The following is a 115,343-nucleotide window of genomic DNA, read 5'->3' as shown; positions in this document are numbered from 1 at the left end:
CTTCACGGCCTGCATCCTTTAAGTAATCAAGTAGTGTTTTTGCCGGCGGTAAAGTTGCGTAGTCTTTACGATTTGCTGTTCGTTTGAATGCCCCCTGCTGCCCAATGAATGGACGTGCAATAACACGACCTATCTGATATTCATCCACTAAGTCACGTGCGATGTCACAAATATCATATAAACGGTGCAACCCAAAAATTTCTTCATGGGCAGCAATTTGAAATACACTATCCGCAGAAGTATAAACAATAGGTTTTCCGGTACGTATGTGTTCATCACCGAGTTCGTCAAGTATGGTCGTACCAGAGGCATGCTTTTCTCCCAATACACCGGGCAGCTGAGCACGCTTGATAAAAGTATCAATCAATTTTTTTGGGAAACAAAAAGGTTGTTCAGGAAAGTAACCCCATTCAAAAGTCACTGGGACACCAGCTAACTCCCAGTGCCCACTCGGAGTATCCTTGCCTAAACTCTGCTCCACTGCATAACCGTAATAACCAATAGGTTCAGCAAAAGTGGACAACTCAACAAAACGCAATCCAGAACTCGCTAAAGCTGCATGATAAAGCCCCAACTTTGCCAAATTTGGTAAAGTGAGCGCACCTTGACGCAATCCTTCTTTATCTCCTTCACCTCTGCCACACGCCTCATGAATATGAACAAATGTATTAGCACCTGTATCTCCATAACGAGAAGCGTCAAGGCTGGCACCTATACCAAATGAATCCATCAATAATATACATACTCTCCCTGTCATCTTAATCCTCAAATTGTTGGCAACGTGTTTCATTTAAACCGAAGAGCATAAGAAATGCTATGAATAATCCTACAGGTAAAATAATTGCTGCATATTGATAGGCACTCAGTGAATAAATTGGTGTTCCATTTATTATCTGCATACCGCTATGATTAGTTAATAAATAACTGAACAAATTTTGATAAATAATATAACCACCTTGAGTTAATATGGAAATAACACTCACTGCAGTTGCAGTCATTGCTGGTGAACTGCTTTCAGCAACCAAGGCATAACTTATTACTTGAGCCGAAGTAAAGAAGCCTAGCAAGAAAAACAAAAAGGCCATAGTGCTATAAGAAACAGGAAGATAAAGAACTGCAAGCAGCGTTAGAAGGGAAGTAATAACACCTACTTTCATAGGAACAATTCGCAATCCAATTCTATCAGAAATCCACCCTACAAGCGGAGAACCAATAATTGCCCCTAAAAATAACATGCCATTTATTATAGAAGCTTGCGCTGAACTAATATCTAAACGTTGTTCTAAATATAAAGTCCCCATCATCGCACCAAAAACAGCAATCGCCATATTCATTAAACTGGCATAGAATGCAGCTCTTAAATACTGTGTATTAAGATATGCCTTTTTAGCTGCGGACACGATATCTATTGGTTTCGCTTTTTGCTTTATTGCAACAGGAGGTCGTTCTTTTATCCAAAAAAACATCACAATAAGCATGGCAAAACCAAGGATTCCAACATCTTGAACCGCTTGGCGCCATCCTACCAAAAGAACCAGCTTAGTTAAAGGATATTGTGCCAGCATACCACCAGCCATTGCCATAGTCACGATAGCTCCAGTTACTAAAGCCATGCGTCTTGGAGGAAACCAATGGGATGCTAAACGGACAGGACCTAAAAAACAGAACGCACTTCCGATACCTGTAATAAAACGACAAAATAGCGCTGTATAAAAAGAATGGGAGTAAGCAAGCAGAAAAGTACTTGCCACACACAAAAACATAGCAATTAATAAAGTATTTTTAATCGAGAAACGATCAAGGACCATTCCTGCAACAAAAAGAAATAATACATTAGAAAGGTAATAAATGCTGGATAACCATGCCATTTTATCTGCTTGAATACGATAATCTTGCATGATATTTGCAGCGATAGATGCAAACATATTTCCTTGAATGAATTCATAAAAGAAAAATAAGGTTGCAGCAAAACACACCATCCAGGGTAATAAGGATGATTTAACCTCATTATATTCTTGAAATTCATCCACCATGTGCATTTTTACTCCTCAGCTTTAGCGTTTGCAATATGTTTCTCGAGTTATTAATACAGCAATTAAAGCTGCAACAGTTGTTATTGGAAATATCCACATAGCAAATTGAAAATCAGCGACGGTATAAGTTGTGACTGATTGACCCGCATGATGTGCAATTAACCAACCAAATAATACTTGTCCTACTCCACCTCCGCCCATAATAATAACAGAAGCAACTCCTGTTGCTGCCCCGGTGTTTTCTATAGAATTACTTTCAGCAACTAAAGGATAAGTAATCACTTGCGCACTTGTAAAAAGCCCTAAAGCAAAAAAGATAATACTCAACGTGAATTGCGATAAAGTTGTGTCTAGGAATAAAGGAATGAGTGTGATGAGCGTCGCGATTGCTCCAATGATCATTAGAGGTTTACGACGTCCCTGAGCGTCAGACAACCAGCCAGCCAACGGACACCCAATAACACTCCCCATAAAAATAAGACTCACCACATTACTGGATGCCATTTCCGGTAAATGATGAGCAACCTGTAAGTAGCTCGCTCCCCATAGAGCGCATAAAACCATAATAGGTAAATTAAGAAAAGACGTATAAAAACCTGCCAACCAATTTTGTGGGTTGGACAATGCCGTGAGAAATCCAGACATTACTTGCCCTTGATTAAGACGTGCTCGGGTTGGTGCGTTTTTAGGTTTATCAGCCACAATCCAATAAATCCAAAGTAACAATACCGCGCCTACAGCACCATCAATTAATAACGCATTACGCCACCCAAATAATTCATAAAGATAGGCAAAAGGAGTATGAGCCATCATCCCACCTACAAAAGCCATAGTAACCAAGCTGCCGATTACAAGTGCTTGTCTTCTCGGCGGAAACCAATGTGAGACCAAAACGACACAGGATAAAAAGCAGAATGCGTTACCAATTCCAGAGAGAAAATGACAACATGAAGCTAAAATAAATGAATCAGTTAATGCAAAACCAACAGTGCCTAAAATACAAACAAACATAGCGCTCAGAATAACTGTACGCGTAGAAAAACGATCTAAAATAACTCCCGCAGGAAGAAGAAATAAGATATCGGCCCATAAATAAGCGCTAGACATCCAGCTTAATTGAGTCGCATCAATGTGAAAATCGTCACGTAAAGGCTGATTAATGACATCAAAAATGTTTAACTGAAAAAACTCATAAAAGAAAAACAACCCAGCCGAAAGACATACAATCCAAGCCATTAAGTCACCACGAGGGACAAAAGCTCTCGAATCCACTGCAACAGATTGCGACACATTTACTCCTTATGGCATAAAATTGCGCCAGAGTATATCAAAACTCAAAATGAATTGGTATCTTAATTGAACAAACACTTGTCGTAAAAAAATTATTACTCTAAAAAGACAAGACAGGGTACATCATCTCCAACCCAAGTTTTATGCATGAGCACACAAATTACTTACGGCAACAGGAATGCGCATTAATAAGAATGGTTTATCCCCTGCATAAACATATTGAATCAACTCCATTTTATTCAATAAAAGTGGTGACACTTCTTTTGTGTAAGATGGACTGATAGCCAAGTAATCGTCACGATGATTGATTAGCAAATGGCATAGTTCTTTTTCGCTAAAAGCAAATTTTACTTTTCCTCTTGCATAGAATTGTGCTGAAAATTCTGTTTTATAATCCCAATAAATCAGTGAATCCCCAGTTGGTGGATGTTGTTTTAACCATGCAGCAATCACAGGTTTTTGAGTTTTTGAAACTACTTCCGGGATGATATTAAAGGCAAGAGTAGCCGCTAAAAAAATTATTCCTACAATTAGAGATAATCCTAAAACTAAGTTTTTCGCTCTAATCATTACACCTACCCGATCCCAATATTCAACAAAAAACAATGAGAAAGCAGGTAGGCTACAAAAAACATAAGTATAAATAATATTGCTCGAGAATGTAAAAAAGAACAGCGGAACTACCGTACAAAGAAAACAATAACTTAACCATCCATCATTATCTTGAAATACTTTACGAACGTTATGCCTGCATTTGATAAACCAAGCAAGCCCAAGAAGGCACCAGGGAAAAATTCCTGATGCAGCATAAATCCAAATCATCCCCCAATATTCCTTGTGGGCATATCCATATTTGTCACCCACCCATCCAGGCTTTAAAAAACGATTGAAGTTTTCACCAATGATAAAATAATTTAAAAAGCCAGGAGTTCGTAGTTCAGCCCAAATATACCAGGGAAGTGCTATGGCAAACATAATCACTATACCTTTTATCCAAGGTAATCTTTTCCATAAATTGCGCCATTCATTACGAATCAAAACCCAAAAAAATAAAGGCATTCCGGGTAAAACAAGAGCGACGGGTCCCTTCGCTAACAAACCTAATCCTAAAGCAACAAAAAAAACATAAGACCAAACCTTTTTTCCATCAACTAAGGCATGCCAAAATGACACCATGACCAAAGTCACACAAAACACTAATGACGGATCAGTCATCACTGTTCCGGCATCAAGAAAAAAATACAAAGTCCCTGCTAAAACCAAAGTAGTAATCATAGCAATCAACGAACCACTATGTTTTTTTGCTAAGCGCCAAACAAGCCATAAAACCGCTGCTGACAAAAGTAATCCTGGAAGACGAGCGGCAAACTCATTAACACCAAAAAGCTTCATTGAGAAAGCAGAGAGCCAAGTTGACAAAGGAGGTTTAGCCCAAAAAGGAACCCCATAATCATGCTGTGGCGTTACCCAATTACCAGTTTCCAGCATCTTTCGTGCAATCTCAGCATAACGTGCTTCAGAAACATCATTAAGTGGAATAAAACACATGGAAATAATTCGACACACGAGGAGAAAGAATAATGCGAATACAGCATTATTAAGAAATAGTTGTGGCAACTGCTTCTCATTTTTGATGTCCAATACTAAACCTCATTAAAAACGCTCCTTGCACTACATAAAAAGTCGTGAGCGTGTGGCACTATACAGCGTGAGTCACAAAGTTAATTTTTTGCCCAAACAGCGTCATAAAAATAATAAAAACAGAGAAATATTACTCATTATTTTACATTTTTTCATGCCTTTTTTCAAAAAAAAGCGGTATAGACTGCAAATAAACGTAAATAACATAATGAATTTTATTAAGTTTTTAAAAATACTAAAATTGTATAATGAAAATACATGACGGGAAGATTACTTTAGTTTACACTGAGGCCTTGTAAGATGAACTTACATTTATCTATTGGACATTTGGAGACTAAACATGACGTTTGAGTTAAAGGAATTAAGCACATTAAAAAAAGAATTTAATGACGCTGTGGATGTACTATTAAAACGTGATAAGAAAATAAAAAAAATTGAAGATCTTTCTAATCCAAGAAAGTACGAACTTCAATACCTCACTGCCATACTGAGCAGATTAGAAGAGCAAGTAAGTGAAAGAACAATCAAACCCCAAGTTGCAGCACTCACTTTTTACGGTGCGATGCAAACTGTTATGAGAGACATTGAAAATAAGCGTGGAATGCTGGACTCTTCTGGCTTACTTAGCGACAGCTTGGCAAATATAATAGGGATCAATGCTGAAGTCCGCGCAGAAAACAAACCTGATCTGTATCAAACATCTAAATTTTACACTGCTCTTAATGAATTCTTAAAACAAATTTTCATCAATAATGATTCACGTAAAGGATTCAAGAAAGAACATATTCTACATGCAATTCCTACGAATCATTTAAATGAACTTATTGAAACAAGTTATCTACTATCAAAAAATGCTGAAAAAGCAATCGTGGATTCCTTAGCTGCTACTGGGCAATCAATTGTGGTTTTTGAAAAGCCTACCCCACCAAGTGTTGAGGAAAAAAAAGAAACACCAGTGGCAGAAGAGCAAAAAACTGTATTTGTAGGCGAATACGCTGCAAGCAAAAAATCACCGATATCAGCTACCGGACGATTTGGAAGCTGGGAAGACCTAACTCATGCTCTTGATGATTTAATCAAAGATGAACTTGCAGATAAAAATGTTTCAAAAATTAATAAGCTAGGTTTACACCGTGCGGCTCAACTTCATTTTTTGAATACAATAAAAGCAGCGGTTCAAGCAACAGGAATTAATGAATCTGAAAAACTAGCGGTTCTTGCTGGGGCGATGCATCTTGTACGTAAACAAATTGATGATGAATATGCTTCCGCCATATTAACAAGCACAGAAAACTCTATTATTCATAAGGGATTAGATAAAATTCTAGGTAAAAAAGGCGAAGTGGATGCACAAGATATCGAAGCCTTAATTTTTTCAACAACCCAATTCATGCGTTTTCTTACAGTAGAACCAAAAGCTGAGGCAAAAAAATCCATACGTAACAAGCACGTTTTTTCTGAGATCGCAGGTTTTGATTTGAAAAATACTTTTACTCTATGCATTGACATGATTCATGACTGTCGTAATGTGGCTTTACATCATGTTGTTGAAGAGTTTAACAAAGAAGGTAAAATTCCAGAAAAAGCACCCAAAAGTTATATTGCTTCCGCACTCAGCAAATTCTCTTTCCTAACTGGCAAGAAAGATGAATCCAGTGAAGAAGAAGATGATGAACTGGAACATAAAAGTACTGATGCACTAACCCGATAATTTTTTTAACTTTAAATATAAATTTGAACTTAGCTCTCCAAGATAAAGTAGCTACATAGTACAAGTGACTGCTACTTTATCTGTATCACTTTATATTTATAAACAATATCACTTCGGATAAGCCATTTCGTTTAATTTTTGCTACAATGCTGTTTTCTCTTATCTATTTGTAGTTCGTGCGAATGAAAATTACATTAATTATTAAAAAACTATTATTCATCATCATTTTTTTAGTTGCTCTGCCAAGCATTTGTAACGCATTAGAAGAAAACTACGATTCGTTGCACAAGGGTATTCAAGCTCAGAACATGCAAGATGGCCATGTAAATGAAAAAAATGAAAAATCTGAAAAATTACACTCTGTACCTAAAAAAATGATATCTATTACTATAGATGATTTACCTTTTGTTGGTGAATATAGAAATTTTCATTTGAATATGATGATCGAAACAATGACAAAAGAGAAAGTTCCTGCCACAGGATTTATTATTGCCAGCGAAGTGCGTAAAAACAATTGGGAAATACTACGTAAGTTTCGTGATGCAGGTTTCGGGTTAGGCAATCATACCCTCAGTCACGCTAATTTGAATAAAATGGATACGAAAGAATACATTCATGAAATTCAAAAAGCTGATAATATTTTATTACCTGTTTTAACTGAACCTAAATATTTTCGTTATCCTTATTTAGCAATGAGCTCTGGAAGAAAAAAAGAAGACATTCTTTGCTACCTCGCACAAAAAAATTATCAAGTTGCCCCAATTACCATTGATTCCAAAGACTTTGTTTTTAATCAACGCCTATTATCCGTTTCTGAAATAAACAGACGCACATATCTAGAGGAATTAAAATCTTTTTATCTGGATTTTATCTGGCAGCAAACACTCCGTGCTGAAGAACATAATGAATTTCATCACAATAATGATCAAGCACAAATTCTGCTGATCCATGCAAATTTATTAAATGCATATGTTTTACCGGATATTATTCATCTTTATAAACAAAAGGGTTATGAATTTGTCAGTTTGGAAAATGCTTTAAAAACCTTTAAATATCCGACTCAATGTGCCAGAGCACAGGTACTCGCTCGAATCAAAACAAAACAGCAACAACCGTCAATATCCAGTGATAAAAATATCGAAACATTTGTTGAGTGGGATTAAGCGATATTTAGGGAAGTATTGCATAAATACTTTCCTCCATATTACACTTGTATTGTATTATATTAAAAATGGATTTAGTTCAAATCAGGGATCGGACTTTGAAGCTCAGAATAACAACCAAGCAAGGCTTCACATTAATTGAGCTCTTAATCACATTATTAGTTCTTTGTATTTTATTAGTTATAGCAGTGCCCGCATTGAGTACCCTACTGATGAATAATCGTTTAACTGCTAAAACAGATATATTCGTAAATTCACTTAATTATGCTCGCAATACCGCTTTAGGTCAGTCAATTAACGTTGTAGTATGTCCTTTTGGTGTAGCTCAATCGACAACATGTGGTGGAAATTGGAGCAATGGATGGATTGTGGTCACTCAACCTTCTGTAGGTACGAGTTCATTATTACAAAGCCAACAACTTTTTTCTGCAGACCCTGTACTTTCGAGTAATGTAACCGGCGTGGTTTTTGACCCACATGGATTGACAACGACATCAGGTAATTTTAAGTTCTGCGACAGCAGAGGGGGAGCATTTGCTCGCTCAGTAGAAGTATTGGCAACTGGATTCGTTCAATCAAGCGCAACCCCTGGCCAGGCTGTATGGGATAACAGCGCACTTACATGTCCTTAATGGAGAATATTAGTGTATCATGTAAGTAATTTAGGAGTACGACAGAAAGGATTATCCTTAATTGAAGTACTAGTCGCTTTTGTAATTTTAGCTATTGGCATGTTAGGGATAGCAAGTATGCTCATTTTATCGAGCAAGGCCAATAACTCAAGCTATGCGAAACAACAAGCAGTTCAATGTGCTTACGATATATTTGATAAAATGCGTGCCAATTACCAAGCAGCAATTAATGGAAACTACAATATCTCTAATATCAACAGCATGGGCACACCAACCCTCCCCCAACACCTGGCACGCTATGCAATCTGTCCCCATGCTCAAGCCCCCAGCTAGCTACCTATGATACCTGGTATTGGCTAACCTATGATGTGGGTAAATTGCCTAATGGTAGTGGCTCTATTACAGCTACTCCAGCACCAGGAAGCTCAGGGAATACCATTATTACAGTTACTATTCAATGGGACGATAGTTTGGCAATAAACTTAGTCGGGGCAAGTACTACTCCTGCTCCAACCAATCCCAACTATGTTCAACTTAGCATCCAAAGTCAATTATGAAAAACTATCAAAAACATCCACAGGGATTTTCTTTAATTGAATTAATGATAGCAATTGTTATTGGACTTTTACTCAGCTATGCAGTCATGGAAATTTATGTGACTCAAACTCAAATTTATAAAACGACTAATTCACAGAATCTCATTCAAAATACAGAAAATGCCATTACCAATTTACTGACCCCTATTATTCGATCGGCAGGATTTTTAGGGTGCGGCTCTATAAATACAGCGATATCCAATTTAAATGGAGGAGGATCAAATCCTATTGGCTCACTGAGTGCCAATCCGACCCTAATCATGGGGTATAATGCCAATAGCTCACCCATTACAATATCACAAAGTAATGCTGCTAATAGTAGCAATGCAAGCGATTGGACTCCCGCGCTCGATCCTACCCTTGTAGGGAATATTGAAAACAGTAGCGATGTTCTAGTCGTTCTTGGTGCAGTTCCAGCAAGCTTTCCCGCATCTGTAACTGCTATAGATTCGACTAATGATTCCTTCACGGTGCAAAGTACGAGCGGAGTTACTCTTACTGCAGGACAATTTGCTGCGTTATCTGATTGCACTACATCTTTGGTCTTTTTAATTACTGGGTCAACTGGTACCACTATTTCACATGCAGCAGGTACAGGAGTATATGCAAATGGAGCCTCTACTTTTATTGTAAATTACCAAGCAGGAGCCCAATTCATTCCATTGCAGCAAACCGCTTTTTTTGTAGGGCAAAGTCAAGGGGGACAAAGTGCACTGATGCGAGGAATTTTAACCAGTGCTGGATGGACAATCCAACCTCTCGTGCCTGGAATTGAAGTGATGAAAGTAGAATACGGTATTGGCAGTAATGGCTCGATCGCTCAGTATGTCACAGCGGATGCAGTAACCAACTGGGCGCAGGTTTATACTATTCGCTTAGGATTTTTAATTGCGGGACAGATCGCTTCCGGTACCTCCAATACCACTCAATATACTGTGTTAGGCACCACAGTCAATGTGCCCAATGATAATCGACTTCGGCATGTGTATGAAATCAATATTGCCTTGAGGAATGCAATATCGTGAACTTAACTCCTTTATTTAAAAAAAATCTATTCCTTCGACAAAGTCTTTTGATCACATCGCTATAAAATTGACTCTCTTCAAACATAAAAAGGAAAAGGGTTATATTCTGCTATTGACAATGATTCTTCTCATTATGATTACCGTTTTAGCACTTGCGAATATTTCTCTAAATACCACTCAAATTCGAATTGCAGCAAATGCAACTGATACAGAAATGAGTTTAGAAAAAACAGAAGGTGCACTAAATGAAGCAATCAATAAACTCCTGAATGGAACCTATACTGCAGCAAACTTTCTACAAAACAATAATGGACTCTATATATTGGATGCAGATAATCCACCAATATGGACTACAATCAACTGGTCTGATTCTGCTTCTGTAATTAATAGTTTTCAGGGAGATACTAACAGCCAAGCAAGTTATATTATTGAGAAATTACCATCAGTGAGCTCCCCTGGCCAGAGTATGAATAAAGTGACAAATGTTTATCGGATTACCGCGCGTTCCGTCGGTGCTAACGGTGCGGTAATCATGTTGCAAAATACACTTCAAATACAACAATAGGTAAAACGGATTATGGTGCATGCACAAAGCAAATCTTTTAGAGTTGGATTAAAAGCGCTTTTATTTCTTATAGTATCAACTTTGGTACTAGCAGCATCAACACCTATTTTAAATATTCCACAAATACCGCTAATTATGGCTAGTCCAACTCATCCACAAGTGTTAATTGCTATTGGCAACTCCGAGTCCATGGATGGTGATTTGAGCGGTGCGATTATGTCCGGTTCAGGATCTCTCACAGGTGGATTAGCTTCACTCAAAAACTCAAGTTCACCACTTAATTATACCGTTCCTTCAGGCTTTACTCCTCCGGTGCAGGCAGCGAATAGCAGTGGCCAAGCTCCTTATACAGTAAGTCAAAATGGTGTACTTGTAGATAACGGAGCAAGCCGCCTCAATGTAGCCAAAGCCGGAGTACAAGCTATTATCAATACGTATATGCAATCTACTGATTTTGCATTAGCCACTTATAAAACAAGTTCCGTTGCTGTTTATAATACCTGGGTATACTACATGTCTCCGCAAGGAAGTAATTTTTCGTTTACTAATACCCCTGTTACCGGCAATACCTATGTTAACAACCCTTGTTATAATTACACTTCTGCTTCTTCAACCATTCAAAGTAATTGCAGTTCGATTGGAAGTTTTTACGGCTCATCGGTTCTTTCTTCCAATGCATACATGCAAATTGGAGCAACCAGTGACAACCCAGCAATTAATGATGTCCTATATGCTGGAAGTAGTTTTCCTGGAGTGTTTCTGACTTATAGTGGACCAAGCCCTGCAACTCCTTACCCTCCTAATTTCTCAATAAGTAATTATAATAATGGCGGTGTGTTGATTTCCTATTCGAAATCACTCCCTAATATTGGTGGTTTTGGCACAAGTCCTACTAATGCTGGATTTGTCCCATACTCCCCACAGGTGTTTTATGCCCAACGTGGTTTTGGCTATTCAGGGACTCAATCAGCAACTTCAGGAACCATACTGGTTCCAATGACCTCTGCGGGCACAAATCCAACAACAACCAGCATTAATAGCGCCATTGGAGTATTTACACCCTATTTACAACCAGAAACCAATTCAACGTCAACTAAAGAAATTAAAGCCAGCGCAGTGCAATCACCTGTTGCTGGTTTAATGGCATCAGCAAAAACCTATCTTTCCTCTTTAGGTAATACCAGTGGTAATGGTTGTCCTCAAAAAAAATATGTCATTTTAATTTCTGATGGTCTTCCTACCCAGGATCTAAATGGTAAGTTATGGCCGCCATTAGGAAGTGCCGCTGCTACAGGCTATGGCATTACCGCTACATTTAATCCTGATGGTTCCCTGCAAAGCACTAATTGTCAGGCTTTAACAGACACAATTAGCGCGATTGCAGCATTAAAACAACAAGGAATTCCAACTTATATTATAGGGCTTGGTGCCGGAGTCAATCCTACATTGAACCCACAAGCAGCAGCATCACTCACCGCTATGGCTGTAGCCGGTGGTACAACGAATTACTATCCTGCAACAAATTCAACTGATTTGGTTAACGATCTTAATGCAATCATGATTTCGGTGCAAAATGGCTCTTTTACAACATCAGCGGCTGCAGTGAGTTCCACTCAACTTAATAACAACAGCGTCGAATATGAGGCAAACTTCATTTCAAATGATACCCCCTATCAAGATTGGACTGGGAATTTGCTTGCTATGCCTTTAAATCCTTCAACTGGCTTACCAACAGGTGCAATAAACTGGCAAGCTCAACCCCTATTAGACAAGTTAGTGTCTGGATCAGGATGGGCCACAAATCGTTTTATAGTTACTTGGAATCCCTCAACCAATACAGGAGTTCCTTTCGAATGGGCAAATATAAGCACTACGCAACAAACACAACTCCAACCCTCAGATACTCTTGGCCAACAAAGATTGCAGTATCTTCGTGGCAATACCTCTTTGGAAATGCGTAATGGTGGCAGTTTTCGGAATCGTTCTCATATATTAGGGGATATTATAGATAGCCAAGTCATTTATATAGGTGCTCCATCAGCACCTTATACGAGCAGCAGTTATCTATCTTTTGCACAAACTTATGCCAATCGTACTCCTCTACTTTATGTAGGGGCTAATGATGGTATGTTACATGCCTTTAATGCAACAACCGGTAATGAAGTTTTTGCATTTATCCCTAATGCTGTATTTGCTAATCTTTACAATCTTACTAACCCTCTTTACAACTTAAGTCATCGTTATTTTGTCGATGGCTCACCTCAAACAGCAGATGTACAGTTTTCAGATAGTAGCTGGCACACATTACTTGTAGGAGGAGAAAATGCTGGAGGGAACAGTATTTATGGATTAGATATTACCAATCCCAATAGTTTTATTAATGAAACTAATCTTGCGCAAAAAGTACTGTGGGAATTCACTGACAGCGATATGGGACTTAGCTACAGCCAACCTCAAATTGCACAAATTGGAGCAAATACCAATCCAGCTGGTTTTGCTGTCTTTTTTGGCAACGGTTATAACAGTCTCAACAACACTTCTGTACTTTACGCCATTAATCCACAAACAGGGGCCCTCATTAGCAAGATTAATCTGTGTAATGCGGTTCCAGGATCATGTAACAGCTCACTTCCCCAAGGACTATCATCAGTAGCAATAGCAAACCAAAATGGTTTTCAAGGAGCACCTATAACCAATGTTTATGCAGGTGATTTACAAGGAAATATGTGGTCTATTAATGTAAGCGATCCCAACCCCACAAATTGGACAGTGCGCTTATTATTTCAAGCAAAAGACTCTTCCGGAACCGTGCAGCCCATAACAACAGCACCAGTGGTGACTCTTAATCCTGCCTATCCTCGTGTCTCCGGGTTATTCGTTATATTCGGCACTGGGCAATTACTGCAGACCAGTGATTTAGTAAATACGCAAACTCAGACAATCTATGGTGTTTTAGATAAACCATTAACTAGTGTTACGTATACACGAAATAACCTGCAACAACAGACACTTAATTTAATCTCCACATCAACTTCTGGCCTATCTGTACCCGTAGTTACAGCCTCATCAACACCGATTAACTGGTACAGTCAATCCGGTTGGTATGATGATCTTGTCGTCTCAGGACAACGTATAGTTACTAATCCTACTGTTTTTAATGGGGCCTTCATTAGCACCCTAAATACCCCACCTCAATCATGCAGCACGAGCTTTACGTCCATGCTTCTTGAACTCAACTTCAAAACTGGAGGAGCATTTACTAATCCTCAAATTATAGGGGTTAATGCCAATGGGACACCTAATACTCAATATAATTATTCAGGAGTTGTAGGCGTTCAATTGTCAAATAGCTTTGCTAATGCAGCAACTTTGGTTGGCCCTAATCAAGGTAATAATATCGTTCTGCTCATTACCCAATCTAATGGAAGTCAATCTACTATACTTAATCCAAACAGTACGCGAAGAAGAACGGGATGGTGGCAACTGCAATAAGGGATTGCAAATGAAACAACCTAAAAGAAAAGGATTTACCTTAATTGATTTAATGATAGCTTTAGTGGTTATGGCGATACTGGTGACTATTGCCTACCCCTACTACGTGAGCTTTTTGCTAAAAGCACGCCGCGCTGATGCTTTGGCCACACTAGCTCAAGACCAAATTCTTCTTGAACGCTGCTATGCTCAAAATTTTTCTTATAATACATGTACCTCTTTACCTGCTTTTCCGCAAACATCAGCGCAAGGATTCTACAGCATCACCTTAAGTAATCTGGGTGCAACATTCTATACTCTTACTGCAACACCGCGAGGAAGCCAGACCGAAGATACTACGTGTGCGAGTATGACAGTAGATCAAGCCAACGTAAAAACTGCCGTAGATTCCTCAGGAACGACGCAAACGATTTGTTGGAATCCTTCATAGAACCTTCATAAGACATGGAATATTTTAAGTGAGAAGTGTAAGACTTAATTTATGAATTCAACGTGCCTCCAACAATACCGAGAGGCACGTTGCAATAGTATAAGTACATTCCAAAGGAACTCATTAATGTAGGTTCGATAAAAATTGAAACTCCATTTTTTATGTCGAACTGAATTCATTTAGAATTGTACTCTATATAAATGCCACGCATTTTATAGGATAGCGTTCGTTTAACAACGTAAAGGCAGCATGATGGAGCTACCTTTACGTAGATCTGATGTTAATCAGTAGAAGTTGTTCAAACCAGAAGTTTTGGAGTCTTCTTTCTTTGTCACAACTGTTTTTGAGGATGCAGCAAGGAAAAATCCTCTTCTAAAGCCTCCGAAAGTAACTTCATCATCTTTCTGTTTCACAGATTGTTTTTTAGAAGGTGTATCACCTGAAACTACTTGACTCTTTTCTTGTTCTTTGAAGACCACTTTTGTTGGACTTGTAAGCTCAAGAGGAATAGTATTCGCTTCATGATAAGCTAAGATGAAACTCTGATGCTCTTCAGATGAAATCAGATTATGCTTCTCTAATATTCCTAAAATATCTTCTAATTTAATTTCATCAATAGTTTTAGCAAATTGTGCATGATAATGATTGTCATCCATATTAAAATCATCTTGATGATACAAATGATGATCGTAGTCATCACGATGTACAAAGCGATAAACACCCAGTTCATTTTTGCGCATATCAAACATTTTATCTATTTGCGCACTCACACAATCCATTTGCGAAAACAATAAAACCATGAGTAAATCGAGCTCGGTACGTATTGGCGGAAAAGACATTTTTGATTTTGTATAAACAGTAAGGGTATTGTCATACAAACTTAAATTAACATTTTTGCATAAATGGGTGAACGCCTTAGGCATATAAAACTCCTAATTATAATAAACACAAACTGACCAAATTATGAGCCTGAAGTTTAATATAGAAACATTAAGGTTTTATTAAGAGCTCCTCCCATTAAGAAAAAATTTTGATCACGTCTTTTTACAAAACGTATTAAACAGGCCAGCTGGAATGTATCGTCAGCACATCAAAGAAGTGGAGAGATACAAGCCCACAATACACCTGGTATTTGATAAAAATAATCTTAACGTCAATAACGCTATAAAATTAAAAAGCCAGCTTTAATTGTTCCCAATACCGGTTATAAAGCATTAATGTATCTTCTCCAACATCGCGTTGGAATTGGCCCTTTTTCATGATTTCTTCAGAAGGATAAATCATTGGATTATCTTTTATTGATGAAGGCAACAAAGCACGACCTTTTTCATTAGTAATAGCATGCCCTTCCTTTAATGCGATTTGTGCACTTGTCTCGGCCTTAAGCATAAAATTAATAAATTGGAGCGCCTCTCTGAGATGCGGGGGATTTTTAGGAATGGCGAGACAATCCACCCAAATCACGAAACCATCTTCAGGATAAACAAACTCAATAGCCTTGTTTTCAGCCTGTGCTTTAAACGCATCACCATTCCACGCAGATCCTATGAGCGCATCCTCATCGATAATAATTGCCTGAATGCTGTCACTTGCAAATAATTTAATATTAGGCACAAGTTTTAATAAATGTTCATAAGCTTTTTTAATATGCTCCGGATTATTATCATTCGGATCAAATCCCAAACTCATTAAGGCGATTGCAAATATCTCCCGTGAATCATCCAGGAGCATCAGTTGATTATGCCATTTTTTATCCCACAACGCACTCCAAGCTTTTGGTGGGCGATGTATCGCATTGCTATTATAAAAAACACCGGTTGCCCCCCATATAATAGGCGCACTATAATGATTATCCTTATCATAATCATTATTAACAAAACGTTTATCCAAGTTGTCAAGATTCGGCAGTTGGTGATGACTCAACGGTTCTAGCATGCCCTGCCTTTTCATTCGTTCTACAAAATAGGCAGAGGGAAGAATCACATCATAAATGGTTTGTTGGCTTGCTTTTAACTTTGCATACATTGTTTCATTACTGTCATAGGTTGAAAAATTAACCTTAATTCCAGACTCTCGTTCAAATTGTTGAATTAAACTTTTAGGAATTTCCCCGCCCCAAACATAAACATTCACAACTGGATTAGCCAAAATCTTGGAAGCAAAAAAAAGAGACAGTGCAAATAGAAAATATTTCATACCAGTTTTCCTGATAATCGATGAGAAATAATAACTAAAATCATGGATAGAACAAAAATGATCGAACACAAAGCATTCAGCTCAGGGGTAACCCCTGCACGAACTAATGAATAAATGGTTAATGGCAAAATCGTAAAATCTGGACCGGCCACGAAATAACTGATAATGACATCATCAAACGATAAGGTAAAACTTAAAAGAAATACACTTAAAACAGCCGGCCAAAGTAAAGGCAATAAAACTCGTGTAAGTGCAACATAACGGCTAGCACCCAAATCTAACGCGCTAAAATAAATATTGGGATTTAACGTATGGATTCGAGCATTAATAGTTAATATCACAAAAGGGATTGAAAAGGTAACATGAGCAATTAATAAACTTAAAAAGCCTATAGGGACCTGAGTCAGATTAAAGAAAATTAATAAGGCAACACCAAGAACTAAATCAGGAATAATAATGAGTAACAATAACAAGGTATATAAAACTTTGCGGCGTTTTGAACGAAATAAAAATAAATAGATGGAAGCCAAAAGACCCATGGTCGTTGCGATTAATGCCGAGCTTAAACCCAGCATGACTGAATTTAAAAAAGACGCCCACAAATCTCGATCACGAAAGAGTTCGTAATACCATCTTAAAGAAAAGCCATGCCACTGCAATGAAAACTTAGCATCATTAATGGAATATAAAACCAATATTACAATTGGAATATAAAGAGAAGCATATACAAAAAAAGAAAAATGCGCTGCATGAGTGTTTTCATCGAATCACCTCATTTTTCTGGCGTCTGAAAAAAAACAGCAACAAAAGCAGCAAAAATGTCAGTAAGACACTGGTAGCAGAACCTTGAGGCCAATTACTTAAAACAAGAAACTGATTTTGAATTAAATTACCTAATAAAATTGAACGAGCACCTCCCAACACATTTGGAATATAAAACAAAGTCATAGCAGGTAATAAAACTAATAAACACCCCGACAAGATTCCAGGTGCCGTATTCGGCAAAAATACCCGCGTAAAAATAAACCATTTACTAGCTCCTAGATCTCGAGCTGCTTCAAATAATCTGAAATCAAATCGTTCCATATTGGTAAAAATAGGAAGCACCATAAACGGAAAGAGATTGTAGACCAAACCAATAATTACAGAAAAATTCGTATATAATAAGGACAAAGGCTCATGAATTAAATGTAATTTCAATAAGATTGCGTTTAAAACACCCTTAAATTTAAGGATAGCTATTAATGAATAAGTTCTTATCAAAGAGCTTGTCCAAAAAGGAATAAAAATCAACAGCAACAAAATCGATTGACGCTTTGATTTAATCATCAAATAACTAAATGGATATGCAATTAGCAGACATAATAAGGAAGTAATACAGGCAATGATTAAAGAGCGAAAAAAAATTTTAGCAAAAACCGGAGTAAATAAATCCGCGTAGTTTTCAAATGTAAAAGGAAAGGCAACAAGATGAAAACTATCCTTTGAGAGAAAACTCGAAACAAGCATCATCAATAAAGGAATAACACCAAAAAGAATTAACCAGAAATACAAGGTGTAAAGCGCAATGGATCTAGTCTTCATAAGGTAATAAAACCTCCCAACCGGATAACCATTGCACCCAAACACTTTCATTGAGCGTGTATTCTAATTTATCATCATCTTCGTCAAAAAACTCTGAAGCATAAATCATTTTCCCTGAGGGAAGTATAACCTTCAAATCTACGGTTGAACCTTTATAAATAATATCTGCAATACGTCCTGGCAACATACCTTCTGTCTTATCTACTTCCGATAAACTCCAAACACGAATATCTTCTGGACGCACCGTTAAATGAATTCGATCACCAACCACATAATTTCCACTATTTTTGCAAAGCAGGGATACTCCTTCGATAAAAGTAGTAAGATTCGTATCTTCTAGGGAATGAACCTGAACATCAAATATATTTGCTTCACCAATAAATTTGGCTACATATAAATTTGCAGGTGTTTCATAAACACATTTAGGGGTTCCGATTTGTTCTATATGACCATGATTAAAAACAACAATCCGATCTGACATGGATAAAGCTTCTTCTTGATCATGAGTCACAAAAATAAATGTCATGTTCAAAGTTTTCTGTAGCTGTTTTAATTCTGATTGCATCGCTTTTCTAAGTCTATAATCAAGAGAGCTTAATGGCTCATCTAATAAAAGGACTTGTGGTCTATTAATAATTGCTCGTGCAATCGCAACACGTTGCTGTTGGCCGCCACTTAATTGTTTGATGTTGCGTTCTGAAAACTCCTGAAGTTGGACTAATCTTAAAGCATCAGAAACTCGCTCTTCGATTTCTTGAGGAGGAACTTTCTTACATCGCAAAGCAAAAGCAACATTTTCAAAGACGGATAAGTGCGGAAAAAGTGCGTAACTTTGAAAAACCGTATGCACGTCTCGCTTTTGGGGCGGCAAGCGGTTAACACATTGACCATTAATATAAATGTCCCCCTGAGTAGGACTTTCAAATCCAGAAATAAGACGTAATAATGTGGTTTTTCCGCAACCTGAAGGGCCAAGCAAAGTCAAAAACTCACCGTGATGCACACTCAAAGAAATATCATTCAATATTGAAGTAGAGCCATATGATTTATAAACATGTTTGATTTCAATGAGGGGTGTGGTCATGTGCTTCGTTAAATACAAAAAACTCTAATTATCCCTGCTGTTTCCTCTCTTGTCTAGTAAACTAAAGCGGACAAACAGAACTCATTGCCATTAAGTTAACGTCAGTTGTGGATAGAGTCACTACTTCAATCGTCCGCGCAGATATTGGATCAAATACAATTTTTATCCATAACTCACGTGAAGTTAAGGATGAAAATAGCATTTAATTTTGCTTTACAAAGAGAGCATAACTCCCTACCATCTATTCCCAATGGATAGTCCAACTTGAAATAAAATGGAAGTTTTTTGCTTTTTTATAGGCATATTATATCGATATACCTTGCACGGATTTTTGCCTGTAATTATTTTTTTGATTTGTTTCATTATTCCTAAGTACACGAATATTCTGTTTTTTCTTTTAGGTGTCCTCACCGCCTCTCTGCATCAATCACAAAATTTACCTAAAGGAATACCTGATGTAGAGGTAATACCTCAAGCGAGTATAGAAGGAACCATTGCATCAATACCAGTCCAAGGCTCATCCAAGACACTTTTTGTATTAGCTTTAGAACAATACGACCACCATCCGGCCCAAGGGATAATCCAATTAGTATGGTACAACAAAGCCCCTAAAATTCATGCAGGACAACGATGGGCATTTAATGTGAAATTAAAAAAGCCGAGAAATTATCTTAATCCAGGGAGTATGGATTATGTGCGTTCACTCACAACTCGTCATATTGCCTGGACTGGATATATTCATTCCAGAGGCAATAAGTTACTGCAAAAATCCTCTTCATCTTTTAATTGGCTAGAACTAAGGGAACAATTAAGTGATCAACTTAACTTATTAGCACCTGATCAACAAACCGCTGGGATTATAGAAGCATTGGCGTTAAATATAACAACCCATATTGCCCCCAAAAGCTGGGATTTATTTAGACGTACTGGCACAACCCATTTATTTGGTATTTCAGGTGAGCATATCGCCTTAATTTCTGGCATTGTTTATTGGTTACTGCGTTGGTTATGGACTCGAAACTCTCGTCTTTGTTTATATATTCCAGCCCCTTATATTGCAAGTATCGGTGGTCTTTTAGCTGCTTTAGGATATGCTTTTTTAGCAGGATTTGCTCCTCCTGTTCAAAGAGCTCTTATAGGATGTTTTTTTTATACACTCTATAGTTTGGGTCACCAGCGTTTTACTGCTTGGCAAGTATGGCGATATGCTCTATGTGGTGTTTTATGGATTGAACCACATGCAGTATTTATGCAAGGATTCTACTTTTCTTTTCTTGCTGTAGCATGCTTGCTCTTAACGCAACAACGTTGGCGCTTCAAAGGATATAAAGCTTCTTTAGTCTTACAGTTAAGCTGTTTAATTGGGTTAATGCCCCTAACCTTATATTGGTATGCTTATGGTTCCATTAATGGATTTATTGCGAACCTATTCGCAATACCTTTGGTGGGATTACTCATCGTCCCCTTATCATTAATGACTATGACCGTCAGTTCCTTAAGTATTGCAAAGATACTGATGAAACCCCTTTCCTTGCTCATTTCATTATTGTTTAAAGGGCTCTCGCTGACAGAACATTTAGCTGCAGTCAATATTAATTGTTCCCTTTACTCTATGGAGATGGCGATTGTGCTAATAGGAGCTTTATTGATGTGGGTTTTATTACCCATTAGATCTTTTCAATGGATAGCCATGCTTTGGCTACTGCTTCCATTTTTTCCACCACGAACAATGCTCCAATCAGGTGAAGCCAAAATCGATGTTTTAGATGTGGGACAAGGCTTGGCTGTTGCAATTCGAACACAGCGCCATGTTTTGCTTTATGATACAGGAGATCGCTTTTTTCAAGGAAATGATTTAGGAAAAATGGTTATCTTGCCTTATCTTAAAGCCCTGGGCATCAAAAAAGTGGATATGATAGTTGTAAGTCATCCTGATAAAGATCATCGTGGGGGACTTAATTCACTGGAGAGAGAAATGCAAGTAGACAGACTATTGGTCAATGACCCTCATTTCTACCACCGTGGTTTAAAATGTCATGATTATCCACCATGGCAATGGGATGGGATCTCGTTCCGTTTCTTGCCAATTAAAACTCATTTTACAGGAAAGAACAACAGCTCTTGTATTCTACAAATCGAAACACATGCTGGACGTATGCTCTTAACGGGTGATATTGAAAAAATAGCCGAAGATTATTTAGTGCAAACTTATGGTAATAAGCTTAAATCAGATGTACTAGTTGTCCCTCATCATGGCAGCAAAACATCGTCATCCTATAGATTTTTATTAGAAGTTGCTCCGATTTATGCTATAGCCTCCTTGGGTTTTGATAATCGTTTTCACTTCCCTCATGCTAAGACTTTAGCAAACATGAAAAATTTGAGTATCCCTTTTTACAGAACAGATATCTGTGGCATGGTGCAAATTACTTTACCTGTCCAAGGATCAATCAATAAGCCCATTTGCTTTAGTGGACAGCGGTTGCAACCCGTGTAACTATGTGCATCCAGAATCAAGATTCAAGTCAATCTAAATTCAATGCCTGAATTTCGGTCGCACTTTTTTTAAAAAAAGCTATAGTAATTAAAAAAAGAATGAGCATTTTATGTTAACTGAAACAGTAAAAAATCAATATTACCAAGCATTGCTTACCAAAGACTCTGGATATGATGGTATTTTTTATGTTGGAGTGAAATCAACGGGAATATTTTGTCGACCAACCTGTCCGGCAAAAAAACCAAAACTTCAAAATTGCGAATTCTTCCAGACTGCTCAAGAGGCACTCCTGGCATCCTATAGGCCTTGTTTGCGCTGTCAGCCATTATCCCATCCTAACCAAGTTTCTCATTTAATCCAAACTTTGGTTGCTGCCGTAGAGGCAAATCCTGAAAAAAGATGGAAAAATAGTGATTTCGCGGCTTTAGGAGTAGACTCATCAACCGTACGCAGACAATTCAATAAACGATTTGGAATGACCTTTGTTGCATATGCACGTGCACGCAGAATGGGTATTGCTATGAAACAAATTCGGGAGGGTAAAATAATGATTGAGACACAACTTAATGTTGGATACGAATCAAGCAGTGGTTTTCGTGATGCTTTTTCTAAAATTATGGGAACAGCGCCCTCTCACTTGACAAAGCATCCTCTTGTTTTGAAAGCTTCTTGGTTTGATTCTCCGTTAGGACCAATCCTTGTGGTTGCTAATGAGGAAGCATTGTATCTTTTGGAGTTTGTAGATAGGCGTGGGTTAGAGCGTGAAATTGAGCGGTTGAGACACAAAATGAATGCTGCGATCGTCCCTGGTAACACGCCTCCTATAAGATCCATTGAAAAGGAGCTTCAAGAGTATTTTGCAGGACATCTGAAAAAATTTAATACACCAGTCCATATGATAGGAAGTCTTTTTCAAAAAATGGCATGGCATGCTTTAACATTGATTCCTTATGGAGAAACAAGAAGCTATGCAGAACAAGCTCAAGCTATAGGAAAACCAACTGCATACAGAGCTGTTGCCAACGCAAATGGAGCAAATCAGCTTGCAATTATCGTCCCTTGTCATCGTATTATTAATTCTAGTGGGAATTTAGGAGGGTATGGTGGAGGTATTGCCCGTAAGCAATGGTTAATTGAACATGAAAAGAAACATAAACAATGTGTGTAGCGTCTAGGAGATCTAAATTGATAGGTACGTAGCCTAAATGCAACGAAGAAAAACAAGATTCTAAGTCATCGCAAATCTTGTACTTTACTACGTAGCACCTGTGCTACGAACTAACAATCGCGAGCACCCTCTCCCCCAAAATCTTAAGCAGCTCTTGCAATTTTCTTTGATATTTTTAAGCATTAGCTGTTTTATATCAAGCTTACTATTCCATCAAGTTTCAAACATGATGTACATAATAACAAGATAAAAACCAGCATAAGATGCGAGCTCTCTTTATTTACATTTTTTTAACTATTTAGTTTCAAATCATTATAAAAGCGGCAAAAATCACAACTAAGTACGCACACTACTTTTTCTTATTTCAAAAATCCGATATAAATTTAATGGTAATAAAAAAGAATGTAGAATAAAAATTGGATAGAGTGTGCTTCCAATTGCATAAAGAATAAACGCTACATTAGAACAGATTGCTATTAAACGTAATGTCAAAATTCTTTTGACATAAAAAGTTGCAAAAACCAAACAACAAGCCAAATAACCTATAATTTCGATCGTTGCTTCCATTTCAACTCCTACTTCCAATCCCTTCATTATTCAACATACACCTAGTATGCCTAAGCCGCAAGTGGCTTTACTTTTTTGTTATCTTTATCAAGTAAAGCAGAAAAGAACTATATCTGCATAAGATTTCTCAAAAAATTTATTGATAGTGCCTCACTGCAAAAAAATTGAAAATTGTCTTCTTTGTCATGCCCACGTTTATGATTGAAAAAATTAAACCATTGGGTAAAATTTCAAGTTTTGAGGACCCCTAATGGCTTATGAAAACTATATAACAGAACATCAGGAAGATTTTGATTTAATAGTAGAAGCAGCTGAATCAATGGCACAAGATTGGATTGCCCAAGGCTTTGATCCTTGGACTACTCATTCGCTCTATGATGTTCGAATGGCAAAGGAATGGAGTTCTTTTCTTAATTCTAAATTTTACAGCTTGTACAACAAAATAATTCTTCCAATTAAAATTTCTTCGCTTGAAGAGCCTGGTAGAGCATTTAAACTTTTTACTGCAGCAATTGAAAATGACGTAAAAACGGATGTGATATCTTTTAACCGTGATCTGTTTATTGTATTTTTTAATGACTATTTAAAAAAAACCAGTGGAATAAAAGAGCTGGTCTTTGAATACAAGCCAGCGCAACCTCATAATGACAATGTCAGTATTGACAGCAATCACCCTAAACTGAATCAAGAGTCCGAACTTTGTAAGGCAGTCATGGCTCCCTTCACTTTTTGGAGCCGATGGGGCATTAAGCATGTCAAATCACTTATGGCAATTGAAGAGCAGCAGCCTTCCAATACTAACTCAAATTTATCAAACTAATTCATCATACTATTTTTATAAATATTCTCTAAACCTGTGTCATAGGGAATAGACCCAATGATACTAGGAGTAATTTTCCTACGGATAAGCAAATACTGCTACAAAGGCAGGGGAGTTACAGAGGAGGAGGCAGGTGGAGAAATAAAACCTCGTTCGGGAATGAAAGCAATCGCTTCCTGTTCAAATGTAGTTTTAATGGCAGTAAGGACTTCATCTCTTACTGTTGCTAAATCAACACTTGACCAATAAAGCACTTTAAGCTCGATCCCTCCCTTGTCAATCATTTGCGAAAATAAAATTTTGGTACTTGGCATAGGTAAAATATGGCTGCATTCGTCACAAATTTTTTGGAGTAAAAACTTAATATTAGAGACATCATGCACGGAATCGATTCTAAGTACTATTTCATCACGTTTTTGCGGATAGGTACTTAAATTAGTAATTTCTGATTTGATTAAACCCTCATTAGGTATGCGAATCAATCGATTATCACTTGTTTTAATTTTTGTAGATAACCAATCAATAGTTTCTACAGTTCCTTTAATATCTTTAATTGAAATAACATCGCCTACTTTAAAAGGTCGTTCAAAAAGTAAAAATACACCACTAATCAAGTTAGACGCTGCCGTTTGTGAAGCAAAGCTTAATGCCACAGTGAACAAACCGGCAGTCCCTAGCAATATAGTTAATTTGAAACCCATTTCATGTAATGCTGAAACTAAAAACAACAAAAATAAACCATAAAAAACTACGCGACTTGATAACATAGCCTGATGCTTGGAAAATCGGTTTTCAATGAACTTTTCTACCCAATAACTGATTTTTTTGGCAATAAAATAGCCAAAAAAGAGCAGCAGTACAGCAAATACAATCCGCTCCCAGTCAAGATGTTTCAAATATTCTAATGTGCTATCCATAAAAGACCATTTAATATACTGAAAAAACAAACATAAATTGTATCAATTTTCACCAAAAGATACTATAAACTTTTCACTTTATTCGCCTGCTTATCTTCTTCTAAGTTGATCGGATGACAACGTCTATAGTTCTCGTGTGGTGTTTAAAAGCAAAAACCCGCGAGAAGCTCTTGCGGGTTATTTCATGTCATTGGATTATTGATTAATAACATGAATCTTGATACCAACAATGTCCATAAGCATTGCAGACACGAATGGTTTGACAAGCAGGAGGAGCATAATAATAACCTGGCACGCCAATGACAACACCAGTACCTCCCCAGCCCCAGCCACCCCCATGGTAATAACCACCATGATAGCCGTAATAACCACCGTGATAACCACCATAATAACCGCCATGCCAACCACCACCATGATAATAGCCGCCATGATAGCCACCATACCAAGCAAGACATGGGGCAGAAGAAAACAGGCCTAGAGCAAAAACTGCAACACATATGATTCTTTTCATAATATTTCTGCTCATAATTATTTCCCTTTCCTAATATCGATACACAAATTATAGCTTAAATAAGCTTCAAAAATAGATCGTATGTTAAATTTTTGCTATCAAACAAGTCCTAAAAAATGGACTGATCACAAAAATTACCGAGCAAGAAAAATATCATCCAGCCACTTTTCTTTATGCCGCAAAAAACAAAACGCATAACCATACCGTAATCCTACTCAATGTTATAAAATGGCTAGAAAAATAGAACACCTTTTAAAGTTGTATTTAAAATGAAACTTAAGTATGATTTACTAATTATTTACATCAGTGAATTATTTATGACTGGGCTAAATAAAATACACATCGAAAACTTAGCGACTCATTTTTACCGAAAAGTGCGAAAAGATGAAGTCCTTGGGTCTATTTTCGATAAAGCTCAGGTTGACTGGAACGAGCATATTCCTCGGCTTTGCCAATTTTGGAATAGTGTGATGTTGAAGACCAACGAATATCATGGTAATACTTATCAAAAACATCTTTTACTGAAACAGTTTACTCCCATAGAGGAACAGCATTTTATACGTTGGCTTAATTTATTTCGAAACGAGACCTTACATCATTTACCTGTTGAATCCGCTCAAAAAATCATATACCGAGCCTCATTAATTGAGGAATCATTACGATTTGGAATACTGAGTCAAAAAAAAGAGGTAGAAACATGCTAAAACCATTGGCTCGTGATATTATAGTTACTTTGATTATTAAACTTATCTTATTGATTTCCCTATGGATAATATGCTTCAAGAATGTGGAAAAATCACATTTAAGCAATGAGCAATGGTTACTAGGAATGCAAGAAAAAGAATATCTTCATTCTCACGAAAAATGAATGAGGGAAATCCCCCTCTAAATAGGGGATTATAGGAAGGACTTTATCAACAAAAGTACATGACATGCGAGGTGCTCAATGATTCCTGGTAGTGAACTAGTCGATCTGTCGCGTTTACAGTTTGCCCTTACAGCGCTTTATCATTTTCTTTTTGTCCCACTCACTCTAGGCTTGTCATTGCTTTTAGCAATTATGGAAACCATTTATGTCATGACTGGGCGCGATATCTGGCGACAGATGGTCAAATACTGGGGTGTTCTTTTTGGAATTAATTTCGTTTTAGGTGTTGCAACCGGCCTAACTATGGAGTTTCAGTTTGGTACCAACTGGGCTTATTACTCTCATTATGTGGGTGATGTGTTTGGCGCTCCCTTAGCCATTGAAGGGCTGATGGCCTTTTTTTAGAAGCTACTTTTGTTGGTCTTTTTTTCTTCGGCTGGGATAAATTAAGCCGATTGAAACATATGTTTTGTACGTGGCTATTGGCTTTAGGTACTAATCTTTCAGCATTATGGATTTTAATTGCCAATGGATGGATGCAAAATCCTGTTGGGGCTGAGTTCAATTTTCACACCATGCGTATGGAAGTGACTGATTTTGTGGCTGTTATGTTTAACCCAGTAGCTCAAGCAAAATTTGTCCACACCATTAGTGCAGGCTATGTTACCGGATCTATTTTTGTTTTATCTGTAAGCGCTTATTTTTTGTTACGGGGCAGAAACATTAATTTTGCGAAACGATCAATGACTGTAGCTGTAAGCTTTGGACTCGCTTCTGCATTGGCTGTAGTAGTACTTGGTGATGAAAGCGGCCACCTCGATAACGAAAACCAAAAAATGAAATTCGCGGCTATAGAAGCAATGTGGCATACAGAAAAAGCCCCTGCAGCACTTACAGTTTTCGGCATCCCCAATGAAGAAACAATGCAAACTGATTATGCTATTGAAATTCCTTATGTATTAGGCTTAATTGCGACACGCACATTCACTCAGCCCCTACAAGGTATTTCAGAGTTAATTGAGCAAGGAAAGGAACGCATCAAAGAAGGAATACAGGCCTATGAAGCATTAACCAGATTACAAAAAAATCCCAATGATGAACAAGCAAAAGCTGATTTTACAGCGCATAATAAATATTTAGGCTATGGCCTATTGTTAAAAAAATACACAGAAAAAGTTGTTGACGCAACTGACGCTCAAATCAATCAAGCGGCACATGATCTAAAGCCACGCATTACTCCTTTATTTTTCTCATTTCGTATTATGGTCGCTTGCGGGTTTTTCTTCATCTTACTCTTTGCTACTGGCTTTTACTTATCGATGAAACGCAAATTACATACCTCTCGCTGGTACTTGCGTGCGGCATTCTTCGCGTTACCCCTACCCTGGGTAGCAGCAGAGCTGGGTTGGGTCGTAGCAGAATATGGACGTCAACCTTGGGTAGTGCAAGATATTTTACCCACTGCAATGGGAACCTCCAGTCTTAGCTCTGCTCAAGTACTTACTTCAATTACCGGATTTATCCTCTTTTATACAATACTTGCCGTGGTTGAAATCTATTTAATGGTTAAGTATATCCGTCTTGGCCCTGATAATATGGCTCACTAGGAGAGACTCATGATGCCTTTGGATTATGAAACATTGCGAATTATATGGTGGGTACTGCTTGGTGTGTTATTGATTGGTTTTGCAATAATGGATGGTTTTGATCTAGGGGTAGCCATGTGGTTGCCTTGGCTTGCAAAAACAGACACTGAAAGACGCGTGTTGATTAATAGTATTGCGCCTACCTGGGAAGGAAATCAAGTTTGGTTTATTCTAGGCGGAGGGGCAATTTTTGCGGCCTGGCCAACGTTATACGCACTATCCTTTTCTGGTTTTTATTTCGCCATGCTTCTGGTGTTACTTGCATTAATCTTACGCCCAGTTGGATTTAAGTATCGCTCCAAATTAGCAAATCCTCAATGGCGTTTATTTTGGGATTATTCGTTATTTATCGGGGGAATTGTACCTGCACTTATTTTTGGGGTTGCAATAGGAAATGTCCTGCAAGGTGTTCCATTTTATTTTGATGAATATTTACGACCATTCTATACAGGTAGTTTTTTTAGTTTGCTTAACCCTTTTGCTTTATTATGTGGCCTATTGTCAGTTGTGATGTTAGCCATGCATGGCGCTTTTTTTCTGAATTTAAAAACAGAAGGGCATTTACAACAACGCGCCATTAATGCGGGAAAAATAAGTGCTTTATTCACTCTTTTGCTTTTTATTGCCGGTGGCCTTTGGCTTCATTATGGTATTGACGGTTATATCTTAAATGGTACCTTAGCTCATGATGGCCCATCAAATCCCCATTATAAAACAGTAATTCAACAAGCTGATGCTTGGTTTTCTAACTACCGTGCGTTCCCTATTACCTTATTGGTTCCTGGAATAGGCGTTATTGCAACCTTATTAACGCTCATTACGTCAAAATATGGGAAAACAGCTTTTCTTTGCAGCAGCTTTTCGGTAGCTGGCATCATTGCTACAGTAGGTATAAGTATGTTTCCATTCATACTTCCCTCTTCGTCTCATCCAGAACAAAGTTTGCTGGTATGGGATAGTTCATCAAGCCAATTAACCTTATTTATTATGTTAGTGGCTACTGTTATTTTATTGCCCGTAGTATTACTTTATACAGCCTGGGTTTACCGGGTATTACGTGGAAAAATAACAGAGAAAACCATTATTAAAAACAAAGATACTGCTTATTAGGAGGCTTATTATGTGGTATTTCTCCTGGATTTTAGGCACAGGCTTAGCCTGCTGCTTCGCCATCTTGAATGCAATGTGGCTTGAGTTAAAAGATTCCGATACAGAATCCTCTAATAAAGACTCAATGTAAATGAACTTACATTGAGCCTACACATACTTAGTTCAGAGGAGATGGACTGAAAGAATTTTTTTCCATTAGTTGCTCTAATGATGGATGTCATTTATCTAGGTATCGTTGCGCTGTTTGTATCGCAAAATCGAGGGTTTGAACAAACACAGCCTCGTTTGATTACGCCTCTGCACATCATTTCTTTTGGTATAAATAATTTTTTAATTGATGTAAGTTCAATGCGTTATCAGTATGAAGCATACGAGGAGGCAAATTTATCCTAAACTTTTTCTGAGCTCTTCATGTTTTCTGCATTAGGAGATTCACTATGAAACCAAAGTTGAAGGTCTGATTTGAGAGCCCAGTTTATAAAAAGTGCCTGTAACCCCTCCAATAATTTTTTTTGAGGGGTAAATTGGGCAAAACAGTAAAATTAGTCCATTTAGATAAAGTTGCTGAGCCTTTCGCAAAAGTTTGATTTTCAAAAAAACCAATAACCTCTTCTTGAGACAGTGCTCAAGCTGTAAATCATGTTTTTATTTACATTAGAAGTAGAAGCTAAAAAACGAAAATTATTAGCAAAAAGTGTTAAAAATATAATCATAAATTAAGGAGCTAGCGCAAACAAGCCAATTGAGTAACTTGTCTACTTGAGCCTTGAAATCATAGCATGACTTATAATCCCACCCAGCGAATAAACTCATTACTTGCATTTAAATTAACTGCTGGTTTTCCTTCAAAATAAACAGTGTAACTAGTAGCAGCTCCATTTTCACGAGCAGAGTCACCATTCACTTTAACTTCCTTTATTTTACCTAAATTGACAATTTGCATTTGTGTTTCGTAATATCCACCTCGAACCACTTTAAGAACTGGGATAACAAAATAAATGTGACTAAGTTCATTATCTTGCCCTGGATTTTCCATCTCGTTTTTTGCTAAATAGCTTAGTTCATTGGTGCTCAATGCAATGTACTCCTGATGATCTATTTGACGACGTAGCATGCGTGTTAGTGGTGCTGTTCTATGAAATATTTGCGTATAATCATCTGCTGAAATAACTGCCACTGGTTTGCTTTCTGCATGCTTGCTTCCTTTATAGCCACTACCCACAAATAAAATAGCATCCCGATGATCATCAGGAGCAGCGGCGGGAATTTGTACCGTTTGATTATTTTCATATTGAGGCAAGGAGGTCTTATCACAATTTAAAAACTTTGATTTTGCAAACCACATGTCACTAGGATAATAAATGACTAATAAAGACTTATCTTTTATGGTATTAATAATTGCTTGAGAGTTTTCCATAGGAAGTGCTGGGCACCCCCAACTGCGCCCGGGTCTTCCATATTTTTTAATAAAGCGTTCCTCTACATACCAACCAGAATGCATCACTACAGCACGATTAGAGGCATTATCATTAAAGCTCCTATCCAGACCATCTAAACGTAATGAAAGGCCATCTCGACCATAATAAGCCTGCTGGGTTTGATAAACACCTATACTACTTGCTTTACTATTATATTTGTTAGAAAAATAATTGGTCATTAAAGATCCGGATTTAATACCATGCGATACATAAGTGTGAAACAATAGTTTTCTTGCCGTTAAATCAAACACCCATAAACGTTTTTCATTTGAAGGAAGAGAATAATCAATAATCGTTAAAATATTATTATGATCTACATTGTATTGATCCGCACATCTTAAAGTTGTCAGTACTTTATTAATCACTAATGGATTTAAATTAGGTGCCTCATGATTCAGCATCAATTTGATGTCGTTTAAAGACTGCTCGTTAATTTGTATTGGGCCAGGAAATGGAGCAGCCTCATTAACAAATAGATCATAAATCATTGACTGTGTTTGAGGAAACCTCAAAGGCGATTGCGGCAAATAATTTGTTGTTACTGCTAAAACGAATAGCAGGATTGAGCCCATGATTTGTCCTTCTTATAGTTATTCAAATCCCATATGTTTAATATAGCTCAAAAATATCATTACAATTGATTGGTGAACACCTTAAAAATGTTGCATAGAAATTAATATTCATTTCAGCTAAGCTGAGCGAACATCAGTTATTGGATAAAAAAAGTCGCTTATTTAACTTATCGTTCTAGCTGAGAGGCACTGCTTACGTAAGAGTTTTGTCATTTTCGCGAAAGCGGAAATCCAATTCTACAGGAGCTATGTGCCCCATCAACATGGGCCTCGCTTGTGTGAGGACGACTCCCTCAGTCAATAGCAGTGTTCCCCAGCCTGAATGAAAACAAGGAAACATCACCTTATTCTACTTTTTACATAGAAGGAACTTGTTTTGTATCTTCATGCTTTATTGTGTTGTCTGTTCTATAGCAAACACTAGTTACCGCATTGGTCACATGTAAAAGCGCATCTGCCACATTAACCATCACTGGTCGTGATGAACCACCCGAAGCAACCCATCCATAAATTGCACCTAGACTTGAAAAGTTAAGTGCTGCATTTCCAATACTTGTTAATGCATTGTCATTACCTTGAAATGTAATAATGTTCAATGCATGTATTGCAATTTCAAAACCATTTTCCCAGATTGTCTCTGGATTATTTATCATCTCATAAGCCGCTAGTGCAAGAACCAAACCATTAGCAACTTGCATCGTGGCGCGCCATCTATTTTCTTGATTAAAAAAACCTAACATTTAAATCCTCCTTAATGACGTTAAGTTGATTGAACTTTAAACATGTCGGCCATAAAAATCAAGTGATTTTATAATTAGGGTCAGTTGACAATTCACCTGCCGCCTACGTGCCGCGGCTTGTCCGCGGCATCCAGTAGATGGTCAAATTAAAAGCTGAACAACCTAATTGATTGATTAATGAAAGCACACTCATAATATAACGGCTCAGATACCAAGTATAAAACGAGTTTGCAATGCTTAGACTTATGCTCAATGACGGGCGTTGGTCAAAGCTGAGGGAGATCATGCTACAGCACAGAATTTATGACAAGCCCAATCTTGGTAGGATAGTTGAGGCAATGTTATATCGCATGCGGGTTGGGTGCCCTTGGCGTGACCTACCGATAGATTTTGGATGCTGGAATTGAATTTATCAACAATTTAATCGATGGTCATCTCAAAAAAAGTTAATTCAAATTTTTAAAACGCTTGTGCAAGAGCCCGATTTAGGATGGGAGTTTATTGATGGCAGTATTGTCAAAGCTCATCAACATGGTGCTGGCGCGCCTAATAAGGAAGAACAAGGCATTGGTAAGTCGGCTGCTGGAAATACAACGAAGATTCATATGGCCGTTGATGCTCACGGATTACCTATTGATTTTGAAATAACAGGTGGCGAAGTGCATGATTGCAAAGTGGCACCAGAATTTATCGAAAAGTTACCTGCTGCAGAACATACTATTGCAGATAAGGGTTATGATAGCGAAGAGGTTCGAGATACCATTCGAAAAAAAATCATCCATTCCCGTGATTCCAGGAAAGAGCAATTCTAAAACTGGCAATGCAGATATGGATTGGGGTATTTATAAATACAGACATCGAGTTGAAAATTTTTTTTTCAGAATAAAACACGTTCGTGCAATCGCCACAAGAGTTGATAAATTAAAGCGAAACGATGCTTCTCTTGTTGCTATGGCATGCGCATTTTTATGGCTACCTATGTAGCGCAGCTTCCGGTATTATCTCAGTGTTTGTCCAACAGTCAAGGAAGTACGATGAGTCTGGCTCAGTATAACGTACATATGCTGGTCTATCATGAAGCATGTGAATTATACGTTGAAGCAGCACGACGTGAAAAACGTTTCAAAAATTGGCCAAGACAATGGAAAATAAATTTAATAGAGAAACTAAACCCTCAATCGCGTGACCTGTATCAAGAAATTTGCCAATGATTTAGATCGATTGGATGCCGCGGACAAGAAGCGGCACGTAGGCGGCAGGTGAATTGTCAACAGACCCTAATGAGAATTACTTTTTTATTCAGGAGATTAAAATCAATAATCTGTTTTGTTGCACCATCAATATCTTGTCCATGTAAATCAATATATTATATTTGGGATATAATTATCGGCATCATACAATTATCAATTTTTATATGTATGACTAAGAAAAATCATATTTAATCTCCCTGCTAAGAAAAAATATATTGGATGCCATACTCATGAGCCAAACGGAATAGTTCAAGATTAGCTCCTTTAGGATGAACAATGACCGCCAAAAAGAATTACTCTAAAATTTGCGAACCTAATCGTTTCTTAATTCGGCTAAGAAATGAGTGATGGAGCGTGCATCTCTAATTGCTAATCGACAAAACCATCGATAACAAATGTTCTATTTTATCTGTTCTATTAATTATCGATTGGAATGCATATTAAACAAATGAACTATTAATTTTATTCGTAAGTGGAGTTCAGGTGAAATGCTGGGACATTCTTTATTGAGGCGATAAAGTTTTTCGGTGAGTTTATTAGCAAAGAAAAAATCGATCCGTTGATTCACTTTTTCAAAAAATACTCTTCTGGTATTACATCCTCAAAATCTGAATCTGAAATAGCTTGGTTGTAACCAATTGATCCTTGTATACAATAATCTAACTCATTGAAAATGTTTAATTAGATCATTCTTAACCAAGTGAGTAAAGTTTTTTCATGGTTTTCAACAGGCCGGATGATTAAATGAATCTTCTTTTTTATAAGTGTTAATATAGATATTAGAATAATTATTTGTTAAACAGACTACCCATTAATAAAATTGGTAATCCGTTTGATGGTTTTCATAAGCTGCATCCCGAACCATTATATTTAATCATCTAGGTTTCCGTAAGTTTATCATCAAATCAAGCTAAGATTATAAAGTGGAGTAAGAAGAATTGATTGTGCAATTTCTGGAAAAAGAAGGTATATCTTGCTTATCAATCTCCGATTTGGCTTGCGATTGATTAAAAAAGCTATACATATTCTTTAATACCGTGGGCAATGAAGTATCAAGCCATTTTTTCTGATTTTGAAAACCTCTAATTACTTGCTTAAATTCTTCAAATAGATTTTTGATTTTGTGTTTAGCGACGTCATCAAATGCATCACTTTTTTGCCAGAGCGAAAGAAATACATCTGTTTGTTGCAATAGAATGGATAAATATTCAGTTAAAAATTGAGCTTTCTGGTCGTTATCAACCTTTTCATCCCAGTTTACTTTAAGCCCACTAAAATCAAACTCTAATGAAGGTAAACTACGTTGGTTTGAATCGTTGCCTTCCGATATGCCAAAAGCAAGCATATCGAATAAAAAAATGGCGTATTCAATAGATAATTTACTGAAAAAATCATTGTAAGACGCATCACTTTGCACTGTATATTTGTTCAAAAAACTTAAGAAATCGCGCAATGCGTGGCGAAATTGTTGTGAATACTGTGCATGATTATTCTCGGCTTCAAAAAACATATCTACCGCATGAATCATTTTATGAATCAGTTCCTTATACGTTTCACTTGTAGGCTCCATTGTATTTAAAAGGTGCGTTGTAATCATAGAAAGTTGAGCCGATAGATTCTCTGAGTGATTCGATGTTGTTGTTTTATACTCTAGATAACCCCATTCTGTTCTCTCTACTCTATTTTGTTCATATGATTCAAAGTGATATTTTTTACTCAGAATAATCCGGCCAGCATACAACTCTCTATTTAGAATCGTTTGATAAATGGCGTCTCGTTCACACTCGATATCATTTACAAAATATTTCGTCCATTTTACTTCAAGTTTTTGCAGCACTTTATTGCTCTATTATTAATTTATAAGGTTCTATATTTAACCAACAAATGATTTTTAAGACTAAGCAATCTTTTTAATATGTCATATCAAATATTTTGATATGATTATAAAAGAAATGGAAAGAGGACTTCTGTTTCTGAAAAAATAAAGTAATAGGCACTATTTTTGCTGATGATCCTAAGGATGATGTTTTCAACCTAATGAATCATATAAAACGGAATTATCGGCTTAGGTCGTTTTGGAAATAGAATGTAACAATTCAGACAAATCAGCGCGAATGGCATAGGCTAATTGATTTTGAGAGTAATGAGATACGGAAGTATGGGATTTATTAAAAAATGAAGATTTTTCTTTAGGTCTTTTTTTATCTTTCAAAACATCTTCCAAAACAGTTGGTAATGATTTAAAAGAACATTCGCATTGCGCACTTTCCTGAAAAGCCTGAAGAATGGGGTCTAATTCTTCTTGCAAGGTAAATACTAAATTTTTTGGAAAAAAATATGGCTGCAAATCAGCTTATCCAGGATTTCAATTAAATAATCAATTTTAGCATTCAAATCTTCGATACTATCAAATTTATTTTTATAAAGTTCCTTTTTATTGGTTAAAACCAGATAATCGTATTGACCCGTTAATTCTCTATCAGGAGCGGAATAAGAAAAAGAAGATGTAACTGATGGTGAGCTATCTTCGTTTAAATAGATTGATACACTATTTTTTATTCTACCTTGTAGTCCAAGATCATAAAGCTTATCTTTGGAGCTCAAGGGCACAATATGAGCGCCTCCTCCTATAAAGATAGGAAGAGTATCTTTACGACAAAAACTATTGATTAGTTTGGAAAATTCCCCGTTAGTAACAATAATGCGGTCAGGGCTTTTTTGATACGCTTCCATTTTTCGTATAATTTTTTGTGTTATCTCTTTACTTTTATAAGAACTAAATGGATTTGATTTTTTATTTTCTGCACCTAATACGGTCAATCCCATAGAAAAAGACACATAAATCAACTCATAGGTATCTATTGAATTTTCCTTTAAAAAGGATGCTTTTTTTAGTGGATTAACATCTCCTTTAATCGCATTTTTTAATGCGTTTTTTAAGGCTGTGTTTTCTGATTGATTTAAACTCTCACTGATAATAATGATACGACGTGACGAGTTGGTGAGAAGGTCTAAATTGGATAAAATAGCGTCTATTGTAGGACTAATATTATGAATTTCGCCAATTAAGATACTAGAAACGGAGTCATCATTTATCAACGAACTTAATAACGCCCTAAATGATGAATGGGTATCTATATGAGCCCTAGCGTCTGAAGGTGATAGCATTTTTGTTAAAATTTAATCTATAATGATTAAATATACATCACAAATCCCTCTAAATCGAATATTTTTAAACATATATATAGTAACTCATGCAGCATGAGGCTTGGTTTTTTAGCCTGTCTCTTCGTCATAAGTTAAAAAATTCATGGGAAAATCAGATTTGATGATTGAAATTTTGGCCTCTTTAAGAAAATACTAAAATTGATTCTTTTGTAATTGGTGCTTCTTCTAAATGTTCCTGAGCAGGAGGAATATTTTTAGCAAATAAATCTGACAAATTGTCCATCAGTAAACGCACATTTTGTCTATCAGGAGCAATACAATTTTTCTTTTCCAAGTTCATGTCTCGATCTTCGGCTTTAAGACGTCTTTTTATATGATTTTTAATCTTCTCATCGAAAAAAGGATTTTGCTCCATTTGGAGCATTTGTTGATCAATTGAGTTTTGATACTCTGCAGCAAGCTTATTGACTTGCTTTTTCAAAGTAGATGCCTCATCAATCATTTGCACCTTTTCTGTTTTAAAAAAAGAAAAAAATTGGGACAAAAAATTACAAATCTTAACTAAAATAGTGTCATGCAAACGAATGAACTCATTTAATGTTTCTCTCATACTCTTAAGATCATTAAGAAAATGTAAATTTTCTTTTATATGAACCACTAATTTAGTGTTGGCTTGTACCGCTTCTTTTAATGCATCATTTGCTTTTTGTAACACTGCGAGCTGTTCGGAACTTTCATGAGTAATTAATTGTTTAATCTTTTCATCCTGATTAAAAAATCGATTATTTATCGCAATAATTTGATTTTCTTTTTTTTCTAATTGCTTTTTCAAATCAGACATACAAATTTGTGCAAGCTCTTTTAATTTGATTTTACAATCGCTATCTAAAGTCGCAGGTAAAGTAGATGAAAATGCCTCTTGAATCATTTGTGGCGTAGCCGTTCGATAAGCAATAGTAAGCGGAGAAGCTACCCAAGAAAGCCCATTGACGACTCCAGAAGACAAATCAGGTGACTCAATAGCCTTCTCCAGTTGATCTTTCTTTTCAAGTAACTGTAATTTTACAACTCCCTCAGTATTTTCTAAAAGAGTTTGATATAATTGCGAATGACTCGTTATAAAATCAAGAAAATACTTTCTTCCAGTAATTTTTCGCTCATTATCTTGTGCTGCTGCAATTAACTTGTTAATATTTTCTATCTTTACTTCAATTTCAGCCTTTTTATTTCTCAGCTCAATTAAGCGTTCAATACCTGAAGAAACCCTGTCTATATCTGCTTCAAACTCAGTGAGACTTGCTAGAATGTCTTTTTTTTTCGGCTTTATTTCTATGGGATAAAGAAAAGCTGTTTGTGTGCGCTCACGCAGCAAAGGCGTCTGGCTCAACACTTTAAAATAACGCTTATTTAAAAGTATCTTAATCGAGTTTAATGGATCATTTTCAGTCTTATCTGTTCCTGCTTCTCGATTCTCTATTTGTCCTAATTGATGCTCTTTTTCTTCAATCTTTTCTAAAAAATAGGTAATTTTGAGCTTCATTTGTTCAATATCAATGATAAGAGATGCCATCATTTGCATCGACCAATTAAGTTCATTTAGTGACAGTCGTATAATATTAAACAACATATAAGAAGAAAACAGAAAAGTCTTATAGTGTTTTTTATCCGTAAAAGGGATGGTGTTTATAGCAATTAATTTTTCAATTGTATCAATTAATAGGGTAACATTTTGTGCCGTATCTTTTTTCCAATTCTCATACAATTGAGTCAATATAGTACTCAAATGAATAAGTAATGCTCTTTCTTGGGCTGCCGTCTCTGGTAATTGTGCTATTGCTTCATCTATAAATAATTTGGTAAAGACTGCCGTAGCCCAGGAGCGAGAATTATCCTGATTAAAATCGCTAAACTTCGATTCAGCATCAGCCTTTATTATTTCTAGCCTATCTACAGAATTCACATACTCACTGATAAGGAGCGCGACTTCTAGAATCTGGAGTTCATCATCCGATTTAATACCACGCCATTGCTGAAAACGTTCCCTTTTACTTAGCATATTAACTCAACTCTCTAGTTGACTGGATATATCCCTTACATGGGAAAAATTATGTCATTAAGATGAATTTTATACAATATTAAATGCATCAATTATCAAGATCACTTGCTTTACGGTTTACACTGTCAATGCGAGTATTTTCTTCAATAAGTTGATTTATTAATACATTTCCATACCCAACCCATGCATTTTTTTTAATGGTTGTACCTGGTCCTACAACAGTAGATACGCCAATAAACGCATCATCCTCAATGACAACAGGAGATAAAAGAAGTAAACCACCAATATCGGAATGACAACTGATGGACACCTGACTTGCCAAAGTGACATTTTTCCCAATGCTAATCAATGGACAATCGACAAAATCGATATCAAACGAATTCATAATTTGAAAAGAAACCTTTGCCCCCAGGGCTCTCCAATAAAAAAATTTAATACAATGCAATGACTGGAATAAAGGATTGAGCCCCCAAATTTTAGCAGAACGAGAAAGGGCAAAATGGCAAAACCAAGCAAGCATCATTTTACTAAGCTCACGCTTATATCGTCCAGGTTTCAGAGTAGGTAAACATAACCTAATCGCTGCGATAATCATAATAAACGAAGCAAAAAAAATAAATGGTGCCAAAGGCAATACCAACCATGTATGTGCATAACCATGATAAATAAATATTCCAGTTAAGCTAAATGCAGCAACACCAGGCATCAAACTCAATAAAATAGAAATGATATCGCTCACAATTAAAAGAGATAACGTTAATTCTGTTTTGCGAGGAGCTTTTTTAGTTTTTTTCTCAACCATAATATCTACCTTTAAATAGGATTGGTAAAATTTCTTTTTATCTCAAAATTAAATCGCTTACTTCTCAAATTATACTTCTCGAATAACTTGCTGCGAAATTAATCTAGGTTTTGTTTGCGCATGGTTATCTGCTAATAATTGCTTAAGGGGCAATTTCAACCTGACCATCGGAACAACTTCTTTTACGGCAACACTATGTGCATAAGGCTCATTAACCTGCATTAATCCTTCATGCAATTTAATCAATAGAGAGTCGGGTATTTCAACCGTATCATCCGTCACTAAAACGACCCTGTTTCCTAAAATATTACGCGCAAAATACCAATGAGGAGCCATTTCAAAAGAGACATCGTCGAGTACTTTCAGAAATTCTTGTCCAGTAATGGAACAACTTTCCAATTTGAGCATCTGCGTTTTATAGCAAAATTCAAGTCTAGGTGCTCTATTTAAGAAACCCGTGCATTTCAATACATCTTTTAATTGATAGCGAACAAATCCCATAGCCGTAGTTAAAAAAACCTCATAATTTTTTCCTTGCTCTAACTCCCAGGATTGTAAAAGATTGCTCGGGTTAATCTCTTTACCTTCTTCAATAAACTCAGCAATATGCGCACCAGGATGCAAGATTCCGCCAAGTTGATTATCTATAGGAACAGTAAGCCATCCTTCAGTAGCTGAAAAAGTCCCATCAACCAAGCGCACCCCAGCTCCTAACCGTTGTTGTAATTGCTGAGCAGGATACTCACAAAGCCCGGAAGCCCAACATCCCGCAAAATTTATTGAAGGCCAAAACTCCTTAAAAGTACTTGGAGAGCCTTGTGCGAGCTGACGCAAATACTCTCTTCGTTTATTACTGATACGAACGGGTGGTAGAAAATCAGGAACTGCTTTTTCACCAAACAGATAAGGTAAAAATTGCTTAAAATTATTAACACAACGCTCAAAAAGCGCATCGATCACCATAGGTGTAACTGCAAAAAATGCACTAAGATCATAAGCTAATGCATATAATGCCGACCATTGCTCATAAACCTCGGCGTTATCAAATACCTTATCAGGCATTGCATAGAAACGTTTAATAAACCCTGGTAAATGACGATAATTAAAATTACTAATCCAACCTGAAGGAATACCCGCTGCAGAATTCTTATGAGCATCTACCGCAACGAGATAGAGAATTTTTTCTTTAAAAAAACCAGGAAATCGTTGCGTTAATGAATAGATATAAGGAGACATTGTGCGCTGAAATTGTTTCTGAAAAGAAGCCGTGATTGGAAAAAACTTTCTTACTCCAGAAGTACCTGACGTTTCTGACCAAAATATTAATCTTTCTCCATTAAAAGGCTGAATAAGGCTTTGTTGTGCTGCTAACAGCTCTTCTTGATAATCTTCATAAACCGTAATCGAAAAATCATCTAAATGAACATTCTGTTTGTGCTGCAATAAAGGTCGCCAATAAGATGATTGGTGCAATAAAGGCAGCGTTTCATGGAGCCATAATCGTTTCCGAGCATGTTCAGGATGCAAAGTATCCTCAATAAAAGCCTGATACTTTTTTTGGGTCATTGCCGCAATTAACATTCTTTTCCAGTTCATACTCAAAACTCCAGCAATTTATATATTTAATCGGGTATTTGTGCAGGAAGCACTGAAAACAGTTTATTCTGTTGATAAAAAATCTCTAGTTTTTTTGCCATAGATTCTTGCAGTCTCGTATCTATTTTAGAATTTGTATGTAATTTATTAAGAATTAACTGAATTGCCAATTGAATCCAATCTAAATCAAGAGACTCCTTACAAAGCATTTCCTGATTAAAATGCCAAAAGTGCAAGCAACAGCTGGCAGCAAAAACCCAACAATATTGTTCTGCCAAACGAAAAGCAGCCAAGCTACGTGGTTCTAACTGTTTTTGCTCTTGCATCAGCATCATTTGCTGGTCAAGTCTATCAATTTCATGCTGAATAGCAATGATTAGGGGGGCAATTTGTTCTGATTGCAAGACACTTAGACCAGCCAAAATGCTGTCTTCCTCATGCATAAAAAGACCCAAATCAGTTATGTTAAATGCAGGACAACCTTTTTTAAGATCAAAAATTTGCTCCAGTAACATAAGCTGATTTTTTGGACAACTTCCCCTCATTCGCGCTTGAGGTAATAAACTGGATGCAATTAAAGATAAATTAACTTGGCTACTCCCATCAAATAATCCAACTACTTTAATGTCACGCCTTATTTTCTGAAACATAGCCCATTCAGTAGTTCGCAAATAGGCACGAGCCCCCAAAACCAGTCCACACTCATCAACAATGTCTTCGGTCATTTTAGGAATGAGGAACTTTATAATTGCAGACCAGAAAGATAGTTTTTGCGGCATCACTGAGCCTGCACGTGCAATGACTAGCCCCATACAATCTGCAATAAGTAATTGAGTAAATTGCTCTCCTAGTCGTTGTTTCACTACAGGAATGTCATAAGCATTTTTATTGTATAAATGTCTGGTCAAGCTAAAAGAAAGGGTCAATCTCAACGCTGTGTCTGCGCCGCCCACGGAAAAAGAAGCACATAATGCCCTTGAAACTTGTAATATTTTGTAAGTGAGTTCTAACCCATGTCTTTCTTTGCCTACCAACGCCTCTTGAGGCAAAAACACTTTATTCAAAGAAAAACCACTAATATCTAACCCTCTCACCCCGAGAGTAGGTAACTTAGGGGTAGGCGTAAATCCAGACTCCACATCAGATTTATCTAAAAAAAATACTGAAAACCCTAAGGGACCGCCTTTATCATGAGTACGGCAGAGAATACTCGCTGCATGGCCTAATGTAGCAAAATTAACACACCATTTATTTCCAGATAATTGCCAACCATCCTCATAAGCTTTGGCTACTACCTCATTGGCCATAATATCTGAACCGTGCTCCTCCTCAGTCAAGGCAAAAGCCACAATCTCACCACGTCGAAAAAGTGCAACTATTTTTTGCTGTTGCTTGATATTACCTGCCAACCAAAGAGGCAAAGCACCTAAAAAAGACAAACCTACTGCAATCGCGGTAGTTAGATCGCGCCTACTGATTGACTTAATCAAAGCATAAGTAGAGTCAAGTGCCCCAAGCTTCCCTCCCAGCTCACATGGAATTAAATACTCCATAAAATTCCATTGCTGAATGAATTTGATTTGCGGCCAAGCAAGTAGCTCTTGTTCATCATAAGTTAAGCTTTGTTTAAAATTAACTGGGGTATTTTGAGTTTCAGGATTACCTAAATAAGCTTCAAAAGAGTGAATTAATTGCATTAAACTAATGTACGAAGACATTATAATCCTTAAAATAATAAATCAATGGTTTGTCGTCGGGCTCCATAAGATTTATCTTTGAGCAATAAACTTATATATTCATCACGATTGCTGGAGCCCGGGGCAAGCTGCGGGACGTCGGTTCACTGCCATTAACTTAATGGCAGTGTGACATCGGCTCTTGGACGATGAATTGTCAACAGCCCCATAATCTATAATATTCGATAGCGCACTACACAATAGAATGTTTTGCCTCTCCTAGTCCATTCATTTTACGATATAAGTACTCTAAATGTTGGGCCAGACGTCCACGGACTTGATTTGGATTAATAATTTCATCGACTAACCCAGAAGCAAAAGCATCCATTAAGGAAGGATTAAGAGGAAACGTTTCGGACGGCTGTACTTGCTCTTCAGTCGCTACTTGGCCATCTGTATTTTGAACTTTTTTAGTCGTTTCTTTGCCCATGACCCCTAAATTTGCGGTTTCCAGAGCTAAAACTAAATCTCCATTCTGGGAAACAGTTTGCATCATTAAAAATGCCGCAGCTCCATAGCACTTACGCACAACAACACTCATCCTGGGTACTCGAGTTTGCATAGCGGTACATAATCGGGCACCATGTTGCAGTAATCCTTTTTGCTCTTCACGTTTTCCAGGCATAAATCCTGGCACATCAATTAACGTGAGAATTGGAATACAGTAAGCATCACAGATGCGAATAAATTTAGACGCTTTTTGTGCCGCATCGGAATCAATTGCGCCGCTAAAGCGAATACTTTGATTCGCAACGATACCCACTGCGTATCCATGGATGTGTACAAAAGCACAAATCATCGCTTGGCCATAAGTACTTTTATATTGCCAAACATCAGAGTTATCTACAATGGCTTGAATTAATTCAAGCATATTAAACGGGACTCTAGGATCAGCAGGAACAGTGGGCATCGAATGCAGTGGTTCAATAACCGCATGTATGGGTGGATGTTCACGATGATGTGAAGGAAAAAAATGAAGCATCGTCTTCACATGATTGATTTGCGCTATCAAGCTGTCATCCACAAAATCAGCCAAGCCGGTTGTACTTGCGTGCATAGCCGTACCACCTAAGTCGCTCATACTTACTTTTTCACCAATCGCTTGCTGTACGACCATAGGGCTCGTTACCATCAAATAGCTGCGGTGCTTGTTAAAGAAAAGCAGATCCATTAATACTGCAGAATAAGCCGGTGCACCAAGTGTTGGCGCAACAAGAATAGCAAATTGTGGAATCAGGCCTGATAAATTAATGTTACGTGCGATAACCTGAGTATAACCATCACCACTTAATAAATTTTCTTCTAAAGAAATACCTGGTGAAGCAAGAAATGCAATAATAGGGATACGTAAGTCTTTAGCCCTATCCATTAAACGAATAATTTTGCGAGCACCATGACTGGTAATGTAGCCGCGATTAACTGAATTATTATGAGCATACACCGCAACAGGCCTTTGATTTACTTTAGCTAAACCTGTAATTACTTCAGCACCATATTGTATATGAAATTGATTATCGGGCGCATACTCTGCAAACAATGGAATAAAACTATGCTCGTCGATTAGACTTTCTATCCATTTCATTGCAGTTCTATCAGCAGACAATGAAGACATATTTATTCATTTTTAAATAAAACTATATAAAATATACACCTCGTAATTATCTAGGTCAATTTTAAAAAAAAGGGCTATAATTGAAGCACCTATGCATCCATCGTTTTAAAAAATGAAATAATAAGGGTAAATTATGGTTATTTTGCGACCAAATATTCGTTTTGATATTACCGCTGCATCTCGAGTTCTACCTAATTCTCCACCGATTTCTAATCTAGAAATTTTGCAAAACTTTCCAAGAACATCAGATAAGTCTGTGTCCTTTTTAGAAAAGTTTGCCGAAAAAATCGGAGAGGAGTTTGGTTTTTATTCTCGTTACTGGTGCCATAAACCATGGGAAGATATGGATAACTCAAGGGAATTAACTGCTGAGTCTCTCGCTACTTCAGCCGTGCAAAAGCTATTTACAGATAATAGCATTTCCAGAATTCATGCTTTTTTACTGGGCTCTACCACAAATAAACGTTTCACAGGATCACAAGCTGCTGCTGTTTTGGGACATCTAGGAGTTGATGCTCCAGCCTATGATTTAAAAACTGGATGCTCCACTTCATTGTCCACTTTGCATCTTGCTTATGCTTTAATGGCTCTTGGTTATGAAAATGTGCTGGTCAGCTGCGCAGAAACATTATCCAAGGTCATCGATCCAGAAAATGAAAAAACATGGATTGGATTGGCAGACGGTGCTGCGGCCCTATTTCTGGAAAAAAGTGCAAGGGGTGCATTTTCTGTTGAAAAGACCTTTTTTTCTACTGATGGAAAATATGTTGAGGCGTTTACAACTCAAGGTGTTTTTCCACCCACACAAGAACAGTTAGATACAATAGGTTATCATCTGGTCGGTGATGAAACACTCATGAAAGAACTTGCCTATAATAAGTACAAGCACATGTTAGCTCATTTATTACCCACTGAGGAAGACAGAAAATCCATCACCTGGATTATCCCCCATCAAGTAAATCGCAAACTAATTGCTCAAGTCCTTCAAGAGCATCACATGATGAACAAGGCCATTATATGGGACGCCGACTTAATTGGTAATATTGGTGGTGCATCTATTCTCTATTCCTTAGCAAGAGCAGTAGAAGAAAAAATTTTTGACCGTTCTGGAAAGATACTCCTGATGAGCGTAGGCGGAGGACTTTCTTATGCAGGACAAATCTTGCAATATCACACGAATAAGGATAGAGATGAATAAAGAAATAATTCACTGTCCATCTCTAGTGGATGTTGTTCGACTGAGAGCCCAAAATACTCCAAACAAGGTAAGTTGTACTTTTATTAATAAAGATTTAGAAGAGAAAATGACTTATTCGGATTTGGATCAACACGCTAGAGCAATTGCTGCCATGTTGCAAATCCGCGGAGCGCAACCTGGGGATAGAATCTTATTATTATTTTCTCCTGGACTTCCATTCATTCAAGCTTTTTTTGGCTGTCTTTACGCAGGATGCATCGCGGTTCCTATTCATCCCCCTGCTCAAAAAAAATTACTTGAAAAAGCACATCGGATTATGAGTAATGCAAAACCAGCATTTGCAATTATGACCTCAGACCATGTAAATAAATTCAGTGATTCCGGCCCAGAGGGAGCACCTCATATTGATCAAATACCTTGCATCACCATCGAGGAATTAAAATTAACCCAAAGTATTGAATGGCACCCTCCTAAGATTAACCGAGATACTATTGCTTTCCTGCAATATACTTCAGGATCTACCATGCATCCTAAAGGAGTGATAATCAGCCATAATAATTTACTGGATAATTCACATAAGATATACCGCGCTTATGCTATGAGTGATGAAACAATATTTTTTAGTTGGCTTCCACCTCATCATGATATGGGATTAATTGGCTGTATTCTGACCCCTATTTATGGAGGCTTTCCAGTGTTAATGATGTCTCCATTCTCTTTTTTACAAAATCCTTTGTCATGGTTGCAAAATATCAGCAAATACAAAGCAACCATTAGTGGAAGTCCTAATTTTGCTTATGATTATTGTGTCAAACGGATTAAAGAAGAAAAAAAACAAGGATTAGATTTAAGTTCATGGGGAATTGCATTTAATGGTGCTGAACCCATTCGCCAAGAGACGCTGGAACATTTTTATCACGCATTTAAAGATTATGGATTTAATAAAAATGCGTTTTATCCCTGTTACGGTCTCGCAGAAGCCACTTTATTTGTAACAGGTCACTCTCCTTTTACTCCTTACAATACACTCACTTTAGCCAAAGAACAGTATCAAGATCATCGCGTTCATTTTGCTGAAGAAGGAAGTTCTCAAAGTCATCGCTTAGTCGGTTGTGGAAAATTAATTCAAACAGTAAAAATTGTTGATCCAGATACCTTGACTCTTTGTACTCATGATCAAGTAGGTGAAATTTGGGTGCAAAGTGATAGTGTAGCGCATGGTTATTGGGAGCAAGAAAAAGAAACAAAACATGCATTTCATGGAAAAATTAAAGATGATGCGACACATCAAGAATATCTAAGAACAGGCGATCTGGGCTTCATTCATGAAGAGGAACTCTACGTTACTGGTCGTATTAAAGATTTAATTATTCTCTATGGAAAAAACCATTATCCGCAAGATATTGAATATTCTATTTTACATCACCCAATACATAAGCTTCTTGGCAAGTGTGCTGCGTTTGTAACACAAACTGATCATGAATATGAGTTGACAGTGATGTGTGAAGTAAAAAACCGTTTTCTAGAGGCTGAAGAACAAGAGTCGTTATTCAATACTATTTTTGAGCTGGTTTATCAAACACATCAACTTGAGATTCATCATATAGTACTGATTCCACTGAAATCCATGCCCCATACAACCAGTGGTAAAATTCGAAGAAACTTTTGTCGTCAACATTTATTGGATAATACACTTCCAGTCGTAGCCACTTGGAAATTAAATAAGGTTGAGGGATAAAGCATGCGATTTCTGGCCCAAAACTTTCCTCATAAAATTGCATTAAGCTGCGAAGATCAAGACTTAAGTTTTGCTGAGTTAACTGTAGAAATCCAAAAGATGTCTTTGCGATTGAAAAAACTACCGCCAGGAATACTTGTTTTGCAAGCAAGGAGCCATCCTTTATTTGTCATTCAATTATTAGCCTCTCTAAATATTGGCAAGCCCGTTGCCCTGATTTCTCATCAAGAATCTGATCAGCAAAAAAGAACCATTTTAAGTACCAACATGACTATTAATGAGGCTGGGGAGCTTCTAGAGCTGCAAGAGAATAATCAGAATCAACATCATCCAGAATTAGCTCTGGTACTTTTTACTTCAGGCAGTACCGGACAAACGAAAGCAGTTCAGCTTTCTTTGAACAATATTATTGCCAATTCTCATGCAGTAATCAAAGCATTAGAATTTTATAAGATAAACGATCAACTATTATTTTTACCCTTATCGTACTCTTTTGGATTGCTGGGTCAACTACTTCCTGGATTAATCGCTGGAATAAAAACCCAATTAGTAACCCAATTTACGGACATTAAAAACCTTTTGGAAACCGGAATAGCGCCTCAAATGTGGAGTGGCGTACCATCTCATTGGGTCGCTATAACTAAAATGGCAGCACTCTATCCCGACAGTACAGCAAAAATAAAGGCTGTAGTTTCTGCCGGAGCGCCTTTGGCCCTGCACTTACGTGAACACCTAATCCAGACATTTCCTAATGCCCTGGTTTATAACAATTACGGTTTAACCGAAGCATCACCTCGCGTTTTAACCTACTCCAGTAACGACCCGTTATTTCTCAAAGATTATGCAGGATATCCAGTAGGTGATTGGCAAGTAGGTTTATCGGAGGAGCATGAGTTGCTCATCAAAGGAAGCCAACTTATGCTCGGTTATCTTGGGGATGAAACATCATCTAAAATCAAAAATGGTTGGTTTTACACTGGAGATTTAGCTGAGATACTCCCTTCCGGCTTAGTAAGTATTAAAGGGCGTCTGGATTATATAGTCAATATAGGTGGTGAAAAAGTAAATTTAATTGATATAGAGCACCAAATTTGTCAATTTGCAGAAATTAAAGAAGCAATTGTACTCCCCCTGGCGGATGAACTTTATGGGGTTCGTTTACTTGTCTGTCTGGAAAGAGGGACATTCAGCACTCATAAGACAGAGCAAATGCTTACTGAACAATTCAAACAATATTTTTTACCCAAAAAGTTTCCTATTAGTGTGCAATTATTAGAAAAGCTCCCCCGTAATCAACATGGAAAGCTTGATAGAAAAGCACTACTCTTAAGCACTTACAAGGAATAAATACATGCATACTCAACGAATTCGCAATGCATTAGAACGAATTGGTTTAAACAATCTTCCAGAAGATTCACATGCTCAATTAGAACAAGGTGGGCTCGATAGTTTGATGTTAGCTTTATTAATCATTGAGTTGGAGCGTGAATTTAAGATTAAGATTCCAGTAATGCCTTTAGTTAAAGAACATTATGAGTCCATAGATAGCATTGCCAAACACTTAATCGATTTGGGGGCTCAATGAAGATTTTAATTACGGGAGGATCTTCTGATATTGCCCAAGCAATTGCCAAACGACGTTTACAATTGGGTGATAAAATCATTATAACCTGCTCTAATCAAGACAGCTTAAATAAAACATTGGCGCACTATAAGCATCAAGATATGGATATCCAGGGTTTCGTGTATCATTTTTCGAACCCAGAGGCCAGTCAAGATGCGCTGCAAAATCTACTCCAGGAACCGTTAGACGGCATCATTTTCAATGCGTTTACGCGGGTAAATCAACTGCGCAAATTACACGCCTTATCTTATCCGTCATTGCGTACTTATATTGATGACAATTTGCACGGAAATATGTGGTTGATTCATCGATTATTGCCTTCCTTATTAGCGAATAAATTTGGACGGCTCATTTTAATTTCCAGCCTTTCTGCCATCACAGGAACCAGCCGCTATGGCGCATACTGCACGGTTAAAGCTGCTTTGGAAGGTTTATTTTTAAATCTGGCGGTAGATTATAGTGCGCAAAATATTTTATCCAATATCGTGCGGGTTGGATTGATTAAAACATCAAGAACAGAGCAATTCTGGAAAAAAGAAGCCTACCAACAAAAAATGGCGCAAATTATTCCTCAAGGCAGGATGGGAGAAACAGATCAAGTTGCTGAAGCCCTAGATCCATTATTGTCCAAAACTTCATTTATGACAGGCTCAGTGCTCACCGTAAGCGGTGGGTTACCCCTCATGCGCTCAGAAGGATTACTCTCATCATGAATTTGTTACGTGCAGAAAAAAATATTTATCTTAAAGGACCATTCACTGCATTGCCAGAAAAGGTGATGAGTAACCAAGATGTACTTAATTGGATGAGTAGTACTCAAACTCCTACTTTGATCAGCTTCTCAACAGGAATCAGAAACAGACGCTGGGTCAATGAGGAACAAGCATGTAGTGATTTGGCAGTACTTGCAGCAGAAAAACTTTTTGCGGCAAAACCTTACGAAAAAAATAAAGTCAACCAACTGATACTGGCTACAATTTCAGGAGATTACCTTGCCCCACCTACTAGCCCTCTAGTCCAGCATCGGCTCGGATTGCAAAATATTGGTGCTTTTGATGTAGGGGCTGCTTGCGCAGGTTTCGTTGTCGGTTTGCATACTGGTGTGGCTATTACTCAAGCAAGTATGGGAAATGTATTATTAATCGCCAGCGAAATTCGTTCCAAATTTTTAAATAAAAATAATTTTGCGACCAGTGTTCTTTTTGGTGATGGAGCGGCTGCTTGCCTTATTTCTACCGATAAGGAAAATGCAGATTTTCGTTTTATTGCCTCTTCATTATTTGCTGATGGAGAAGTCGGTGATACGGTATCTACTCCAGCAGGAGGATCGCAATTACCTGCAGCAAAGTGCACTGATCCCAATCAGTTTTACATCACCATCAAGGAAAATACCGCCTTATTTGTTAAAGCAGTGCATGGTATGGTAGATGGAGCGCAAGAGTTTCTCAAGGCATTAAATCTTTCCACTACAGACATTCAATGGTTGGTACCTCATCAAGGAAACAAGAACTTAGTATTATCTGTAGCCAGGCAATTAGGTTTTCCTGAAGAGCGTGTCATCAAAACGGTGGAAGAAACAGGGAATACATCAGGCTCAAGCGTAGGCATCGCTCTTGATTATTTGCGTGAACATGCAGACATGAAGAAAAAAGATAAGGTCCTCTTGGTTGCCGCAGGTGGTGGTGGAATTGCTGCTAGCGCTCTTTTAGAGGTAATTTAAACAGTTCAAGCAAACCAGAACGCAGCTAAAGGCGTTCCTTTGTAATGCAGCAAATGAAGGTTAAAATACTCTTTAGCTGCTTTTTTCTTATTGGTCTGCAATAAACAAAGCAAATAAGTCTGCGCTAAAATTTCAGATTGAGCATCACTGCCTCCAATTTCTGTACGTCTCGAAATACAAGGAGTCATAAAATCACAAGCAGCTTGAAAATCATTAGTAACAAAAGCATATATCCCTTTGCATAAAGGTAAAACCACTTCGTGCCAAAGTTTCCGACTGTATCCTTTGGGCAGGATTCTAGCGTATTTTTCAATGGACAAAATAGCTTTTTGCGCCTCCACTTCGTGCCCTAAACGCGCGAGGCAATAGATATAATGAATTGTATTAAAACCAATATAATGAGTATAAGGATTCTCATCCAGATAACTCGCAATAATTTTAAGCTGATTTAATTGGGGAAATCCTGCCATGTCTAATCGCCATAATAAAGATAGGGCATCTATTTGCTCAGTAATCACTTCTGGAGCATAACCAAAAATATAAGGGTATAAGGCCATTACTTTTTCTGCTTGTCGTAATGCAAGGTAAAATAAAGCTAAATGCCAACTATTATGACCTCGCAAAAGTGGCGAAATGTCTTTCCAACTTACTCGAAACGTCTCTAAAACAGCAATTCCTTTTGCCAAATTATTAGTATTAAGATAAATGTGAGCTAAAGTATGATGTGCCCATGGCGTGAGTGTTTCGAGTGAAAGAGCTTTCTCTGCCAAACTCTGTGCATCCGATAAATGTCCCGATAACTCAGCTGCAAAAGAATGCATGGCTATAAAATGAGATTCATCTTGATTATAAGGGGCAATGCGCTCGCAAAATGCTAAATAATGATGGCTATTGTATGCTTGCCCAGTACAATAATATAACCATTCAGCAAATTTTGCGGCTAAAGTATCACGTGGATAAATCGTAGTTAGAGCCGATAACAAAGTTAAAGCACCGTGATAATCCAAGCGCATCCAGGCTTTAGCTGCTTGATACGCTAATTTTTCTCTTAAACTTGCTGAGTACAACGATTTTTCAGCGTGAAATAAATGTTCTTTAGCTCTCACTGTAGCAGGATTAGTTTGACCATAAAGATAAAATGAGGCGGCATATACCTGGAGAAGCAAATTATCAGGATGTTTTTTAACAGCCTCTAAAATGAAATGGGGTTCTTTACCTGCAGCAAGGATTTGATGATGGAAATGATCAATGCTTTCTATTACTTGCGATGACTGAGTAGTCACTAATAACCCACGCTCGGTTTCCATAGTATTTCCTAACAAAGAATCTCCTCCTTATTTAGTATATAAAGCTTTTAAGATAAGTGAAGAAGAATAAGTAACACCCTCCACAAATGGAGAAAAATAAGCTCAAACAAGATGATTTAATTGCATCAATTAAAGTCATAAGATAATCTACTTGCTCAAAATAAGAAGGGAAACACGATGAAACATAAAAAAGAATTATTCGAATTTTTAGGTCAATTGATTGATACTCAAATTAAAAAATATATTGCATTAACTACCGAAAGAGTGGTTCGCGATGCACGCTATAATACAAAACTCGTCTTCGCTGAAATCAACGAATTATTAGGATTTGCAGAACAATTGGTTGTTGATATAGAAAATCCATCAGCAAGTAAATTAAATGATTCAAAACATTTTGGCACTCTTTTTAACCAGGTAAAATTTTACTTAGAACAAGAACATACAAGAGCTTATGCCGGATGGATACTTGACGAAAAAAATTCAACAACTGAAGTTGAAAAACAATTAGCTCAGCTCCAAAAAATAGGAGAATTTGCGGGAATCGATTGTTCATCTGCCTCTGTAGCAATGACACGAACACAAAAACTATGCGAATATGACAGTGCGCAGATTGCTTTTCAAGTTTTTGATCTGGTTAAAAACATTAAAGAAAATCCAGATATGGATCTAGATAATTCAATACCCCAAAAAGCACAAATACGATTAAAACATAACGCTAAAACACGTTATAGCGACAAAGACTTTGCAGAATCAATTGATGGCATACACACAAGATATTTAGAGTTTTTTGAACAATCCAATCTCGAAAACAATCATAGTACCGTATCTAAAGAAGAGGCTGAGAGTTACGAAGAGAAACATAGAAATCAATGGGAAAGTCTACTACAGCGCTACCAAGTTGCTATCAACGCGTCACTTGATGAAGAGAATCCCCAATCTCCAATCAGGAATGAAGAGCATAAAATCACTATTCCTCCAGAAAAAAAATCGATAGTCTCTAGCGCTCCAGATGGAAAAAAACCTGAGTCGAATGGTTTTTTAAAAAACTCTATATTTTACAGTGGATTAGCTATTGCCGGGGCGGTTGCTGTTTACATGTTGATGGCGTATTTTACTAAGGGCAATAAAAACGACTTAGGCTCCATTTTAAAACCCTCATAAAAATCTCTGGTGAGCTATAGCTTGCCACACTAAGGTTAAATTTAGAAACAGAACTTGGTTTTAAGCGTGAAATGACACTAGTTGGCACATCTTACAAATTAATAAAAGGTGGGCCATTAGAGTTTTATGCTTGAGTAAAATCAAATATATCCTTATAAGTATGGAAGTTCATCGCGTCATCTTCAGTCACTGCTAAATTATACTCTTCACTAAGAACGGCAAGTAGCTCTACAATTTTTAAAGAATCTAAATGTAAGTCCTCTATTAAAGCGGTTTCATCATGAATTTCATTTGCATTAGAACCAGATAACTTGGCAATAATATTCTTTAATTCACTCTCAGTAATTTTCATCAAAGCCCCTTAATGTTCTTGAGAGGCTAAATAATACCATGAAACTAAAGAACTTACTCCCAAAACGAGAAATATTGTCGCCAATGAATATTGCCCATACCATTTACCAAGCGCAACGATACCCGTAGATAATGCCGCACTTAAATCCTGCATACAGGCATATAAAGCACCTACTGTGCCTGCCATATGTGGAAAAGGGTGAAAAGCGCCAGCAAAAGCATTAATAAAAGTAAAACCAACGCCCATACTAAAAAAAGAAACAGGAATCATGATAGATAAAACATTTTTCATCCCTAAAAAGGCCAGGAAAAGCATGGCGAGGCCACCAATAATCATAAAAATTATCCCAATAAACACCATATGAGATACTCCTTTACCCATCACCATTTGACTATTAATTATCCCACTCACACAAATTGCTCCTGCAATAAAAATAGTTAATTGGCCAAATTCTATGGGACTCAACCCTAAAGCATCTTGAAAAAGAAAAGGAGCGATTGCAAGATAAGCGAGGAGACCTGCGCAAGCAAAACACGCACATAAGGCATAACCCAAAAAAACTTTCGATCGCAATAATGTGAAGTAATTATCCCGCATCACTCTTATTTTAGTTGCCTCTGGATTAAGATTTTTATTAGTTTCTGGAAGAGTAAGTAATGCAAAAAGCCATATGACAATCCCAAACACGAACAAACACAGAAAATTACTGCGCCACCCAAAATGTTCTTGAATGTATCCACCCAGAACAGGAGAGGCAACCATAATAAAAACGCTCACAATACCAACATAGGAACCAATTTTTGATAAAACTCTATCTGTAAAAAGATCACGGACTAAAGAGCGCCCTACTGAACCACAACAACCTATACCAAAACCTTGAATAAAACGACCAATGATTAAAACAAAAACTGTGGGTGCTATATAGCAGCATAAACTTCCCAAAATACTTAAACCAACACCAAACATTAACGGGGGTTTGCGGCCAATTTTGTCGGACAAAGGACCATAAAACACATGTGAGATACTTAATCCAAGCATAAAAAGAGAAAGCGTCAATTGAATTGATGCTTCATTCGTATTAAAAACTTTGGTGATAGCAGGTAATGAAGGAACATACTGATCTGTTGTCATTTGCATCAATACCATAAGCATTAAAACTACAGAAACCAACAAAGGCTGTAATGAGACTTGCTGCATATTATTTTTTTCGTGCATTAAAAACCCTTTCCAACATAGTTATGCGTTAATTCTTATTTCACAAATAATTAGATCATACATAACACTAAAACAGTCAAGCAACAAAAAAAACCAACAAACCAGCTTGCTGATCTTAACGAAGCCATATCCATTATATATAAAAAGCTATAAATGATTCGTGAAACAATATAAATAACTGCCAAGACTTGAACTGCCGTGCCCACATGATTTGTAGCAATTGCAGTCAATGCAGCAACAGCAAATACAAGCAATGACTCAAAACTATTTTGATGAGCAGCCACCGCTCTTGCACCCATTCCTTGTAACCTAGCCTGTTGCAACCTTGGATAATGATTGTCGTATTTCCCCTCTTTTTGCATAAAACTGGCAACAACGAGCTTTAATAGATAAGGTAACAGCGTTGCAATAAACAAACATACAATTAAAGTCGTCATCAACCAATCTTCCTGATTGTAAATAAAAATTGAATCATCATAACGGTAATGTCACCCTAGTACAATAATCTCTCGTTTATAAATACTTCGATTCAGAGCCTTAATTATTTAAAGAACATCAGTTTTCTTAACATAGAACACTTTCTACCTTTGAATCTCTTCTGTTATGATAAGTTTATCAAGTGGTTATCATTTAAAGGATTAATATCATGGTGCAAGAGGAATCAAAAAAAAAATCCAAAGGTCATATCGTTTTATCATCACATCCAGCTGGGCATACAGCTGCACCTTTAAAAATAAAATGGGGAGCCCAAGACCCTAAAGAGCGAGGTCCAGTAATTGCTTCCCTCACCAATATAAAAAATCGCAACGCTGTCGGCACACATTCCGGGTCCTATTCTGTTTACCGAGCACTTGCTGTTGCCGCTGGAGTTTTGGATCCTGAACATGTTCCTGATCTAACCGATACTACTCCGCCAGTTGCTATAGGCCCACACCATCAATGGTGCGGCACTCAGAAAATTATCTCTCTTGATCCGTGGGGACATCTCGTAGCCAGCGTATTCTCTCAAGAGATTAAGTCAGGATACGATATTCGCCCAACAATCGCTGTGACAAAAGCACATATTAATATTCCTGAGCTCCATACAGCGATACAAAAGGGCCGATTAAAGCCTGATGGAAAAATATTAAAAGAATCCGGTGATGTCGCAGTGACTAAAGCAGCTATAGAACCTGTCTGGTATCTTCCGGGAATTGCTGAGCGCTTTGGCGTTTCAGAATCGCGTTTACGTCGCACTTTATTTGAACAAACAGCAGGAATGTTTCCTGAATTGGTTACTCGCACCGATTTGGATGTTTTTTTACCCCCTATAGGAGGGTTAACTGCCTATTTCTTTGGTGATGTTACCACCATACATGACCCCAAAATTGAGCTTACCTGTCGGATTCATGATGAGTGTAATGGCTCGGATGTTTTTGGTTCCGACATTTGTACATGCCGACCTTATTTAGTTCATGGAATTGAGCTATCCATCGAATCCGCACAAAAAGGCGGAGCTGGATTGATTGTTTACAATCGCAAAGAAGGCCGAGCTTTAGGAGAAGTTACTAAATTTTTGGTGTATAACGCCCGCAAAAGGCAAAAAGGCGGTGATACAGCAGCCAAATATTTTGAACGAACAGAATGCGTCGCAGGTGTTCAAGACATGCGTTTTCAAGAATTAATGTCCGATGTCTTACACTGGCTTGGCATCACTAAAATTCATCGTTTTGTTTCCATGTCCAATATGAAATATGATGCTTTACTCAAATCGGGTATTAACATTGTGGAGCGTGTCACCATACCTGATGAACTCATTCCACCCGATGCGCAAGTAGAAATGAATGCGAAACGAGCAGCAGGTTATTACTCTCCAGAACGTATTGTAGATATCAATGAATTAGCAAAAACCAAAGGACGTGATCTCCATGAGTAATAATCAACAAGAAATTGACCAAGTCCTTATGACACTTATGGACCCTCGTACGATCCGAATAAGGTCACAAGCAATTCTCGATATGATCAAACAAGATAAATCAGAATATTTTGCTTTAGAACCTGAAAAAATGACCAGCACTGCATCGTTTATTATTGAAGTGATTCAGGATAATTATCCAAATTTAGATATTCCTTATCATAGTCGTTGGCGGCATTTTGAAGCAGGTGGTATCCATCGCATAAATAAAATGCAAGAACAATTAAGCTCATTATCTATTGAAGATCGCGGAAAAATTCTTTATGAGCTTGTTATTATCAGCGTATTTTTAGATGCGGGCGCAGGGCCAAACTGGTGCTACAAAGAACCAGAAACAGGAATGACCTATTCACGATCAGAAGGTTTGGCATTGGCCAGTTTATCACTGTATCAAAAGGGTATTTTTAGCTCCTATCCATCGGAACCATTCAGAGTAGATGCAGCACGCTTAATGACACTTAATGAACATGAATTTAAACAAGCTTTTCAAGTCACCCAAAGCAATCCCCTGGAAGGTATTTCTGGACGACTCGCCTTGTTAAATCGATTAGGATCATTAATCCAGCATGATGAGCAGCATTTTGGTAATGAGCACCGATTAGGCAATTTTTTTACTTACATAAGCTCATTAGCGAATCAGAAACAACTCTCAGCAACGCAAATTTTTCAAACAGTACTTAATACATTTAATACAATCTGGCCAGCTAGACTCTTGTTTCATGGCGTTTCACTCGGGGACGTATGGCAACATAAGGCATTAAAAACTAATGAGCTTGGGTCTGAATATATTCCATTTCATAAATTATCCCAATGGTTAACCTACTCATTGATCGAGCCTTTAGAACTTGCTGGACTTTCAGTAAATCATCTTGATGAACTCACTGGATTACCTGAGTATCGCAATGGTGGATTACTTATTGATAGTGAGTTACTCCGCATAAAAAATAAAATAGACTTGGAAAAAGCGTACCTACCTGATGCAGAAATTATCGTGGAATGGCGCGCCCTCACTGTAGCATTATTAGATGAGTTAGCTGATTTAATCAGGAAAAAATTACGAAAAAACCAGACTGAATTGCCCTTAGCTAAGATTTTACAAGGAGGCACTTGGGAAGCCGGACGACGAATCGCCCGACAAAAACGCCCCCAAGGCTCCCCTCCTCTCCAAATTATTAGTGATGGAACCGTTTTTTAATCAAAAAAAGTAGGAGCTGTTTAAAATTCGCTAGCTTCAGTCAAAATGCTTTGATTTTCGAGCAACGGAGAAGAACAGAAAATTAAAGCATTTGGCCAAGAGAGTAGAATTGTAAACAGACCTTGGCTGGATGAACACGTTTTATGGAGTAATCAATGAATAATCAACACGTTGTTGTAGTTAAACACCCATTAATTCAGCATAAATTAACAATTATGCGTCGAAAGGATACAAGCACAGTCAAGTTTCGCGCTTTAATGCACGAAATTAGCATGCTTTTGGCTTATGAAATAACACGTGACTTAGAAATAGAATATGAAGAAATCGAAACCCCTTTAGCATTAATGCAATCCCCTGTTTTAAAAGGAAAGAAAATGGTTTTTGTTTCTATTTTACGCGCTGGAAATGGATTAGTCGATGGCATGTTACAACTTGTACCCACAGCAAGAATTGGTCACATTGGTTTATATCGTGATCCTCTAACATTAGAGCCCGTTGAATATTATTTTAAACTTCCAGAACACACTCAAGATCGGGATGTTATTGTAGTTGATCCCATGTTAGCGACTGGAAATTCTGCTATTGCGGCAGTTAATGAAATTAAAGCATTAGGCCCAAAATCCATAAAATTTCTCTGCCTTCTTGCTTCTCCTGAAGGAATAACCGCCTTCCATGAAGATCATCCAGAAGTTCCAATTTTTACAGCCGCAATAGACCAACAGCTCAATGAAAAAGGTTATATTATCCCAGGCTTAGGTGATGCGGGAGATAGACTTTATGGAACAAAATTGGAGTGTTGAGCTCTAACCTAGAAAAAACAGCGGCGTCTGTTGCACGCATTGTAGGTTTCAACAGATTTTTTCTAGGTTTAAAATTAAATTTACTTTACAGATGAGTAAAAATTGCTGTACAAAGCAAGTTGATCTTTATAATTTTTACTCGGATACATATAGAGCTGTTGAGATATCGATCCAATAGTGTTAAAATTGAACGGAATGTGCTGGGTATACATCTAAAGGGTTGTTTTAATGGCATCAAATGAATCTACAACGCTACTCTCTCCGCTAACCGCAAATAAAAAAACTTCCTGGACAAAAAATAATACCACCTGGATGTTAAGCTTGTATGGTACCGCAGTTGGGGCAGGAACACTTTTTCTTCCTATTGATGCTGGACTAAATGGGATTTGGCCGTTAATAATAATGACTCTGCTCGCATTTCCGATGACCCACTATTCTCATCGTGCTTTATGCCGTTTTGTTTTATCAGGTTCTACAACAAAAAATGATATTACCAATGTAGTAGAAGAACATTTTGGTGTTTTTTCAGGACGAATCCTAACCGGCTTGTATTTTTTTGCAATTTACCCCATCCTACTCATGTATAGTGTAGCAATTACCAATACAACAGAAAGCTTTCTTGTACATCAGTTAGGCATTTCAGCACCACCAAGAGCACTTTTAGCCATTATACTTATTCTAGCCTTAATGGCCGTAGTCCGATTTGGACAAGAAATTATAGTAAAATCAATGTCGGTATTGGTTTATCCATTTGCAACAATTCTTTTATTTTTATCACTTTATTTAATTCCCCATTGGAATGATGCCATTTTGCAACAAAGTAATTCATTGCATGCTAACGGTGGGCATGGATTACTCATGACCTTATGGTTGGTTATCCCTGTGATGGTATTTTCGTTTAATCATTCACCCATTATTTCTTCTTTTGCTGTAAATCAAAAAGAACGATATGGTCATGATGCTGATCGTAACAGTACTTGGATTATGCAATACAGTCATTTATTGATGGTATTTTCTGTCATGTTTTTTGTATTTAGCTGTGTTTTTAGTCTTTCTCCTCAGGATTTATTACAGGCGAAACAACAAAATATCTCTATACTTTCATATCTAGCGAATCATTTTAAAACACCTTTTATAGCTACGGTCGCACCAATCATTGCTTTTATTGCAATTTCTAAATCGTTTTTAGGTCATTATCTAGGCGCTAAAGAAGGATTAAGCAGTATTATTGTGAATCTGTTCAAGCCCTCAAAAATAATCATCAGTGACACAAAATTACAACGAATCGTTGAAATTTTTATGATATTAACCTGCTGGTTAGTCGCCACAATAAATCCCAATATCTTAAAAATGATAGAAACTCTCGGAGGCCCAGTCATCGCCATACTCCTGTTTATCATGCCCATGTATGCAATTGCTAAAATTCCAGCAATGAAAAAATATCGCACGGATGTAATTAGTAATGTGTTTGTTACAATTATGGGCGTTATTGCGATTTCAGCTATAGTGTATGGGTTATTTGGAGCTTAGTTAGGTTCTTCTTAAAAATCCCCCAACAACAGGTCTCCCAGAAGGCGTAGCCTGGTTGCTTGCAACCAAGGCTCAACGCAGTGGCTATCGTTTTGCGCATAATATTCATGGAGCACGCAGCATTACTCCCATGTGACGCTGTATGAGTAATGATCCCAGTGTAATTCAGCTGTAGTGCCTTTTGATATTGATGTCACTCCTGCAGGGGTTCCTGTATAGATAATATCCCCTGATTTTAAGGGGAAAAAATGGCTGATATAAACTAATAAATCCTCAGGCCACATCATCATGTCTGCTCCTTTAGCACATTGCTTAAGCGTGCCATTAATCAGCAATTGGAATTCAGTATTCAGATAATGATTAAATTGATGATAGGAAATCCATGGACCTAGAACAGCCGCATTTTTAAATACCTTTGCAGTAGTCCAAGGATGCCCTTGTTTTTTTAGCTCGGACTGACGTGCTCTTAAGGTCATATCGAGACCAAGGGTGATGTCTGAAATCGCATTGCTGGCTTCTTCATGTGTCATTTTATATCCATCACAGGCTACGTGTAGAACAATTTCACATTCAGGTTGTACTGCGTTGTCTTCACTGGGAAAATCAAGATAGATATGTTCATCCCAGCCAGATGCTTGTTTCAGGACACTGGATGGTTTTAAAAACAATACAGGCTTTTCTGGTATTGCCTCGCCAAGCTCCTTGGCATGATTGATATAATTTTTTCCTACACAAACAATTTTATCTATAGACATATGATTTTATACCTTATGGATTATGTAATAAGTTTGTTCACCCCCTAATTCTTAAGGATATTAATGGTAGTTACAACCGTACTTGTTAAGATCATTAAAATATTTTTGAAAACTACCGATTAACAAAAAATACTAAGACGTGGAAACAATGCACCCTCATTGCCCACGTGCCGCGATTTGCATATATCAACTGTCCACCAGCCCCCGTTGGAGGATGATTGATGAACGGCATCCATATGTTTTACTCAATTAATTTTTCCAACTCTGTTAATTGAAGTTTCATTTCAAGAACCATAGAAACGGTACATGTCGCAAAACCACCATTCTCATTAATTAGAAATTCAGATTATTTGATTAAAATTTACTCTATATGTTTTTTTGAATACATGGAGAAATTAAATGTTCTTTAAACGAGAAAAAAATCCTAATGTACCCGTTGCAGTCATTTTAGAGAAATACGATACCAATCCAGTAAATCATAATGTTGCTTCATCCTATGACAATGAACTTCATACGCCTAAAGTTCTGACTAAATATTTAAACCAGGAAATAAAATTTCTTGAATCTATTTTAGAAGCAAATAAAGGATTGCTTACTGAGGAAAGCACATTATCTAAAGAGGTTGCAGCTTCGCTGAGATTTGCTGAGTATGATTTAGAAAGAGTTACAAATAATTTTAATGCAGTTCAAACAAAATTTAAAAAGGCTAAAAAAGATGAAAATCTGAAATCAGAACAGAATGCAACAAAAATTGCTTTAACGAAGTGCCAGAATCGCTTGAAGATAATGGAAAAATTGAACCATATTCTTCATGAAATAAAAGAGGATCAACTGGATAAAAATATATGTGCCCAATTAAAATCAAACATAAAAACTCTAAAAAATATAATTGATGAAATAAGCCATTTAACAAAGAAAGCCAATGTAATATACCAAAAATACAGCGACTTATGGGGTGAAAACGAAGAACAAATTGAAAAAAAATTAGAATCCTCAAAGCAGAGTATAGAGAAAAAAGACATTAAAAAATTTGAGGTAATTATCTCAACCCTTGAAGGTTTGTACCATAAATTACCACAGCAATATCAATTTTTGGATGAGTTTCTAGATAGTGTTTCAAGCGTTTCTGCCCAGATCCGTCCAAATTAATACTGTTGAACATATTGCATGCGAGAGTAAATTATTAAAAAAGAAAATTTAAGTAACATTTGCTTTTTTCTAGCCTCAATTTCAATCCTTAATTAAATTAGGAGTTCATTCGAAACCGTGTTGTTGAGAGCTTTCGACAGATTCAATAATCAATACGTATGTCCTCACAAGACCATATTAACCCCTGCCAATCATAAGTTGATACGGCAATTTATATTTCTTCCACATCAGACTGGAAACAGTACTCTTTTTCACCGCATTGTGTAGCAAAGCTCAAAAATAAAGCATGATAGGTAACCCGGAATAAGGATGCTGAGCTTTTTCTTCAACTGAAAGACGACCGTGACGTATTAATATATCTAGATATTAAATTTAATTATATCATTCATAAATTTATTTTATTCGTTTATTTGGCAAAAAATATGCATAATGACCGATATAATTTCCGAGTGGGAAGTATCATATGACTCAGAATAAAAAAGAGGCTGTTGTTGATGAACATAGTAAAAAAATAAAGCAAGTAGAGGAATTATATGAATTTATAAAAAGCTTACTTCCCCCAAAAAGAGGAACTTGTAGCGGAGGTGGTGCAAAAGGAGTGGTCAACTCTGGTGTCTATAAGGCGCTAGTTACTGCAGGTATACTAAAAAATATGGAAATGTTTTCTGGAGCATCAGCAGGAGCTATTACTTCTACCATTTGGGCTTTAGGAATGTCGCCGGAAAAATTCCGCAAAACAATGCTCGATACAAATCTAAAACAGCTAATGGGTAAAAGGGTCAATAAAAAACCTGGAAATGATACTGGATGCCTTTTTGGAGTAACAAAAGATGGCCAACCTTTATTAGATTTTATTCGTGGTAATATTATCGAAACAGTGAGGGATAATTTAGCAATAGAAATAAACAAATTGATCAATCAGAAAAAGACATGCCCTGATGATTTGAATGATCTAATAGATGAGCTGAAAAAACCTGAACCCAAAATTAAGTTTTCCCATTTGAAGATACTCAATGAGCATTTCCCACAAACATTCAAAAAACTGAGCTTAAATGCTGTAAGCTTTCCTGATGGAGCGATGCACATATTTAGTAGTGAGACAACTCCTGAAGTTGAAATTGCATTAGCTTGTCGTGCATCTGCGTCTATTCCAGTAGTATTAGAGCCTGTAACGATTGAAATAGATAGTGTAGAAAGAAAATTTGTGGATGGAGGGCTATATGACAATTTACCTACAGACTACTTTGATTATGATGCTATAAATGAATCATTTGTACCAAATAAAAAATCACTACAAACTTTAGTTTTTGCCTTTGGTGAAGGTTTAGATAACAATGATAACCCTGTATTCCAAGCTCTTTATAGCAATTACTTGGAAGCATGGGAGAATATAAAACAAATTAAAATGAAACTGGATCCAATAGAGCCACTTCCAAATAGTTCAGAGGAATTAGCAAGATTTCTTAAAGATTTCTTTAATAAAGAATTATCAGAAGAGACAAAAATTGAATCGATAAATCAATCAATTGATAAAGTACTAAGCAAATATAAAGACAATAATGAGACGGTAGATTATGGCAAAATATCAGCGTCATTATTCAATCAAATTAAAGAAGATTTAGATCATACGATTTATAAAGCGGACTGGAAGGAACAACTCAAACGTAATAAGTTAATACGCATCTTTGGTGACTTGAAAACAGATTATAAAAATACTCATCAAAAGGAAATAGGCTATGATAAATTGAGAGCTCAGTATCCACTCAATACTATAGAGTTACGTGTTGGTTCTTTAACCACAACAAGTTTTGATGAAGCAACCAAAGTGGCAAGAATTATGGATGCAATGGGGTTTTTGGATACAATAACTCATATTATTAATCATGACTTGCATGTTACTTCGCATTTTGTTCATTCGATGGATGAATTTCCCTCTAATCTCTCAGACTATGTGGGGCACTATATTATTATCGACAAAGAAAATAATGTGCATGAATTATACCGTATTGATGAAACAGGACAAAAAAATCCGGTAGATGTTAATAATATGGCCGAACATATGGTCAATATTGAAGCACTTAAAGCAAGTGCGGTTAATGATCAAACAATTTTTAATGCGGAACAATTTTATATTGATCTCGTCGAAAATTTTAAAATTTTCTATCGAAAAATTGGTAATTCTAGAGAAGTGGCTGATGAGCAAGATGATCCTTTGATGAAAAAGATAGTCATGCTAGAGTGTCAACTCCAAGATAAATCAAAAGCTGTTGTTTCACGAGAAGTATATTACCTTATCAAAGAAAATGTAGAGAAAAAATTAACTTCGGCGGAAGCTTTCGCACTTTCTAGAGCTGTAGAGGTTTTAAATAAAAACAGTACCATACAACAAGTAGAGACTGAAATCGCTGAAAAAAAAGCTGACTTTCTTATTGATGAATATGAAAAATGGGTTCAAGAGTTTAGAAACCGTATCGGTGAAATAAAGGAGCGTAAATTAACCAAGGCCTCAGAAAATGTATTAAAAGTAGTACAAAAAGGGGTTGAAAAACCACTATCCAAGACCGATCCTGCTACTCTAACTAATCTAATAAAAGTGTTACGGCGCGCCTCCAAGACTCTCGATGACAGGAATGATGAAACTAAAAGTGTTGACAATATAATTGAATTAACAAATTTGTCAAAAAAGATATCAATAAATAAGTGCATCAATGGCAATAACATTAAAAAATCATTATGCTATTTTGCATTAGCGGCAGCAGCATGTATTGGCATTTTACTTATTCCTGTAACCGGAGGAGGCAGTTTACTTCTGACCATAGCAGGAGTTATGGGTTTAAGCGCAATGGCCACGGCTGCAACCGTCGCTACTGTGGCGGGGACCGCTGCTGCTGCAGGTAGGCTGGCTTATGCTTATAACAATGATAATCAACTTTCTAGCGCAGTATCTAAATTTAAAGAAACGTTGGATAACATAAAAGGTTCTGTCGAAAATAAAGAAGCTCGATTAGGTGTAATAGGTGGCCTGCAGAAGAACTGATAAAAAGGGGATTTCAATAATCCTGCATTTAGAGCGTTGATATCAACCAAAGATGGTAAGGAACAATTTTGGGAGCGTATTAATCAAGCTGATTTAATCAGTCTGGCAGAAATTTGCCAGTTAATTATAAGAAGCAAACCGTACATTAATTCGAGGCCATACTGATTGGCAACACAAATCAGACCCGCGCCATAAAGCGCGGGAAAGCACGATTTTAAACCGCTTTACTTGATTAATTAATTAATTACAATTGCCATTGATCACACAATTTACCAAACTGGTAGCGAAATTATAATTATTGCTTTCATCATAAGTCACTTCCCATTCAAAAACTCCACCAAATCCAGGATATGTTTGGGGCGGAATGTAAGTATCGCAACTTGATGAACCTGTAATACCAGTACGCAAACATTGAATGGCTCGTTTTATAGTGCGAATCACTGCTGGAGGTTGCCCATCACTGTTACCTGATGCATCAGGAGCAGGATAACCTAATACAATTTGGGATGGTTTTAGATAACTTACATAAGGCTGAAACCCTGTTTTTTGACCAGTGCTTGTTGTTGCAGGCCAATTTGCTAATAAATCCGTTGCCATAGCTACCGAAGTATCAGGGCTAGAATTGTTATTAGGATCGTAACAGATCAAATTGATTCCATAAGCACAACCTGAGTTGTAGATTTGAATACCAACCCATTCTAAAGATTGATGAGTTTGCATCACTAAAGAAGCGTAATTTCCCCATGTTACATCAAATCCTGAAGTAGCTGAAATATTGGCAATTTGAGGTGCCAGAGTCAGCAGCAAATTAGGATGCTTGGTATGCATGGTGTTGACAATATTAGCCAAAATAGCGATATCTCCTGTAGGGTTGGCAAATGTTCCACCAGCAGTTAATCCACTTTCAATATCAATATCAAAACCATCAAAACCATATTGAGTCATTAAATTTTCTAAAGAACTAATAAACGTTTGCTCAAAAGCTGTTGCTGAAGATGCAGCAGACACCACTTGATGAAAATTTACCGTAGTATTAGCGATGCTTGTAGATGCGCCGCCTAATGAGAGCAATACTTTAATCCCAGCGCTTTGTAATGATTGAATATATGCCTGCGACACAGTATCAAATGCAGGTGTAATTTGCCCAGGAGTTGTAGTACTAAACACACCAAATGCCACGAGCACATGCGTATACCCTGCATTAGCTAAAGCTGTAGCTGGTGGAAGCGTCTTCCATCCTGGCAAATAAGCTATAATTCTGCCTTTATTACTGGACGTACTTTGAGTATAAGTAATGGCCTCAGAAGCAGTAGATGACACAGTTAGCGGTTGGGGAGAATAACTTACAGTATAACCACTTACGCTTGTTGCGCTAACCGTATAAATTGCTCCATCAATTAATTTCACTGAACCTGAGCCTGCTCCATTAGTTAATGCAATAGTTTCACTGACCGGCGCAGCATTCCCTGCAGGAGTAAAAGTTACATTAATTGAAGAAACGGATGAAGGCACACCACTAATACTCACAGGAATATTATCTTGTGCTACTTGAGTACAAGTATAAGTTAACTGCACTGTTGGCGAAGAAACAGCGGCTGTAGCACTGGTGGGTGTGAATGTTGGAGCACAGTTGTAACCATTATAACTGATTATCGGAGTAGAAAAAGTATAACCTGCGCCACTCACTAATTGTTTTACCACAGTCGTAGCATTCCAATTTACTGAAGCAGTGATTGCACTGTGATTATCTACTCTTGTAAGCGTCACTGAAGGGATATCCGTATATCCTGATAACTGAGAAGGTAATGCTGACAATTGCAGATTAATTGCGCCTGCAGCAGGCACAGCCGCATAACTAAGGTTAGATGAAACAGTCGAATGAGGAGAGACTGTGACGCTTGTAGGGTTTGCTGTTCCTTGGTAAGCCACCCCATTACTATCAGTTACATTAGATGGAGAAATGGCATAAGTTCCTGCGGCTAGATTTGATATTGCTTGTTGCCCAGACCAGGGAACTTGTGCAGTGCTCACTTTTTGACCATTTAAGGTCACATTAACTAAAGCATAGGGTTGTGCTACATTTGCAGGTTGTGCCGATGTATTCACTAAATTGATAGTTCCAGTTGCCACTGGAGAATTTAAGTAAACATTAACACTATTAGCTACATAATCTGCTGCTGGCTCTCCATAAATAATGGTAAAAGAACTTCCTTGAGGCAATATGCTGTTAGCTCCCGGATAATTATTAGGAAATTGTAAGGAAAGTGATGATAAATAATTACTGATAAATAATTACCTGATGTTTGTGGCTGGGAAGTAATTTGTAAAGTATTTATAGGATAAGATAATGGTGAAAAATTACCCCAAAAAGTTGTATTAAGATTACTGGCATTAGAGAAAGTTATTGCAGAATTTTGAAAATCCACCCCTTGGCTGCAATTGTTAGTTAATTTTAACGAAACGGTTTGCCAATTACTGTTACCTGTTGAGCTAAAATGAGCTGTAACACAAGTAGTTGGTTGAGGAACCACGATTGAAGTTTGGGCCATACTGTTACTTAAAATAAGCGACATTCCCATTGAGAACCAAACTGTTTTCATATATTTCCTTACAATCAATGAACGTTAGTTTGTTAAAAATTCACGTGACAAGATCATACAATTAACTACATATCCAAGTGAAGCAAAAGACTCAAACACCCAATTACCCATTTTTAGAAATAGTTGATATGGGGGATAACTTGATTAAAGAGCCTGATTGTCCTTCGAAAAACATACTGCCAAAATAATAGGGTTGGATCATAGTGCCTTGGGTCATAGCAGGAAGTAATGGCGAGCGCGCAATTTCATTGCCCGTCAAGGCATTTCGCCACACTGCAAAATCATTGTGGTTATTACCAGGAATTTCACCATGAGGAATATCGGTACCTACTAATACGCGATTCTCTGGAGGATTAATCAGCGTAGTAAATTCAGTGGTTCTTTGACTCGCAGTCCATACGATCACCAATCCACTATCAGAAATTTTAATGGCAGCAATTTTCCCAGGTAACGAGTCACTTGCATAAATTAAATTGGTATCAGGATCACCAGAAACAGACATAGGAGCCCAACTTATTGCTTGTCCTTTATCCGAAGTAGCGGCGGAAAATGCTTCTCTAATTTCCAAGGGGATAGGATCTCCTAAAAACGGCTGAATAGAAAAGCGATAAGCCGCATTATTTTGATTAATACTAATAACACTTAATGCTGTTCCTGAAGGAAGCGTATTCGTTTGTGCTACTACCCAATCATTAACCACCACAAAAGAAGTACACAATGTTTGTCCAGGTAAGGTGATTGTCCCAGGATTCCAAGAACTATCGAGTATGAAGTGGCCTTTTTCAACTATGTATCGAATTGCAGTTGTAGCCTCAAGTAGATAAACATAATTTTTATTCTTATATTGAGTTACCGTTGGTCTTGCACCTACAGGTGCAGGCAAAGTGATCTTGTCTATCACTCTCATCGTTTGTGGATTAACTGAAATTAAAATTGAAGGAGGTACATCGGTCGGATCTGGGCAGTTCAATAAAGCGTCCGGTCCTTGAACAGTACACCCCGCTTGGCGATATACAGATTTCATAATAATAGTACCATCTGCTGTGGCATTAAAACCATTGAACGAGGTATTTTTAGGAAGCCCTGATCCAGTTGGAAGTACTAATAGGTGTATTAATCGCCCCGTTTCGGGATCAAGCTTTGCTAATCGGTAGCCGTAACTCACGTAAAGATAGCCATCATTTAAAATGCCCAAGGAGCCAGGATAATCCCATTCTCCATTTTCGTATGTATTAATCAACTGGTTATACCAAATGGGTTGTAGAGAAAGAGGATTTACTCGCGCGACATAAGCACCAATCGATCCTGGTACATCCCCATAGCCACCACCGTAGATGAACGCATCATTAGAATTAAGGTACGACATGTTGTATCCAGAGGGATAGCTTGTCGAAGAGTAAAGGGTATTGACTGTATTCTGACCACTTAACGAACCACCAAAACTGGCTTGAGGAAATACATGCGACCGTCCCGAATTATAATGTTCAAAAGCTTCTAAAGAAGGATACCAGGGCGCATTACTTTTCTTCGTGATTTGGATATTTGCTGCAGCTTTATCACTTACGGTGAATAAACAGTAACCACTGCTGTTTGGCGTACAACCCGATAAATCATAATTAGAAGAATTAATTTTAATTCCAGCAAGCGGATAAGTATGGTGGGGTACAGTAGTAAATAAAGTTAAAGTTAGTGCTGAGACATTATAGTTGTTACACGAAATCGGCCCTTTTCCGTTTAAACAGAGAGTAATGCTTAAATTCGCTGGCTCCCCTGTTGCAAAAACATTAAAAAATGAAGCACTTACCGAAAACCCACTCTGGTAAACAAGTAACATTAAGACTGCAACTGTATTCTTGAAGTATTTGATCATCAGTTTTTCCATAAACTCAAATTGAATGAATAAGTAACCCTCTGCTTCAATGCCTTAGCACGGCTATTGGAGATAAAGTATTCGGTAAATGTTTGGAAAATTATCATGGCAATAATCTAATGAAAAATCAAAGGGTTTCTAAGTATGCGGCCAATTTTTTGATTATATAAGCTAAAAATATGTACCTAATTTTTATACCAACAAATTCACCGGCATGGTACTCATGAATAGAAATAAGACTATAAAATAGTACAACATTGAGAGATGGTGAGAATAAAATCCATTTATGGGCGTGCTAGTGAGCGTAGATACTGTCTAAAAGCAAAAAAATGTTCATTCTGTTTGCGTGCCCTAACCCTAATTGCCGTTGATTTAAGAATTTGTTTTTCTTCCACCTACGTCGCGTGAGGTTGATAAATTCCTTAAGTCAAGGTGTCAAATCATTTATTTTAATTTGGATCTTTTTAAAAAAATAAGCAATCAAAATACCTAAAAGAAAATACTCCCAAAGGGATTGCCCATAATAGAATACCCGATAGAGATAGTTCCCTTCTGAATTATGTATATCTCGAAGAGGAATATCAACTCGAAGAAAACTAATAAGTCCCGTTAAAATGAGCCCCTTAAGCAAAGTACTTGATGGGAGTTTTCCACTGCTATCTAAAAGAAAAAACGTTATAAAAGAAGCCACAGTCAACTCAAAACAAGTAAGAAAATTAGATAGGAACAAGGCACTAGCTGACTCTTTGGTATAAATCCCCCCCCCCCCATCAGAATACCCATACGAATAAGATTAAAACTAATGGTCGCAACGATCGCCCATCCTAAGTAACGTACCAATCTCCATTTATATTCAGAAGCGCGATGAATATAACAACATATAATATAGGAAACGCTTAAATAACTCAGGTACAAAGTAAAAATATTAAAGTAGGTCAAGCTATATTTCAGAAATCCCTTTTGAAAAATGCCTTCAGCTAATTCCATGATCAGCAGAGCAAATAAAAAAGTGCGCTCTGATAGTTTAAACGATGACCAATATTTTTTTGATAAAAGATAAATAATAATTGCTGTAACTACTCTACAAAACAATGCTCCATACATCATGAATATATTAAAAGAAATAGTATTTAGGATGGGTAATGGTAGATAAAACGTAATATAAAGAGGCACACTAACCACGATCATACTAATGAACATAAGCCCTAAAGAAATCAACAAAACTTTCTTTTGCATTTTGATTTAGTCCCAAGGAAGTATAATAAAATTATATAATACTCTATAAAGGCTCCAGTCAGGATACCGTGCATGGTTGCTTCATGTTGGTGTCTGGTTTTTCGAGGGAAGATCAGCCTGGAAAATTTTGTAAATTGGCGCATGAGTCTTGACAATATTAACGCAGCCAATTAATGCATTCTTGATCTACTTGGCAAGCTATCCTTAAATTAGCTTACTCTTATTTGAATTTGTTTTTATGTAGATAAATAGGTTGGTTTTTTTCAGTCGCTATAAGTATCAAATACAAACCAACTGATTAACTACAAAAGAAATCATCCAACTTTATTTCATTGAGTGTTGCATCAAAGCGCGGGTTTCGGAGTGCCTAAAGATACAACAATAACGCCTAAATACATTAGCCAGGAAGTGTTGAATCAACTCAAAAAGCATTCGCATCAATTAAGTCCATGGATGCGAATTTTTGGGTTACCAACTTACTGGATCGGATGGTTCACAACATTAGAACCTTTCAAAAATATCTAGAAAAAGACCTTTGATTTACTTAATATTTCACAAAAAGACTATGAGATAAATCAAAGATGACTAATTTAACTAATGTTAGAAAATTTCTTGAGCGTGTTGAAGAGGTTATTCCGACTTATTCCGACCCTCAAATTATGAGGCAGATTGTAGAGGCATTCGGTTTTAATAATTTAAAGACAACAAACGAAGAGTTTAAATTTTTTATTCATAAAATTCAGAAGACCCCAATTGATCTTTCGCTTTTAATTAATAAAGTAAAAATAGATGTCTTGTCTAAAGCCCCTCTTTGTGAATTACTGGGCTATATTGAAACCAACAATTTGATTACAAACAATGAGATTTTGGCTGCTGCCAGCACTTTACAGGTTCAAATTCATGCTTTATGCCTTTTGGAAGCCATCACTGTAACAATGGATAATAGCAATGATTTTGGCAATAATGTTTATCAACACATAATAAAAATCGAGGGCCAGGATATACTGGCAATCCTTACTGGAACTTCTTTTTTGGTACACCTCTTTCTACTGAACTCTTTGGAAGAATAAAAAAGATTTCAGTTGAACCAGGAATGACCAGTATCATATTTCACCGCTTAATGGGAGCATCTCCAGAAATAGAAGCCGATCTCGATGAATTTGTAGCGCAATTTCATTTGTCTGGCTGGAATGCTGATATTGAGCTTGCACGATTCGAAACTCAAACAACCAGTACAATAGCCGCTATGGGCGTCAATATCTTAGAAGCCTCTGTAACTGATTGTATCGGTACAAGCAACGACTCTGGTGGTAAGCTAAATGCTGAAGCGGGTTTCGGATTAATTGAAATTATGGAGCAAAACCGCTATGGCACTAGCTTTAAAATGCTTAATACAATTTTACCTGAAGGAACAAGTCTCGAAAATAATTTAAGTTATTCGCTAATTCCCGACCTGAAAGTAGATAACAGCCCCAAAAAAGTCTCCCAATTTCATATTCCTTGGCAATGGAGGGATTTATACAATTGTTGGAATTTACGTTTTGTTATTGCAAATCTCGATCCCGTTTTAGTTCCTTTAAAGTTGTTGATTCCTAGTGTTTTTTCTGCTGAACCGGCAAACTTTAAAGAAGTTAGAGTCTTAACTCTATTTCTTCTTGTCAATATTGTTATCGATAAGGATACGCGTAAAAATCCTATTTTTGCCAATCACTTTTTCTTTAAAAATGCAAAAGAGATGCTATTAAAATGGGGCGAGATTAACAAAAATTATGCAAACAAGCTTTTACAAGAACTTTGTTCTGAACCAAAAGAAACAGATGAGCTTTATCATCAAGCTTTAAATGAGCGTTTTCCATATCTAAGCTTAGGTTCACATCTTCTCAATTATATTATGGATCCGCATGGTTTCAGAGTTAGAGCGAAACCTTTACAAGCATCAGGTCCTCATTCTTTCTTTTCAAATCCTGCTCCTAAGACAGAGACTGAAGATCAAATAAATGATAATCAGTACCAGCCTTAATTCATAAAGTAATCAGGGTCTACGCATGAAAAAAATTATGTCAAATTCTATATAAATCATAAGTAGGGAGGATGAGAGTTCTGTCGAAAATAGAAAATCCCAGTTATAGTTCGCCATAAAAGCTTCAGAGAGGAGGTAGTCTACAGGCTCTCCAGTCCTTAATTTATTAATTTCTAAAAGATAAAGGTCTGCTCTTTCACGACTATACTCTGATTGTTTCGATGCCCTATTGCTATTATTTGTTAGTATATTCTTTTCAATTTCGAAATTTGGAGTACCATGATGCTGACTCGCAAGAATATGAACATAAGCCAGACTCATCGTACTTCCTTGAATGTTGGACAAACACTGAGATAATACCGGAAGCTGCGCTACATAGGTAGCTATAAAAATGCGCATGCCATAGCAACAACAGAAGCATCGTTTCGCTTTAATTTATCAACTCTTGTGGCGATTGCACGAACGTGTTTTATTCTGACAAAAAAATTTCAACTCGATGTCTGTATTTATAAATACCCCAATCCATATCTGCATTACCAGTTTTGGAATTGCTCTTTCCTGGAATCACGGGAATGGATGATTTTTTTCGAATGGTATCTCGAACCTCTTCGCTATCATAACCCTTATCTGCAATAGTATGTTCTGCAGCAGGTAACTTTTCGATAAATTCTGGTGCCACTTTGCAACCATGCACTTCGCCACCTGTTATTTCAAAATCAATAGGTAATCCGTGAGCATCAACGGCCATATGAATCTTCGTTGTATTTCCAGCAGCCGACTTACCAATGCCTTGTTCTTCCTTATTAGGCGCGCCAGCACCATGTTGATGAGCTTTGACAATACTGCCATCAATAAACTCCCATCCTAAATCGGGCTCTTGCACAAGCGTTTTAAAAATTTGAATTAACTTTTTTTGAGATGACCATCGATTAAATTGTTGATAAATTCAATTCCAGCATCCAAAATCTATCGGTAGGTCACGCCAAGGGCACCCAACCCGCATGCGATATAACATTGCCTCAACTATCCTACCAAGATTGGGCTTGTCATAAATTCTGTGCTGTAGCATGATCTCCCTCAGCTTTGACCAACGCTCGTCATTGAGCATAAGTCTAAGCATTGCAAATTCGTTTTATACTTGGTATCTGAGCCGTTATATTATGAGTTTGCTTTCATTAATCAATCAATTAGGTTGTTCAGCTTTTAATTTGACCATCTACTGGATGCCGCGGACAAGCCGCGGCACGTAGGCGGCAGGTGAATTGTCAACTGACCCTAATTTTAATAAAAAATTACTATTTCGCCATTTCGCGACCAATTCTTGAAAGTTATTTTTACGAAACAATTATTGGAATATAATGCAAAGTCAGATGTGGATTAATTGTAATTAATTTAAACCAGGTAACCCAAAAAACTTCTCTTATTTTATGAACTACTCACAACAATCCCATAGGAATATGATCAACATTATTGTTGATCATCACTTTGCAGAGTTAACTAAGAAAATAAGCCGCATAAAGATTGGTATTTGTAACGAAGTTTATCGTATCGCTTTAAACGATCGGAATATCATTATTCGTTTGAGTGCTACAGATAAATATTTACGCGGCTCTGAAGTTCATATACCGGAGTTTAAAAAACTAGATATTAAAGTACCGGATATTTTGGCTTCTGACTACACTCAGACTCTTGTCCCTCTTTGTTATCAAATCCAAAATGAAATAAAAGGAAAAGATTTAGGTCTTGTGATTGAATCGTTAAATCATACTGAGCTTTTGATGCTGGCTCATGAAATTGCTACCATTTTTCGCAAAGTGAAAACATTACCCGTCACCACACAGTTTGGGGTAATTTGGGGTGGTAATAACGATGTCAGTGATAGTTGGTCAGAGCGAATGAAACTATGGATCCAAGAATCAATTGAACATGGACGTTTAACAGGGATAATAGCGCAACAAATAGAGCATAGTGCAATTGAAGTTTATCATAATTATGAACCCTACTTCGATTCATTAAAACCAACTATGTACTATGGCGACATTTGCTCAAAAAACGTCATGGTTTACAAAGGGCGTTTTAATGGGCTGGTTGATTTAGATGGATTAACACAAGGTGATCCTCTCGAGGCTTTAGGTCGAATTAAATTAAGTTGGTATGGGACATCTCATGGAGAATTTTATTTTAACGCGCTCGTTAACGAGCTTGAATTAACTGACTCAGAGCAACAATTAATTACCGTTTACGCCTTAATTAATCAACTTTCCTGGATGTGTGAAAACGGCATTTTGTTTAACCAAAATACGCAACCCATTGTAAACTGGGAAAAAGTAGAGAACGATAAAAATATTTTTTGGCACTTGGCCTCTGCTCTCCGAAATTAATATTCAGTTTTATTGATTCATCTAACCGATAAAAAGCTGTATGAATGTACCCAATAGATTTTATTTTGCTTATTTTCAATCCTAACCAATTGAGATTCATTCTATTAACTCAAATCTTTTTCGAATCTCACCATTTATCTCAACTGCTTCCAGGAACATTTTAAGGGGCCGAACCCATAGCCCAAAATCACTGTAAAGCGCTCTATAAACCACCATATTTTCCAGGCTTTCTGAATGTTTAGCAATATCAATCACCTCATAAAGATTACCTTTATAATGGCGGTATTTCCCTTTTTTTATCAAACTCATAGCACCTTCTTCATATAATAACGCTTATGACTTTTTGGACAGTCTTCTAGCACACCAAACTCTTCGTATCCCTGTTTGAGATAAAAATCTTTTGCTTGAAAATCAAAGGTATCAAGATAAATTAAACTAATACCCAATTGTTTTGCTTCCTTTTCCACTTCATTGAGTAAAATTGTACCTAAACCTTGATTGCGGTATTGTTCCTTAACAAAAACGACACTAATGTATAGAATCTTCCAGGTATATACCTCAGAACAAATAACGACGATTATCTCATCACCCTTTTTGATGGTAACGTTTATATCAATTACCTCTGGCTTTTGTGTCGAAGGGACGCACGATTTATTAAACTCAAATAATTTTTGATCGATAATTTTAAATGAATCTTTGGCATTGAACTCCAACTTATAATTTGTATCTGGCAAATATACATCGAGGTGATTTTTTTCACTTGTAGACACGACATCACTTTCTACAAACAAATTTTTGTTTAGTTTTTTGGTAAACCATAAAATTAAATCATCATCCAATGAATATTTTTCCCCTGGCATGGTTGGTTTATAATCATAGGCAATCCCTAAACCATCAGTAATATAACCTCGATTGACTTTAACAAAGTGTATTTCAGAAGCAAGATCCAGTAAAGAATCCTTCGTTGTTCCGCCAGAAAATTTGCCATCATGGATGATAGTAGAATTATTGCCTATAGGAACATGGTCAATTTTATATACAAATCTAAAGTATCGCTCAGACAAAAAGAATATTTCTGATACTTTTAAATTATCTCCTATTGAGTGTGGTTCCTGTTTACATACCCTCACCTATATACGAAACCTTTGTGCACACAATTCTCGGCTATGGAATAGACATTTTATATGCACATTTATGGGTTTCAAGAGTACCTACAACCCAATACTACCTTTGCAGCACAAGCGGTTGTGCTCCATCTCTTTCTAAAAACAATCTCTCCTAATAGCAAATGGACAACAAAATTTTACACCCTACTCAGGACACATAAATTTAGTTAAATGGGTAAATAAGCAACTTGGTTGAAAGATAGAACAAAATACTTACCTTATGGATGGTCCATTTACAGGATAATTTACAATGTATAAAAAAATTTGGTTGCAGTGGATGGGAGTCATACTTCAGTCTTAGTATTAAAAAAAGCGCTTCATCTTGCAAAAAGTTAAAGATCCAAATTATGCATTATCCATGTACTTAATAATCTCTATGAAGGTGATACTGCTGCCGAAGAAATGACGATCTTAAGACGAAAGCAAGGAGAGGAAATTTTAAATGATATGAGTTATTAGCCACAAGGATCTGAACCAACAATCCAGCATCATTTTCCAGTAAAACCCACGCCATATTATCAAATTATTTGATATGACAAATAAAAAAATTAATTGGTTTAACTAATTTATTTTGGATAAAGTTTGAACTTTTCAATAGTTATTGAATACATCGAAAATAACATGTGACCATATTTTTAACTTAGAAAAAGCAGCAATGAGAGGTTATAAATGCTCAAAACCAGACTAGAATCCATAACTTGTCCGGAAATAATACCATTAATCAATGAGGTTATAGATAAAGGCAGTAAAGAGGATATAGAGTTATTAAAAAAAGCAATTTTTTCTGTCGATCTTGCAACAAACCACGATAACTATGCGTTAGGTGGAGCCAATTTTCTCCTCTATGTGGTTGCTATGAATGATGTTAAAACTCTGGAAAAAATGATAAATCATGGCTTTGATTATAATGCGGGTTTAACTGAATGGAACGGAGAAGAGGCATACGTTAGCCCACTGATGCTTGCTTGCTTTTTTAATGATTCAGCGATAGTACATATTCTTTTAAATAATAACGCCAATTTTTCTGGATATTATCCCAAAAATAGAAGCCTATTTGAAACAGCAGCGCGACATTCTACTAGAGAAATACTCGACTTATTATTCAATCATGCTAAAAACAAAGGAACGATTAAAGAATTTTTATCACGTACAGTTATGAAAAAAAACGGACTTGAAACAATCTTTGAACCAGAGAAGGTTATGGAGCGGTTAATTCAAATTATTTTAAACCCCAAATTTAATTCGAATCTAACCCTTAAAGACTTAAGGTTTTTTTCGCCCCAAATCAAAGACTATTATCAATCTATGTATAAATTAGTACCACTGAGCACGGATAAAGCAAGATATAATCAAAATTCATCTCCCTCATTTTTTCAACCTAAAGCAGCGAAGGAGCAAGTGACCAAAGAAATGGCAATTACTAATGCACTCGCAGCCTATAAGAAAATCCTGGATGATCCATTAACATGCTTCACTCTTCTACAACAATTAGAGAATGCCATTACTTTAAAGGTAGAAAATACATTCCATACATCTAATTTAGAAAAGCTTGTCAGCACTGAATATACAATCGAAACTCATTTGGCCATGAAATGGCCTATCCCCAAAAACGCTTATCAACCCTTAAAGTTGGATAGCCTATTAAGCCTCTCCATCATAGGTGAGTTGCAAAAATTTGGTTGTGGTCAGTCCTCTTATAAATGGTATGGATTTGTTAATGATACAACAGCAAGCTCACATATCATCGATGGGGCACATACCACGGAAGATACTTTGGATATCAGTGCCTTACTACATGGAAAATATTCTCACTCCATTCAATTATTGCTTTTAATGTACGCCATTGAAGAGAATTTAATAGATGTTTCCTATGGGGTTGATCAAAAATTAGAAATTCGCGATCTTTTGCGAGGACTCGTCACCCCGGCAACGGACGGAAAAAAAACCTGGGCAACGACCAATGATTACATTTATTTCGACCATGCATCCTTTAGTGGACCTCATTTTTTAAATAGCATTCTAATGAATGAGGGCCATAAATATGGTCTACCCAATTTAGGTCACGCTCTGACAAGCAGTTTTTGCAAGGCATTATTGCGCTCCATGGAGTTTTACAACAAAAACCACCATGGTGAGTTTTTATCACCCAGCCATTTATGGGATAATTTGATTTCGCTACATAATCCAAGAATTTTTCTCCCATCCATAGAGAGAAACAATCACTTTTTTAGACCCGCTAAAAACTCGATACGGGATGAAGAAAAATTAGAGTCTGGAAAAGGGGAATATGTGGAAGCACAATACATCGTATCAAAAAAATCTTTAGCTCGGTAATCACAAAATGTCAACTGGAGTTGTTATTCAAAACATCAACTCCAGAAAAGCATTGAAATGCACCTATTTTAGGGGAGGGGTACAAGAGGTTCATAATGAATATTAGCGTATTAGGTATAGATATAGCCAAGAATATTTTCCAATTACATGGAGTTGATAGTTATGGCAAATGAGTATTAAAACAACGAATTGAACGAGAAAAATTGGCTGCCTATATCGCGAATTTCCCATTGATTACTATTGCTATGGAGTCTTGTGGTGGAGGCAATTACTGGGCTCGTGTATTTCAACGCCAGGGTCATACTGTAAAATTAGTTAGCCCACAGTTTGTAAAGCCATTTGTAAAGACTAATAAAAATGATGCCAATGATGCCGTAGCGATTGTTGAGGCAGCAAGTCGCCCATCGATGCACTTTGTGCCAATCAAACAGGTAGAGCAACAAGATATTCAATCCTTGCACCGAGTACGTAGTCGTTTAGTCAAGAATAGAACTTGCGTTAATCAATGAAATCCGAGGATTAAATTTAGAGTATGGTATAACAATTCCGCAAGGAGCATTAAAAGTTAAAAGCCACTTACGCTCAATTATTGATGATAAAGAAAATGAATTAACATCCTCATCACGAGAGTTGGTGCAAGAGCTCTATGATGCGTTGATAGAATTAGAGGAACGGCTTGAAAAATAGAAAAAAGGCAAAATTCATTTGTAAAGGAAATGATCAATGCCAACGACTTCTAAGCATGCCTGGCATCGGTGAGTTAACTGCCACCGCTATTGTTGCAGCAGTTCCAAGTGCCAATGAGTTTAAAAATGGCCTCCATATGTCGGCATGGTTAGGTTTAGTTCCACGGCAGTCTTCGAGCGGGAATAAACAATTATTATTAGGAATTAGTAAACGTGGGGATAGATATTTACGTAATTTATTAATTCATGGTGCAAGAGCAGTACTTTATCGATGCAAAAATATCAATAGCAAATATGGCGAATGGCTAACCAATAAAAAGAAGTCGCTCACCCTTAATAAGGCGGCTGTGGCGCTCGCCAATAAAAATGCGCGAATTATTGGGTCACTGGTGAAGAATTTAATAGTAACCAAGAAAAGAGAGCTGCTTGATACTGAATATTAAGCAGTACAATTTAACTTAACCAATTTTGCTTTAGTTAGTTTTTAATGATGGTTAATGGGTTAAACCAACTCTTTTAAACCCTGTTTTGCGTCACGGCACTTAGAGGCCATCACCCTGCTTAGGAAAAAGAGGGCGGATTTACATCAGAGCGCAAGCTTAGCTTAGACGCTGAATTGAATTAGTTTCGACTTAATCTGACACAAGTACTTGAAAAAGAGAGAGTTTCCGGTTTTGATAGAAGTGCGAACTTGAAACAAAACCAAAAGGAAAACTCTCATGATAGATAATACAGTTAAAATTATTAAACATAAAGTTGGCTTATTAAACCTTGCTGAAGAATTAGGGAATGTATCTAAGGCATGTAAAGTAATGGGCTTATCCAGAGATACATTTTATCGCTATAAGTCGGCAGTAGAATCGGGAGGAGTTGATGCTTTATTCGATCAAAGCCGAAGAAAACCTAATCTAAAAAATAGAGTAGAAGAAGCAATTGAACTCTCGGTAAGGGAGTATGCGATCGCATTTCCAGCCCATGGTCAGCTTCGTACGAGCAATGAGCTTCGTAAACAGGGTATTTTTGTTTCTCCAAGTGGAGTTCGTAGCATTTGGCTGCGATATGAGCTTGCCAATTTTAAAGACCGCTTAAAAGCATTAGAGGCTAAAGTAGCTTCTGAAGGAATTATATTGACGGAAGCGCAGGTCGTAGCTTTGGAGAAAAAGAAATTTGATGATGAGGCATGTGGTGAAATCGAAACAGCACATCCTGGTTACCTCGGCTCGCAAGATACTTTTTATGTGGGTACGCTTAAAGGAGTCGGTCGCATTTATCAGCAAACTTTTGTTGATACCTATAGTAAAGTGGCATTTGCCAAGCTTTATACGACTAAAACGCCAATTACTTCAGCAGATTTACTGAACGATAAGGTTTTACCCTTCTTCGAACAACACGATTTACCTATACTGCGTATTTTAACAGATAGGGGTACTGAATATTGTGGCAAGGTAGAACAGCATGATTATCAGCTTTATTTGGCAATTAATAACATTGACCATACAAAGACAAAAGCAAATTCACCTCAAACAAATGGCATTTGTGAACGTTTTCATAAAACGATTTTACAGGAGTTTTATCAAGTAACATTCCGAAAGAAAATTTACGAATCAATCGATGAATTGCAAAAAGATCTGGACGAATGGATGGATTACTATAATAATCAACGTACTCATCAGGGTAAAATGTGTTGTGGACGTACCCCAATGCAAACTTTGATAGAGAGTAAACAATTCTGGATGGAAAAATTTATAAACTAAATTTGACCTGACAGACACTTCTTAAAAACCGGTAACTGTCAGATCAAGTTGGAACTACTACAGCTGAATATATGACTGCAACTTAAAACCTATAACATCTTTATAAATTGGCTTGCAAAACGGGATGGTTCATATACGTAAAAATCGTATGGTAACGAGACCACATTGCTGTGATCCCGTTTCCAAACAACCATAGATTCATCGTTGGATTTCTTTTATTTTCGCCTCGATCCCTTCGCGTGAGCAATGCCATCAGCAGGATTTAATGGCCATTGATGTTTAGGATAACGTATCCGTAACTCTTTACGGATTTCTGAATAACCATTTTTCCAAAAGCTTTCTAGATCGCTTGTTACCTGCACTGGACGAAAATTCGGCCCTAATAAATGCAGTACAACTGACACACTCTGAAATAATATTTTCGGCGTTTCTTCCCATCCAAACACTTCTTGGATGCGTACTCTAAGAAAGGGATGTTCAACCGTTGAATAATGAATCGGTATCATGCTACCACTTGGAACTTTTAACCTATTTGGGAGTTCGGTTTGTAAAATACTACGCAATGTTTCAGATATATTTAGTTCAAAAAAATACACTAAATTTTTTTCAGTACTAAGGTCATTTTACTTTCACCGAAACATGCTTGTCTAAATACAGTTAAGCAAAATGATTTTTTTAATGCATCTCCGTCGAAAAGACTTTCCAATTCATCTTGTATATGAGGGGGTATTAATGCCTTATGGAATCGTAAAAATATAATCTTTTGATACCACTCATGTAAATTTTCATTTTTCTTCAGTGTGCTCGCCCAATTGTCAGTTAATATATCAGGCAATTTTTCTGCAACGTGTACAGAGGTTGCCAGCGAAAAACTCGGTTCTTCTATGGGTAAACCCCAAAGTGTTTTAAATTCCCGCTGATAAAATTGGGATTTTTCTGCTTCAAAAATGATGTCTCTTTTCTTTATTATGTTGTCGGAAAAGTGTTTGAACAAAAATTCTTTATTTATCCCACTCGCCTGATTAATCAAAGTTTCAGCCTCCCCGTTTTCTTCAAAACCATTCAATGCAATAAAAAACTCACTCCTTTTCACAAGCGTTCGATCTGATAATTTTACACCACGACCACCGACCATTAATGCACGATCAGAGTTCTTGCGACGTCGACACAAACGATCACCAAAAGATAACATAAGGAGTAACTGTCTAGCTTCATCTTCTTCACGATAAACAGGGGGCTCTGCTTTTTTTAATTTTTTAGCAAGATCTAGAATCTGCTGATAACTTTGTGCGACAGTTTGTAAAATTGTGAAATGACCTTCATGTGAAGAACCATCTTTTAGAAATTTATTCAAAATTTTTAATCGCGGTGCAACATCACATTCAAAATGATCTGCTTGAAAATTATTCGTCATTTCTTTCCGTAGAATATCGCGCTCTTGTAATAACGCTGCAATTTTTGCAGCCAGATCGATGCACTTATTTTCTATACCTGCAATTAATAGTCTCCCCAAACGCACAGGTAATGGGAAGTCCAAAAGCTGGCGACCTATTGATGTTAATTCATTGTTATTTTTGATAGCACCTGCCGCTTGTAAGCTAAAGGTCGCACGTTCAATGCTGACAAGTGGTGGTCTTTCAAACCACGAAAAATTCTGAAAATTCGAGATATGTTGATTAGCTAAAAAAAGCAAACTATCGCTTAAATCTGAACTTAGAATTTCTGGAATATTTGATTTCACAAATGAACTTTCATCATGTTGATTCCACATCCTGTAACAAACACCTGGAAATTGTCGGGCGGCTCTACCAGCACGCTGAATGGCACTCGCTAAGCTAATTCTCGAAATTTCCAGGCGTGAAAATCCAGTACGTAAATCTTGTTTCATTATTTTTACTAAACCTGAATCTATGACGGTATCAACACCGTCTAAAGTAACAGAAGACTCAGCAATATTAGTTGCAAGAATAATTCTTTGCGCTGAAGATTTTTGCAATGCGATACGCTGTGCTTCCAGAGGAAGACTGCCATGCAGCGTGATCACCTCTATTTTTTTGCTTTCTTTCCAATCAAGTAAGTTTTCTTTAGCGCGTTCAATTTCACGTGCACCCGGTAAAAATACTAAAATATCTTTATCAGTCTGTCGCTGTGCTTCTTTGATGACTTGAGATAAATGCTCATAAAATTGATATTGAGGTGTTAGTAATTGGGTTGATTTTTGATAACGTACCGTTAACTCATATAATTTTCCAGGCACGGAAATGACAGGACAATTACCCAAATATTCAGCAATTTTTTCTGCTTCGAGTGTCGCTGACATGACCACAATTTTAATATGATGCCCTAACTCTTGTAATTCACGTATTAATCCTAGTGTTAAATCAACGTATAAAGATCTTTCATGAAACTCGTCTAGAATCACAATGTCTACATCGTCTAACTCAGGATGATGAATCATGTGTCGAGCCAGCAAAGCTTCCGTCATGTAAATTAATCTGGTTTTATGCGATGTTTTATTGACAAAACGGACTTGATAACCAACCTCCTCACCGACTAGCCAATTATTTTCTTCTGCAACCCGATGAGCAGCAGCAATCGACGCCATTCTTCGAGGTTCCAGCACCAATATTTTCCCGGCTACAACGGAAAGCAATTCCGGAGGCAATCGAGTTGTCTTACCAGCACCAGGTGCGGCTGTTATTACTAAATTAGTATAAGATGTCACCTTCTGTAAAATATCATCTATAAAATCATCTATTGGTAAATGAGTTGAGCCTGCTTTTAAAATGATTGTACCCTCAGTTGAAATGTTCAAATAACCATTTGAACTTGTAATTTAATGAAAATGAACATTTCTATAAATTGACCTCTGGCCTGGATTCTAGTAAAAAAGGGGCCTGATTGAAATTTAATCAATAGCACTTTAAGAACCGTAGATTTATCTTATTCTTAATATTCCAGGAACGTTCAATTGTCGAGTGCCAAGTTTCTCTTGAAATTATAATTATTGGTCTTTAGATACTTTTGTTAGAACCCCTCTTTATCCGTTATTGGAGTGACAAAAGAAACAAAAGTCCTTTCTTGTCTTCATCACATCAATGAACTGGTCCTGATTTTGAAGTTCGAGTTCCCATATATACAAAATGGTCATTCCTTATCTTTATCTATAATGATACTTGTTGGAGGTTTATACCTGGCTCTATAATTATCAGCAGAAATAGATACTCCTCTTAATTTCAAATATTTGTAAAACGTCGCTTTGCTTAAATCAAGTTGCATGCAAATCTCAGCAACACTAAGCTTTCCTTCCTTGTAGAGTAACTCTGATGAGTGCGCCTTTCCTTGAGCAGACTTTGATAGACCAGCCGGACGCCCTCCCTTTTTTCCTCGCAATCTTGCTGCTTCTAATCCTGCAAGTGTCCGCTCTCTTATCAGGTCTCGTTCAAATTCCGCAAGAGAACCAAATATATTGAATATTAATCGTCCTTGCGCAGTGGTTGTATCTATCGGGTCATTCAGACTTTTAAGACCCACTCCTCTTTCCAGAAGATTATTTACTAATGTAATTAAATCTTTAAAAGATCGCCCTAGCCGGTCTAACTTCCATATGACTAAAACGTCATCTTTTCTAATATCCTGAATTAATTCATCCAAAGCCGGTCGGTTTATTGCAGAACCACTAATTTGATCTTGATAAATTTTCTCACATCCAGCTTTCTTCAAAGCATCAATTTGTGAATCTAAATTTTGGTTGGTGGTAGAAATTCGAGCATAGCCAATTAACATAGAGTATTTAGTTCAACATAAGGTTATATGTAGTCTAAATTAAACATTATATAAATGAAACAGTTTTTTAAACCGAGATGTGATAATGAAATTAAAAATATATACAAATATTGAATGGTTCGATTATACGGTGGTTTTTTTAAACTTTGTTTGATAATTCCTCCTTCTAACAGAACTATTACAAAAGGCACCAACTAATTATCGTTTTTTGGAAAAAAATATTATTGTGTTAACATACATTCTATATAACACACCCCTATATTTTCCCAGCAGAGAATTCGTATTTGAATCACGAGAATCAAACACCCTATACACGACTCGATCCCAATGCCATTTTGGATGCAGTTGAAAGCACGGGGCTTCTTTGTACCGGCAGTTTAATCGCACTCAATAGTTATGAAAACCGCGTTTATCAAATAGGAATTGAAAATGATGAGCCCCTCATAGCTAAATTCTATAGACCGAATCGTTGGAGTTCAGAAGCTATTTTAGAGGAGCACCAGTTTTCACTTGAATTAGTACAACATGAAATTCCCATTATTTCACCTCTAATTATAAATGACCAAACCTTACACCATTATCATGATTTCAGATTCTCACTCTTTCCTAGGCGCGGAGGTCATGCACTAGAATTGGATAATAGTGAGCAACTAGAATGGATGGGCCGCTTTATAGGGCGCATACATAGAATTAGTGCATTCAAGTCATTTAAGCATCGCATGCAATTAAATCCTCAAACATATGGGCATGATCCTTACAAACTTCTGCTTGAGCAAAATTTTATTCCTGATTATTTAATACCTAATTTTTGCAAAACAGCCGAAACAGCATTACAAAAGATAGAACAGATATTTAAATCTATAGTTCACGTTGATCAAATCCGCTTGCACGGCGATTGTCATGCTGGAAATGTTTTATGGAACGAATCGGGTCCACATATCGTGGACTTAGACGACTGCCTCATGGGTCCTGCAATACAGGATATTTGGATGCTTCTTTCCGGTGAACAGGAACAAATGGATTTACAATTAGAGAAGATTTTACGAGGTTATTGTGAATTTCATGATTTTAATCCACGAGAACGCCATTTAATAGAGGCATTACGTACACTACGCATGCTTCATTTTTCAGGATGGCTTGCAAAACGCTGGACAGATCCAGCTTTCCCCTTGAGTTTTCCGTGGTTTAATACGCCTGTATATTGGCAAAATCAGATAGTCAATCTTAATGAACAGATTGAATTACTAGATCAAATTGAATGCTAATTGAAAGGCCTATCTGCTCCTTAACCACTCAAATATAATAATTTTTTAATGCAAGGAGTCGGTACCAATAGCCACATCCGAAGGATGAAGAATCTTATCCATCACAAATTTTGGTTTTTTGAATTTTGCTTATCTCGTAAATTCATAACGCCTCTTTTGTTATTTTTCATGCTTATACCCTGTTTGTGATGGATAAGGTACGTTATCTATCACAAACGATAACACGCCTCATTAGCCACGCAAATGGTTGATATTATCAGAATGAGAATTTGCTAATGCGAGAGAAGCCATTAGAATGAAGAAAAAAACCTGACAAATCCCTGAATACATAACAGGAATATTGAATTTGAAAATAATTGGTGCATACCACTATAATTCCAGACTGTAAGCAATACAATATCTGTCTACCGAGGACATTCATGAAAAAGGGTAAAGACATCTCGGTAAGTTTTGATGGTCTATATCTGATTCATCAAAATCTTCCTGGGAAGCAGGTTCAGCAAATCACTTTACAAGAAGCACTTTTATTTATCCCTTTGCAAGGAGAAATCAGCATTATTTTGGAGGGGAAAGCGCTGCAATTGGGTGTGAGTAAAATGTTATACCTGCCGCCCAATCTGACGCATTCTTTTTCTTCCACTACTAAAAGTGGCGAGCGGCTAATTGCTTTGATTGATTCTAACAAATACCAAGCGAGCTTTTCTTCTTCAGTACCCTTAATTCTTCCAGTGGATCATTTGATAAAGGAGCTACTCTTTTATTTATTACTCCACCCGAAAACAAACAATGCACAATCGTTAATTCAGGTATTTTTTGAAACTTTGCATGAGATACTTATGCAGACTTCCTCCAATTACATACAATCAGTGGAGCATTTAGAAGCAAAAGCGAGCGATCCACGTTTAAAAATAGCCTTAAATTACATGCGGGAGCACTTAGCAGAAAATATTAATATGAATGATGTAGCACGTCATTCCGGATTGAGTAGTCGTAGTCTTAATCGTTTGGCAGTGATTGAAACAGGACTCCAACCCAAGCAGTGGCTGATTCATTATCGAATAACAAAAGCAAAGGAACTCCTACGCTTATCTGGAAACTCCGTTACTCAGGTAGCCTTTACGGTAGGCTATAATTCCTTAGGTCAATTCATTGCAACCTTTCGGACTCATACCGGGCAATTGCCTTCTGAATATCTCAATATGGCTAAAAACTGAAAATTAATGGCGAGTTTTTAGAATCATTTCTTTCTCCATGCTCATAAACTGCGTAAGTGAAACAACAAACCGTGAGGAGAAAATAGGATGATACGAAAACAAACAAGTAACTGGACAAGAAATATAACTCTCTGTTTTGCAATGCTCTTTCAGGTCGTGACTGCCCATGCTTACTATATTCCGAAGGCAACGCAGTCTGAAAGCGAAGTTCAAATAGTACAAAAATATTTTGAAGCTCTAGCCACTGGTGACATGGCCTTGCTCGATAGCCTGCTTTCTGAAAATATCATTTGGCATCAACCTGGAAATGGTGCTTTGTCAAAAACTTATTACGGTAAGCAGGAAGTATTTTCACTATTTGGTCAATTTATGAAAATCAGTGAAAATACTTTCAAAATCGATGAAGTAAAAAATATCATGGCTAATAACTTCTTAGTAGCCGCTACCCTTCATTTCTCCGCCCATAAATCCAATGGCAGCAGACTGTCTATGGACGGAGTTGACTTGATGAAAATTAATAATGGTCAAATTGTCGAGGTCTATCTTTTTTCAGCAAACCAACCCGAAGAAGACGCTTTTTGGAAATCTGAAACGCAATTAAAACATTAAAGTCCATTGACAATTCGCCTGATGGTTACGTTTTGCTGCATGTCCGCAGGGTCCAGGGACTCAGTGGTCATGCAGCGGAATCTAGCCGTAGTAAGGTTTATAGCGGAATGATGTGGTCTAATAGATTTTGACATCCCAGTTAAGAGATAATGTACTTAACTGGAGAAGATAATGGCAGTAAGAAAGAAGTATTCAAAAGAATTTAAACTTGATGCAGTGAGTCTTGTATTAGATCAAGGCTATGGTTGCACAGAGGCAGCTAAAAGTTTAGGGGTTCATCAAGCTCTTCTTAGTCGCTGGATTAGAGAACACCAAGAACCTGATAGTGAGGCATTTCGAGGCAATGGTAAGTTAACAGCAGAGCAATTAGAAATACGCCGCCTACAGGAAGAAAATAAGCGCCTAAAAATGGAAAAGGAAATCTTAAAAAACAACCGAAAGACACGATCTTGCCCTGTTAAATAGAAACTCCTCTGAATTTTTCAATATAATTTTACCACCCAAAGAGAGCGACCGTCCGCCTATTGGTGGTTTTATACCCCGTTAAAAAACATGGTCCAGGGCGTACTGCGAACCCGGCATTGGAGGCACACTAGTGACCCCGTTTAGGAAGGTGATTATTCATTGCTACCCCGCTCTTTGGTTGATTTAATTTGAGAGGAAAAGAATGAGCTCATTTAATAAAAAGTCTGGCATGCCTATTATCCATGCTAATGCTGCAGGGATTGATATTGGATCCAAATTTCATGTTGTAGCAGTAGGCAACAATTTATCAAAAGAACCAGTCCGCACATTTCAAAGTTTTACAACTGAACTTCATGAAATGGCAAAATGGCTTCAAGAGTGCAAGATAACGAGCATTGCTATGGAATCAACAGGTATTTATTGGATTCCTGCTTTTGAAATTCTTGAAAGTTATGGCTTTGAAGTATTTTTAGTCAATGCCAGAGAGGCAAAAAATGTTCCTGGACGTAAAACCGACGTTAATGATGCGCAATGGATTCAGCGGTTGCATCAATATGGATTGTTGCGTGCTAGTTTTAGGCCAGGTAAAGATATTGCGGTATTGCGAGCCTATATAAGACAGCGCGAGCGTTTGTTAGAATTTAAAGCTTCTCATATTCAACATATGCAGAAAGCTTTAATGCAAATGAACCTACAATTACATCACGTGGTTTCAGATGTGACTGGAGTAACTGGAATGAAAATTATTAGAGCCATTATTGCTGGTGAATATAACCCTAGGAAATTAGCTTCCTATAGGGATACCCGTTGCAAGGAATCAGTAGAAGCGATCGAAAGCGCATTAATGGGTAATTATCAAGAAGAGCACCTATTTACTTTGAAACAAGCTGTCGAGTTGTTTGATTATTATTCTGACAAAGTCAGTGAATGTGATAAGCGAATAGAAATAACATTAAATCTTGTACAGAAGAAAAATGAATCACCAACAGAGCCATTGCCTAAAGCAAAACATCGAACTAAGCAACCTAACGATTTAAGTTTTGATGTCAGGGCAGCTCTATATCAAGTATTGGGGATTGATTTAACACAAATTCATGGCATTGGACCCTCATTAGCACTAAAGTTAATCGCTGAATGCGGCAATGATATGTCGCGTTGGCCAACCAGCAAGCATTTCACATCTTGGCTTTGTCTATCATCAGGCAATAAAATATCAGGCGGAAAAGTATTATCGACCAAAACCCGTCGTTCATCGAGTCGAGCCGCTGCAGTCTTAAGGTTAGCTGCTACGACACTCGGAAGAACCAGTACAGCATTGGGCGCTTTTTATCGACGATTAAGCGCTCGAACAGGTAAATCAAAAGCGATTACGGCTACAGCAAGAAAGATTGCAACTTTATTTTATAATACGATACGTTATGGCATGAAGTATACGGATCCTGGCGCAAACTATTATGAAGAGCGTTATCAAAAACGGCTACTTAGTAATTTATCAAGAAAAGCAGCGGCTTTGGGATACACTCTACAGGAAAATCCGAACCCTTATGTAAAAGGAGTTTCTTAGGAAGGCAGCGGTCTTCTTTGCTCAGGAATCGAAGTAAAATATTCGTTTATTGCCCAACACAAGAAGATCTGGCCTGTTGGCGTATTGTGCCAACTACTGGGCGTAACTCGACAAAGCTATTATAGCTATCAAAAACGCCAGAACAATAAACCTAAAGATCCCCTGCATGATGAATTGATAGAGTGGATAAAAAAGATAGCTGAGTCGAGTCATTATTGTTATGGAAGTCGCCAATGAAGAAGGCATAAAATGTATTGGGCTATCCAGTAGGACGACGAAGAACTCACAGCTTAATGAAAGAAGCAAAGGTTTTTGTTCGTTACCGGAAAAAATACAAAGTCACTACTAACAGTAAACATAAACAACCGGTTTATGAAAATGTTTTAAATAGGCAATTTCATGTAGCTGAAGCAAATATAGCCTATGTTTCAGATATTACTTATGTCTGGACTCAAGAGGGTTGGCTGTATTTAGCCGTTGTTATGGATTTATTTTCACGAAAGATCAGGGGTTGGAGCATGAGCTCGAGAATGAAAGCTTCTCTGGTATGTGACGCACTGTATATGGCTATATGGCAACGAAAAACATCGCCTGGTTTAAGTGAGTTTCGTGTGAGAACAGGCTCTATTCATGAATGCTTTATTAAATCAAATTCGTTAAACCACATAATGCTTATTTGCTTTTACAGAGCTTCTTGATGGGGCAATTACTTAACTTATTGCGACATTTTAGGGTGCGTAATAGCTCCTATATAATGACTATCTGGATCAATGATAAAGGCGCCATAATAATGAGGGTAATAATGGGTTCTATATTTAGGTTCGCCATTACATGTTTCCCCTTGTTGCAAAGCTATGGTGTAAAACTGTTCCACAGCTTTTTTATTTTCTGCAACAAAAGTAATATAGCTAAAATAATCACACTTTTTCCCTTCGCCAAACGAGAATTCAGGCTTACCTTGTTTGCGAAATCCCGCCCACTGATTTTGTTCTTTGATTAAAGTAATGCCTAGCGGTTCTAAAACATGGCTAATGAAGTTTTTACAAAAGAAATCAGCGCCATGAAATGAAGATGGAAATGAACACTATGTTATAAAAAGGCGCTTGCACTTATGACTTGTAACCACGGAATCTATAATTAGATAAGCTCTGATTATCACAGTAATCAGAGTTAGCATACTCTCCAAGGCTCGCCATAAATGCCCTATTCTCACAATATGAAAATATCTTTGGAACGCTGTAATCCTACTTGATATTCACCTACTTTTACTAGGACCTGAGTGTATAGAAATGTTAATTAGCCCCCAACTTTAGCCGAAAGACCTCGCCTTTCAATTCAATCGTATCTCCTGCAACCATCTTTTTTCTTTTCTGTTTTTCTATTATGCCGTTTACCAATACTGAGCCCGCAGCTATAATATCCTTAGCTTCTGCTCCACTCGAGGTGATACCTTCAAATTTAAGAATTTTAAAGAGTTCAACAGGTTCTTTATTAATGAAAACATCCTTCATATTATTTATTACTCCAGTAATTATGAGTTGTCGCAATTTTTATCTTTTAAGAAAGCAAGATAAAGAGTTTCAATTTCCTTTCTTGCCCATGGTGTTTTGCGCAGGAATTTAAGGCTTGATTTGATACTGGGGTTGGAAGAAAAGCAGTTAACTTTGACTCTTTCTGCCAGGCCTTCCCAGCCATAACAAATCAACAAACTATTTAAGATAGCCTCTAGGGTAATGCCGTGCAGTGGAGCATTAGAAGTTCTGTCCATCAACTATACCTTTTTTTGTTGTACATTGGGGTGTTTAGTCTAGACCTCGCTAAACTCTTTATCATAATAATATAATATGACCAAATTGCTCAAAGATTTATTTATAGAATTACAGTTTTGAGTCTGAGATTACGATTAATCAGACCTTATCCAAATAGTATTTGTAGTATTCAATGATATCTCTTTTATTGATATCTCTTTTATTTTTTACTTTTTTGTATATGTCTATCTAATGTGAGAAGGTAAGAAATACTACTGTCTCTTCTCAAAGTACGTTCTGCAAAATAATTATCTACGGCTGCTTTCAAAACGTATCGACCTGATGCTCCAGCTAAAGCGGCAATTTGTATCATTGATTTATTCCCGAGCACACAATATTTTAAAGTAACGGATAAGGGGTTTCCAACTAATTGGAAAAACGAAAGCTTATGGAATTAATATGAGTATTAAGGTTTTTATAAGTTATATATAAGGAAATAATCGAAATCAACAATGCAAGTATAGCTATTAAATTCGCCCAAAAAGACTGATTTTTGATTCCTTAGAGATTCTATTTGCTTCTCTAGCCAGTCTAAAATATCTTCATTATGTTTTTCTTAATTATTTTTTTCTCGATCCATATTCCATCTAACAAAATTTTTTGTTTTTCATGACTGTATGCTTCTACCCTCATAGCTAATGAATAATTTAAAGGTATGTCTATATTTAAAGTAAGTGCATAGCTATTTAGAGGCAATTCATGAATGAAAATACTTTAAACTCCTTTCTCGGAGAACTTGAGCGTATTAATAATAAAATAACCAACGAAATAGAAAATCGATATATACGTGAAATACAGAGAGATGAATTAGAATTATTATATAAAATTCTCCAACAACTAAAAATTGAAGAATCGTCAAATGATCTTTCTTGGGAAAAAAACAATATTTTTTATTCAATTTCATTGCTTCACTATAACATTAGATTTTATCCCACATTATTAGGCCTTCGATCTCCGTTTATTATGATAGAGAAAGCAATTTGTGAGAAAGGACCTCCCCTCGCTCCCATTTTTGATAGCCACAGAATTTGGTTTTATCTTTTCATGAAATATTCTGAATCGGCTAACTTTACGTCTTGTGCGGACAACTTAAGTGGTCAAATTCAATCCATAATTAATTTGGATCGGGCTATGTCACCAATTTTTCGGATAGCCTCTAAGACCCGCAGTTATTTGGAGAAAAAATACTTAGGAACTCGGTCTGATTATGGTTCTGACTTCGTTGCCAGAACCATGTCGAGTATTACCTCTTGCAGATTACAATCTAAAAGTGTATTTGAGGCGTTCTCTCTAATCTTAACTTCCTATTTTTCAGGTCAAAAATCTTTGATTTTTGCTACACCCACCTGATCTATTACAGATCACCGAAACATTTTGAGTAGTCTTGAGGCTAATCCGCCTAAAATTAACCATTTTAATTCATCATAGAAATTACTACAATTGATGGAACAAAGGTTCGCCCAGTTTAGCTTGAGAGTGACTCACTAATTCAGACTCTTGTTTATACTTGCGCCAGAATCGTTGAATAGCATAAGCACTTTTCTCAATCTTATCATTTTTGTCGGTAAGCCTATTACTTCCTACTTCAGTCCAAGAAAGATCAGAGGCATTCTGTACACTTTCATCAATTAAATGAACTGGAATATTTGAGTGGCCAAGAGAAATGTTCTCCAATAACGTTACAATAGAATTTGGATAAGAATCCGCATAATTTTGGAAAGAATCCGACAGAGAATAAGGCCCTGAACAAGTCATTACGTAAAAATAAAAAATAACTCGTAATATTGAGGCAAAGCATCTTTTAGTTGTTGACGAAAACTCAAAAAATTGTTTGCTTCATTCGATGGATTTTCTGAAAAATATTTTTTAGCAAACTCACTGTACTTTCCTATAGCTACATCATCTACTATTAGCTTTTTTTCAAATATAGTGACGTTTTTATTCATACTTAGCTTTGAAATAAAATCAATATTTGTGTAAGCTGATGCAATATTTTTACGATAAACTCTGAGAAAATCATGCTCTGAATTTTGGGCATAAATAAAATTATTACACAATGATTTGAGTTCTATCATTTTTGTACCTATCTCAAAATCACAATTTATAAGTAATTCTGGACACTTTATTGGAGAAGAGGTTTTTTTATTATAGCTGTAGTCCAGTCTTATATCGATATCTGAATAAGCACCTAATTTCAGAACAGGTGATAGCAATCTAAAAATATCTGAAGCAATAACCGGATGACCAGCAGGATGGGATAATTCTAACATTGCAATCTCAAATAGTTTGAGCTGTATCGACTGATCCGCCCAATCATGATTGACTAACTCGTGTTCTATATCACGTGGAGTAACTAAATGAATATCATGTTTGTTACAAAAAGAGGTTACATAATCAATATATTTGTTTTGATTACTATTAAAATCCGTTAATAAAGTAAGTTTTTCCCCTCGCGCCTTATAAAGATTATTTTGACTAATAAGTCGTATTTCATTTAAAGCTCCTCCTAAAGGATGCGTTCCTTTTTTGGGAAACCAGATTTTTAAATGATTCATAAGTGTTGGTATTTCAAAACCATAGTAACGATTTTTTTCTGCGTTTGTTCTTACTAACGGTATATTAAGCAACGCAGTTACTGCTTTTCGATTATCTATAGATAAAGCCAAACGCAACAATTCATTAGGCTCATCAGGTGTTACCTCTGAATGAGCTAAAGCCTTGATTGCTGGAATATTTAATAAAAAATGTAAATCATCAATTAAGCATGCTTCATTTCTACGAATTAGGTTTCTTACAATATAAAATAGAAGCTTTGCTTCAAAAGAGCCACTATTAATAGACTTAATAAAATCGTTTGACTCTATTTGTTTCTCTCGAAGATCACTAAGCTTTTGTGTGACAAATGATTTGACGCAATTCTGTGATCGAGCATGAGACTCAGTAAAAGCAAATGCCAGAGGATGACTTAATAAATACTGTACTATTTCACAATAATTGCTTCTTACTGCCCATCGAAGGGCAAAAAAATTATCTGATGCTATCATCTCATTCAGATTATCAGCTACTTTTTCTGTTAAATATTTAACAATATCAATATGGCCGTTTAGCATTGCTGCTGCATAAACATTATAACTATCTGATGCAATCATTTCCTGGACTTTTTCAGGCCTCTTTTCAACAAGATACTTCATAATCACAAGTTGATTATGTCTAGCTGCCTCTAAAAAAACACCAAAATTGTCGGTTGCAATTAAGTCATCCATTGTTTGAGATCCGCTAAAAGATTCGATAAGCTCTATTTGATACTTTAAAAGATTAAGATGTCCAAATTTAGACGCTCTTTGAAGTCTTAAGGAATAGTTTTTAAAGTTTTCGAATGAATACGGTTCTTTCTTATAAAGCATTTGGAGTAACTCCAAATGCTTTTGGGAATCTCCAAGCACTACTGCTAAATCGATCATTTTTGAGATACTAAGTCCTAAATTTGTACCTATATCCAACAGCTTACCAGACTCAAATTCAGATTGACTAAATGCTAATGCGAGCCATGCTTTATCTTTCTCTTCATCGACAACAGGAGTAAATTGCTTACTTAAATCTTCATAAGGCATACTCATCCAGGATATGAGATAGTCAGGAAAATATCCATCAGTGAAAATTTCGGACCAGACAAGGGCGGGGATCGCGCGTGTCTGAGGATGTTGGTTTTGTTGCTCTTTATTTCGTTTCATTTGTCTTTTCCAAGCTGTAAATCGGTCAATATTTAACCAGCAAACACTAAATAAGTACAAACAATTATTCTTATATGTCATATTAAATAATTTGATAGTCGTGAAATGAATTGTGTCCTGCTGAAGGTAGAACTATTACTATGTTGGGTTTTACCGCATATCCAGCCCAAACTGGCAATGAACTGAATATGCTTCAAAAAATTTTAGTTAAACTCAAATTGGAAACTTGATTCTTGAACTGTTTTGCTTCCAGCGCCTTGAGAATCAGGATTTGAGCCGCCAAATAATGTTTGAGGTGTAGATATAAGGCTATCCGAAAAAGCGGTGGCATAGCCCAATCCAGGTCGGGATTGGATTATATTTAGCCACTTAGATCATCTGATCAATATTTAAAATTACCAATTTCATAATATTTCAAGAAAAAATGAAGACACATTCCGTAGCGCGACATACCTATCCATTGGAAGCTGAATTTTCTCCACTAATATCTCTTTATTTATAAATATCTATCCGGGCTGAAGTCGATGAATCATCACATTGATAAAGGCAAGTTTAATCCATGCTTCAGCGCTCTCTTCATAATACTCGTAATCTTTGCTCAGTCGTTTTTGCCAGTTTAACCACCCAAAAGAGCGCTCAACAATCCATCTCCATTTCACAATTTGAAATTTTTACGTGGTCGTTTAACAATTTCCAAAATGCACTGACATACCGATAAAAACCAGTTCTGTAGTGTGTTGCCAGTGTAGCCGCCGACAGCCCAAACCTTTAATAGAATTGGAAACCATTGCTTCAAATGCTGCATCAGTAGTTTTGCGCCACTGCGTTCATCAATTGCCACTGAGTGTACAACAACGGCGAGTAATAAACCAAGCACATCAACGGCAATATGGCGCTTTCGTCCTTTGGTTTTCTTAGCTCCATCGTAGCCTGTAGATTCAGAAACAGAAGCTGGTTTACTGGTTTGACTATCTATAATTGATGCACTTGGCATGCGGTTACGCCCTTCTTTGATGAGGATGTTTTCGCGAAAAACCCTGTTTATTTCATCCAAAATGCCATCTCGTTTCCATGCATTAAAGTATCCGTTTACCGTTGACTTAGGAGGAACCCCTTCGGGCATCATATCCCACTCGCAGCCCGTTCGTAACTGATACAGTAGTGCGTTAACTACTTCGCGTAGATTTGTTGTTCTTGGTCTTCCTCGTTGTTTCTCTGGGGTAAATGGGGTTCAATAAGTTGCAATTGTTTGTCCGTTAAATTACTGCGATAAGATTTCCGTTCCATTTCTGCTATTCTTATGGGGAATCCATTATCTCAGTATAGGGCTCATGGGATAGAATGGTATTTTTCGGATAGGCTCTAAGATAAAATATATTGAATTCCATGAGCATGAGCTAAACGCTGTAGTTTAAGATTGGCTCCTTTGGGGTGCACCTCTCCCCTTTCCCACTTTTGATATGTAGATGGAGTAACATTCAATATTTTAGCCATTACAGCTTGGCTAACTTTTTCTTTAATTCGCATTTTTTTATTTCTTGTGCCTCAAGTTCTTTAACCTCACTTAAGTTAAGCATTTCTATTTCTTTAATAGTAATTGCATCTAACCTAAGATCTTTAGCTGTTTCCAGCATAGCATCAATAATTTTACTCATTCTCAACCTCCAGTTCAATACAAATAAAATCATCTTTTCGAGAAGAAACGGGGGAATTACCAATGAAAAAACATTATTACCGTGATCTTTGTAATTAGACGTCGAACCAGCCATTTCATGAATAATTTGTTTATTGTCCCTATCAAAAAGACAAATGGTCAAGTGAGTTTGGGAAGAAGAAGATAGTCCTAAGCATTTATTTTGCAATGCCTTATCACCACCATATTCTTGGCTGGGAAATACAAGTTTCAAATTGAGAAATGTACCTTTAGCATGGAAATGATTTATAGCTACTTCTAAATGGATTCTATCTGTCTCACCTTCACACAATACTCTGATTTCATCAGCAATAGCGGAATGTAGGGATTTAATATCTATCCTAAATGCAGAATCCAAGCTGGCAAGTCTAGAGCCTAATTTTAAGTATGTGGAGTTTGTTTCTAAATAATTTATTTTACCCCTAAGAACTAAACTAAATTTTCGACAATTATAACTAGCTCTATTTTTTTATTAAATTTTTCTAACCAATAATCGCTTGCTTGTTCTAAACCAAATTTCTCCCATGAGTAAAGCATGGCTCGAATTTCTTTTAGATATTCTTTAGGAACATTTAATTTTTTATTAACAACTAGACCTGTAACAATTTGACGACCAGACTGGTCACTTAAACAACTTTTTAAATTGTTTGGCTCAAAATTTTCCTGACTAAGAATTTTACTTAACTCATTACCGATTACGAGCGTTTTGTAGAAACTCAAATAATTCAAATGTTATTGTAAGTTTGGTAACTGGCGTGCAGCCTAATGAGTATCAATGATTCTCAGCGAAAAACTTTTAACCGCATTTAAAGCATGAAGTCTTAGCCTTTTCATCGTCTACTTCTGAATCAAATTCAGATTCGACCACAACCCAAACTAATGATTCAGCATGCGCTTTAGCTGCTGCTGCCGTTTCAGTCACAGCATCCATACCGTCAATAGCTATTGTAGACAATTGTCCCTGTTTGTTTCCGTCTATATCCCCAACATAGGTCAATGCCGCCAAATTTTCTTGAAGTCTTGCCGCATGAGTTGATTTAGGAATCACAGCCACACCTCGCGCCATATGCCATGCCAATGCAACCTGAGTAGGTGTCGCATCCATACTATCAGCGATTGTTACTAATATTTCAGACTCGAGTATCATAGAAGACATATTGTAGCCCAGCGGTGAATAAGCAATAACTTGTATCCCACTGTCTCGACAAAATTTAATGGTTGCATCATTAGGACATAATAAATTTGATTCAACTTCGTTGCTGAATGGCTTAGGCAAGTGATGCTTGTCACATACAGCTACTAGTCGTGAGAGATGGCCTGGATAGCAATTAGACACCCCTACCGTTTTAACTTTATCACCTAAAAGAGATGTTACTGCCCCCCATGTATTCGTCAGTTGCTCTTCACTACCGAAAATATGATTTGTGTAAGGATGATGAAGCATAAAAGTATCAATGTACTCTACACCTAAGGTGTCTAGATACACTTGGATATTTTCAGGCTTATACTGATCTGATTTCATGGTAAGCCATAATTCATCGCGAGAGATGCCCAAGCCACCCTCCAATTTAGGTTTCATCGCTTGCTGTAATGCCACACCAATTGCAGATAAATTGCCGTAGCTTAATGCAAGGTCGATATGTCTATAGCCTAGCTCCAAAGCTTTAAGCACCGTATTTTTAACAGCAGCCATTCGCTCTGATACATTTTCAATGTGATCTGCTTCCACACCAATAAAGGTACCAACCCCCATTAGTGGAAATACTTTGTTATAAGGCATACCTACTCTCGAAGCTCGTAACATGCTTATATTATATTGTAATATTAGGTTCTAATGAACCATCCCACCCTGCTGTTGGGTCAAATAACCCAACCTTTCTGTTTAAATTCAAATAATCTTAGCTGGCTGATGTGAATTAAATACTAAGTAGGGTAAGATTTTATAATCGAGTTGGTAATGGAATGATTCATATGTCTCAATGGCCTGAAATTATTATTCTAAATGGTACTTCTAGTGCAGGGAAAACAACTTTAGCTAAAGCTATGCAGGATGATTTTATCATACCTTATTTGCATTGTTCTTTCGACACATTAATCATGCTAGCGCCTAAACGTTATTGGGAAGATGCTGCTAGTCCTGAGCAAAGTCCTCATAATGCCTATCTTGAACAGGGAGTGAGAATGATTGAGGTGCAGAAAAATGGGCAACCAAAGAAAATAGAAGCTGTTTTTGGCCCCGTTTTTCAATCCATTATAGATGCCATGCCTCTAGTAGTGGCAGAGTTAGTCGCTACTGGAAACAAAGTTATTTTTGACCAGGTATATCATAACCAAAAAATGTTTGACGATTGTAAACGCGCTTTTGCTCCTTATCATGTATTGCGTATTGGCGTTCATTGTCCTTTAAATATTGTCGAGGAAAGAGAGCGAACGAGAGGTGATAGAGTATTAGGAAGAGCCCGAGGTTTATATGACCTAGTCCATCAATATGGACAAGATGACCTCAGTATTGATACTGGTGCAGTGACCATAGAGCAGGCGGTGATACAAGTAAAAAAATATTTGGGAATTAGAGACTGAGTTCCTTATTCGATGGTGAGGTCTTTTTAGAGATACAAAAGATTCTGTCACAATCAGGCAACCAGTAATGCAACGCTTAAGGGTGTGATATGGGATGATGCAAACCTTCAGTTTGATAACTTCACTTACGGTTACAAAGTTCAACACACGCATATAGCAGCTAAAACAAAGGTTTTATTCGACCAAGGTTATCGTATTGGCGAGGGTTTTAATGATGCTTATTCTTATCAAAGTACACCACTTATTTTTAAAGCGCGTCCTACACCGCATTTTAAATTATATACCCAAACGACGTTTACCTATTATACAGTAGATGGGGGGTGCAAAAGCCTTTAAACCAGAATTGGCAAGTCGGAGTGCGTTATGAATTTGCAGATTGGGGTAAAAGTGAATTGGAGCAAGTAGAGGGCCAAACCTTAAACTCAGGCTTGGGCCTAAGTCACCTCTATATGGTATTTTATTTGATCTAACATATACAGCATAAGGATAGTGTTATGATAAAACGTTATAAAACCTATAGTCTTTTTCCTTGGATTAGCCTGCGTTTCTCCCTATTTGCAAGCAAGTCAACCCATGTGGACGTTTACCGTGGAGTCTGGCAAAAACATTCCGGCTATTCCTGAAAATATTACAGCTACAATCACCTATAAAATAGAAAACAAATCCAGAAAACCAAAGGTTTTAGCCTTGTATCCAACACCAGATATTGTTCAGACTAATACTTGTCGTCTGGCACCTAAAAATTCCAGTGGAGATAGTTGTTCTGTCACATTTAAAATTATTGGGAGCAAGCTGCCAATCGCTGAAATACATAAGGGGCCAATCCTATGCCAGGCAAATTCTGATGGTACCGCCGATCCAAACCAGTGTTATCAACCTGATAAGAATAATAGTTTGTCGATTACCAAAACGAAAAAATTAGCTGATTGGAATAATTGGGGGCAAAACAAACAAAATAGTCATCACAATATAAACTCGGGCATTACCAAGGATAATGTGAAAGAAATCGCAGAATTATGCAAAATTGATTACACACAAGGTCTAGCGCACACCCCATCAAATTCATCAGCTTTTTCTAACAGTGACAAACCAGTAATAGTAAATGATACTATCTATTGGACTGGTTTTGCCGGCGTAATAGGGGCTCATCAAATTCAGCGAGATGGAAATGGTAATTTCATAGGATGCAATCCACTTTGGGTATATCTATCTGAATTCGATAAAAATGAAAAATTGATCATCAATGGAATATACTGTCAATATACTCCACCAGTTTGACGCCCCTGTGAACTAAAACATCTACTAATATGCAACATTATGATCAACATTTATTTTGAATACTTGTTCGATTAAAATAAGCACAGTTAGAGCGAATTAAATTTTAAGCTGCTCAGCAAAATGAAAATTAATCTCTGATGAATATGAGTAAAATGACTTTATCTCCTTCTCTCTTTCACAGGATGGCAAATCTCCTAACTCAACATGCAATACCTTAGCAATTTCTGATAAGTCAACACTAGTATGTTCTTCAATATGAAAATTTTATCAACCATTTTTTTAGGTAACTCAATATAAGCAAAATGATTTCTAAATAATCCATCCAGAGTAGGCACAAAAAATTTTACTGTATCAGAGTTTATTTGCTCTGTATCGGGACAAAATTTTTTTAAACATTTGGCGCAGAACCTTAATGATATATCGTATGGCTGCGAGCTCGTGCTCAATTCATCAAACATAATAATCCTTTATCAATTTTAATATGCAATTTTTGAGACAGCATTACATTATAAAGGCCGAAAGTCAATGAGAATGATTATCAATTGCATTTAATTCGAATAGTCTATAGTAAATAAGCGTGATTTTAATTAGTGCACTATTTCATGAATCGAACCAGGAGGGGCTTTTGGCACGCGTACGTGGCTTAGCCAGGTCTGTAGCTTGGCCTACAGCCTCGATGATACTAAGAGGGTGATTTGGTAATGGCATTAATAAATTAGACTCTATCAAGCTCTTCATCAATGATTTACCCTCTCTTTAGCTATTTTCATTCTTAGCAAAATATGAAACAATTTCTTATCCTCCCTTTTTGTATTTCATTTGATGCACGCCGAATTTCATCATTTACCTATAGAAAGCCTGCAAGCAGGCCAATATCAATCAAGAGAAGATTTTAATACTACAGCTTTGCAAGAGCTTGCCCAATCCATTGCCTCACAAGGCTTAATCGAACCGCTAATCGTACGCCCAATTGCAAAACACCGCTATGAGATTATTGCTGGAGAAAGACGCTGGAGAGCTGCAAAAATGGCAGGATTGCACACGGTACCTTGTCTTATAGGAAATTACACCGACAAGCAAGCTTGTGCGCTTACCTTGATTGAAAACATTCAACGAGAAAATTTAAACTTGATTGAAGAAGCAAACGCCTATCGACGTTTAATAGATGAATTTAATTACCAACAAGATGAAATAGCCACCCTGGTAGGAAAATCACGTAGTCATATTGCTAATATTATACGACTGTTAACCCTAAGCGAGAAAATAAAAAATTTTATTCGTGATAAAGCTTTATCCCTAGGCCATGCACGAATGCTCGTAGGGCTTGATTTTGCCCAACAAGAATATTTGGCTGTTCAAACGATAAACGAGCAGTGGTCAGTAAGACAGCTTGAGCATGCAGTAAAAATACAAAAAAATAATGTCCACTCTTTTCCCAAAAATGCGAAAAAAGATCGTGATGTGGAACGCTTGCAAAGTGTTTTAGCGGAGCAGGTAGGTGCCCCCGTACAAATAATAAATGATAATGATGATGGCGGATGGCTAAAAGTAAAATTTTATGACAATGATACGCTTGCAGGGCTTTTGGAGCGTCTGGGCTTGCGATATGATTAGAGCATGCTTATCTCCCCAAGAATATGAGGAACAACATTGATGAAAAAGACGTTAATTAGCGCATTTTTCGTGACATTATCCTCGGTATCACAAAGCGCCCGGATACAAAATGAAGTAGATAAATTAATTAACCAAATTAATCCAAATGTTAATCTTGGGGCTGTTGTCATTGATCTTACCTCAGGAGAAACTTTATATCGACGCAATGCTGGACGGTTATATATCCCGGCAAGCAACATGAAGCTTTTTTCCGAAGCCGCAGCGTTAATGGTTCTTGGACCTGATTACCATTTTAAAAATCAACTGAGTGTGGGTGCAGGCAAAATACAACAAGGTATTTTGCAAGGAAATGTTTACTTACAACTTAGCGGAGACCCTTCTTTTAGTCGTCATGATTTGAAAAAACTTCTTTCTTCTTTGAAAGAACTAAACATCAATACCATTCAAGGTAATTTATATATTGACAGCAATGTAGCTGGAGTTAATCCCTATCCCCCAGGCTGGCTCACCTCTGATTTAGCATACAGCTATGGCGCACCTAACGCCCCGGTAATGCTTGATGCAAATCGTTTGACCGTGACTGTAAATCCAGGAGCACGCACAGGCGATCCGGCTGTAGTTGAAGTAGACGATGGCGGGGGAAAGATTTCATTAAACAATCAGGCAACTACTAAAGCCAAGGCTCAAGGTTGTGGTGTAGGCTTTAGTTTAGATAAAGAAAATCATTTAACGGTACGCGGTTGTGTGGGTGTTGGTCAATGGGCAGTACAACAACGAATGGCAATCAAAAACCCTTTAATGTATGCCCAGGCAATGATACAAAGTCAATTGGCCAAAGAACATATCCAGCTCAATGGCCAAGTTCAATTAGGTAAAACGCCCGGTAACTCTTTATTAATTGCAACACAATATTCAAAACCTGTGTCAGAATTAATGGCTGATACGTTGAAACCCTCTGATAATTTATACGCAGACAGTTTGTATTTGCATGCTGCAGCAAAACTTAATGGCTCCCCTGTTAATTGGCAATCCGCTCAGCCTATAATTAAAAGTTTTCTACAATCTCAAACAGGCATTGACTTCACAAATGCAATCCTTACTGATGGTTCGGGTTTATCTCGTTATAGCCTGGTCACTCCAGAACAAACCATATCCTTATTAAAGTTTTTATATCAACGGTTTCCTTTATCTTACGAATACATTGCCGCTTTACCCATATCTGGACGTGATGGAACCTTACAAAAAAGATTTCACATCCCGAGCCAACAAGGCTTTGTCCGCGCTAAAACAGGCACTATGGTTGGGATAAATAGCCTTTCCGGATATTTATATGCAGCTAATGGCCATACTTTGGCCTTTGCTCTATATGTCAACCGGCAACCTGGAAAAGCATCAGGCCCCGGACGACCCGTTTTAGATGCATTATGTACCTATTTCTTGAAAAACAGTCCGAGTAGCAGCCGTTTGAGTCGAGTATTTTCCCCGCATCAGCGTATTAGTTTTCAATCCAATCCAACCCAAGCTGAGAAGCAAAGGGCGCACCAAGCCAAATGGAGGCGTTTGGAGTCTGCGATACGCATGTCTTTAAAAGACCAACCAGTCAATGTTGTGTATCGTAACAATGAACTGATCGTAAACGATAACCAAGCAGATACTGACAAAGTATGGTCCGTATTACAATCTGTTATTAAAAAATATCCTTTTGCAGTGATATTATCCTCCAAAACTTTAACGATAAATCCTGCTGGCGGCCCTACATTACTGTGGGTAGAAACATTAGAAAATCCAAATCAAGTACAGCGAATTTGGAGCATTCACGAAGCAACTTAAATAGATAAAAATTATCTAATAGGTATCCCTAAAGTTTAAGCAGCAAATTATGGAGAAATTGATTGAAATCACTCGTTAAGCTTGTTTTTTTAATAAGTTGGTTTATTCCTCCCGCATATGCACATTTGAATTTTCTCACCATCAGCGACATTCATTATGGTGAAACCAATGTATCACGTGATGGAGGGGATACCGGACCGGAATTTCTCAACATTACTATGAAGAAATTCAAAAAATTGAGTAAACAAGTAAACTTTATTCTGTGCTTAGGTGATTTACCAACTCATTCATTATTTAATGCCACCGTAAAAGGAGCCTATGAAAAAAAGGTATTTGACGAATTATATATAAATGATGTGGACTTAAAACCCATTTTTTACATTACTGGCAACAATGATTCTCTAAGTGGAAATTATCAGCCATTTACATCAAATGGAGTTTCTCCTTTAAATTTTGCTACAAATTGGCATGGAGCATGCGCTCATTGTAAGAAATTAATTATTAACGACACTCACATGTACCGCGATGGCTATTATTCGAGTTATGTCATCCCTGGAAATAAAAAAATTATATTAATTGCCCTCAATGCGAACCAATGGGCCGAAACACCCTTGCTCTCACAGTATCCTAATCAGAAAAAAGATGCCTTAGAACAGCTGTCTTGGTTGGAGCAACAATTAAAAGAACACCATGCGGAACAATTGTTAATCGCCATGCATGAGCCACCAGGAAACTCGTATATTGGAAAACCAGTTTGGCGCAAACACTATTTAAAAAAATTTATAAATATACTTAGCCAAAACCAACAATCATATGGGGAAATCACATTATTAACCTCCCATTCTCACATGGATGAATTTAGAAAAATCCATTTGAATAATGGTACCAACATATATGCCTTCTCTACTCCAGGTATCAGTCGTAACCATCATAATTATCCTGGAATGAAGATCTTCACGCTAAATAAAAAATGAAGGTTAAAAATTTTACTACTTATTATACTAGTCACTTAGAGAAGTGGGGAAACCAACAATATCAGGCATTAAATAATCCCAATGCAATTTTCCCTCACTGCCACAATAAAACATTATCTCAATGCCTAAGTGAATTGAATATGCAACAAATATGCAATTATGAAGATCAGGGCTTATTTTATGGGGTAAAAAGCCCAATAGTTCCAAATGACTGCAACAAAGTATATACGGTTAACTAAATAATATTTTTAAAATCAAGGGACAAATATGAAAGCACTTTACACAGCCACAGCACGTACACACGGTGGAAGAAATGGACATATTGAAACATCAGATGGCTTATTAAGAATCGACCTCGCCATGCCTAAAGAGCTAGGTGGACAAGGTGGAGGTACAAATCCTGAAGAATTATTTGCTGCAGGATATTCTGCTTGCTTTGAAAGCGCTATTCGTCATGTCGCTCGACTAGAACACATCCCTCTTAAAGAAGCCTCTATTCTATCTCAAGTCTCCTTATATCCAACACCTGAAAAGGGATTTAAACTTGGAATCGAAATACATGCTTATATAGAGGGTTTAAATCAAAAAGATGCGGAGGAACTGGTAGCAAAAGCGGATAAAGTCTGTCCTTACTCCAATGCAATTCGCAATAATATTGCGGTAGAATTTAAAGTAATTACAGAATAACCAAAACATATTATTTAATGTCGAAGCCTGAGAAACATCACCTTCCGCAACCGCGGAAGGTCTCAAAAAACAACATACCTTACTAAGCACTTCACCTTGCAGCATCGATTTTTACACCGTTTAAGAACTAATTAGGGTCATTGGTTTCGAAACAGAAAGATGCTCCTCAACTGCCATTGCCAGTGCCTTAACCGCATCCTCCAGAGGAGTAGTTTTCTTGCCCGCAAAAAAATCATAAATAGGATACTGATGTCTTTTTATCATTTTCATATTCTCAGAGTCATTAGTAAATTTTTTTATAAGTGCATCTATTTCATGCAAATTACCATTTTGGCATTTCAGTTCAAAAATAAACTGTTTTAATAACTCCTCTTCTCCACGGCGGTGTGAACACCATGATTGCTCTAAATTTTTTGCATTTGAACAAATACTATTTATTATTTTTGCCACATCAGAAGGTAAATGAGCATAGGGCGCTGAAATACAATGATGAACCATATCTTCTGCTTCTTTACTGCATCTTCTTTTTATAGGTTCTGGAGGAATAAATTTAAAAATCTTATTATAAGTCTCCTTAAACATAACAGCTAACCAACTATGCATATCCATACTGGGATGTATATCATCCCAAAACATATACCCCTCCGCAGGAGAGATATGTTGCTGCTGATATTCTGGATTTTTTTGATTTTGTTTAAATTCTTCGGAATCAATATAAGGTGATTTTAATTTCTCTTTATCAAATCCATATTCTTCGCAATGATTATATATTTTTTTAAATGGGGTATTGGCATCAAATATCGAAAGATTCAAGGGTATATTTAAATCTTTATATTTTTCAATCAATTGCTTAGTCTTATCTGCCAATTGATCATTAAAATGATCAGAACATTTAGTAGCATTTTCTTGTTCTTTTTAGTTTTTTCTTGAAATCTTGGCGTTAAGGAAAGATCGGGTAAATTTACCAATACAAAATTTCGATAACCTTGTTGAATAAGAATTTCCAAATTTGCAATGCGTGCATTCACTGCATTATCCGCTTCAATTAAAGTTGGCTCTGCATTAACGGTTAATAAATCATTAGCTCCAGACCATTCAATAATCAATGTTTCAGATTTTTCTTGTTCTGTAATTTTATATTTTTTATCCTCATCAAAAAGCTGCTTCCGCTTATCTTCCAATCTGGCTAATATTAATCTCAGAAATTCATATTTAGGGTTTATTGTAAATTGTCTCGTGTAATCATCAGCGGTTAACCCTGCTTCACAATAGAAACGTGCAAAACGCTCGCCTTTAAATAAAATATGTTTGTCATTATTTAGACTAAATGCTTTTTCATTTTTTTTAAGTATATTTAAATCATTAGCTAAAATTGCATCTGCGACATCCGCATTACCTCGAGGATCATGGTTAATTTTTAATTTTTTTCTTACATAATCGATTTCAAAATCTTCAATAATCGCCGTCACAAAATAGTCACCCCAAACAAATCCATTAGTAAATCTACCTCTGGGGGCATCAAAACCTACTTCATAAAAATCACCTAAAGGAATAAATCCAAATAGTTTACGTTTATCGAAAGTGCCTCTATCAGACAAGCTATCTCCAAGTACAACAATACGGCTAATTTTAATCATAGTCACATTAATCTCCTTATTAATGATTATTGATTTATAACATTCACCTAAATTGCACAAAAAACATACAACCCAATCTTATAATCCTTGATTAAGGATAAAGAATCAGAATTAAAAGATTACAAATTTTATATAAAAGATAATCAGTATCGAATAAAGCTACGGCTAGTAAAAAAGAACCACACTCCTGAGAAGCAACCTGAGATACTAAGAAAACCCCGGCTTTAGCCATCAAATAATTATTTTGATGCATCACTCATGTTAAAAGAACGTGTGTTCGAGATAGAGATTTCAGTCGCTCCATCGTTGGAATTGAGAAGGACTGCGATTTGACTTAAGGATCTATCTTTATTTCTAGAGCCCGGGATGTGCCCACGAGGTCCAGAAATCGCTCACCACTATTTAATCCCGTAAACAACGCAGGATGTCGGTGGTTACAGGGGATATGTCTTAAGTGAAATGGCAGTACACCTCCGCCCGAACGTGCCAAGGTAATGATTTGCTTTCTTATCCCGAACTCATATTAAAATAATGAGTTGGTTACTTGGACAGTTCCTGATAATATAAACTTATTTTTCTAAAAAAGTCTATGAAAAACAAACATTTTGATTTGATCGTAATTGGTGGCGGAAGCGGCGGTATCGCCAGTGCTGTTCGCGCTGCAAAATATGGTTCCAAAGTAGCTGTGATTGAAGCAAGCCACTTAGGAGGAACTTGTGTCAATTTAGGATGTGTCCCTAAAAAAATCATGTTCAATGCATCAATGATTGCTGACATGCTTCACCATGCGCCTGATTATGGATTTAATGCAGTGCCTGTCCAATTGAATTGGAATACACTTGTCAGCCAGCGTAATGCATATATCGATCGCCTAAGAGAAAATTACGCAAAACGACTTGCTCAATACGACATTACTTTAATTCAAGGTAAAGGAGAATTTCATGACGGACAGACAATCAAAGTAAATGATACACTTTTTCAAGCCACTCATATTATTATTGCAACTGGAGGTGAACCCTCCCAACCACAAATCCATGGAATACAACATGCGATCGATTCAGATGGTTTTTTTTCCTTGACCAAACAACCCCAAAAAGTAGCAGTAATTGGTAGTGGTTATATTGGTGTTGAATTAGCCGGAGTTTTACATAATTTGGGAAGCGAAACTCATCTTTTAATGCGGGGCACAAGACCTTTAAGTCGCTTTGACACTATTTTAGGGGACACTCTGTTAGAAATCATGCAACAACAAGGAATTCACATTCATCAAAATCACCGTGCACAAGAAATAAATTTGCATAGTGATGGCAGAAAATCGATTGTATGCCAAAGTGGCTCCATTATTCACGACATAGATGTGATCATTGCAGCGGTGGGGCGGACTCCTCGCACAGCCCATCTGCATCTAGAAAAGGCAAACGTTTCAACCGACAAGCAAGGCTTGATTTTAGTCGATGCGTTTCAAAATACAAGTGCTAAAGGAATTTATGCTCTAGGAGATGTCACTAACGCGCCGGCACTTACTCCAGTAGCAATAGCAGCAGGACGTCGTTTGGCCGATCGCTTATTTGGTCAACAACCAGATGCACGTCTAAGTTATGAGAATATAAGTACGGTAATCTTTAGTCACCCACCTATGGGAACTGTAGGTTTAAGTGAAGAAGAAGCCATTACGCAATATGGTAAAGAACACATTAAAGTTTATCAAACACGTTTTACTCCCATGTTTGATGCTTTCGCTTCCCAAAAGACCCCCACTGTAATGAAATTAGTTACTTTAGGTCAGGAAGAAAAAATTATTGGGCTCCATGTAATTGGCTTAGGAGCCGACGAAATGCTCCAAGGTTTTGGGGTTGCTGTAAAAATGGGAGCATGTAAAAAAGATTTTGATAATACTGTTGCTATTCATCCCACAAGCGCAGAAGAATTAGTAACTATGGTGTAGCTGATATGAATGATGCAGTTCGTAGTTTTCAAGGTAAAGCTCCTTCTTTGGGGCAAAGAATCTATATTGATCCTAAGTCTCTAGTCATTGGCGATGTAAGCTTGGGAGATGATGTTTCTATTTGGCCTATGGCTGTTGTTCGCGGTGATGTCAATTCCATTAAAGTTGGGAATGCATGCAACATTCAAGATGGTTCTGTTTTACATGTTACGCATGAAGGCCCATATACTGCTGAAGGCCAGCCATTGATTTTAGGTCAAGGAATTACAATCGGTCATCATGCAGCATTGCATGGGTGCGTGATTGATGATTTTTGCCTTGTTGGAATGGGAGCGATTATCTTAGATGCTGTCCATATTCAACATCATGTAATGGTTGCTGCCGGTTCGTTAGTAACTCCTGGTAGTATACTCAAGAGTGGTCATTTGTATCTTGGAAGCCCTGCTAAAGCTGTTAGAAAGTTAACAGCTCAAGAACTAGATCACTTAGAATATTCAGCACAACACTATGTGCGATTAAAAGATAAGTACTTAGATTAAATCGTGCTTTTAATTAAGCTGTTTACAGGAGATTCATCTATAAACTCATGCTCCTGTTGTTTTTGCTGGTTCATTATGCCAAAAGCATTCAATAACTCTCCATGATTCATTGCTGCCTGCTGTTTGGCTTTTTCATAGTGGCTAAGCCGTTTAGCAATTCGCTCTAGAAGCATTTCCGAGTTCTTAATGTTTTGAGCTAATAAATGACTCATTTCTTTAATTGTTTCAATATCTTCTTCCAGTTCAATCAGTCGCTTTTCAATTGTCATTTGGAGTCCTTAAGATAAATAGTTTAAAACAAAAAATCGTTAGGCTAAATTTTTCATTAAAAAACACCTAGGTCTTTTTATGTGAGTGTATCGTGTAAATTGGTTTTTATCGAGATAAAAATTTAATCACTATTAATTATCTTAAGTCCAAATTAATCGCCTTTCGTGTACAATTTAATCCTTTTTATAATTGAGCTTACCATGCCATATAGAGATTTTTCATCTTTTCATAACATCAAACTGTTATTTGGTAATCCAATGGGTGATTTAAACTATGGTTACACCTGTACTCCAAATTCCCAGACCATTCAAAACTCTTTTTTCGACGATGAGTACTTTCTTTTATTCAGGCGTAGTGAATATGCTGCTCAAATTGAATTAGCTTGCTCTAAAATTTTCAAAGGTCTTATGGGCTATGGCCCGGAATTGGAGATTATTAAAGAAAATAATGAATTTTATATTGCGAGCAGGAAGATAAAAAATTTTAGAGAAGGTTGTCCAGATTTAAAAGATCCAAGTCAATTTCAAAAGATTAAAGGTTTAGCAGCAATGTTCATTATTTGCTACTTTCTTTGTGAAACTGACATGCATTCGGGTAATTTTGGCTTGCAGGATATAGGAGAGGAAAAAAAACTTTTAGGATAGATTTGGCTGAGTCTCTTGACTTTGACATGTTACGAACTTCACTTACATTATCATCGCTACAAAAAATTCCCTATATCGTTGAACAGCATTATCATGGCGTCGATCAAGCATCTTTACCTCAAAATTATGTGGGATCAGAAAGTTTTCAAAGTGAAAAAATAGCTATGATAAAGCTAATTGCAGAAACTCCCTTTTCATTTTTTGAAGGCATCATTCGTACCACGATAACATCTGATTTATACACGCACCATCAAATAATGCTCAATAAACTTCTTACTTTAATTGAAGATGAAGAGAAAATTATTTCAATGAAGAATGATTTTTCTAACATAAAAGTTAGTGACTATGATCTAGAATCCTTAATAAAGTTATTAAAAAGCAGGCATGAACAATGGCAATTATTAGCGCTTGAAAATAATCTTGATCAGGATTTTAGTTTAGCAAATCCTTCACTCTTTAGGAAAGAACTAAATTCATATTATCAAGATACGTCTGATAGTGAGGAAGAAGACGAGCTTTCTGATTCTGAACAAGTTACAAATCCAAATCACTCGTATTTAGTCATCAGTTTTTTTCCATCACCAAAGCATGTCAGCACTAATAAGGATGGTGAATATGCCGCTGATGAGTTCACAGCTATTGGATATGTACTTTGATGATAATTATTCTGGCGCAGGTGACGTAACGTGCATCGTGTGTCTAGACCAGCCGATGGTTTCGCATGGTCATTGCGACAAGAAAATGATAGTGACCTCTATTTGCAACACCTGATGTATCTCATTGATATTGACCGATAAGATGAAATGCTGATAAAGCTCCTATTCCATTCTTGCTGGCAGGGGATGACCCCGGAACATCAACGAGGAGCAGGGCTGGATAAAAAATAAGGCAAAAAAAAAGCGGCATAATAAGCCGCTTTAAGGAAAAGACCCTGGCGATGACCTACTTTCACATGAGGAAGCCTCACACTATCATTGGCGCATGTTCGTTTCACTTCTGAGTTCGAGATGGAATCAGGTGGTACCAAACCGCTATGGTCGCCAGGAAAACTGTTTTGAGTATCGTGCATTAGCCGCATGATACTCAGGTAAATAAAGAGAGTAACATTATATCTTATATTCAGCACAATCTGAAGTAACTCAGATTATATGGTCAAGACAATCAGCCAATTAGTACAAGTTAGCTTCACGCATTACTACGCTTCCACACCTTGCCTATCAACGTCGTAGTCTTCAACGGGCTTCAAGGGAAAACTCATCTTGAGGGAGGCTTCCCGCTTAGATGCTTTCAGCGGTTATCCCGTCCGAACTTAGCTACCCGGCAATGCCACTGGCGTGACAACCGGTACACCAGAGGTTCGTCCACTCCGGTCCTCTCGTACTAGGAGCAGCTCCTCTCAATTTTCCTACGCCCACGGCAGATAGGGACCGAACTGTCTCACGACGTTCTAAACCCAGCTCGCGTACCACTTTAAATGGCGAACAGCCATACCCTTGGGACCTGCTTCAGCCCCAGGATGTGATGAGCCGACATCGAGGTGCCAAACACCGCCGTCGATATGAACTCTTGGGCGGTATCAGCCTGTTATCCCCGGAGTACCTTTTATCCGTTGAGCGATGGCCCTTCCATACAGAACCACCGGATCACTAAGACCAACTTTCGTTCCTGCTCGAGCCGTCGCTCTCGCAGTCAAGCACCCTTATGCCTTTACACTCTTGGTACGATGTCCGACCGTACCGAGGGTACCTTTGTGCTCCTCCGTTACTCTTTGGGAGGAGACCGCCCCAGTCAAACTACCCATCATACACTGTCCTTATCCCAGATAATGGGACCAAGTTAGAACCTCAATAACAACAGGGTGGTATTTCAAGGTCGGCTCCATACCCACTAGCGTGGATACTTCATAGCCTCCCACCTATCCTACACAGTCATCATCAAAGTCCAGTGCAAAACTATAGTAAAGGTTCACGGGGTCTTTCCGTCTAGCCGCGGGTACACTGCATCTTCACAGCGATTTCAATTTCACTGAGTCTCGGGTGGAGACAGTGTGGCCATCGTTACGCCATTCGTGCAGGTCGGAACTTACCCGACAAGGAATTTCGCTACCTTAGGACCGTTATAGTTACGGCCGCCGTTTACCGGGGCTTCGATCAAGAGCTTCTCCGAAGATAACCCCATCAATTAACCTTCCGGCACCGGGCAGGCGTCACACCCTATACGTCTTCTTACGAATTTGCAGAGTGCTGTGTTTTTAATAAACAGTCGCAGCCACCTGGTCTCTGCGGCCCTCTTCAGCTCAGAAAGTAAATTCCTTCACCGAAAAGGGCGTACCTTCTCCCGAAGTTACGGTACCATTTTGCCTAGTTCCTTCACCCGAGTTCTCTCAAGCGCCTTAGTATTCTCTACCTGTCCACCTGTGTCGGTTTGCGGTACGGTTCTCTATAAGTTATGGCTAGCAGCTTTTCCTGGAAGCCGGGCATCAATGACTTCGCTGTACACCGAAGTGTCAGCACCATGTCGCACCTCAGAGTTATTAATGGTCCGGATTTGCCTAAACCATCCCCCTACATGCACATACCAGGACAACCATCGCCTGGCTCACCTAGCCTTCTTCGTCCCCACATCACCACTTATAAAAAGTCCAGGAATATTAACCTGGTTCCCATCGACTACGCTCTTCAGCCTCGCCTTAGGGGCCGACTCACCCTGCTCCGATTAACGTCGTGCAGGAAACCTGGGACTTCCGGCGTGAGGGCTTTTCACCCTCATTATCGTTACTCATGTCAGCATTCGCACTTCTGATACCTCCAGCACACTTCTCAATGCACCTTCATCAGCTTACAGAACGCTCCCCTACCACGTGTACTTAGTACACATCCGCAGCTTCGGTGACTAGTTTTAGCCCCGTTACATCTTCCGCGCAGGCCGACTCGACCAGTGAGCTATTACGCTTTCTTTAAAGGGTGGCTGCTTCTAAGCCAACCTCCTGGCTGTCTGTGCCTTCCCACATCGTTTCCCACTTAACTAGTACTTGGGGACCTTAGCTGGCGGTCTGGGTTGTTTCCCTCTTCACGACGGACGTTAGCACCCGCCGTGTGTCTCCCGTGATTCAATTAGCCGGTATTCGGAGTTTGCATCGGTTTGGTAAGCCATGACAGCCCCCTAGCCGAAACAGTGCTCTACCCCCAACAATCATTCACGAGGCGCTACCTAAATAGCTTTCGGGGAGAACCAGCTATCTCCGGGCTTGATTAGCCTTTCACTCCTAGTCACACGTCATCCGATAATTTTTCAACATTACCCGGTTCGGACCTCCAGTTGGTGTTACCCAACCTTCATCCTGCACATGACTAGATCGCCCGGTTTCGGGTCTACTCACAGCGACTCTCGCCCTATTCAGACTCGATTTCTCTACGGCTCCCTTATTCAGTTAACCTCGCCACTGAAAGTAACTCGCTGACCCATTATACAAAAGGTACGCAGTCACACAGCCTAAGCCATGCTCCCACTGCTTGTACGCAAACGGTTTCAGGTTCTATTTCACTCCCCTCTCCGGGGTTCTTTTCACCTTTCCCTCACGGTACTGGTTCACTATCGGTCAGTAAGTAGTATTTAGCCTTGGATGATGGTCCACCCATCTTCAACCAGGATTACACGTGTCCCGGCCTACTTATTCGCGTGCCTAGTTCTTGATACAACCTTTATATACGGGGCTTTCACCCTCTATGGCCAACCTTCCCAAGTTGTTCTATTCCTTTGTATCATAAATCACGCCAGGCTCCTCCCCGTTCGCTCGCCGCTACTTGGAGAATCTCTTTTGATTTCTTTTCCTTCGGGTACTTAGATGTTTCAGTTCCCCGAGTTCGCTTCTA

The 115,343-nt window shown here is 37.3% G+C and carries 102 protein-coding genes, 2 rRNA genes and 9 pseudogenes (2 of these 113 running past the window's edge); 59 read left to right on the top strand and 54 right to left on the bottom strand.

Annotated elements, in window-relative coordinates; translation table 11 throughout:
- The 4 genes from EL220_RS05570 to EL220_RS05555 all read right to left on the bottom strand — a co-directional run.
- Positions 1-757, bottom strand: the 5' portion of a protein-coding gene (locus tag EL220_RS05570) for a phosphopentomutase (protein WP_027271745.1). The gene continues 467 nt to the left of window position 1, outside the view; the window shows 757 of its 1,224 coding nt (coding positions 1-757); its start codon is at positions 755-757; its stop codon lies off the left edge, out of view.
- A gap of 1 nt (position 758) precedes the next feature.
- On the bottom strand, positions 759-2,039 hold the full coding sequence (locus EL220_RS05565) for an MFS transporter (RefSeq protein WP_027271744.1): 1,281 nt from the start codon (positions 2,037-2,039) through the stop codon (positions 759-761).
- A gap of 15 nt (positions 2,040-2,054) precedes the next feature.
- On the bottom strand, positions 2,055-3,323 hold the full coding sequence (locus EL220_RS05560; protein WP_027271743.1) for an MFS transporter: 1,269 nt from the start codon (positions 3,321-3,323) through the stop codon (positions 2,055-2,057).
- A 141-nt stretch (positions 3,324-3,464) separates the two neighbouring features.
- Entirely contained in the window at positions 3,465-4,964 is a 1,500-nt protein-coding gene (locus EL220_RS05555; RefSeq protein WP_027271742.1) for an ArnT family glycosyltransferase, read from the bottom strand.
- Positions 4,965-5,304: 340 nt separating this feature from the next.
- On the opposite strand from EL220_RS05555, the gene EL220_RS05545 reads away from it, so the two are divergent.
- The 9 genes from EL220_RS05545 (at position 5,305) to EL220_RS05510 (ending at position 14,578) form a co-directional block, all read left to right on the top strand.
- A complete protein-coding gene (locus EL220_RS05545; RefSeq protein ID WP_027271741.1) occupies positions 5,305-6,675 on the top strand; it encodes a hypothetical protein in 1,371 nt (456 codons plus the stop codon).
- A gap of 308 nt (positions 6,676-6,983) precedes the next feature.
- Positions 6,984-7,838: a polysaccharide deacetylase family protein gene (locus EL220_RS05540; protein ID WP_232002732.1), complete on the top strand. Its 855-nt coding sequence runs from the start codon at positions 6,984-6,986 to the stop codon at positions 7,836-7,838.
- Positions 7,839-7,936: 98 nt separating this feature from the next.
- Complete coding sequence (locus tag EL220_RS05535; RefSeq protein WP_027271739.1) at positions 7,937-8,470, top strand: GspH/FimT family protein; 534 nt, start codon at positions 7,937-7,939, stop codon at positions 8,468-8,470.
- A 12-nt stretch (positions 8,471-8,482) separates the two neighbouring features.
- Positions 8,483-8,803, top strand: a complete 321-nt coding sequence (gene pilV, locus EL220_RS18665; protein ID WP_232002644.1) for a type IV pilus modification protein PilV — start codon at positions 8,483-8,485, stop codon at positions 8,801-8,803.
- Between the two features lie 44 nt (positions 8,804-8,847).
- Positions 8,848-9,027 (top strand): hypothetical protein, encoded by a 180-nt coding sequence (locus EL220_RS18660; protein ID WP_232002643.1) that lies wholly within the window; start codon positions 8,848-8,850, stop codon positions 9,025-9,027.
- A complete protein-coding gene (locus EL220_RS05525) occupies positions 9,024-10,091 on the top strand; it encodes a PilW family protein (RefSeq protein WP_027271737.1) in 1,068 nt (355 codons plus the stop codon). The genes EL220_RS18660 and EL220_RS05525 overlap by 4 nt, the downstream gene beginning before the upstream one ends.
- Positions 10,092-10,224: 133 nt before the next feature.
- Positions 10,225-10,656: a pilus assembly PilX family protein gene (locus EL220_RS05520; RefSeq protein WP_232002642.1), complete on the top strand. Its 432-nt coding sequence runs from the start codon at positions 10,225-10,227 to the stop codon at positions 10,654-10,656.
- Positions 10,657-10,668: 12 nt separating this feature from the next.
- Positions 10,669-14,148, top strand: a complete 3,480-nt coding sequence (locus tag EL220_RS05515; protein ID WP_027271735.1) for a pilus assembly protein — start codon at positions 10,669-10,671, stop codon at positions 14,146-14,148.
- 10 nt (positions 14,149-14,158) lie between these two features.
- Entirely contained in the window at positions 14,159-14,578 is a 420-nt protein-coding gene (locus EL220_RS05510) for a type IV pilin protein (protein WP_027271734.1), read from the top strand.
- Between the two features lie 284 nt (positions 14,579-14,862).
- On the opposite strand, the gene EL220_RS05505 is transcribed toward EL220_RS05510, so the two are convergent.
- The 5 genes from EL220_RS05505 to potA all read right to left on the bottom strand — a co-directional run bounded on the left by EL220_RS05505 (position 14,863) and on the right by potA (position 19,442).
- A complete protein-coding gene (locus EL220_RS05505; RefSeq protein WP_027271733.1) occupies positions 14,863-15,501 on the bottom strand; it encodes a hypothetical protein in 639 nt (212 codons plus the stop codon).
- 247 nt (positions 15,502-15,748) lie between these two features.
- Positions 15,749-16,774: an ABC transporter substrate-binding protein gene (locus tag EL220_RS05500; RefSeq protein ID WP_027271732.1), complete on the bottom strand. Its 1,026-nt coding sequence runs from the start codon at positions 16,772-16,774 to the stop codon at positions 15,749-15,751.
- Entirely contained in the window at positions 16,771-17,349 is a 579-nt protein-coding gene (locus tag EL220_RS05495; protein ID WP_232002641.1) for an ABC transporter permease subunit, read from the bottom strand. Before EL220_RS05495 ends, EL220_RS05500 begins: the two co-directional genes overlap by 4 nt.
- Positions 17,350-17,533: 184 nt before the next feature.
- Positions 17,534-18,358, bottom strand: coding sequence for an ABC transporter permease (locus EL220_RS05490; protein ID WP_027271730.1), 825 nt, complete (start codon positions 18,356-18,358; stop codon positions 17,534-17,536).
- Positions 18,348-19,442 carry a spermidine/putrescine ABC transporter ATP-binding protein PotA gene (gene potA / locus EL220_RS05485; protein ID WP_027271729.1) on the bottom strand — a complete coding sequence of 365 codons (1,095 nt, stop codon included), beginning with the start codon at positions 19,440-19,442 and terminating at the stop codon, positions 18,348-18,350. The genes EL220_RS05490 and potA overlap by 11 nt, the downstream gene beginning before the upstream one ends.
- Positions 19,443-19,716: 274 nt before the next feature.
- On the opposite strand from potA, the gene EL220_RS05480 reads away from it, so the two are divergent.
- Together EL220_RS05480 and EL220_RS05475 are read left to right on the top strand one after the other, a co-directional pair.
- Positions 19,717-21,939, top strand: coding sequence for a DNA internalization-related competence protein ComEC/Rec2 (locus EL220_RS05480; RefSeq protein ID WP_027271728.1), 2,223 nt, complete (start codon positions 19,717-19,719; stop codon positions 21,937-21,939).
- Positions 21,940-22,048: 109 nt separating this feature from the next.
- Positions 22,049-23,107, top strand: a complete 1,059-nt coding sequence (locus EL220_RS05475) for a bifunctional transcriptional activator/DNA repair enzyme AdaA (RefSeq protein WP_027271727.1) — start codon at positions 22,049-22,051, stop codon at positions 23,105-23,107.
- A 336-nt stretch (positions 23,108-23,443) separates the two neighbouring features.
- Here EL220_RS05475 and EL220_RS05470 read toward each other — a convergent pair whose 3' ends face one another.
- Positions 23,444-23,674, bottom strand: coding sequence for a hypothetical protein (locus EL220_RS05470; RefSeq protein ID WP_027271726.1), 231 nt, complete (start codon positions 23,672-23,674; stop codon positions 23,444-23,446).
- Positions 23,675-23,924: 250 nt separating this feature from the next.
- Between EL220_RS05470 and EL220_RS05465 the strand changes: the two genes are divergently transcribed.
- Entirely contained in the window at positions 23,925-24,494 is a 570-nt protein-coding gene (locus EL220_RS05465) for a hypothetical protein (protein ID WP_027271725.1), read from the top strand.
- Between the two features lie 98 nt (positions 24,495-24,592).
- Here EL220_RS05465 and EL220_RS05460 read toward each other — a convergent pair whose 3' ends face one another.
- Both EL220_RS05460 and EL220_RS05455 read right to left on the bottom strand, forming a co-directional pair.
- Positions 24,593-25,411, bottom strand: a complete 819-nt coding sequence (locus EL220_RS05460) for a mechanosensitive ion channel family protein (RefSeq protein ID WP_027271724.1) — start codon at positions 25,409-25,411, stop codon at positions 24,593-24,595.
- A gap of 202 nt (positions 25,412-25,613) precedes the next feature.
- Complete coding sequence (locus EL220_RS05455; RefSeq protein ID WP_027271723.1) at positions 25,614-25,937, bottom strand: hypothetical protein; 324 nt, start codon at positions 25,935-25,937, stop codon at positions 25,614-25,616.
- 254 nt (positions 25,938-26,191) lie between these two features.
- Here EL220_RS05455 and EL220_RS05450 point away from each other — a divergent pair, with 254 nt between their 5' ends.
- From EL220_RS05450 to EL220_RS05430, 6 genes and pseudogenes are all read left to right on the top strand, one after another.
- The gene (locus EL220_RS05450) at positions 26,192-26,626 is read left to right on the top strand and encodes a group III truncated hemoglobin (protein WP_232002640.1); all 435 of its coding nucleotides are present in this window, start codon (positions 26,192-26,194) and stop codon (positions 26,624-26,626) included.
- Complete coding sequence (gene cydP, locus EL220_RS19630; RefSeq protein WP_330987400.1) at positions 26,620-26,790, top strand: cytochrome oxidase putative small subunit CydP; 171 nt, start codon at positions 26,620-26,622, stop codon at positions 26,788-26,790. Before EL220_RS05450 ends, cydP begins: the two co-directional genes overlap by 7 nt.
- A 78-nt stretch (positions 26,791-26,868) precedes the next feature.
- Positions 26,869-28,397: pseudogene (locus EL220_RS05445) on the top strand (cytochrome ubiquinol oxidase subunit I).
- Between the two features lie 12 nt (positions 28,398-28,409).
- Positions 28,410-29,546 (top strand): cytochrome d ubiquinol oxidase subunit II, encoded by a 1,137-nt coding sequence (cydB, locus tag EL220_RS05440; protein ID WP_027271720.1) that lies wholly within the window; start codon positions 28,410-28,412, stop codon positions 29,544-29,546.
- A 7-nt stretch (positions 29,547-29,553) separates the two neighbouring features.
- Positions 29,554-29,676, top strand: coding sequence for a cytochrome bd-I oxidase subunit CydX (gene cydX / locus EL220_RS05435; protein WP_197718854.1), 123 nt, complete (start codon positions 29,554-29,556; stop codon positions 29,674-29,676).
- A gap of 77 nt (positions 29,677-29,753) precedes the next feature.
- The gene (locus EL220_RS05430) at positions 29,754-29,939 is read left to right on the top strand and encodes a hypothetical protein (protein WP_027271718.1); all 186 of its coding nucleotides are present in this window, start codon (positions 29,754-29,756) and stop codon (positions 29,937-29,939) included.
- Positions 29,940-30,330: 391 nt separating this feature from the next.
- Here EL220_RS05430 and EL220_RS05425 read toward each other — a convergent pair whose 3' ends face one another.
- Both EL220_RS05425 and EL220_RS05420 read right to left on the bottom strand, forming a co-directional pair.
- A complete protein-coding gene (locus EL220_RS05425; RefSeq protein ID WP_027271717.1) occupies positions 30,331-31,596 on the bottom strand; it encodes a murein L,D-transpeptidase catalytic domain family protein in 1,266 nt (421 codons plus the stop codon).
- A 356-nt stretch (positions 31,597-31,952) separates the two neighbouring features.
- A complete protein-coding gene (locus EL220_RS05420) occupies positions 31,953-32,336 on the bottom strand; it encodes a hypothetical protein (protein WP_027271716.1) in 384 nt (127 codons plus the stop codon).
- 233 nt (positions 32,337-32,569) lie between these two features.
- On the opposite strand from EL220_RS05420, the pseudogene EL220_RS05415 reads away from it, so the two are divergent.
- Positions 32,570-33,320: pseudogene (locus EL220_RS05415) on the top strand (IS5 family transposase).
- Positions 33,293-33,547, top strand: a complete 255-nt coding sequence (locus tag EL220_RS05410; protein WP_232002639.1) for a GIY-YIG nuclease family protein — start codon at positions 33,293-33,295, stop codon at positions 33,545-33,547. The pseudogene EL220_RS05415 and the gene EL220_RS05410 overlap by 28 nt, the downstream one beginning before the upstream one ends.
- 955 nt (positions 33,548-34,502) lie before the next feature.
- Here the strand turns inward: EL220_RS05410 and EL220_RS05405 are convergent.
- From EL220_RS05405 to EL220_RS05375, 8 genes are all read right to left on the bottom strand, one after another.
- Positions 34,503-35,423 (bottom strand): hypothetical protein, encoded by a 921-nt coding sequence (locus EL220_RS05405; protein WP_051544780.1) that lies wholly within the window; start codon positions 35,421-35,423, stop codon positions 34,503-34,505.
- 228 nt (positions 35,424-35,651) lie between these two features.
- Positions 35,652-35,894, bottom strand: a complete 243-nt coding sequence (locus tag EL220_RS18655) for a hypothetical protein (protein ID WP_232002638.1) — start codon at positions 35,892-35,894, stop codon at positions 35,652-35,654.
- Positions 35,895-35,902: 8 nt separating this feature from the next.
- A complete protein-coding gene (locus tag EL220_RS05400) occupies positions 35,903-36,685 on the bottom strand; it encodes a hypothetical protein (protein ID WP_232002637.1) in 783 nt (260 codons plus the stop codon).
- 250 nt (positions 36,686-36,935) lie between these two features.
- Complete coding sequence (locus EL220_RS05395) at positions 36,936-38,810, bottom strand: hypothetical protein (protein WP_027272134.1); 1,875 nt, start codon at positions 38,808-38,810, stop codon at positions 36,936-36,938.
- Between the two features lie 88 nt (positions 38,811-38,898).
- Positions 38,899-39,612, bottom strand: a complete 714-nt coding sequence (locus EL220_RS05390) for a hypothetical protein (protein WP_027272133.1) — start codon at positions 39,610-39,612, stop codon at positions 38,899-38,901.
- A 69-nt stretch (positions 39,613-39,681) separates the two neighbouring features.
- On the bottom strand, positions 39,682-41,208 hold the full coding sequence (locus EL220_RS05385; RefSeq protein WP_027272132.1) for a GH3 family acyl-acid amido synthetase: 1,527 nt from the start codon (positions 41,206-41,208) through the stop codon (positions 39,682-39,684).
- 26 nt (positions 41,209-41,234) lie between these two features.
- Positions 41,235-42,926 carry an acyl-CoA dehydrogenase family protein gene (locus tag EL220_RS05380; protein ID WP_027272131.1) on the bottom strand — a complete coding sequence of 564 codons (1,692 nt, stop codon included), beginning with the start codon at positions 42,924-42,926 and terminating at the stop codon, positions 41,235-41,237.
- A 211-nt stretch (positions 42,927-43,137) separates the two neighbouring features.
- Positions 43,138-44,556 (bottom strand): acyl-CoA carboxylase subunit beta, encoded by a 1,419-nt coding sequence (locus EL220_RS05375; protein WP_027272130.1) that lies wholly within the window; start codon positions 44,554-44,556, stop codon positions 43,138-43,140.
- Between the two features lie 133 nt (positions 44,557-44,689).
- Here EL220_RS05375 and EL220_RS05370 point away from each other — a divergent pair, with 133 nt between their 5' ends.
- From EL220_RS05370 to EL220_RS05345, 6 genes are read left to right on the top strand one after another with little or no spacing between them, the layout of a single operon-like run.
- The gene (locus EL220_RS05370; RefSeq protein WP_027272129.1) at positions 44,690-45,754 is read left to right on the top strand and encodes a 3-oxoacyl-ACP synthase III family protein; all 1,065 of its coding nucleotides are present in this window, start codon (positions 44,690-44,692) and stop codon (positions 45,752-45,754) included.
- Positions 45,747-47,492: a fatty acyl-AMP ligase gene (locus EL220_RS05365; protein WP_027272128.1), complete on the top strand. Its 1,746-nt coding sequence runs from the start codon at positions 45,747-45,749 to the stop codon at positions 47,490-47,492. The genes EL220_RS05370 and EL220_RS05365 overlap by 8 nt, the downstream gene beginning before the upstream one ends.
- 3 nt (positions 47,493-47,495) lie before the next feature.
- Positions 47,496-48,839, top strand: coding sequence for a class I adenylate-forming enzyme family protein (locus EL220_RS05360; protein WP_027272127.1), 1,344 nt, complete (start codon positions 47,496-47,498; stop codon positions 48,837-48,839).
- A 4-nt stretch (positions 48,840-48,843) separates the two neighbouring features.
- The gene (locus EL220_RS05355; RefSeq protein ID WP_027272126.1) at positions 48,844-49,077 is read left to right on the top strand and encodes an acyl carrier protein; all 234 of its coding nucleotides are present in this window, start codon (positions 48,844-48,846) and stop codon (positions 49,075-49,077) included.
- Complete coding sequence (locus tag EL220_RS05350; RefSeq protein ID WP_027272125.1) at positions 49,074-49,829, top strand: SDR family NAD(P)-dependent oxidoreductase; 756 nt, start codon at positions 49,074-49,076, stop codon at positions 49,827-49,829. The genes EL220_RS05355 and EL220_RS05350 overlap by 4 nt, the downstream gene beginning before the upstream one ends.
- Entirely contained in the window at positions 49,826-50,836 is a 1,011-nt protein-coding gene (locus tag EL220_RS05345) for a 3-oxoacyl-ACP synthase III family protein (protein ID WP_027272124.1), read from the top strand. Before EL220_RS05350 ends, EL220_RS05345 begins: the two co-directional genes overlap by 4 nt.
- A gap of 5 nt (positions 50,837-50,841) precedes the next feature.
- On the opposite strand, the gene EL220_RS05340 is transcribed toward EL220_RS05345, so the two are convergent.
- On the bottom strand, positions 50,842-52,143 hold the full coding sequence (locus EL220_RS05340) for a tetratricopeptide repeat protein (RefSeq protein WP_027272123.1): 1,302 nt from the start codon (positions 52,141-52,143) through the stop codon (positions 50,842-50,844).
- 177 nt (positions 52,144-52,320) lie between these two features.
- Between EL220_RS05340 and EL220_RS05335 the strand changes: the two genes are divergently transcribed.
- Positions 52,321-53,304, top strand: coding sequence for a hypothetical protein (locus tag EL220_RS05335; RefSeq protein WP_027272122.1), 984 nt, complete (start codon positions 52,321-52,323; stop codon positions 53,302-53,304).
- Between the two features lie 124 nt (positions 53,305-53,428).
- Here the strand turns inward: EL220_RS05335 and EL220_RS05330 are convergent, their stop codons facing one another.
- From EL220_RS05330 to EL220_RS05320, 3 genes are read right to left on the bottom strand one after another with little or no spacing between them, the layout of a single operon-like run.
- Positions 53,429-53,656 carry an acyl carrier protein gene (locus EL220_RS05330; protein ID WP_027272121.1) on the bottom strand — a complete coding sequence of 76 codons (228 nt, stop codon included), beginning with the start codon at positions 53,654-53,656 and terminating at the stop codon, positions 53,429-53,431.
- A 9-nt stretch (positions 53,657-53,665) separates the two neighbouring features.
- Positions 53,666-54,871 carry a multidrug effflux MFS transporter gene (locus EL220_RS05325; RefSeq protein ID WP_027272120.1) on the bottom strand — a complete coding sequence of 402 codons (1,206 nt, stop codon included), beginning with the start codon at positions 54,869-54,871 and terminating at the stop codon, positions 53,666-53,668.
- Positions 54,872-54,921: 50 nt separating this feature from the next.
- A complete protein-coding gene (locus EL220_RS05320) occupies positions 54,922-55,308 on the bottom strand; it encodes an MAPEG family protein (RefSeq protein ID WP_027272119.1) in 387 nt (128 codons plus the stop codon).
- A gap of 209 nt (positions 55,309-55,517) precedes the next feature.
- On the opposite strand from EL220_RS05320, the gene EL220_RS05315 reads away from it, so the two are divergent.
- From EL220_RS05315 to EL220_RS05300, 4 genes are all read left to right on the top strand, one after another.
- Positions 55,518-56,786, top strand: coding sequence for a GTP cyclohydrolase II (locus EL220_RS05315; RefSeq protein ID WP_027272118.1), 1,269 nt, complete (start codon positions 55,518-55,520; stop codon positions 56,784-56,786).
- Entirely contained in the window at positions 56,779-58,020 is a 1,242-nt protein-coding gene (locus EL220_RS05310) for a URC4/urg3 family protein (RefSeq protein ID WP_027272117.1), read from the top strand. The genes EL220_RS05315 and EL220_RS05310 overlap by 8 nt, the downstream gene beginning before the upstream one ends.
- Before the next feature lie 155 nt (positions 58,021-58,175).
- Positions 58,176-58,820: a uracil phosphoribosyltransferase gene (gene upp, locus EL220_RS05305; RefSeq protein WP_027272116.1), complete on the top strand. Its 645-nt coding sequence runs from the start codon at positions 58,176-58,178 to the stop codon at positions 58,818-58,820.
- 228 nt (positions 58,821-59,048) lie between these two features.
- On the top strand, positions 59,049-60,350 hold the full coding sequence (locus EL220_RS05300) for a serine/threonine transporter (RefSeq protein WP_027272115.1): 1,302 nt from the start codon (positions 59,049-59,051) through the stop codon (positions 60,348-60,350).
- A 122-nt stretch (positions 60,351-60,472) separates the two neighbouring features.
- Here the strand turns inward: EL220_RS05300 and EL220_RS05295 are convergent, their stop codons facing one another.
- Entirely contained in the window at positions 60,473-61,105 is a 633-nt protein-coding gene (locus tag EL220_RS05295) for a fumarylacetoacetate hydrolase family protein (protein ID WP_051544779.1), read from the bottom strand.
- 399 nt (positions 61,106-61,504) lie between these two features.
- Between EL220_RS05295 and EL220_RS05290 the strand changes: the two genes are divergently transcribed.
- On the top strand, positions 61,505-62,254 hold the full coding sequence (locus EL220_RS05290; RefSeq protein WP_027272114.1) for a hypothetical protein: 750 nt from the start codon (positions 61,505-61,507) through the stop codon (positions 62,252-62,254).
- Positions 62,255-62,717: 463 nt separating this feature from the next.
- The gene (locus EL220_RS05285) at positions 62,718-65,291 is read left to right on the top strand and encodes a patatin-like phospholipase family protein (RefSeq protein WP_027272113.1); all 2,574 of its coding nucleotides are present in this window, start codon (positions 62,718-62,720) and stop codon (positions 65,289-65,291) included.
- Positions 65,292-65,531: 240 nt separating this feature from the next.
- Here EL220_RS05285 and EL220_RS05280 read toward each other — a convergent pair whose 3' ends face one another.
- From EL220_RS05280 to EL220_RS05270, 4 genes are all read right to left on the bottom strand, one after another.
- Positions 65,532-67,511, bottom strand: coding sequence for a glycosyl hydrolase family 18 protein (locus tag EL220_RS05280; protein ID WP_232002636.1), 1,980 nt, complete (start codon positions 67,509-67,511; stop codon positions 65,532-65,534).
- Complete coding sequence (locus EL220_RS18650; RefSeq protein WP_232002635.1) at positions 67,454-67,891, bottom strand: hypothetical protein; 438 nt, start codon at positions 67,889-67,891, stop codon at positions 67,454-67,456. The genes EL220_RS05280 and EL220_RS18650 overlap by 58 nt, the downstream gene beginning before the upstream one ends.
- A 103-nt stretch (positions 67,892-67,994) precedes the next feature.
- On the bottom strand, positions 67,995-69,761 hold the full coding sequence (locus EL220_RS05275; RefSeq protein ID WP_027272112.1) for a hypothetical protein: 1,767 nt from the start codon (positions 69,759-69,761) through the stop codon (positions 67,995-67,997).
- 693 nt (positions 69,762-70,454) lie between these two features.
- The gene (locus EL220_RS05270; RefSeq protein ID WP_232002634.1) at positions 70,455-70,997 is read right to left on the bottom strand and encodes a hypothetical protein; all 543 of its coding nucleotides are present in this window, start codon (positions 70,995-70,997) and stop codon (positions 70,455-70,457) included.
- Between the two features lie 581 nt (positions 70,998-71,578).
- On the opposite strand from EL220_RS05270, the gene EL220_RS18645 reads away from it, so the two are divergent.
- Positions 71,579-72,067, top strand: a complete 489-nt coding sequence (locus tag EL220_RS18645; protein ID WP_232002633.1) for a hypothetical protein — start codon at positions 71,579-71,581, stop codon at positions 72,065-72,067.
- Between the two features lie 23 nt (positions 72,068-72,090).
- Positions 72,091-73,017, top strand: a complete 927-nt coding sequence (locus EL220_RS18640) for a hypothetical protein (protein ID WP_232002632.1) — start codon at positions 72,091-72,093, stop codon at positions 73,015-73,017.
- Between the two features lie 12 nt (positions 73,018-73,029).
- Here the strand turns inward: EL220_RS18640 and EL220_RS05260 are convergent, their stop codons facing one another.
- On the bottom strand, positions 73,030-73,416 hold the full coding sequence (locus EL220_RS05260) for a hypothetical protein (RefSeq protein ID WP_128130837.1): 387 nt from the start codon (positions 73,414-73,416) through the stop codon (positions 73,030-73,032).
- Positions 73,401-74,137: pseudogene (locus EL220_RS05255) on the bottom strand (IS5 family transposase). Before EL220_RS05255 ends, EL220_RS05260 begins: the two are co-directional and overlap by 16 nt.
- A 337-nt stretch (positions 74,138-74,474) precedes the next feature.
- Between EL220_RS05255 and EL220_RS05250 the strand changes: the two are divergent.
- Entirely contained in the window at positions 74,475-75,398 is a 924-nt protein-coding gene (locus EL220_RS05250) for a phosphotransferase (protein WP_027272400.1), read from the top strand.
- Positions 75,399-75,494: 96 nt separating this feature from the next.
- Here the strand turns inward: EL220_RS05250 and EL220_RS05245 are convergent, their stop codons facing one another.
- Positions 75,495-75,707, bottom strand: coding sequence for a DUF1653 domain-containing protein (locus EL220_RS05245; RefSeq protein ID WP_027272399.1), 213 nt, complete (start codon positions 75,705-75,707; stop codon positions 75,495-75,497).
- Positions 75,704-76,462, bottom strand: coding sequence for a GNAT family N-acetyltransferase (locus tag EL220_RS05240; protein ID WP_232002631.1), 759 nt, complete (start codon positions 76,460-76,462; stop codon positions 75,704-75,706). The genes EL220_RS05245 and EL220_RS05240 overlap by 4 nt, the downstream gene beginning before the upstream one ends.
- On the opposite strand from EL220_RS05240, the gene EL220_RS19755 reads away from it, so the two are divergent.
- The 5 genes and pseudogenes from EL220_RS19755 to EL220_RS05220 all read left to right on the top strand — a co-directional run bounded on the left by EL220_RS19755 (position 76,392) and on the right by EL220_RS05220 (position 81,363).
- Positions 76,392-76,664, top strand: a complete 273-nt coding sequence (locus EL220_RS19755) for an Abi family protein (RefSeq protein ID WP_081779105.1) — start codon at positions 76,392-76,394, stop codon at positions 76,662-76,664. The two genes, EL220_RS05240 and EL220_RS19755, sit on opposite strands and share 71 nt — an antisense overlap.
- A gap of 569 nt (positions 76,665-77,233) precedes the next feature.
- Complete coding sequence (locus EL220_RS05230; protein ID WP_027272397.1) at positions 77,234-78,898, top strand: ankyrin repeat domain-containing protein; 1,665 nt, start codon at positions 77,234-77,236, stop codon at positions 78,896-78,898.
- Positions 78,899-79,101: 203 nt separating this feature from the next.
- Positions 79,102-79,407 (top strand): IS110 family transposase, encoded by a 306-nt coding sequence (locus EL220_RS18635; protein ID WP_232002630.1) that lies wholly within the window; start codon positions 79,102-79,104, stop codon positions 79,405-79,407.
- A 230-nt stretch (positions 79,408-79,637) separates the two neighbouring features.
- Positions 79,638-79,845: pseudogene (locus tag EL220_RS19880) on the top strand (transposase); the annotation flags it as partial.
- Between the two features lie 458 nt (positions 79,846-80,303).
- Positions 80,304-81,363: pseudogene (locus EL220_RS05220) on the top strand (IS481 family transposase).
- 190 nt (positions 81,364-81,553) lie between these two features.
- On the opposite strand, the gene EL220_RS18625 reads toward EL220_RS05220, so the two are convergent.
- The 3 genes from EL220_RS18625 to EL220_RS05210 all read right to left on the bottom strand — a co-directional run bounded on the left by EL220_RS18625 (position 81,554) and on the right by EL220_RS05210 (position 85,124).
- Positions 81,554-81,934 carry an ATP-dependent helicase C-terminal domain-containing protein gene (locus tag EL220_RS18625; protein WP_232002628.1) on the bottom strand — a complete coding sequence of 127 codons (381 nt, stop codon included), beginning with the start codon at positions 81,932-81,934 and terminating at the stop codon, positions 81,554-81,556.
- Entirely contained in the window at positions 81,934-84,153 is a 2,220-nt protein-coding gene (locus EL220_RS05215; RefSeq protein ID WP_232002627.1) for a helicase-related protein, read from the bottom strand. The genes EL220_RS18625 and EL220_RS05215 overlap by 1 nt, the downstream gene beginning before the upstream one ends.
- A gap of 332 nt (positions 84,154-84,485) precedes the next feature.
- A complete protein-coding gene (locus EL220_RS05210) occupies positions 84,486-85,124 on the bottom strand; it encodes a recombinase family protein (RefSeq protein WP_027272288.1) in 639 nt (212 codons plus the stop codon).
- Between the two features lie 284 nt (positions 85,125-85,408).
- Between EL220_RS05210 and EL220_RS05205 the strand changes: the two genes are divergently transcribed.
- From EL220_RS05205 to EL220_RS18620, 6 genes and pseudogenes are all read left to right on the top strand, one after another.
- Positions 85,409-86,389, top strand: a complete 981-nt coding sequence (locus EL220_RS05205) for a serine/threonine protein kinase (protein WP_027272287.1) — start codon at positions 85,409-85,411, stop codon at positions 86,387-86,389.
- Positions 86,390-86,808: 419 nt separating this feature from the next.
- Entirely contained in the window at positions 86,809-87,603 is a 795-nt protein-coding gene (locus EL220_RS05200; RefSeq protein WP_027272286.1) for a helix-turn-helix domain-containing protein, read from the top strand.
- A gap of 87 nt (positions 87,604-87,690) precedes the next feature.
- Complete coding sequence (locus tag EL220_RS05195) at positions 87,691-88,212, top strand: nuclear transport factor 2 family protein (protein WP_027272285.1); 522 nt, start codon at positions 87,691-87,693, stop codon at positions 88,210-88,212.
- Between the two features lie 171 nt (positions 88,213-88,383).
- Positions 88,384-88,641, top strand: a pseudogene (locus EL220_RS05190) (transposase); the annotation flags it as partial.
- Positions 88,642-88,879: 238 nt separating this feature from the next.
- The gene (locus EL220_RS05185; RefSeq protein WP_051544792.1) at positions 88,880-90,241 is read left to right on the top strand and encodes an IS110 family RNA-guided transposase; all 1,362 of its coding nucleotides are present in this window, start codon (positions 88,880-88,882) and stop codon (positions 90,239-90,241) included.
- A gap of 6 nt (positions 90,242-90,247) precedes the next feature.
- Positions 90,248-90,840 (top strand): annotated as a pseudogene (locus EL220_RS18620) (IS3 family transposase); the annotation flags it as partial.
- Between the two features lie 693 nt (positions 90,841-91,533).
- On the opposite strand, the gene EL220_RS05170 reads toward EL220_RS18620, so the two are convergent.
- The 3 genes from EL220_RS05170 to EL220_RS18140 form a co-directional block, all read right to left on the bottom strand.
- The gene (locus EL220_RS05170; RefSeq protein ID WP_027272283.1) at positions 91,534-91,752 is read right to left on the bottom strand and encodes an RNA-binding S4 domain-containing protein; all 219 of its coding nucleotides are present in this window, start codon (positions 91,750-91,752) and stop codon (positions 91,534-91,536) included.
- 20 nt (positions 91,753-91,772) lie between these two features.
- Positions 91,773-92,009: a VF530 family protein gene (locus EL220_RS05165; RefSeq protein ID WP_027272282.1), complete on the bottom strand. Its 237-nt coding sequence runs from the start codon at positions 92,007-92,009 to the stop codon at positions 91,773-91,775.
- A gap of 200 nt (positions 92,010-92,209) precedes the next feature.
- A complete protein-coding gene (locus tag EL220_RS18140; RefSeq protein WP_162162578.1) occupies positions 92,210-92,362 on the bottom strand; it encodes a hypothetical protein in 153 nt (50 codons plus the stop codon).
- A gap of 386 nt (positions 92,363-92,748) precedes the next feature.
- Here EL220_RS18140 and EL220_RS05160 point away from each other — a divergent pair, with 386 nt between their 5' ends.
- Positions 92,749-93,399 (top strand): hypothetical protein, encoded by a 651-nt coding sequence (locus EL220_RS05160; protein WP_128130834.1) that lies wholly within the window; start codon positions 92,749-92,751, stop codon positions 93,397-93,399.
- Positions 93,400-93,483: 84 nt separating this feature from the next.
- On the opposite strand, the gene EL220_RS05155 is transcribed toward EL220_RS05160, so the two are convergent.
- From EL220_RS05155 to EL220_RS05125, 8 genes and pseudogenes are all read right to left on the bottom strand, one after another.
- Positions 93,484-93,723, bottom strand: a complete 240-nt coding sequence (locus tag EL220_RS05155) for a hypothetical protein (RefSeq protein ID WP_128130833.1) — start codon at positions 93,721-93,723, stop codon at positions 93,484-93,486.
- Between the two features lie 80 nt (positions 93,724-93,803).
- The gene (locus EL220_RS05150; protein ID WP_164838756.1) at positions 93,804-95,780 is read right to left on the bottom strand and encodes an ankyrin repeat domain-containing protein; all 1,977 of its coding nucleotides are present in this window, start codon (positions 95,778-95,780) and stop codon (positions 93,804-93,806) included.
- Positions 95,781-96,286: 506 nt separating this feature from the next.
- Entirely contained in the window at positions 96,287-96,439 is a 153-nt protein-coding gene (locus tag EL220_RS05145; RefSeq protein WP_162162579.1) for a transposase, read from the bottom strand.
- Positions 96,436-96,942, bottom strand: a pseudogene (locus EL220_RS05140) (transposase); the annotation flags it as partial. The pseudogene EL220_RS05140 and the gene EL220_RS05145, both read right to left, overlap by 4 nt.
- Before the next feature lie 200 nt (positions 96,943-97,142).
- Entirely contained in the window at positions 97,143-97,274 is a 132-nt protein-coding gene (locus EL220_RS18615) for a helix-turn-helix domain-containing protein (RefSeq protein ID WP_232002730.1), read from the bottom strand.
- Positions 97,274-97,831, bottom strand: a complete 558-nt coding sequence (locus EL220_RS18610) for a hypothetical protein (RefSeq protein WP_051544789.1) — start codon at positions 97,829-97,831, stop codon at positions 97,274-97,276. The genes EL220_RS18615 and EL220_RS18610 overlap by 1 nt, the downstream gene beginning before the upstream one ends.
- 71 nt (positions 97,832-97,902) lie before the next feature.
- The gene (locus EL220_RS05130) at positions 97,903-98,193 is read right to left on the bottom strand and encodes an RNA-dependent RNA polymerase family protein (RefSeq protein WP_027272279.1); all 291 of its coding nucleotides are present in this window, start codon (positions 98,191-98,193) and stop codon (positions 97,903-97,905) included.
- Positions 98,194-98,269: 76 nt separating this feature from the next.
- Positions 98,270-99,253, bottom strand: coding sequence for an aldo/keto reductase family protein (locus tag EL220_RS05125; protein WP_027272278.1), 984 nt, complete (start codon positions 99,251-99,253; stop codon positions 98,270-98,272).
- A 191-nt stretch (positions 99,254-99,444) separates the two neighbouring features.
- Between EL220_RS05125 and EL220_RS05120 the strand changes: the two genes are divergently transcribed.
- From EL220_RS05120 to EL220_RS05090, 7 genes and pseudogenes are all read left to right on the top strand, one after another.
- A complete protein-coding gene (locus EL220_RS05120; protein WP_027272277.1) occupies positions 99,445-100,053 on the top strand; it encodes a chloramphenicol phosphotransferase CPT family protein in 609 nt (202 codons plus the stop codon).
- A gap of 84 nt (positions 100,054-100,137) precedes the next feature.
- A complete protein-coding gene (locus EL220_RS18135; RefSeq protein WP_027272276.1) occupies positions 100,138-100,389 on the top strand; it encodes a hypothetical protein in 252 nt (83 codons plus the stop codon).
- Between the two features lie 237 nt (positions 100,390-100,626).
- Complete coding sequence (locus EL220_RS05115) at positions 100,627-101,331, top strand: hypothetical protein (protein ID WP_128130831.1); 705 nt, start codon at positions 100,627-100,629, stop codon at positions 101,329-101,331.
- 822 nt (positions 101,332-102,153) lie between these two features.
- On the top strand, positions 102,154-102,945 hold the full coding sequence (locus EL220_RS05105; RefSeq protein ID WP_027272274.1) for a ParB/RepB/Spo0J family partition protein: 792 nt from the start codon (positions 102,154-102,156) through the stop codon (positions 102,943-102,945).
- Between the two features lie 39 nt (positions 102,946-102,984).
- Positions 102,985-104,775 carry a D-alanyl-D-alanine carboxypeptidase/D-alanyl-D-alanine endopeptidase gene (dacB, locus tag EL220_RS05100; protein WP_027272273.1) on the top strand — a complete coding sequence of 597 codons (1,791 nt, stop codon included), beginning with the start codon at positions 102,985-102,987 and terminating at the stop codon, positions 104,773-104,775.
- A gap of 62 nt (positions 104,776-104,837) precedes the next feature.
- Positions 104,838-105,988, top strand: a pseudogene (locus EL220_RS05095) (metallophosphoesterase).
- Positions 105,989-106,016: 28 nt separating this feature from the next.
- On the top strand, positions 106,017-106,436 hold the full coding sequence (locus EL220_RS05090) for an organic hydroperoxide resistance protein (protein ID WP_027272271.1): 420 nt from the start codon (positions 106,017-106,019) through the stop codon (positions 106,434-106,436).
- Between the two features lie 120 nt (positions 106,437-106,556).
- On the opposite strand, the gene EL220_RS19500 is transcribed toward EL220_RS05090, so the two are convergent.
- The gene (locus EL220_RS19500) at positions 106,557-107,303 is read right to left on the bottom strand and encodes an SGNH/GDSL hydrolase family protein (RefSeq protein WP_269471005.1); all 747 of its coding nucleotides are present in this window, start codon (positions 107,301-107,303) and stop codon (positions 106,557-106,559) included.
- Entirely contained in the window at positions 107,279-108,079 is an 801-nt protein-coding gene (locus EL220_RS19495; protein WP_331852661.1) for an SGNH/GDSL hydrolase family protein, read from the bottom strand. The genes EL220_RS19500 and EL220_RS19495 overlap by 25 nt, the downstream gene beginning before the upstream one ends.
- Positions 108,080-108,662: 583 nt before the next feature.
- Between EL220_RS19495 and gorA the strand changes: the two genes are divergently transcribed.
- Complete coding sequence (gene gorA / locus EL220_RS05080) at positions 108,663-110,018, top strand: glutathione-disulfide reductase (protein WP_027272269.1); 1,356 nt, start codon at positions 108,663-108,665, stop codon at positions 110,016-110,018.
- A 5-nt stretch (positions 110,019-110,023) separates the two neighbouring features.
- Positions 110,024-110,557, top strand: coding sequence for a gamma carbonic anhydrase family protein (locus tag EL220_RS05075; RefSeq protein ID WP_027272268.1), 534 nt, complete (start codon positions 110,024-110,026; stop codon positions 110,555-110,557).
- On the opposite strand, the gene EL220_RS05070 is transcribed toward EL220_RS05075, so the two are convergent.
- The gene (locus EL220_RS05070; protein WP_027272267.1) at positions 110,554-110,826 is read right to left on the bottom strand and encodes a hypothetical protein; all 273 of its coding nucleotides are present in this window, start codon (positions 110,824-110,826) and stop codon (positions 110,554-110,556) included. The two genes, EL220_RS05075 and EL220_RS05070, sit on opposite strands and share 4 nt — an antisense overlap.
- Before the next feature lie 201 nt (positions 110,827-111,027).
- On the opposite strand from EL220_RS05070, the gene EL220_RS18605 reads away from it, so the two are divergent.
- Together EL220_RS18605 and EL220_RS05065 are read left to right on the top strand one after the other, a co-directional pair.
- A complete protein-coding gene (locus EL220_RS18605; RefSeq protein ID WP_232002626.1) occupies positions 111,028-111,471 on the top strand; it encodes a hypothetical protein in 444 nt (147 codons plus the stop codon).
- 26 nt (positions 111,472-111,497) lie between these two features.
- The gene (locus tag EL220_RS05065) at positions 111,498-112,127 is read left to right on the top strand and encodes a hypothetical protein (RefSeq protein WP_232002625.1); all 630 of its coding nucleotides are present in this window, start codon (positions 111,498-111,500) and stop codon (positions 112,125-112,127) included.
- Between the two features lie 273 nt (positions 112,128-112,400).
- Here EL220_RS05065 and rrf read toward each other — a convergent pair.
- Positions 112,401-112,516, bottom strand: a 5S ribosomal RNA gene (gene rrf, locus EL220_RS05060).
- Positions 112,517-112,619: 103 nt separating this feature from the next.
- A 23S ribosomal RNA gene (locus tag EL220_RS05055) occupies positions 112,620-115,343 on the bottom strand (it continues 173 nt past the right edge of the window).

This window comes from Legionella sainthelensi, from assembly GCF_900637685.1.
GTDB lineage: Bacteria > Pseudomonadota > Gammaproteobacteria > Legionellales > Legionellaceae > Legionella > Legionella sainthelensi.
The sequence above is the reverse complement of the archived record's forward strand: the minus strand, read 5'-3'. Positions and strand labels throughout refer to the sequence as shown.

What these genes read in the sequence shown, in the direction of transcription:
- EL220_RS05565 (WP_027271744.1), bottom strand. Translation starts at nt 2,039, where the DNA reads ATGCACATGGTGGATGAATTTCAAGAATATAATGAGGTTAAATCATCC.
- EL220_RS05545 (WP_027271741.1), top strand. Translation starts at nt 5,305, where the DNA reads ATGACGTTTGAGTTAAAGGAATTAAGCACATTAAAAAAAGAATTTAAT.
- EL220_RS05540 (WP_232002732.1), top strand. Translation starts at nt 6,984, where the DNA reads ATGCAAGATGGCCATGTAAATGAAAAAAATGAAAAATCTGAAAAATTA.
- EL220_RS05525 (WP_027271737.1), top strand. Translation starts at nt 9,024, where the DNA reads ATGAAAAACTATCAAAAACATCCACAGGGATTTTCTTTAATTGAATTA.
- EL220_RS05520 (WP_232002642.1), top strand. Translation starts at nt 10,225, where the DNA reads ATGATTACCGTTTTAGCACTTGCGAATATTTCTCTAAATACCACTCAA.
- EL220_RS05515 (WP_027271735.1), top strand. Translation starts at nt 10,669, where the DNA reads ATGGTGCATGCACAAAGCAAATCTTTTAGAGTTGGATTAAAAGCGCTT.
- EL220_RS05510 (WP_027271734.1), top strand. Translation starts at nt 14,159, where the DNA reads ATGAAACAACCTAAAAGAAAAGGATTTACCTTAATTGATTTAATGATA.
- EL220_RS05505 (WP_027271733.1), bottom strand. Translation starts at nt 15,501, where the DNA reads ATGCCTAAGGCGTTCACCCATTTATGCAAAAATGTTAATTTAAGTTTG.
- EL220_RS05500 (WP_027271732.1), bottom strand. Translation starts at nt 16,774, where the DNA reads ATGAAATATTTTCTATTTGCACTGTCTCTTTTTTTTGCTTCCAAGATT.
- EL220_RS05495 (WP_232002641.1), bottom strand. Translation starts at nt 17,349, where the DNA reads ATGCTGGGTTTAAGCTCGGCATTAATCGCAACGACCATGGGTCTTTTG.
- EL220_RS05490 (WP_027271730.1), bottom strand. Translation starts at nt 18,358, where the DNA reads ATGAAGACTAGATCCATTGCGCTTTACACCTTGTATTTCTGGTTAATT.
- potA (WP_027271729.1), bottom strand. Translation starts at nt 19,442, where the DNA reads ATGACCACACCCCTCATTGAAATCAAACATGTTTATAAATCATATGGC.
- EL220_RS05480 (WP_027271728.1), top strand. Translation starts at nt 19,717, where the DNA reads ATGGAAGTTTTTTGCTTTTTTATAGGCATATTATATCGATATACCTTG.
- EL220_RS05475 (WP_027271727.1), top strand. Translation starts at nt 22,049, where the DNA reads ATGTTAACTGAAACAGTAAAAAATCAATATTACCAAGCATTGCTTACC.
- EL220_RS05470 (WP_027271726.1), bottom strand. Translation starts at nt 23,674, where the DNA reads ATGGAAGCAACGATCGAAATTATAGGTTATTTGGCTTGTTGTTTGGTT.
- EL220_RS05465 (WP_027271725.1), top strand. Translation starts at nt 23,925, where the DNA reads ATGGCTTATGAAAACTATATAACAGAACATCAGGAAGATTTTGATTTA.
- EL220_RS05460 (WP_027271724.1), bottom strand. Translation starts at nt 25,411, where the DNA reads ATGGATAGCACATTAGAATATTTGAAACATCTTGACTGGGAGCGGATT.
- EL220_RS05455 (WP_027271723.1), bottom strand. Translation starts at nt 25,937, where the DNA reads ATGAGCAGAAATATTATGAAAAGAATCATATGTGTTGCAGTTTTTGCT.
- EL220_RS05450 (WP_232002640.1), top strand. Translation starts at nt 26,192, where the DNA reads ATGAAACTTAAGTATGATTTACTAATTATTTACATCAGTGAATTATTT.
- cydP (WP_330987400.1), top strand. Translation starts at nt 26,620, where the DNA reads ATGCTAAAACCATTGGCTCGTGATATTATAGTTACTTTGATTATTAAA.
- cydB (WP_027271720.1), top strand. Translation starts at nt 28,410, where the DNA reads ATGCCTTTGGATTATGAAACATTGCGAATTATATGGTGGGTACTGCTT.
- EL220_RS05430 (WP_027271718.1), top strand. Translation starts at nt 29,754, where the DNA reads ATGATGGATGTCATTTATCTAGGTATCGTTGCGCTGTTTGTATCGCAA.
- EL220_RS05425 (WP_027271717.1), bottom strand. Translation starts at nt 31,596, where the DNA reads ATGGGCTCAATCCTGCTATTCGTTTTAGCAGTAACAACAAATTATTTG.
- EL220_RS05420 (WP_027271716.1), bottom strand. Translation starts at nt 32,336, where the DNA reads ATGTTAGGTTTTTTTAATCAAGAAAATAGATGGCGCGCCACGATGCAA.
- EL220_RS05410 (WP_232002639.1), top strand. Translation starts at nt 33,293, where the DNA reads ATGCGCATTTTTATGGCTACCTATGTAGCGCAGCTTCCGGTATTATCT.
- EL220_RS05395 (WP_027272134.1), bottom strand. Translation starts at nt 38,810, where the DNA reads ATGCTAAGTAAAAGGGAACGTTTTCAGCAATGGCGTGGTATTAAATCG.
- EL220_RS05390 (WP_027272133.1), bottom strand. Translation starts at nt 39,612, where the DNA reads ATGGTTGAGAAAAAAACTAAAAAAGCTCCTCGCAAAACAGAATTAACG.
- EL220_RS05385 (WP_027272132.1), bottom strand. Translation starts at nt 41,208, where the DNA reads ATGAACTGGAAAAGAATGTTAATTGCGGCAATGACCCAAAAAAAGTAT.
- EL220_RS05380 (WP_027272131.1), bottom strand. Translation starts at nt 42,926, where the DNA reads ATGTCTTCGTACATTAGTTTAATGCAATTAATTCACTCTTTTGAAGCT.
- EL220_RS05375 (WP_027272130.1), bottom strand. Translation starts at nt 44,556, where the DNA reads ATGTCTTCATTGTCTGCTGATAGAACTGCAATGAAATGGATAGAAAGT.
- EL220_RS05370 (WP_027272129.1), top strand. Translation starts at nt 44,690, where the DNA reads ATGGTTATTTTGCGACCAAATATTCGTTTTGATATTACCGCTGCATCT.
- EL220_RS05365 (WP_027272128.1), top strand. Translation starts at nt 45,747, where the DNA reads ATGAATAAAGAAATAATTCACTGTCCATCTCTAGTGGATGTTGTTCGA.
- EL220_RS05360 (WP_027272127.1), top strand. Translation starts at nt 47,496, where the DNA reads ATGCGATTTCTGGCCCAAAACTTTCCTCATAAAATTGCATTAAGCTGC.
- EL220_RS05355 (WP_027272126.1), top strand. Translation starts at nt 48,844, where the DNA reads ATGCATACTCAACGAATTCGCAATGCATTAGAACGAATTGGTTTAAAC.
- EL220_RS05350 (WP_027272125.1), top strand. Translation starts at nt 49,074, where the DNA reads ATGAAGATTTTAATTACGGGAGGATCTTCTGATATTGCCCAAGCAATT.
- EL220_RS05345 (WP_027272124.1), top strand. Translation starts at nt 49,826, where the DNA reads ATGAATTTGTTACGTGCAGAAAAAAATATTTATCTTAAAGGACCATTC.
- EL220_RS05340 (WP_027272123.1), bottom strand. Translation starts at nt 52,143, where the DNA reads ATGGAAACCGAGCGTGGGTTATTAGTGACTACTCAGTCATCGCAAGTA.
- EL220_RS05335 (WP_027272122.1), top strand. Translation starts at nt 52,321, where the DNA reads ATGAAACATAAAAAAGAATTATTCGAATTTTTAGGTCAATTGATTGAT.
- EL220_RS05330 (WP_027272121.1), bottom strand. Translation starts at nt 53,656, where the DNA reads ATGAAAATTACTGAGAGTGAATTAAAGAATATTATTGCCAAGTTATCT.
- EL220_RS05325 (WP_027272120.1), bottom strand. Translation starts at nt 54,871, where the DNA reads ATGCACGAAAAAAATAATATGCAGCAAGTCTCATTACAGCCTTTGTTG.
- EL220_RS05320 (WP_027272119.1), bottom strand. Translation starts at nt 55,308, where the DNA reads ATGACGACTTTAATTGTATGTTTGTTTATTGCAACGCTGTTACCTTAT.
- EL220_RS05315 (WP_027272118.1), top strand. Translation starts at nt 55,518, where the DNA reads ATGGTGCAAGAGGAATCAAAAAAAAAATCCAAAGGTCATATCGTTTTA.
- EL220_RS05310 (WP_027272117.1), top strand. Translation starts at nt 56,779, where the DNA reads ATGAGTAATAATCAACAAGAAATTGACCAAGTCCTTATGACACTTATG.
- upp (WP_027272116.1), top strand. Translation starts at nt 58,176, where the DNA reads ATGAATAATCAACACGTTGTTGTAGTTAAACACCCATTAATTCAGCAT.
- EL220_RS05300 (WP_027272115.1), top strand. Translation starts at nt 59,049, where the DNA reads ATGGCATCAAATGAATCTACAACGCTACTCTCTCCGCTAACCGCAAAT.
- EL220_RS05295 (WP_051544779.1), bottom strand. Translation starts at nt 61,105, where the DNA reads ATGTCTATAGATAAAATTGTTTGTGTAGGAAAAAATTATATCAATCAT.
- EL220_RS05290 (WP_027272114.1), top strand. Translation starts at nt 61,505, where the DNA reads ATGTTCTTTAAACGAGAAAAAAATCCTAATGTACCCGTTGCAGTCATT.
- EL220_RS05285 (WP_027272113.1), top strand. Translation starts at nt 62,718, where the DNA reads ATGACTCAGAATAAAAAAGAGGCTGTTGTTGATGAACATAGTAAAAAA.
- EL220_RS18650 (WP_232002635.1), bottom strand. Translation starts at nt 67,891, where the DNA reads ATGAAAACAGTTTGGTTCTCAATGGGAATGTCGCTTATTTTAAGTAAC.
- EL220_RS05275 (WP_027272112.1), bottom strand. Translation starts at nt 69,761, where the DNA reads ATGATCAAATACTTCAAGAATACAGTTGCAGTCTTAATGTTACTTGTT.
- EL220_RS05270 (WP_232002634.1), bottom strand. Translation starts at nt 70,997, where the DNA reads ATGCAAAAGAAAGTTTTGTTGATTTCTTTAGGGCTTATGTTCATTAGT.
- EL220_RS18645 (WP_232002633.1), top strand. Translation starts at nt 71,579, where the DNA reads ATGACTAATTTAACTAATGTTAGAAAATTTCTTGAGCGTGTTGAAGAG.
- EL220_RS18640 (WP_232002632.1), top strand. Translation starts at nt 72,091, where the DNA reads ATGACCAGTATCATATTTCACCGCTTAATGGGAGCATCTCCAGAAATA.
- EL220_RS05260 (WP_128130837.1), bottom strand. Translation starts at nt 73,416, where the DNA reads ATGCGCATTTTTATAGCTACCTATGTAGCGCAGCTTCCGGTATTATCT.
- EL220_RS05250 (WP_027272400.1), top strand. Translation starts at nt 74,475, where the DNA reads ATGATCAACATTATTGTTGATCATCACTTTGCAGAGTTAACTAAGAAA.
- EL220_RS05245 (WP_027272399.1), bottom strand. Translation starts at nt 75,707, where the DNA reads ATGAGTTTGATAAAAAAAGGGAAATACCGCCATTATAAAGGTAATCTT.
- EL220_RS19755 (WP_081779105.1), top strand. Translation starts at nt 76,392, where the DNA reads ATGATAGTAGAATTATTGCCTATAGGAACATGGTCAATTTTATATACA.
- EL220_RS05230 (WP_027272397.1), top strand. Translation starts at nt 77,234, where the DNA reads ATGCTCAAAACCAGACTAGAATCCATAACTTGTCCGGAAATAATACCA.
- EL220_RS05210 (WP_027272288.1), bottom strand. Translation starts at nt 85,124, where the DNA reads ATGTTAATTGGCTATGCTCGAATTTCTACCACCAACCAAAATTTAGAT.
- EL220_RS05200 (WP_027272286.1), top strand. Translation starts at nt 86,809, where the DNA reads ATGAAAAAGGGTAAAGACATCTCGGTAAGTTTTGATGGTCTATATCTG.
- EL220_RS05195 (WP_027272285.1), top strand. Translation starts at nt 87,691, where the DNA reads ATGATACGAAAACAAACAAGTAACTGGACAAGAAATATAACTCTCTGT.
- EL220_RS05185 (WP_051544792.1), top strand. Translation starts at nt 88,880, where the DNA reads ATGAGCTCATTTAATAAAAAGTCTGGCATGCCTATTATCCATGCTAAT.
- EL220_RS05170 (WP_027272283.1), bottom strand. Translation starts at nt 91,752, where the DNA reads ATGAAGGATGTTTTCATTAATAAAGAACCTGTTGAACTCTTTAAAATT.
- EL220_RS05165 (WP_027272282.1), bottom strand. Translation starts at nt 92,009, where the DNA reads ATGGACAGAACTTCTAATGCTCCACTGCACGGCATTACCCTAGAGGCT.
- EL220_RS18140 (WP_162162578.1), bottom strand. Translation starts at nt 92,362, where the DNA reads ATGATACAAATTGCCGCTTTAGCTGGAGCATCAGGTCGATACGTTTTG.
- EL220_RS05160 (WP_128130834.1), top strand. Translation starts at nt 92,749, where the DNA reads ATGAATGAAAATACTTTAAACTCCTTTCTCGGAGAACTTGAGCGTATT.
- EL220_RS05150 (WP_164838756.1), bottom strand. Translation starts at nt 95,780, where the DNA reads ATGAAACGAAATAAAGAGCAACAAAACCAACATCCTCAGACACGCGCG.
- EL220_RS18615 (WP_232002730.1), bottom strand. Translation starts at nt 97,274, where the DNA reads ATGGCTAAAATATTGAATGTTACTCCATCTACATATCAAAAGTGGGAA.
- EL220_RS05125 (WP_027272278.1), bottom strand. Translation starts at nt 99,253, where the DNA reads ATGCCTTATAACAAAGTATTTCCACTAATGGGGGTTGGTACCTTTATT.
- EL220_RS05120 (WP_027272277.1), top strand. Translation starts at nt 99,445, where the DNA reads ATGTCTCAATGGCCTGAAATTATTATTCTAAATGGTACTTCTAGTGCA.
- EL220_RS05115 (WP_128130831.1), top strand. Translation starts at nt 100,627, where the DNA reads ATGTGGACGTTTACCGTGGAGTCTGGCAAAAACATTCCGGCTATTCCT.
- EL220_RS05105 (WP_027272274.1), top strand. Translation starts at nt 102,154, where the DNA reads ATGCACGCCGAATTTCATCATTTACCTATAGAAAGCCTGCAAGCAGGC.
- dacB (WP_027272273.1), top strand. Translation starts at nt 102,985, where the DNA reads ATGAAAAAGACGTTAATTAGCGCATTTTTCGTGACATTATCCTCGGTA.
- EL220_RS05090 (WP_027272271.1), top strand. Translation starts at nt 106,017, where the DNA reads ATGAAAGCACTTTACACAGCCACAGCACGTACACACGGTGGAAGAAAT.
- gorA (WP_027272269.1), top strand. Translation starts at nt 108,663, where the DNA reads ATGAAAAACAAACATTTTGATTTGATCGTAATTGGTGGCGGAAGCGGC.
- EL220_RS05075 (WP_027272268.1), top strand. Translation starts at nt 110,024, where the DNA reads ATGAATGATGCAGTTCGTAGTTTTCAAGGTAAAGCTCCTTCTTTGGGG.
- EL220_RS05070 (WP_027272267.1), bottom strand. Translation starts at nt 110,826, where the DNA reads ATGACAATTGAAAAGCGACTGATTGAACTGGAAGAAGATATTGAAACA.
- EL220_RS18605 (WP_232002626.1), top strand. Translation starts at nt 111,028, where the DNA reads ATGCCATATAGAGATTTTTCATCTTTTCATAACATCAAACTGTTATTT.
- EL220_RS05065 (WP_232002625.1), top strand. Translation starts at nt 111,498, where the DNA reads ATGTTACGAACTTCACTTACATTATCATCGCTACAAAAAATTCCCTAT.